The following is a 115,343-nucleotide window of genomic DNA, read 5'->3' on the forward strand; positions in this document are numbered from 1 at the left end:
AATGTAGAGGACCACTGTACTATACAGCGCTTATCCAACTCTGTTTCTATAACTTGAATTTGAGCATGGTATTTTTGTGTCGTTTCTCCCCACTCTCCTTTATACCATTTATACTTATATCGCATATTTTCATTATCCATAAAAACTAATTCCTCCCATGTTGGAGTTTGGCCGGGAAAGATTAATTTTCTACGAATATCTCTCTCTTCTCCTTGTCCTTCCATTACTTCAGAAATCGGAATATCTGGATGCCATTGGTTTATATTATAAAAACCCCCAACCAGATGCCATACTTTGGCTGCAGAAGCATTCAATTCACATACTACAACTACTCTCCAATTCTTATATTCTTTTGTACTCATTTTGTTATATAATCTAAATTTCAAATTCTATAATTCTTTATACCACCGAATATCTTTATAGTTCTGCTTTAAGAATTATTTGTTAATTAAAAAGAGCGAACAGCGCGAACCCGGCATTCATGATTCTTAAGATCCGTAAATATATTACCAATCAGAAAGTATTGAGCCCAAGCAAAATTGAGATCTAATTCTGTAGAACTCCAATAGAAATCACTAGCAAAATTACCAACATCTTTGTGCGGAGGTTTGGCACCACGGCCTATATTTGTATACATTAAGCTTAATTCTTTTTTTGATGGTAAATACCAATCTGTAAAACCGTTTAATTCTAAATCGTAACAAAGTTGTGCTGCGTATGGTTTGGTTCCTTGACTTACAATAATCTTTGATGTATTAGCTTTTCCTGATCCAACAATACTATCAAAAGATTTGGTATTAGTAAAAGCTCCATAATGCCATTGACTTCCTGTACTTTGATCTTTTGCTGCACATACCAATCCATGTTGTCCAGTCGCATCCAAATAGAATATAATCCCTCCTAATTCTGGTACATTCTGACCAATACTATATTTGGGAGTACTCTTACTCTGTGCAAATACATTAATGGTAGCTAACAGCAAAAAAGCGAATAAAATATTTTGTGTTTTTTTCATTGTATTATTTTTTAAAAAATTCAATTATATCATTCTAAAACAAGGTCCGTAGTGAAGTCCCTCCTTATGATCGGGAATTGGTGTCTGAATAAGAGGTAAAGCAAAGTGTTCTAATTTAAACATCACTTCGACAGCATTTACTAAAGCCGCCTGTCCTCTGCCATTTATTGCCCAGGCATCTTCTAAAAACTTTACTAAATCGGTATACACTTTATCAAATTCATGAATTAAATACCAAACTTCTGGCGATACATTTTCTTCTAAATACCCTCCTTCTGGAACTCTTGCAATCTTATATGTCTCTGGGCGTGGATTAGGATCTTTAAAATAGTAAGTGTCTCCTTCCTGAACTATCTTCTTCTTATAAAAGACTTCCCAAAAACGATAGAAATGTGCTAAATTGTCCATCCCTGTACTTGCAGGAGTTACATTTTCTGAACCTTCACCTTGCTCCTTAATCATATCTATAGCTTTAGAAACGCTTTTAGCATCGGCCATTACCCACCAAGATAACGGACCTGCTAATTGACGTTCTACATTCATTTTTGGCTGTAGTTCTTGAAACAGTTCATTAATTCTATCATATAATTCACCAATAGTTGTATTGTGTTCATAACTTTGATCATGCTTTTTAGAACTAATACTTCCATCTTCAAGACAAAGCCCACCAATACTTACCAATTCTTTGGTTTCATAATCATATATATCTGCAATTTCTTCTGGTAGTTCTATTTCCATAAAATTTCGGAGGGAACAATCGTTCAACCCTTCTAAATGCAAGAAAAGATCTGGATGTACTCCTCCTGGTAATCCCGAAGGAAATTTTAATCCGTTTTCTGGATCATAAATTTTAGGTTCACCACCAATACCCACAATCATATTACATACCATAGCCATATGTAACATTTCTTCCTGAAAGATATTACGGATAGATTTTGCAACATCGCACTTATTATCCTTAATAGTCCACATTGCCTGTAGGTATATTGGTATGGTTGCAAATTCCAACACCACGGCATTATTTAATAATTCTTTTAAAACATATAGCTTATCTTCTTCCTCATCACTTACCGATTTAGAATGCTTGATTAATTCTTTTAAATTATTAATCTTTGTTGCTTTTTCTTGAAAAACATTTTTGAATTGTATTGCTTCTGTTGACATTTTTTTTCTTTAAACGTTAGTTTTTAGTAGCTTTTTTTGTCAAATGATCCACCAATCTAAAAGCCATTGCAGTAAGAGTAAGTGTTGGATTTACAGCACTTCCTGTTGGAAAAGCCGCATTAGAACACACATACAAATTATCGGTATCATGTACTCTCATAAATTTATCGGTCACACTGTTTTCTGGTGAAGTTCCCATACGTGCTGTTCCTGTTGTATGATGCCCTCCTGGTTTTTCTACTTTTGATTTAATGACTTCTAATCCCATTTTTTCTATAATTGCTTCCAATAATTTTAAGCGATCATTTGCATTTTTCATTTCTTCATCTGTCCTGCTAAAATGTACCGTGGTTTGTGGTAATCCAAAACGATCCACCCCTGGTTTTGCTTCTAAACGGTTACTATGCTTTCCTTTTTCTTCTAAAAAAGCCTGAATTTGAATTTCCATTTCTCCATAGACAACCTTATCAATTTCTTCTCTTGTTTTTCCATCAATCATTAATTGAGCAATATCTATATTAGGAGTAACACGGTTTTTAAACATAAATATCTTTCCCTTTTTCTGGTGTTCTTTTGTATTATAGCTATGAGACATTAGCGTTGGAAAATCATATTCCTGAAACCATCCATTAGGGTTAGATTTTGCTTTTCCAGTAACATTTAACATAGAATGTGACACCACGAATCGTCCAACAAGGTCATGGTCATTACCAATACCATTTTCCCAAAATTCGTTTTTAGACGCTCTCAATAGCTTAGGAACATTGTATGCTCCAGAAGCCAAAATAATTGTATCTCCATATACTTTGTGTTTTTCTCCATTTAGGTTATCTGTATAAGTAACAGATTCTATTTTTGATTTATTTAGCACATTTACTTCATGTACAGGAGCATTTATACGAACTTCAAAATTGATAAATCGGGTATCATTTTTCAAATCGTCTAGTACGTATTGCGCATTAAATCGTCCTCCGATTGGACAATACTTACAGGTTCCGGTTGTCATACATTTTCGGTACCGCGCAATGGGCATTTTACCTGATTTTATCTTACTTTTTGTTCCTGGATCTATGTCCCCATCCTGATAAGTAACATCTAATTGCTCCCATGCTTTAATCATTTCTCCATCTGCTGCCGTCCATTCAAAAGGTGGTACCGGATAAGGTTTTGATCTGGGAATCCAATTTGCATCGTCATCCCCACAAACAGATAAAAATGCTTCGGCATCATTATAATACGCTTCTAAATCCTCATAATTAATGGGCCAATCGGCACCTTCTCCTGTATTCGTAAAAAGATTAAAGTCTTCTGGTCTAAAGCGTAAACACCATGCTCCCCAATGCATCGTAGAACCTCCATAAGCTTTTACACGAACACCATCGGTTTGATAATCAATGTTTCCTGTAGAGTCTGCTTCAAATTTTTGATCATAAGTAAATGTATATGGTCTTTCCCCTCTGGTAATATAATCCCACCAAAAACGTCTGTCTTTTGCTACAATTTCTGGTCCTGCTTCGAGAATCAAAATAGAAGCATCATGCTTTCTTTCGAGCAACCCTTTAGCAATAGTTGCCGCAGCAACGCCGCCACCAACAATTACATATTCAAATTGGTTTTTCATGCCTGGTCATTTTTCGAATTAGTACTATCAGGATTATAAGATCGCACTCTAGAAAGACGATTATAACGAGTTCCTCCTAAAAAGCCATGGTAATTTTTTGCCTGTTCTCCTCCGAATTTGGTGCCCCAACTTTTAAATCCACCTGCAGTAATTTGCATTCTAATAAATTCATTTACTACATAAATTTTACAATGCGCTAATCGTGTGGTTGGTGGTGCATTATTATCTATTCCACTCTCAAAGAATAGCTTTTTATATGCCTCTTCATTTCCGTACATTGCTTTTAATTCATTAATCACATAAATAGCATTTACATATTCTCCTGAATAATTAGGTGCATTTTCTGTTTTTGCCTTTAGCATCTCGTACCAGGAGCTTCTTTGATTATTAGAATCGTAAATCGTGTTAGACCAATTGGTACCAATAGCTTCAAAGATTTCCCATAATGCCTCTTTGTTTTGATATGTAAGATCCTGTCCTTCTGCAAAAATCAGACCGGCTGAGAGTTTTTCATTACAGACTGGTCCTCCAATACAAGTGAGTTCTTCATTCATAAAGTGTCCTTATTTAAAAAAAGTTATTGTATTCTTATTTAAAAACTATGTACTATCTAAAAAGTTCACGCTCCATTAAATGCTGTGTTCCTTTTTTAAAATAGATCTCTGTCCAAGAGTTATCTGTAGCCAAAAAATCACTAAAAAAAACTTCATCCTTACCATGGTTGGCCATTTGATCACGAAATTCATAATGGTTAAATAGACGTACAAATTCTGTAAGATAAATATCTACGACACTGGTATTACCTCGAATAATGATCATATTTTCATCATTATTTTGCGTGGAACTTTTTGAAAAATTTGCAGATCCTGTGATCAATATAGGATCATCTGTTAATGGATCTACAAACAAATATTTAGTATGTAAATATTTAACATGATCATTAAGTCCAGTAAGATGTTCAGATTCCCATCCTTTTAATCCTTCTTCTTTAATTTCTTCTTTATTAATAATTGCGCCCATTGCAATTCTATTATTCTTCGTGTTTTTAAAAAGATCAAAAGTGTTCCCCTCTTTTTCTAGTAATATATACCGCAGTGATTTATCTTCTACACTCATGATTTCGGCAAAATCCTGGTTTACACCAAAAGCAGCAGTAAATCCAATAGATTGCTTAGCTGTTTCAATTTGTTTTCCATACCATTCTAAAACACTTAGATCTTCTCTGGGGCTAAAAATTGGAGTAATACCTTTATCTATCTTGCCGTTTGGTGTTGGTGTATGTTTATCATTTTCAGGACGTAGTTCTTTCATTTCGGGATTTTTTGAAAGACGTGTCCAATATTCCATATAATCAGAAGCTATTTTTTCATCTCTAACAATATGTCCAACATTTGATTGTCCAAAAATTCCACCCTTGGTAAAATTAGTAGACCCCATCCACACTTCTTTTGGTTTTCCTTTATATAAAAGCACAATGTATTTATTATGTTTTATGGAGGAATTTGCAGATCTGGGAATCATTAATTTTTCTATTCCAGGAACTTTAGCAACTGCTTCATCTGTATTTTCCCATGGACCATTTTTTGATCTATCGTATATGATTTTCACATCAGCACCTGTTTTTGATGCATCATATAAAGCCTGAATAACAGGAACATGATCAAACTCGTATGCAGCTACTCTTAATGAATAATCCTTACCATTTGCTTCTCCTATAAATGCTAACATGGCTTCTTCTAATCCACGAGACAGCCATTTATATGCTTCGTTATTAGGAACTTCATCAGGGTTTTTATTGTCAAATTTTTGTGCATATGCCTGACTAACCGTTCCTCGATTGAAAAAAACTCCATGGGTCCCTTCATTAGGGTTTTCAGTTGTGACTTCAACATTAATTTCATCTCCTTCCTTTAAACTAGCAGCTGTTCCGTATACAGGACACACAGTATATTGATACTGAGTATTTGGTTCTGCAGTATAATCACTCCAAAGAAAAGCCTGAATTAAATTTGTGTCCTCTTTTTTTCCATTTTTTTCAAACTCTTTAAAACCTCTTAGATTTTTTACTTTTCCAGATAGAATATTTTTTCGTTTAAAAAAGAACCCTAATAACCCTTTTCTTGCCTTTTCATCAACATCTAAGCAAAGTACCACAACATGTGTTCCTGCTATAACATGTAGAGAAACTCCATTAAGTTGGTTTCGTAATCTCATATTTTTTGTTTTAATGTTTTAAATCATCTGAAATCTTGGTTCATCAAAACAAGCTACACTCCTTTTGATAGTGTTAAGTTATAGTGACATGATGAAAAATAATATTTCATTATATTTCATGAATCTAACCTCATAAAAGTGATCTATTTACACTCGTTACTTCTAAATAGCACTAAATGCTCTCCTGGTTGCTAGAGATATTACTTTATTAAATCATTAGCTTTTTTTATGAGGTTTTCAAAAAAACAAGGAAGCTTAAAGACGAAGAAGGTAATTCTAGATATAATAGATGATTTACTATTTTAATACTTTATCAATTAACACTTTACCCTTACTAATTCACAAAAACTTTGCTATTATCAAATCAAAGAGTACTAAAACGTATCTAGTCATATTAAGAATGTTCTAGAAAAAAACACATCCAACGATTTAATATTAATAAAGAAGATGAATCTTATGAAATAAAATGAAAAATCTGGATCAATACTTACTGTAAAAGAAAATGAGTTCGTACTTTGTAAAAAAACTAATCTCTTTTCATGGATTTAAATCTTGCAGTACTAATCGACGGTGATAATATACCATCTACCTATATCAAAGAAATGATGGAAGAGATAGCTAAATATGGTAATCCCACCATAAAAAGAATTTATGGCGATTGGACCAAACCGGATCTTACCAAATGGAAGAAAATTCTTCTTGAAAATGCTATAACTCCTATTCAACAATATGGTTACACCAAAGGAAAAAATGCAACTGATTCTGCTATGATTATTGATGCTATGGATATTTTATACTCAGAAAAAGTAAATGGGTTTTGCCTGGTATCCAGCGATAGTGATTTTACTCGTTTAGCTACTCGACTTAGAGAAGCAGGAATGAAAGTTTTTGGAATTGGAGAAAAGAAAACTCCTAATCCTTTTATTGTTGCTTGTGATAAATTTATTTATCTCGAAATACTAAAACATGAAGCCGAAGAAAATGAATCTGAATCTACAGATAGTAAACCTATATCTAAGAGTAATGTAGATAAAATAACGCAAAAAGATATCAGATTAATTTCATATACAATATCTGATTTGGCAGACGATGATGGCTGGGCTTTTCTTGGTGATGTAGGAAGTCTTTTACAAAAGAAACAACCCAACTTTGACTCTAGAAACTATGGTTTTCAAAAACTAACTCCGCTAATTCAATCCATTAAAAGTTTTGAAATAGAACAACGTGAAACTACAAAGGGGAGATCTAAACTAATTTACGTTAGAAACAAAAAGCAAAACAGGAATAAACATTAAAAGACACTTAGACTACTCTAATTATGGCATCCATCTTTGCTCACGGATTTACTGCTTTTGCTTTTGGTAAAAGTTTTTCAAAAGAAATCATCAATTGGAAATTCTGGTTCCTAGGAATCCTTTGCGCTATTATACCCGATGCTGATGTTATCGGTTTTAAATTCAATATAGCATATGAAGATTTTTGGGGACATCGAGGATTTTCTCATTCATTAGTCTTTGCTTTATTTTTCGGAATAACCATGACCTCTATTTTTTATCGTAAGAAGCTAATGACTAAAACTGGCTTAATATTAATTACTTATTTTTCAGTTTGTACAGCATCACATGGTATTTTGGACGCTATGACTACAGGAGGTTTGGGTATTGCTTTTTTTTCTCCTTTTGATGATACACGCTATTTTTTTCCGTGGAGACCTATTAAAGTTTCTCCCATTGGAGCTAGTAATTTTTTTAGCATTTGGGGAATTAAAGTATTGTTAAGTGAATTGATTTGGGTCGGAATTCCAGGTGGTATTTATATATTAACGATGTATTATGTCAAAAAACGTAAGATTCAATCAAACTGAACAACAAGCATGAGAGAATTTCAAAACACCACTACTTCTAAAGACAAAAAAAAGTCAAAAGTAACTATTGGAAAAGCATTTAAAACCATTATTTGGCCAAGAAGAAATCTTGTTTTTATTGGATTACTTCTCATTGTCATAAGCAGGTTAGCTAGTTTAGTATTACCTGTAGCTAGTAAATATCTCATGGATGACGTAATCGCTAAAAAAGATTACGAAATGCTGAAGTTATTATTAACAGGAGTAGGAATTTCAATTCTAATACAGGCTATTACTTCATTTCTTCTAACTCGGATACTTAGTGTGCAAGCTCAATTTTTAATATCAGAATTACGAGCACAAGTACAGAAAAAAGTATTATCACTACCTATTAGCTTTTTTGACAATACCAAATCAGGAGCCCTAGTATCTCGTATCATGAGTGATGTAGAAGGCGTTAGAAACCTTATTGGCACGGGATTAGTACAATTGGTCGGAGGTACAATTACAGCAATCATTTCATTAGTTTTATTAATTCGAATTAGTCCATCAATGACTCTATTTGTATTGGTTCCAGTATCTGTATTTGGCGTAGTTGCCTTAAAAGCTTTTAAATACATAAGACCTATCTTTAGGAAACGAGGAGTTATTAATGCTGAAGTTAAAGGCAGACTAACAGAAACCCTTGCCGGAGTTCGAGTGATAAAAGGATTTAATGCAGAGGAGCAAGAAAATAGAACTTTTGAAGAAGGAGTTGATCGCTTATTTCAAAATGTGAAAAAAAGTTTAACAACTACTGCTCTGATCACTAGCTCGTCTACATTTCTATTAGGTATTGCTTCTACCGGAATTATGGGGATTGGTGGTTATAAAATTATGGTTGATGAACTTACTGTTGGTGATTTTCTTTCTTTTACATTATTACTTGGTTTTATGATTGCTCCAATAGTACAAATGAGCAATATAGGAAGTCAGTTGACTGAAGCATTAGCGGGATTAGATCGTACCGAAGAGCTCATGAATATGACTCCAGAAGAGGAAATAGAAGATCGAACGGTAGAATTAGTTGATATACATGGAAATATTATTTTTGATGATGTTACTTTTTCTTATGAGGAAGGAAAAGATGTATTGCATAATATTAGTTTTAAAGCTACTTCAGGATCAGTTACTGCTTTGGTAGGTAGTTCGGGATCAGGAAAGTCTACGATTGCTGGACTATCAGCCACTTTTCTAAATCCAAAATCGGGTCTTATTACTATCGACGGTCACGATTTATCAAAAGTCAAACTAAGTAGCTACAGAAGGAACCTTGGAGTAGTTTTACAAGATGAATTCTTATTTGAGGGTTCTATACGACAAAATATCTTATTTCCACGACCAGATGCTACAGAAGAACAATTACTTCAAGCAGTTAAAGCTGCATACGTTAATGAATTTACAGATCGTTTTGATGAAGGATTAGATACGCTAATAGGTGAACGTGGGGTAAAATTATCTGGAGGACAACGACAACGAATTGCAATAGCAAGAGCAATACTAGCAGATCCCAAAATTATCATTCTCGATGAAGCTACTTCTAATCTAGATACAGAAAGTGAAGCATTGATTCAAAAAAGCCTTAGTGAATTAATGAGAGGTAGAACCACTTTTGTGATTGCCCATAGATTAAGTACCATTAAAAAAGCCGATCAGATTTTGGTCATAGAATCAGGAAAAATTGCCGAACGTGGCACTCATGATGAACTCATCGCTTCAGAAGGTAGGTATTTTGATTTATATACGTATCAAGCAAGGATCTAGTAAAAGAATAAAATCTTAAAATTCCTTTATCGGTGTAGAAATTACCATCTTAATACGACTTACTTCTAAAGTAATTAGGATGATACGATTTATATTTGCCTTGGTTTTTATCTTCAATATTGGTGTGACCAATGCTCAAAATACGGTTAATAATACCTTAGAAAAACAAGACTATGAATATTTTCTGGATTTCTTTACTTCTGGAAATACTCAAGTCCATAAAGAAGCACTAAAATATATTGAAGATCACTGGAAAGAAAGTTTTGAAGTCATGGCAGTTGAAACCATGTACTTTTTAAGAAGCCCCTCGACTTCACTTAAACTTCTAAACATTCTTCAGAAAAAAACTAAAAAATATTATCCTCGCGATTTTGATAAATGGTATGAATACATATGGAGTAAACAATCGTCTTATCCAGATGCTTACTATACCTTTAAAGCTATCCTACATAAAGCTATAGATTCTCGTTTTGACAGATATTTCCTGGATCGCGAACATCAATCTACCATTCGATTAGATGAAGTACGTTGGGGAGGTGTAAAACAAGATGGTATCCCGCCACTTCGAAATCCCAAAATGCTCAATGCAAAAGATGCGACTTATCTCGATGATAAGGATATTGTTTTTGGCATTTCTATTAATGGAGATACGCGTGCATATCCAAAACGTATTTTAGCCTGGCATGAAATGTTTACCGATCAAGTCGGAAATATTCCCGTTACCGGAGTATACTGTACATTATGCGGAACTGTAATTTTATATAAAACAGAAAAAGATGGAATTCGCTATCAAATGGGTACTAGTGGTTTTTTATATCGATCTAATAAATTAATGTACGATCAAAAAACACAATCGCTTTGGAATACGCTTTGGGGAAAACCTGTTATAGGACCTTTGGTAGGCAAGGGTATTGAATTAGAATACCTTAGTGTGGTCACAACAACTTGGGGAGAATGGAAAAAACGACATCCAAAAACTACTGTTTTATCCTTAAAAACAGGACATCGTAGAGATTATAATGAAGGAGTTGCTTATAAAGATTACTTTTCGACCGATGAATTAATGTTTACGGTGCAAGAAAAGGATACCAGATTAAAAAACAAGGAAGAAATTCTAGCCATACGACTTCCTGATAAAACTGAAGAGAATATTGCCATTTCATCCAATTTTTTAAAGAAAAATCATATTTATAAAGGTGTAATAAATCACAATAATTTTACCGTATTTACAGATCAAAGTGGTGCGCATCGTGCATATTTTACCAAGGAGATTGAATTTACTTCATATGACAAAACATCATTAGCCCAAGACAGTAATGGTGAAACTTGGGAACTAGATGAAAATCAAATTAAAAATATTAAAAGCGGTAAAACTTTACAACGATTACCTACTCATAATGCGTTTTGGTTTGGTTATCATGCTGCTTTTCCAGATGTGAAATTGATCAAATAAGCTTTATTCATTATCATCATAATTTATTTTTTTATCCAAAATGAATAAGGTTGTTATCACTTATTTAAAACCAATCTTAACGTAGGATTTGATATTTTTAAAGATAAAAACATAGTTATGAAAAATAATATACGAGGTGGTGATGCGCCTATCCCTTGTCAATTAGAAGCAGATAAGAACTATGCATGGTGTAGTTGTGGACATAGTGCAGATCAGCCTTTTTGTAATGGCACACATAAAAAAGAAGGAGGTACTCCACCAACGATTTTTAGTGTCCATGAAGCTAAAGAAGCTTATTTATGCACCTGCAAAGAAACTAAAAACCCACCGTATTGTGATGGGTCTCATAAAAATTAGAAAATGAAAAATTCCTGATTCATCTAGGTGAATCAGGAATTGAATATCACTCCTACTTTCTTATAAATTCTGCTTTTTTTCCACCTAATTGTAGGATCATTTTATTTTGTTCTGGAAAAAATTCAATATGTACTCCTGCTCGATTTGATTGAAATTTGTTTTTTGCATGTGATTCTACCGGAAATGTTGGACCATTTTTTGCACTTACGATTAGTGTAGTGTCTTCTTTGGTCATGGTTATTTCAAATGGAAATTCTTCTCCTATATAAACCCCTAGATATGCATCAAGTTCTTCGGTTTTTAACTGTAATGCGGGCTTAAATTCTGGAAGTTTATATTCCAGGTCATAATATATATTAGCGACCCCAACTAATATCTCAGTCAACCCTAATATTACACCATTAGACAAATAGCTAATTGACAGTTTATCTTCTGGTACATAAATCGCTACAGATTGAAAGCCATCAATTCCTCCTGAATGACCAAAGTTTTCCTTATGGTCATAAGGAAATTGAACAAGCCCCATTCCATAACTATCTTCAAGATCTTTCATCTTAAGTAAGGATTCTTTAGACACCAGTTTATCAGAGAACAAATTATGATAAAAAATGGCTACATCTTTTGATGTAGAAACTATAGCTCCTGCACCTATAGGCACACTCATATCTGTTTCTGGTTGTAACATCCACTCTTCATCCATGTGATATGACAACGCTTCATTTTCTTTTGAATTTATTTTACTTCCATAATATGTATTCTTTAAATGACAAGGAATAATTATCCTTGATTTAAGAATTTCGGCATAACTTTTCCCTTCGATATCTTCGGCTATATAAGACAATAAGACATAATTTGTATTAGAGTATTTACCTTTCTCATCGGGTTTAAATTGAATTTCTTTTTTTTCAATTCGATCTAACATTTGTTGTCTCGTATTAGGAACCACCATCCATTTCCTAAAGTCTTTATCGTTAGTTATATTATATAAACCACTGCGATGTTTTAAAAGATGTTTTATTGTAATTTTATCAGCATTAGGAATTTTAGGAAAATAATCACTAAGAAAAGTTACTAGACTCAGCTTCTTTTCCTCGATCAATTGCATAATTATTGTTGCTGTAAATGTTTTGGTAATAGAACCTATTCTATATTTGGTATTATGACTAGCCTTTACTTTATTTTTAAGATCTGCATATCCCATAGTATGTTGATAGATTTCTATTCCGTTCTCTAAAACAGAAACACTTCCCATTCCTTTATTTTTATGATCAATCACAGAAAACAAACTATCTAGTTTTGCCTTATTAATCTTTTGTGCATTTATGGTATAGCTTATCAAAAAAGCTATAATTAATATCTTTTTTATCATAATATTTTAGTTTTTAACTGATAATCTTTTGAGTTCTTTTTTTGCTATTTCAAATGAACTATATGCGCTGTATACTCCATCTTCACCTACAATGAAATGCATCGGGATTGAACTAATTTGCAATACTCTTCTTGTTTCTTTTACTCTTTTAGAAATAAACTGCATTCCTATTGGGTTTTTATCATTTACAAACTGTTTCCACTTATGGATATCAGAATCAAATGAAATGTCTATAAACTCGATATTAGAATTTTTGCTTAGTTCTTTTTTTAGTTTTTCCAGTTCTGGTTTTTCATGCATACATGGTGGGCACCAAGTAGCCCAAAACGTAATCAAGTATGTTTTTTCTTTGATATTTTTTAAATTAAATTCAATATCTTTTTGATCATATAATGTATGATCTGGAAGGATTAACTTTCCCTTTTCCGTAAAATCCCAAAGAGTATTAGCGTTTATTAATTCTCCATGATCATTATAATCTGAATTCTCAGTTAATACGATAAGAGGCTGGAAAAACAAAAAATAGAAGAAAACACCCAAGACTCCTAGACCAGATAAAAATCTGTATCCTTTTTTAATAGAATCTCTGGTAATAGCTAAGGTAAGTGAGCCTATAATGATAAGGATAAAAATAAAAGGGATATATAAAAAACCAAAAAGATCAAAAATAAAAAAAGGTAAAAAAAGAAACGGTAGAAATTTAGGTGGTGTCTTTTTATTTATTGTACCGCTAAAAAACATACCAATTACTCCTATCAAAATCGGAATCCATTTCAATAAATTTACCTCATGAATATGTAAAGGATTAAGAAATAGAAAAAAGTAAAAGCCTATAATCATTATTAATATAGTCGCTACTATTCCAAAAATTATTTTTAGCACTATTTTTTTCATCATATTTTATTTGTATTTTCTTAGTAAAAATTAATGTTGAAAAAGTGAAGCTACAAAGTTAGAATTCATAGTTTCATTACGCTTCAGAAGTTCACCTAACAATTGATACAAGTTCAATTGAAAGGGATTTTACAAATTATTTTTTTAGGAATTATTTTTGGTCTGCTTCCTTACCGATCCAGGTAAATACAATAATCGCAGCTCTTGAAATTATAAATACAAAAAAACCAAAGATGGGAGGAAGTGCCGACACTTTTAATCCTCCGGCAAAAATACCAGTAGAAAGATCTCCAATCTGTTCGACCTGATCAAACATTTCTACCAAACCTATCAGTTGTCCTAACATTCCCCAAACCAGAGTTAAAAGGCCAATAGAACTTAATAAGCTAATGTTTTTTTGTAGGGTAGCACTTCCTTGTTTTAACGCTATTACACTTTTAATGATTAGAAAAAACGTTAACAGTAACATGATCAAAATTGGAACCATAAAAAATGGACCCCCTTCATTAATGCGGCTAAAGAGTGCTGAAAAAAAAGATTCTTTTTGTTGAAGAATAAAAAGTAATGAAATCATAGAATGATGGATTTTGAATTAGACGTATCCAAAACTAATTTTTGTTATGTTACATTTTTTCTTTTTGCGCTTACTTACCTGATTAATGTGATATTTAGCAGAATTACCTCTCAATATGAGTAAAATTAGTTCTATTTTGTTAAATACAGCTTTAAAGAGGTTATTCATCTCAAAATTATATTTCAAAACGCAAAAAATACGGATATTGTCTGTTCATATGATTTCCAGAGATTTTATACTTAAAAAAACTGCAAAGCTCCTACTCCACATTATTTTTTGGGTAATTGTATTATTCTGTTATTCCTATTTCTTTGGACATAATAGTGATAATATTAATTATGTTTTCTCATTTTCTCTCTTTTTAATGCCCGTTACTATAGGAACTACATATGCTGTTACAGACATTCTAATTCCAAAATATTTATTACACGAAAAATATGGTCTATTCATATTGTATTGTACATATACTATCATTATTTCGGCTTTCTTTATTGTAATGTCCTTTTTCTATGGTCTATTATTTCTTACCGGATTAAAAATTGGCGAAATGGCTCCGATGACCCAAAGTCCTCTATTTCTTTTTATTGCTGTATATTTTGTGGTCTTTGTAGCTAGCGCAATTAACCTTGTGCAACATAACTATACTTCTATTAGTGCAAATCAAGAATTAAAAAATAAAGTGCTCGAAGCACAGCTTAAACTTAAAGAGCAAGAACTGCATTATCTAAAAATGCAGATACATCCCCATTTTTTATTCAATACACTAAATACTATGTATGGTTTTGCTTTAAAAAAATCAGAAGAAACTCCAGAAATGATATTAAAGCTATCTAATCTTTTAGACTATCTATTGTATCAAGTAGATAAACCTTTTGTTTCGTTACAAGAAGAAATTAATCACATAGAAGATTATCTCGCCTTAGAAAAAATGCGTTTTATGAATACTTTGGACGTTTCTATGAATTTTGATAAGATAGCTCACACTATACAAATTGCACCTATGCTTTTTATTCCATTTATAGAAAACAGTTTTAAACACGGGCAAATTCGCAATCAAAAATTATCTATTATAATCGATTTAAAATATCGTAATAATAAGATACATTTTAATATCAAAAACTCTATTTTAAACACTTCTAAAGATAACGTACAAGGTATAGGGTTGACAAATATCAAGAAACGATTACAGCTGTTATATAAAGATATGCATGAATTAAACATCTCTGAAAATGATGATTGGTATCATGTACATCTCGTTTTAAAAATTACAAAACCCGTATAATGAGTACAAAAATATCATGTATTATAGTAGATGATGAGCCTACCGCAAGAGATATTATAGCAAGCCATTTATCAAAAATTGATACGGTTGACATAGTTGATATCTGCAGTAACGCAATAGAAGCTTTTAATTCTATTAACACTCAAAAAATTGATCTCATTTTTTTGGATATTAATATGCCCGAAATTTCTGGTATCTCTTTTGCTAAATCCATCAATACTAATATCAAGGTTATTTTTACCACTGCATATCGTGACTATGCTATTGATGGTTTTGACCTACATGCTGTAGATTATCTTCTTAAACCTATTTCTTTTGAGCGGCTTTTAAATGCAATTACTAACTATTTTGAAGTTTATCATAAACCTAAAGCCACCACTATAGAAAAAATTCATTCTAACAATTTTATTTTTGTAAGATCAGAACGCAGGATGAAAAAAATAGATTTCCCTGACATCATTTATATTGAAAGTTATAGTGATTATATAAAAATACATTGTACTTCTGGAACCATTATAACGAGAGAAACTATTAGTACTATAGAATCAAAATTACCTCAACAACAATTCATAAGGACACATAGGTCATATATTATTGCTATTTCCAAAATAGACTCTTTTTCTAATGAAGAAATTGTTCTACATAATAAATCTATCCCTATTAGCAGAAACTATAAAACTGAAGTCTTAGGGCGGTTAGAAAGCATATAAGATTCTAATATCCTGATTTTACTCTCCCTTAGAAATATTGTTAATGGCTACTAATTCTTCCTCAGAAAACTGTAACTGTTCTAATGCTATTATATTCTCCTTAAGTTGATTTGCAGAACTAGCGCCAATAAGTACAGAAGTTATTTGAGGTTGATTTAATAACCATGCAATAGCCATCTGAGATAATTTTTGTCCTCTTTCACGTGCTATTGCTGCCAAGCTCTGTATTCTTTTTAGATTACTCGTTAATTTTTCTTTATCCAGATATGTAAAATTCTTTGCTGCACGAGAGTCCTCTGGGATTCCGTTTAGATATTTATCTGTGAGCATTCCTTGTGCAAGAGGTGAAAAAGCAATGCATCCAACTCCATTATGCCCTAATGTTTCTAATAAACCATTTTCTACTTCTCTTTCAAAAATCGAATATCGAGCTTGATGTAATACAAAAGGGACTTTTAAATCTTGTAATAATGCTGCTGCTCTAGCAGTTTCTTCTGGTTGATAATTAGAAATACCTACATATAATGCCTTTCCTTGTCTAACAATATCAGATAGTGCAACCATAGTTTCTTCTAGTGGTGTTTCTGGATCTGGTCTATGGTGATAAAAGATATCTACATAATCTAATCCCATACGGGTAAGACTCTGATCAATACTAGCCATCAAGTATTTTCGAGATCCCCAATTTCCATAAGGGCCTGGCCACATATCATAACCAGCTTTTGTCGCTATAAAAAGCTCATCCCTATACGGTAGGAAATCTTTTTTATACAATACTCCAAAATTCTCTTCTGCAGAACCATAAGGTGGCCCATAATTATTTGCAAGATCAAAATGAGTAATTCCTAAATCAAAGGCAGACCTCAAAATTTCTCTTGCATTATGTATATTATCTACAAAACCGAAATTGTGCCAAAGTCCAAGTGATATAGCTGGTAAGAGCACTCCGCTTTTTCCACATCGATTATAAGCCATTGTTTTATAACGCTCTGGTGAAGCCTGATATTCTTTAATTCCTGTTTTATCATTAATATGCATTATACTTAGTTTTTTTGACACAGCTAATATATAGATAAGTTCGTTTTATGATTCATAAAGAAAAAATAAAAAATGAGCCACCCTAAAAAGAATGGCTCGTTATCATAATTTCCTCAAAACATCTTTCCTAAAACTGCAAGAGGATATCAATATAAAATCTATACGTGTAGCGCTCTATCATCTGTCGCTGCTAGTGCAGCTTCTTTTATAGCCTCAGTAAACGTAGGGTGTGCATGAGACATACGTGAGATATCTTCTGCCGAAGCTCTAAATTCCATAGCTGTAACAGCCTCTGCTATAAGATCAGCACAACGTGCTCCTACCATATGTACTCCTAGCACTTCATCTGTAACCTCATCTGCAAGAATTTTCACAAAACCGTCAAGATCTCCACTAGCACGTGATCTTCCCAATGCTCTAAATGGAAACTGTCCTGATTTATATTTTACTCCTGCTTCTTTTAACTCTTCTTCAGTTTTTCCTACTGCAGCTACTTCTGGCCATGTATATACTACTCCAGGAATTAAGTTGTAATCAATATGTGGTTTTTGTCCGGCAAGTGTTTCTGCAACAAAAACCCCTTCTTCCTCTGCCTTATGTGCAAGCATTGCTCCTTTAATTACATCTCCTATTGCATAAATATTTGATGTAGAAGTTTGTAGATGATCGTTCACTTCTACTTGACCTCTATCATTAAGTTTTACTCCTGCAGCTTCTGCATTTAACCCATCGGTATAAGGACGACGACCAACTGATACCAAACAATAATCTCCTTTGAATTCTACAGGGTTACCTTTTTTATCATCGGCAGTAATAACTACCTCTTTGGCTCCAGTTTTTACTCCTGTAACCTTATGTGAGGTATAAAACTTAACTCCTTGTTTTTTCATTGCTTTCTGCAATTCTCTAGAGAGTGCTTTATCCATTCCAGGAATAATTCTGTCCATATATTCCACAACAGAAACTTCTGCTCCCAAACGACGATATACTTGACCTAATTCTAACCCTATTACTCCTCCTCCAATAACAACTAGATGTTTTGGTATTTCTTTAAGTTTTAATGCTTCCGTAGAAGTAATGATTCTCTTTTTATCTATTTTGATAAATGGCAACGTAGAAGGTTTCGAACCTGTAGCAATAATAGTATGCTTAGCTTCGATAGTTTCAACAGTACTATCTGCTTTCGTAATATTAATGTGAGTTGCATCTTTAAAAGCTCCAACTCCTTCAAATACATCAATCTTATTTTTTTTCATCAGAAAATCAACACCTCCTGTAGTTTGATCAACTACTGCCTGTTTACGGGCAATCATTTTTTCAAGGTTAATCTTTACATCTCCAGGAATTTCTATACCATGATCTGCAAAATGCTTTACTGCATGTTCATAATGATGAGAAGAATCTAATAAAGCCTTACTAGGTATACAACCTACATTAAGACATGTTCCTCCAAGAGTTGTGTATTTTTCGATTATTGCTGTTTTCATACCCAGTTGTGCGCATCGAATAGCGGCTACATATCCACCAGGTCCAGAGCCAATCACGGCTACATCATATATACTCATAATAGATTATTATGTTGTGCGTATTAAATTTGAACTAACAAAGTTAAAGTATTAAAAGAAATAATTTTAAGTAAAAAGAAATAATTTAACTAGTATTATATTTTATCAAAAAGCAATATATGTATAGGCTAACAAGTTATACTTTCATCAACATAAATAATGATTAAATGAAAGAATGAGAAAATGAAGCTTTTAAAAACAAAAATCTTTGCTAATTTGCAACTTTATGTATTCTCTTAAAGACCTTTTTATATAAATATGCGTTACTTATCAACTCTTTTCTTACTTGTAGTATTAATTTTATGGAGCTCTTGTCGTAATGATTTTGAATCTGGGCCTAGTACTGGAAATTTACAATTTTCAAATGACACTCTATTTTTGGATACTGTTTTTACCAATATTGGCTCTAGTACGTATAGCTTTAAAGTATATAATCGAACAGACGATGATTTTACGATCCCCACTATTGCATTAGAACGAGGTGAAAATTCTAACTATAGACTTAATGTAGATGGTATTCCTGGAAAATCTTTTGAAGATGTTCAGGTACTTGCAAAGGATAGTATTTTTGTATTTGTAGAAACCACAACCGATATAACAAGTCAAACAACAGATACCGAGTTTTTATATACAGATCGTATATTATTTGATACAGGTGGAAATCAACAAGATGTTGATCTGGTTACCTTAATAAAAGATGCTATATTTTTATTTCCTTCTAGAGATGCTATGACAGGTGAAATAGAAACACTTTTATTAGGTTTAGATAATGAAATTAGAATTGAAGGTTTCTTCCTAGAAGACGAGCAGCTAAATTTCACCAACGAAAAGCCCTATATTATTTATGGATATGCAGCTGTTCCCGGTGGAAAAACTCTTACTATAGATGCTGGTGCAAGAATACACTTTCATGCCGATTCTGGGCTTATTGTTGCTAATGAAGGTACTCTTGTTATAAATGGTGATGTAAGTACAGATCCCGAACTCCTTGAAAATGAAGTGATTTTTGAAAGTGATCGTTTAGAACCTGGTTTTAGTGATATCCCGGGACAATGGGGTACAATATGGCTCACCGCAGGAAGTACAGGACATAGTATAAATCATGCCACAATAAAAAATGCTACGGTGGGTATATTAATGGATTCTAATGATGGCGGACCAGATCCAACACTTACCATTTCGAATACACAGATTTATAACAGTTCTAATGTCGGTCTTTTAGCTCGCACAGGTAATATACTTGGTGAAAACGTAGTTATTAATAATGCTGGACAAGTATCTCTCAATTGTTCATTAGGAGGGACTTACAATTTCAATCACTGTACTTTTACTAATTATTCTAGTATAGGAAGTGGATTTAGAGAACTTCCAACCGTCTTAATAGATAATAATCTTAGAGTAAGTGAAACAGAAGTGGTTGTTGCTGATTTAATCGAAGCCAATTTTACAAATTGTATTATTTATGGTAACCAACAACTTGAACTTATATTTAGTAGAGTTGACGGTACTGCTTTTAACTATAATTTCAAGAACAGTCTGATTAGATTCGAAGATACAGGAAATCAATTTGCTGATAATGCCTTATATGATTTTACAAATGTAGCATTGTTTGAGAATATCGTATTAAACGGAGAACCTGATTTTAAAGACCCTTTCAAGAACATGCTCAATATTGGTGATAATTCTGCAGCAAATGGAGGTGCATCTACTCCAACTTCGGGAACTGATATCCTGGGTAATCTGCGCAATACAACTTCCCCCGATATTGGTGCATATGAAAGTGCCGCTTTTGAAGAAAACAACTAATCATTCTTTTATAATCTTATAGATAATATAAAAGAACCGATACTCTTATAAATTTGTATGGATTGCAATATGAGATTGATATCGATATTATTGAAAAAAGACATCATGAAACAGAAATAAAAAATGTCCTTTAAATAATAATCTAAAGGACATTTTTTTATGTTATACAATACTACTATTCAACAGCTTTAAGAAGTGTTTGTATATGTTGATCGTCTTTTAATGTATTAATTTCATCCCTCGTTTTACCTTGACTAGATTTGATATAAGCATCAAAAATATGGCTAAGATATATTGGAGAAGTATTACCTGTAAAACTAACTCCTGCATGACATGAAAAGCAATTAGCGAGATTATCTACTGCTATTTTTGAAATACTATCTTGAAAAGTCTGGGTAAAGGTTTCCATAGAAACATTTGCGTTATTTAAAGAACCTCTTGCAAAAGATCCTGGAGTTGCTGCTCCTATTTTATATCCTAAACTTACGATCTTTTCTGCTTGTTCCTTTGGTGTCATATTATCTGTATTAATCCAAATAGAACCATTATAGAAATAATTATTCCATACATCGGTAAGTTTTGCAGACACACAAGTATTAATATCTTTAATATTATCAAAATTTTCTGGCTCTGATTGGCTTGTTTTCAAAAAACCAGAAGCATCTACAGGAACCCCATATTGAAATAAATCATACGCCATATGGGCTTTCACTGGTGCTTTGTTTGTTGTATCCCAGGTAATCCCACCTAAGCCAGTTGTTGTCCCTTTACTAAATAATAATTTCTCTGTGGATGAACTTGCTGTATTGGCAGACCAATCATAATTTGGTGCAATATCATTATGTTCAAATGTAGCCCAAATAAACTCAGGATGATTTTCTACAACACCAGTAACATGCATCCCTAACAAAGCCATCTTAGTATTTGTAAAAGTAGCACCTCCATCTGTGCTCAAAGCAGCAACAGTTGTAAAATAATTACTTTGTTTATCACTGGAAATAGCATTAATATCTACCCATGACACTTTTAACTCTAAAGAACCTACTGGAAATACTTCTAAATTATCTGCAGGCAATGTTCCATCATCTAATTGTTTTTTAAAAATCTCAGCTTGGTTTAACATTATTGGACTAGTATGAATCGAATAATATATAGTAATAGCCTCATTGGTCGCACTATTATATGCAGGATTTGTTTTTAGTATACCATTCGACCCTGCTTGTTCTGTATCTGTTAACACCACATTTGCCCCAGTCTGTTGTGGTATTTTCTCCATTAAATCACTCACTTGAATTATTGAATCCTGATTTAGAAATAAAGGGAGGTTACCATCTGGTTTTGTCAACCATAAAAATTTCTGCCATGACCATTGGTGAAAAATACAATTGGTCGTAGAAGATACATCAAAAGGACTCCCTTTTCCCTCGGCAGGAGCAGATGTTTGACTGTGTGGGAACCAGCTCGATTCACAAGCACAAGTAGTTTCTGTCTGAACTTCACTATATGTGGTTTCAGGCTCTATCTTTTCTTCTTTTTTTTCTTCCTTTTTACAAGAAGTCATACAAGCAGCCCCAATAGCTACTATTATAAAACCATGTAAAATAATTCCTGTTTTGTTTTTCATATTTGGCTGGTTATTAGGTTAGTATTCTTATAAAGAATCGTGTATAACCAAATATAATTATTATATAATGTAAATAAAAGAGGGTAAACACCTGTTTTTTTATGTAAAAAACGTTAACGTGCTCCTATATTTTTATAGAAGTATTAAATGATACTTTATATTTACATAAGCCAACATGAAAATGCTTAAAATGAATACATACATCTTTACATCTGAACGCTTAGGTTTCAGGGAATGGACGCTAGACGATCTAGAGCTCTTAACAGAAATTAATAATGATGATGATGTAATGGAATTTTTCCCCTTTAAGCCATCAAAGCAAGAAACTAAGGCTTTCATTGTACGAATGCAAGAAATGTTCGCTGAAAAAGGGTTCTGTTACTTCCCTGTTGATCTTTTAGAAAATGGAGAATGTATTGGCTTTATAGGTTTATGCGAGCAAACCTATTTAAAAGATCTCGATGTTTTTATAGATATTGGTTGGCGGCTTAAAAAAAGTATTTGGAACAAAGGATATGCTACCGAAGGTGCAAAAGCATGCCTGGATTTTGGATTTCAACAAATGGGACTAAACAAAATCTATTCTGTTGCCCCAGAGATTAATCTAAAATCAGAATTAATCATGAAAAAAATAGGAATGCAACGCATTAAAACTTTTATACATCCTAAATTATTAGATAATGACCGATTGAAACATTGCGTATTATATGAACAACAAAATATTTAACAGTTATGAAATCTAAAATAAAAATAATATTTATAATAATTCTACTCTCTTATTATTCAAATCTTGATGGTATAGCGCAAGAAACTGCTATTCATGAAAAAATTAATGCCGACATGTATGGTAATTTTTCTAAAGCCTTTGAAACATTAGATTACAATTTGTTTGCCTCTATTCATAGTAATGACATGATTCGTATTTCTGGAAATGGTGGAGAAATAAAAGGTGTTAAAACCTACCTTGAAGGATATAAAAAAAGATGGAGTAAACCCAAAGGAAAACCAGCTCTTATTGATTTTAGGTTATTCGAAAGAGTGTATTCTGAAACCCTTGTTTCTGACAGAGGTATTTATAGAGCATCGTATACTGATAATGATAATAAAGTACAATATTCATATGGCCAATTTCATGTCGTACTAAAAATGATAGAGGGTAATTGGAAAATTTTAATTGATTATGATTCTAATGAAAATGAAACTATTAACAAAGATAGTTATGATAAAGCTTTCTCTCTTTCTGAACATAAAAAATATGAGAAACATGAGAATAATTGATCGTTTCTATTACTTTTGAAATTATAATGAAAATCAAAGGAAAAATAAGAATAATACTCATACTTTCTCTGGTTTTGCTAAATATTAGCTGCGACCAGATCTCAAAAAGTGTTGTACGACAAGCAATTGAACCTTATGAACGTATAGCTGTTTTTAAAGATAATTTTGTGTTGACTAAAGTCGAAAATACAGGAGCAGCGTATAGTTTAGGTTCGGATTTAAGTCCGATACTAAAAACTATTTTATTACAAATTCTTCCGATATTCGTTTTACTAGTATTATTAAGACAAATATTAATCAAGACAAATTATTCCAGAGAAACTATTATCGGTTTTGCTTTCATTATTGGTGGAGGAATTGGAAACCTTTTTGATCGTATCATGTATGGATCGGTGACTGATTTTTTGATTTTGGATCTAGGTATTTTTAAAACTGAAATATTTAACCTAGCAGATGTTTCTATTATGCTAGGATCAATGTTAGTATTATTTAGTGCTCTTTTCAGTAAAAAAGGGTCATTTTTTAGAGAAAAACTTCAATAAATGAGTTGGATAAAGGAAATAGCATATAAAAATGCTACAGGTCAATTAAAAAAGATTTATGACCGTATCAAGGGCCCTGACAATAATGTAGATAATGTTTTATCTATTCATAGCTTACGACCACATACCCTTATAGGTCACATGGGATTATATAAAAATGTACTTCATAATTCGAATAACACACTACCAAAGTGGTATTTGGAAACACTTGGTGTTTATGTGAGTAATTTGAACCAATGCAGCTATTGTGTTGATCATCACGCTGCCGGGTTAAAACGTTTGCTCAATGATGAAACTACTTTTCAGGGAATTATGTCTTCTATCATAAAAGATCAACCAGAACTTCATTTTAAATATCAATATTTAGAGGGCTTACATTATGCAAAACAATTAACACTATCTCATCACACTATTACAGAAGCAGATATTCATAAACTTAGAGAGCAACAATTATCTGATGGAGAAATATTAGAAATTAATCAAGTAGTTAGCTATTTCAATTATGTAAATAGAACTGTCGTTGGTCTGGGTGTAAATACTGATGGAGACATTATCGGACTTTCTCCCAATAATAGTGACGATGCAGAAAATTGGAGCCATTCATAAGCATCTAAGGATTAGTTTTTATTTCTCCTATAATCACTCCAAAATCTCCATCCAATTGCTCCCAATTCTCTGAAGGCAAATATGTTCTAGACACAAAACCATCTAGATACAGTGCATTCTTGCAGCCGTTTTGTTTAAAATACGATGCAAAATCATAGAAGTTTATTTTTTCTTTTGACATTGCAAAAAGTAAATTTCCATTAGGAAGAATTCCTACTCCGTTTCTGATATGAACATTAACAGAACCTTCAGTAAACTTAGGGTGAATTTTATTATCAATCAATAACATTGGCCCTGATTGAGTCGCATATTTTATATCACTATTACTGTTAAACTTAGTTGTCGGGCATATAATAGGGGTGTTATCTATGGTTAAATAGAAAATACCATTGGGCTGCAAATAAAAGTTTCCATATCCTTTATCCACGGTATCTATTTTTGCCTTACGAACTCCGTTTTCTATATATAATCCCTGTGGTGTCCTATCTTTATTATACATACCTCCATTCATGGCAAAAACTAACTGTTTATTTTCTTCCTCTAATTTTGTTTTTAGATTGTTTAGGCTTGCATATGTATTTCCGTTCTTATCTTTCCAATAAAAATGTACCTCTTGTTCTTTAGGGTTAATAATGTGACTAATTAATTTTGATTCATCAATCCTATTACCCAATGATTGAATTGAATAAAAGCTACTTAGACCAACGAGTAAACTTATACTTACTATAACACCTATTCTTCTTATCAATTTTTAATTCTTTTTAATTAATCTTAAAGCTTCTTTTCTACTTAACCTACTCAATTCTGTCTTGTTCGTAAATTCTACAACCCATTCTGGATTTGTTCTACTGTACTCTCTCAACACCCAACCAATAGCTTTATTAATAAAAAATTCTTGAGTCCCGGTTAATGAATTAATCACATAACTCAAAAACACGGGATCTAATTTTTCTTTATACTTCAGTTGAAATAGCAAACATGATCTTTGCAACCATATATGATTAGATGCAAGCCATTTTTTTATATAAATATCCCTTTGTTCTGGATACATCTTAAAATATTCACCAATTAATTTTGTGGCAATAAAATCAATTGTATCCCACCAGGATTTATGAATCACCATGAATTCAAAAAGTTCAATATCTTCTTTTTCAAACTGCTTTACATATTTTAAGGTAAGCTCTTGTCCAAAATGTTGAAAATCTCTTTGAGGTTTCTCCCAAAGTATTTTAACAATTTGATGTAATTCGCCTTTTTTCGGGAGAAATTCTTTAATAAAAAATGGTTTTTGAATTTCTCTTCTTTGGGTTGCTTTGAGTCCGAAAAACTCAAATTGACCCCTCATATAAGCCTTTTGATCCAATGCAATAGTTGGGTTTCCATTTTTCTTGAATTCACTCTCTATTGTTTGTATATATTCTTTCATTATATTAGGCTTTCATGAGGAAAAAGAGATTTTGAAATCTTTTTTCACATCAATACTCTATTCCTTATCAGAAGAATTAGTATTATATTTCTTCCATTTACTCAGAAAAATTGAATCATTTTCTATAAATCTCTCTCCTGTTCTATATTTGATGAATTCATTTCTTCCTGTTATACTAGTATCTTTATACACTTCATTATAAAAATCAATATATTCTTTTTTTTCTTTCTCTAATGTTTTCCGAAGAGAAACATAAATATTTGATTCTGGATTCGATTTTCTCCATATACCATATATAGTCATATTTGAAGTATATCGAGTTGTACTGATCAAACTATCATTTACTATGAGATCCATACTTTTACTATGGTATATAATTTTTTCGGGATAGTCTATTTCTTTTTTATAAAACCTGTTTTCTTTATAAGAGAAGATTCCATGTTCGCCAATAGGACTGTATGGATTAGTTTTTGTAACCTTAACAAAACCAAACTCTGTATCAGAGATACGGTTTATGATTAATATCCCTTTATATATACTATAATCGTGTATTTTTTCTGGCCCATTTCCAAACCCTTCTATAAGATCATATCGTCCTTCTATATCAGGAACAGTAATGTCATCGGAGGAGGTTTTCTGTTTTTCCATATTGTTTTCATCAGATGTAGCGTTTACATCCTCTATCTCTACTTTATTCTTTGTAGATGTAGACTGTTGTTTTTTATTACACCCTGTCAATACAACAGTTATTATGATCAACATCGAAATAAGTGTACTCTGTATATTCATAACATTCATGTATTTGTTCATCTGTATTGTTCTAGAATATTACATTTTGAATAAAAAGAGAGTCTAATTCTTTTTGTTTTTCATAATCCTTGATTTTCTTAATATCTCGGCATATATATTAGCTTGTTCAAGAAATTCAGTTTCCTTAAAAGTTCTTTCTAATAAGGGCTTTCCTTTATTGAGTTCTTTTATAAGTTTATAATTTTCAAAATAATATCTTCCTTCAAATTTAATTTCGAGTTTAGATGTATCAAAATGCATCCATTCTCCTGATTCATCAAAAACATCCTTAAACTTATTTTCCCGCTGATACGCAAAAAACACGTCCCCGTCTTTTAAGTAATAATCTGTTATGACAACTCCATAAGAAGGTCCCATCCATTCGGTAATTTTCACCAAATGATCACTCTCAAAAAAACCAGTAATCTGACCTCCTCCATCTGGTATATATTCCATAAATTCTTCATTATTCAAATCAATCTTTTTTAATGTTGTGCTCGAATTGATACGTTGAAACTCTTTTCTGATTTTTAGAATAGATTCATCTATATTCTGTGATATACTAATAAAAGGCCATATCAATACGAATATGAGTAATTTTATATTTTTCATAACTCTATGGTGATAACCAATCCAAATTTAAATACATAATTCGTTAAAAACTTCCTTACCAGCAAATTTATTATTGGGGATAATTCTAGATCAAATCATATTTTATAATGAATCCAAAGATCAGGAATATAAAATATGTAAACTACCCTATTTCTAGTGAAAAACTGATACTATTCGCCGTTTCTAATAGATAATAATGTAAATCTATCGTATTAAATACGAAAAGCGCATTATCTACTAATAAGACAATGCGCTTTAATTATTATAATTAATCTGCTAAGCTATAAATAATGGTTTGTCTGCCATCATAGCATTTACTTCGTTAGCAATATCATGTAATGCTTCTTCATTCTCTACATTAACAATTACTTTGTCAATTAATTCTACAATAGCAAGCATATCATTTTCTACAAGTCCGCGTGTAGTAACTGCAGCCACACCTATTCTAATTCCTGAAGTAACAAATGGAGATTTATCATCAAAAGGTACCATATTTTTATTTACAGTAATTTCTGCAACACCAAGAGCTTCTTCAGCCTGCTTCCCTGTTACTCCTTTATTACGTAAATCGATTAACATCATATGATTATCTGTACCTCCAGAAATCACTTCATATCCTTTTTTCACAAATGCTTCAGCCATAACCGCTGCATTTTTCTTTACTTGTACTATATAGTGCAAAAATTCATCGGTTAACGCCTCTCCAAACGCAATAGCTTTTGCAGCAATGATGTGCTCTAAAGGTCCACCTTGATTTCCTGGAAAAACAGCACTATCAAACAAAGAAGACATCATACGCTTCTTTCCACTTTTTAAAGTAATTCCAAAAGGATTTTCAAAATCTTTACCCATAAGGATCAACCCTCCTCTTGGACCTCTAAGCGTCTTATGTGTAGTCGTCGTTACTACATGACAGTGCGGAACAGGATCAGAAATAACACCTTTTGCTATTAAGCCTGCTGGATGTGCAATATCAGCCATAAGAATTGCACCTACACTATCTGCAATCTCTCTAAATCTTTTATAATCGATTTCTCTTGAATATGCAGACGCTCCGGCAATGATCATTTGTGGCTTTTCTGTTGTCGCAATTTCCTGAATCTTGTCATAATTTAATTCTCCCGTCTCTTTTTCTACACCATAAAAAACCGGGTTGTATAATTTTCCTGAAAAATTAACCGGAGACCCATGAGTCAAATGTCCTCCATGAGAAAGATCAAAACCTAATATTTTATCTCCAGGTTTAAGACATGCATGATATACCGCAGTATTCGCTTGCGAGCCAGAATGTGGTTGCACATTAGCATACTCTGCTCCAAACAATTCTTTTGCACGATCAATAGCAATCTGTTCTACAACATCTACTACTGCACATCCGCCATAATAACGTTTTCCGGGATATCCCTCGGCATATTTATTAGTTAGTACAGATCCGGCAGCTTCCATCACTTGTTCACTTACAAAATTTTCTGAAGCGATAAGTTCTAATCCGTTGATCTGACGTTCTCTTTCGTCCTGAATTAAATCAAAAATTTGTTCGTCGCGTTGCATGTATTCTCAATTTGTTAATAAAAGTGCAAAAATAGGAAATACATTCATTAAATTAGATGAAATGAATAGTAATAAATATGAACATTTTCTTAACAACATAGCAGATAAGAGAATTGTATATTATCTATTTTTACTACTCTTATCGAGAAGACTCTTCAATAAGAAGGCTTAATAAATATTATTATTACAATCAATTATATTCTTTTGTAAAATTTTAATTAATTTTCACACAATTAAAAATTTTTAAACGAGCGAAAATTATATATTTGATTTTAAGAATTACCAACAATCTATTAAAAAAACAATAATGCCCATAACCGCAAATTATCCAGATAGAAAAACGTGGATTAAAACCCCTCTTAAAACTGATTTTCCAATTCAGAATATTCCTTTTGGTGTTTTCCTTACCAGGGATGATATTATTACCATAGGAACACGTATTGGTGATACTGCTATTGACTTAGGAGCTCTTCATCAGTTGGGTTATTTTGAAGGAATTCCTTTAACCGATGATATTTTTTTACAAGATTCTTTAAATGACTTTATTTCTGACGGAAAAAAAACATGGAGGTTAGTTCGTAATAGAATTGCGGATATTTTTGACGCTACCAATGACAGTCTAAAAAACAATGAAAAACATAGAAAAGAAGTATTATTCTCTCTAGATGAAATCGAAATGCAATTACCTGTTAGCATTGGAGATTATACTGATTTTTATAGTAGTATTGAGCATGCTACAAATGTAGGAAAGATGTTTAGAGATCCAGAAAATGCTCTACTTCCTAATTGGTTACATATGCCTGTTGGGTATCATGGACGAAGTAGTTCTATAATTCCATCTGGTATTCCTGTTCATCGTCCGCAAGGTCAAAAACTAACTAATGGTGCTACAGAGCCAATTTTTGGTCCTTCGAGATTAGTCGATTTCGAACTTGAAATGGCATTTATAACTACAGATGCAAATCAATTGGGAGAACCAATCCCTATTGAAGAAGCTGAGGATTATATTTTTGGGATGGTGCTTTTTAATGATTGGAGTGCAAGAGATATACAAAAATGGGAATATGTACCTCTTGGTCCTTTTTTAGGTAAAAACTTTGCCTCATCAATATCACCATGGATTGTTACTCTTGATGCATTAGAACCTTATAGAACTGAGGGTCCAAAACCATTAAAAAAACAACTGCCCTATCTTCAATATAAAGGCAAAAAGAGTTTTGACATCAATCTTGAAGTAGCTATTCAACCAGAAAAAGAAAAAGAAACTATCATATCCAGAAGTAATTTTAAACATATGTACTGGAATATGGCACAACAACTCACACATCATACCATAAATGGGTGTCCCGTTAATTCTGGAGACATGATGGGAAGTGGAACTTTATCAGGTCCAACTCCAGAATCTTATGGTTCTATGTTAGAATTAAGCTGGCGAGGAGAGAAACCAGTTCAGTTAGATTCTGGTGGAAGTCGTAAATTTGTTGAAGATAATGATACCGTGACTATAAGAGGGTATTGTGAAAAGAATGGAGTACGTATTGGGTTTGGAGAAGTTTCTACTAAATTACTTCCTGTTTTCAAAAAATAAAATAATCGCAACCGTTATAAAACCTCGGAAAACTCAATTTCGAGGTTTTTTTTATTATCTTTTGGCATTAAAGTTGATTTTATGACCCCAATCAAAATACTATTGACATGAAAAAACTATTACTTCTAGTACTTACATTTGTTTTTGCTGTTTCTTGTAGCAGTGTAAAGAAAACCGAAAAGGCACTTAATACAGGAAACTACGATCAAGCTATAAATATTGCTTTAAACAAACTTAAGACCAATAAAGATAAAAAGGGTAAGCAACCTTATATTCTTATGTTAGAACAGGCATATGCAAAAGTTATTGAGAGAGATAAAAATGCTGTGGCCTACCTAGAAAAAGAAGGGAATCCTGCAAATTTAGAACGTATTTTTAATACATATACTACTTTAAAAAGTCGACAAGAACGTATCAAACCTCTTCTACCACTTTACCTTGTAGAAGAAGGACGTAATGCAAATTTTTCTATCGATAATTATGATCAGAGAATTATAAGTACAAAAGATAAACTTTCTAAGTACCTTTTTGATAATGCTAAAACACTTTTATCCTCTGCAAAACAAAAATCAGATTACAGAGCGGTATATGATGATTTAATATACCTTGATAAAATCACCCCTAACTATAAGAATACAAAAGAGATGATAGAAGAAGCTCATCTCAAAGGGACAGATTTTGTAAGAGTTACTATGAAAAATAACACAGACGTCATTATCCCAAGAAGATTAGAAAGTGATTTGCTAAATTTTGGTACGTATGGTCTTGATGATTTATGGACAGTATATCATAGCCAACCTCAACGTTCTGTAAAATATGATTATGCAATGGAAGTTTCCTTGAGAGAAATTAATATCTCTCCAGAACAGATAAAAGAACGTCAACTAGAAAAGGAAAAACTAGTTAAAGATGGTTGGGAATATTTACTAGATGAAAATGATGAAATAGTGGTAGATGATAAAGGGGAAAAAGTAAAAGTAGATAAAATGGTAAAAGTTCGTTGCGAGTATTATGAATTCACTCAGTTTAAAGCAGCGAATGTAGTGGGTAATGTTCAATACAGAAATCTTAGAACCAGACAACTTTTAGAAACTTTCCCTATATCTAGTGAATATGTATTTCAACATATTTATGCCAATTATAGTGGTGATAAACGTGCATTAGAAGATGGTTTACTGGGATATCTGGGACTTAAAGCAGTTCAATTTCCATCTAATGAGCAAATGGTTTATGACTCAGGTGAAGATTTAAAAAATAAACTAAAGAATATTATTACTAATTATCGTTTTAAATAGTAACGATAGACCTCTTGTCTTGCACAACAAGATTTCTTATAGTATTAGCCATATCACTATTGAATTTTGACGGATAATATGATCCATAGAAAAATTTAGCATGATAGATAATGAAAAATTACTTAACTCGGGGGCTGTTTTAAAAAAATATAAACGAGGTGAACAACTTTTTGAAGAAGGTACTATAGCTCGCTATTATTATCAGGTGCATGCTGGCGAGATTAAAATGAATAACTATAATGAAGAAGGCAAAGAGTACATACAAGGTATTTTTGCAAAAGAAAAGAGTTTTGGCGAACCTCCTTTATTTTCAGATTTCAAATACCCTGCGAATGCAGAAGCAATTATAGATTCTGAGGTTTGGCAATTATCCAAGGAGAAATTTTTAAAACTCTTAGAAGAAAATCCTAAGATTCATTATAAATTTACCAGCACACTTGCTTCTCGTTTGTATTACAAAGCTATTATGGTTTCAGAAATATCAACTCAGGAACCAGAGCATCGTATTTTAAGAATATTAGATTATTTTAAAAAGAATAATGATCCCCAAATAACATCTTCAAAAACATATAAAGTAGAACTCACAAGACAACAACTTGCCGATTTAACCGGATTACGTGTAGAAACTGTAATAAGGAGCATTAAAAAGTTAGAGCAAAAAGGAGAACTTTTAATCAAAAATCGAAAAGTTTATCGATAAATCAGTGGTTGTACTAGCTTTATGATCTTGATCATAAATCCATACCTCTTCCTTGAAATACCTTTGTAATATATATCTAAAATCTATTGTTATGTATTCAAGGTTATTAAAAGATTTCAAAGAAATGTATATGGCATATATACCATTAATGATCATACTTTCCAGTTGTCTGGGATCAGTCGCTGCAATGGTTATTCTTATGCAAGATCGATCTACAGCACAAGTTATAGAACTTTCTCTTTGTGTGATCGCGTGCATGACATTTAACGCCTCTATTTTAGCTCAAATGAAAGCCAAAATAGTATTTAATTTACTAATAGTTAGTTTACTTATTAATAGCATTATTATCCTTTTAAGTCTCATATAAACTAACAGACTTATGAATATTGAAAATTTGAGTTTATGAAAAGTGATATAAGGAGTAGAGATGATGTTTATCTATTAATCACCTCATTCTATTCAAAAATTAGAGAAGAACCTACACTTGGTCCTCTTTTTAATCATGTAATCCAGGATTGGGATGCACATCTAGAAAGGTTAACTGACTTCTGGGAAACCAATCTTTTATTTGTTGCAAAATATAAAGGTAATCCTATCAAAGTACACCAAGAAGTCGATCAAGTTTTTAAGGGTACTATTACAGAAAAACACTTTGGTATTTGGCTTAACATATGGATAGAAACACTTGATAAACTCTTTTTTGGAGAAAAAGTAGAACTTGCAAAAAGAAGAGCCCGAAAAATGTCAACTCACCTATTCATAAAAATGTTTGAGTCTAGAAATTCTAATAAAACAATATGCCCATTTCTAGATGAAAAAAGCAAAAATATTTTTTAAATATATTGATGTAAAACCTGAGGTGTAATCATACTATGTGAAGAATGATGAACCACTACTCCATTGCGAATTACAATAAATTGTGGTGACTCATGAAAAACCTGAAATTTTGCAGACACCTCTGAAGAAACATCTCTATGATTCAATAAATCCAAATAATAAAGATCTACCTGACTCTCTGTTAGATCAAAACTACTTTCAAAATTTCTAATCACCATTCTACTAATTCCACATCGTGTAGAATGTTTAAAAATTGCTTGTGTTTTAGTCTTTGAAGCTTCTGCTATTTTATCCAATTGAGGTATCGAATTAAGCTCTTGCCATGGCAGAGCTTGTTTTTCTTCTTTAGATTCTTTCTCTTCAGATCCAAATAATTTACCTAATATTCCCATTGTTATTTCTTATACTAAATTATTGCAAACTTAGTCAAATGCATTTTAAAACTGACTATAATTATTTATTTGTCGTTGTAAAACCCTTAACTTTACATTTAGCCAAAAAGTCAGTAAACCTCGAGTAAAAACAGACATTTTGACGTGTTTTTATTGTCGGAATATTATTTGATTTCCTACACTAGAACTCAAAATATAACCCTATGAATTTTAATAATTTCACCATAAAATCACAAGAAGCCATACAGCAAGCACAACAACTTGCTCAAGGGTTCGGACATCAGCAAATAGAAAATGAACATATTTTTAAAGCCATTTTTAATGTAGACGAAAATGTTTTACCATTTCTACTTAAAAAACTCAATGTAAATATTAATCTATTGCAACAAGTTTTAGATAGTACGTTAGAAAGTTTTCCAAAAGTAAGCGGAGGAGAATTGCAATTGTCTCGAGAAGCCGGTTCTTCATTAAACGAAGCTAGCATCATTGCAAAAAAGATGAACGATGAATATGTTTCTATCGAACATTTAGTCATTGCAATTTTTAAATCAAAAAGTAAGATCGCACAAATCCTAAAAGATCAAGGAGTCACAGAAAAACATCTTACCGAAGCCATTAGCGAAATAAGAAAAGGAGAACGAGTAACATCTCAAAACGCAGAAGAGACATATCAAGCATTAAGCAAATATGCCAAAAACCTTAATGAAATGGCAGAAAGCGGGAAATTGGATCCTGTAATTGGCCGTGATGAGGAAATTAGAAGAGTGCTACAAATCTTATCTCGTCGTACCAAAAACAACCCAATGCTGGTTGGAGAACCTGGTGTTGGTAAAACTGCTATTGCCGAAGGATTAGCACATCGAATTATTGCTGGAGATATTCCAGAAAACCTGAGAGATAAACAAATTTTTTCTCTGGATATGGGTGCCTTAATTGCTGGCGCAAAATTTAAAGGTGAATTTGAAGAACGTTTAAAATCTGTAGTCAAAGAAGTAACCTCTAGCGATGGAGATATTGTACTATTTATTGACGAAATACATACTTTGGTAGGTGCCGGCGGTGGCCAAGGGGCAATGGATGCCGCCAACATCCTTAAACCAGCTTTAGCAAGAGGAGAGTTACGAGCGATAGGAGCTACAACACTAGATGAATACCAAAAATATTTTGAAAAAGATAAAGCTTTAGAAAGACGTTTTCAAAGGGTAGTTGTGGATGAACCAGATACAGAAAGTGCTATTTCAATTCTTAGAGGTATTAAAGAAAAATACGAAACACATCATAAAGTTCGTATAAAAGATGAAGCCATCATTTCTGCAGTTGAATTATCCCAGCGCTACATAACTAACAGGTTTTTACCCGACAAGGCTATTGACTTAATGGATGAGGCTGCTTCTAAATTACGAATGGAAATCAACTCAAAACCTGAAGAATTAGATGTATTAGATCGAAAAGTTATGCAACTCGAGATTGAAATCGAAGCTATAAAACGAGAAGATGATCATCTAAAATTAAAAACATTAAATGCTGATCTTGCTAATATCAAGGAAGAACGTAATGAAATTTTCTCAAAATGGCAAAGTGAAAAAGAAGTCGTTGATGCCATACAAAATGCCAAAACAGATATAGAAGAATATAAACTTGAGGCTGAACGAGCAGAGCGAAATGGTGATTATGGAAAAGTTGCAGAATTACGTTATGGAAAAATAAAAGAAGTACAGGAAAAACTGGATGAACTTCAAACACAACTAAATGAACAACAGAGTAAATCTTCTCTTATCAAAGAAGAAGTTACCAATGATGATATAGCAGAAGTTGTTGCTAAATGGACAGGCATACCCGTTACCAAAATGCTACAAAGCGAACGAGAAAAATTACTTGTATTAGAAGAAGAACTTCAAAAACGAGTTGTTGGTCAAACTGAAGCCATACAAGCAGTTAGTGATGCAGTACGTCGAAGTCGAGCCGGTTTACAGGATCAGAAAAAACCCATTGGATCGTTCTTATTTCTCGGAACTACAGGAGTGGGTAAAACTGAATTAGCAAAAGCTTTAGCAGAATATCTCTTTAATGATGAAAGCTCCATTACTCGTATAGACATGAGTGAATATCAAGAGCGACACTCTGTAAGCAGATTAATGGGAGCTCCTCCAGGATATGTTGGATATGATGAAGGAGGACAATTAACTGAAGCTGTAAGAAGAAAACCATATTCTGTGGTATTACTCGATGAAATAGAGAAAGCACACCCTGATACATTTAATGTACTCTTACAAGTATTAGACGAAGGTCGATTAACAGATAACAAAGGTAGAACAGCCGATTTCAGAAATACCATCATCATTATGACCAGTAATATCGGGAGCCATATCATTCAGGAAAAATTTGAAACTATTAAAGATATGGATTCTGCGATGGAAGCGGCCAAAGTTGAAGTTCTTGGATTACTAAAACAAGCTGTTCGCCCAGAGTTTCTAAACAGAATAGACGACATTGTGATGTTTTCCCCATTAACCAAATCCAACATAAAGGAGATTGTAAAACTTCAACTAAAACATGTTTCAAAAATGTTAGTGGAACAACAAATTACTTTGGATGCCACAGAACAAGCAATAACATATCTCGCAGAAAGAGGTTTCCAGCCAGAGTTTGGAGCAAGACCCGTTAAACGTACAATACAAAAAGAAGTACTAAACAAGCTATCAAAAGAAATTCTAGCAGGCAAAGTATCTACTGAAAACATAATCCTACTAGATGAATTTGATAATAATTTAGTTTTTAGAAATCAAGAGAATTTAGTTTCTTGACCGGGAAAAATCCCCTGAATCTTATGACAAAACAAGCAATCTACCTGGAAAAAGTAGATTGCTTGTATATTTTTAAACAAAAAAATAAAAAAAGTAAATATCGTTAGACTGCATGAATTACGGTTTTACCGTAGATATTAACAAAATTATTCCTACATGGTTAATAACTAAATAATGAAAAAAAAGAGGTTTTGAGTACATTGCTCCCTCAATGAAACCAACTATAGTATTAGTACTTCTTCTGACCTCATTTATCTCCCTGGGCCAAACCAGAAAAGGAGCTTTATCTGATATTCGCAATAAATATCAATTAATCAGAGAATTAGTAGACACAAACACTCTAAGACAACATCATACAGAATACTCTTGTGAAGAAGCAATAGAAAAAGGAGGTCTTACTTTTTATTACAATGGTAATGAACTAAAACACATCATACATACTCATACCAAAGGGCATGTAAAATATCGTGATGAATTCTATATCTGGGATGATGAACTATTCTTCCAGTATGCAACACATAAGATCTCGTACAAAGATTATGAAAGAAGTAAATCAGGAAAGCGTCAACTTGTAGATGTTATATTAACTCTTGAAGAGCGTTTCTATTTCAAAGAAAGAAACGTTATAAAATGCCAATTTAAAGACTTTGAAAATAGAAGTAATCGACCTAAAGAGATCAAAACAAATAATGTGAGAAATGTGAATGTTGGGTGTGATCAAGCGCAAAGTGCTCTCAAAAAATTTGATTTATTATTACGTTATCAGGATATGGAAATTGAAGATGCTTGTAACTTACCAAAAAGCATTACAAAAATAGAACCTCTCGATGGTATTTATGGCAACCTAGGTCATAATTAGCAACTTTACTTTTTTCTGTTTTTTAATTATCTAAAAATTATTTTACTTTAAAATATACCAATAGGTATATTTTTTGTACATTTAAACTCATTTTACTAAGAAATGCTTACAAAAGCCGAACAGACAACAGAATTTATTATTCAGACCGTTGCGCCAATTTTTAATAAAAATGGATACGCAGCTACAAGTCTTAGTGATATCACTAAGGCTACAGGATTAACTAAAGGCGCTATTTATGGTAACTTTAAAAATAAAGAAGAATTAGCTGTTGCTGCATTTAATGCTACAGTAAAAAATATGCTTCGCAGGATCACAGATCACCAATCTTTAAGTAACTCTTCTCTGGAAAAATTATTTCTAATTACCGATTTTTATCGAAATTATTATAACTACAGTCAAGAATTAGGAGGTTGTCCGGTTCTAAATATGGGAGTAGATGCCAAACATCAAAACCCTTTATTACTCGAACGGGTAAGATATACAATCACAAAAATAAAAAGTAATCTTGCAAAGATTATTGAAAACGGCCAAAAACATGGAGAGATAAACTCTAAAATAGACCCTATATTATATGCAAAAAGATTATACACAATGATTATTGGTGCTATTTTTATGACGCATACCCTAGAAGATAACAGTTATCTTCTGGAAACTATGGATCAAGTTGATGAAATAATTAACAACGAACTTAAATAATAACTTTTTTTTAATCTACAATATACCAATTGGTATATTATTAAAATTAATAAATAACAGACATATGAAATTACTTAAAGTACTAGAAAGTAAAGCAAAAATAAGATTTCAGGATTGCGACCCTTTTAATCACCTGAACAACGCTGCTTATATCAATTATATGATCAATGCCCGAGAGGATCAAATTGACAAATATTACAATCTTGATATTTTCACACTAGCAAAGACAAAAGGTATAAGTTGGGTAGTCGGCACAAACCAGATTGCATATATCAAACCTGCCTTATTAATGGAAAATGTAATTATAGATTCTCAACTGATCCGACACACAGAGAATCAATTGCATGTAGAAATCAGAATGTGGAATCAAGACAAAACTGAATTAAAAGCTATATTGTGGAGTACTTTTGTACACTTTAATTTATTAAAGCAAAAACGTTGGAATCATGATACTCAACTCATGGAATTATTCAAAAATATCGAAGAACCAATTGCAGCATCCAGTTTTGAAGAAAGAATTTCACAATTAAAACCACAAAAAGTGTAACATTTATATTTTTATGGGGTCTTATATAAACATGCAACCACATAAAACCAAGCCATATGAGATCTTCTGGCGATTTGGGCTCCTCTAACAAAAAGAGAAGCTCCTATACCTATATCTATATAGGATTTTTTATCATAGCCATTCTGTCTATGATCATTGTTATTTGGCAAATGGGAATGTTAGAATAATCCAATCAGATACGAAAATAACCGTTTATTACTTTTGTAATAGTTATTTTCGTATCTGATTTAATAGTTACATTATATTATGAGAGCAATATTAGTTTTAAGCATTTTTCTTTCTTCATTTTTAAGTTTAGCTCAGAACACAGGAGCATCACAGGATCTTACAACTACGTATTTCTTTATACGACATGCCGAAAAAGACCTTAGTGATCCCAAAAACAGGAATCCTAAACTTACGGATGAAGGAAACGCAAGGGCAGAAAACTGGGCGAAAATGCTTGTTGACACTACTATTGATATGATATACTCTACTGATTATATCAGAACTCAAAAAACCGCTGAACCTATAGCAAAAAGTAAAAATTTACAAGTAACACTATATGATCCCAGAAATCTAAATGATCCTGAGTTTCAGCAAAAAACTAAAGGAAAAACAGTTGTCGTTGTTGGTCATAGCAATACTACTCCTGCTTTTGTAAACAAAATCATGGGTAAAGAAAAATATAGTGCAATTGATGAGAAAGTTTATGGCAAAGTATTTATTATAAAAATTACTGGAGATATTATTACAGATACTGTACTTACAATTAATTAACGATATCCTTTTCAAGATACACATAAATATCTTCTAGCTCTATTTTCGAAAGTAACTTCAGTTGTTTCTGCTCAAATAATTGATCTAGTTTTTCTAATGGAGTTTTTAGATCGTCTGTTTTATAATTCTTATAATCCACAAACCGTATACCATTAATAACCCTTGAATTATATGCCTCTCTAAAACGTATTCCTCCTCCATTAACTGCATATTTATAAGCTAGATAATCTATTGTAAAATCTTCTTTATTTATCCAATATAAAAATTCATCTTCAAAATCAGTTCCTCCACCTTCTTGAGCAAAAGTGACTTTGATCTTATAATACCCTTCATTATCAATAGTTGATTCGCCTATTAACTCTTTTTGTACGGCAGGAGCATTAAGTCCATAAGGTAAGTTTGCAAAGTAATGCACAGAATTTACCCCATCACTAATTCTGGTTACTAATGAATCAGTAATTTCCACAGGACAATTTTCAATAGTACGCTTCAAACCAGCATTACTCACAATATCATGAATCAATCCATTTGGTCCATCCACAAATCTTTCTAATGCATAGATTCCTTCTCCTCTTTCACTTCTATATTGTTTTCCTCTAAATGTAAAATGCATAATTGCATTATCAAATCTATGACCTCCAGCATGATCTATAGCTTTATCTATAATTTCTGCTGCAGAAAACTGGGGCAAAACCAAAGTGAATGAAGCTAAAACTATAATCAATAATAAAAGTGAATACCTTTTCATAACAATCATTAAAAAAACTAAATTAAACTTTACAGGATAAATTACTGTCACAATTTTGTTAAACCCCAATTACATAAAAATTAAGGTCACACAAAATTCAATAGTGTTTATCGCCCTATTAGACGGTACCCATATAACATACTTACTCATTAACTTCACTTTTTATACCCCAAAAAGAGGATTAGGTAATTATCTGTTTTTTAGCCTTATTTTTTTAAATCTTAAAAAAGATAATTATTTTGCACTTTCAAAACCCCAAATGTTAATGCTATGAAATATATAGTTCTACTTATAATTTGTTTTTCTACTCAGCACATCCTAGCTCAGGATGCTACTGCATATGAAAATACTATAAAAGCTTTTCAAGAAAACTTTAATGCGCAGAATGTAGATGCCATTTTTGCGTTATATACTCTCGAAATGCAAGAAACGATGACAAAAGAAGGAGTGAAACGTTTTGTGAATGGATGTCATGAGCAATTTGGAAACCTAAAAAACCTTACTTTCATACAGACAGCAGAAAATATCAATAGCTACACGGCAGAATTTGAAAAAATAAGTTTGGTAATGGAGCTTCTGTTAAGTCCCAATGGTAAGATTGCCACAATACAATTTCAAGAACCATAGAAAGTATTTAAAATATTCACTTTTGATGTAAAGCTTTCTTTCGAGAAAGCTTTGTACTTTTGCATTCATTTATAAAAGCATCTCGAATTCACAAACATGAATCCAAATAAAATCAATATACTCAACCGTAAAGCAAAATTCGAATATGAATTTCTGGATAAGTATACAGCAGGAATTAAATTAGCTGGAACCGAAATCAAAGCAATACGCGAAGGTAAAGCAGGTATTGCAGAAAGTTTTTGTGAATTTAATAACGGTGAGCTTTTTGTAATCAACATGCATATAGAAGAATATTCACATGCCACATATTTTAATCACAACCCCAAAAGTGAAAGAAAATTACTTCTGAATAAAAAAGAATTAAAAAAATTAGAAAAAGAAGTAAAAAATTCTGGATTAACCATTATCCCTACCCGCTTATTTATTAATGATCGTGGATTAGCCAAGTTAAATATTGCACTTGCTCGTGGTAAAAAAATGTATGACAAAAGAGAAACGATTAAAGATCGTGATAATAAAAGAGCTCTCGATCGTATTAAAAAGGATTTTAGATAACTTGATTATATTCTTATTTATCTTATTCCATTAATTCTATTATATTCCTGACGTTCTTTTTCTTGTAAAAGAACATTATCCGGATCTGCATCCAATTCCTTCAAGGTTTCAACATAATTAGGGTAATCTCTATATTTTAACTGCATCAATATAGAACTCGGCATTAAAAACAATAAGCAACACACCACTCCTAACACAACTGATCTTAAAAGTATTCCCGCATACACCTCTTTCTTTCCTAACCATAGTTTTATCAAGCTCACTACTAAAATTACGGATGTTATCCCCCCTCCGATCAACAAATTTTGATTCGCAAAAGGCCATTTAAATATTTTAAAAAGTATCCCTAAAACTATGATTGAAAACCCTATCCCTGCTCCTATTGTAGCAAAAATTCTGACCCCGGGAATTCCTCTGAAGGATTCTTTTCTAAACATTTCATGAAACTTCACTCCATTAAGTAATGCAAAACTAAAATAGAAATAGAAACCAGAAAGTGTTACAAGAGACAATATTGCAATAATAGCTCCAAAAGGAAAGTTCAATACAAATAGTAAGATTCCAAAAATAATTAAGGCTCCTAAAATTATTTCAGTTTTTTTCATAATACAAACTTGATCAATTCTTATCTTCTAATAAAGGAACAAATCTAAATTCTCCAAACTCTCGCTTTTCAAATTCAGTTTCACTTTTGCGAATAAAAAGAGTCATAATTTGTACATCTTCTCCTACGGGGATTACCAACCTTCCATTAATTTGTAATTGGCTTAATAATGGTTTAGGAACATAAGGAGCACCCGCTGTCACGATAATTGCATCATAAGGTGCATGCTCTGATAAGCCTTTATACCCATCACCAAACGATAAATGCTTAGGGCGGTATCCAAGTTTGGATAAAAACAATTTTGTTTTTTTAAACAATTCTTTTTGGCGTTCAATACTATAAACTTTTGCTCCTAATTCACATAATACAGCTGTCTGATAGCCCGATCCTGTTCCTATTTCTAATACCATATCCCCCCTTTTGATTTCCAATAATTCACTTTGAAAAGCTACAGTATAAGGTTGAGAAATTGTTTGATCTGCAGCTATAGGAAAAGCTTTATCCTGATAAGCATGATCTTCAAACCCAGAATCCATAAATAAATGTCTGGGTATCTTTTCTATAGCAGATAGCACAGCTTTATTCTTGATTCCTTTCTTAATTAATACTTCAACTAACTGTTTTCTTTTTCCGGCATGTCTAAGGGTATCTTTCACTATCTTGATGGTTATTTAGAGGGCTAAAATTACATAAACATTTTATCTGTTTAAATATTTTGAGTTGAAAATATTACAAAAATTTACTCTTTGCTATTAGATCAATTATTTATAGAATTAAGAGTATAATAATTTATGATTTCCAAAACAAATAAAACAAAAATTATCGTTTTTATATATTCTAAAAATGCTCATTTAAAAAACATTTAGTTGAAGTATTTACAACTTATTCCCCTTTTAGAATTAAAATTTTAGATTTTAGATATAATTAGGATTTAAAATTTATAAATAATACTATTTTTGTGTAAAATCTTGAATTATGCTCAAAGCCGGAGTACTCGGTGCGGGACACCTTGGTAAAATCCATTTACGTCTTTTAGAACAGTCAGAAAATTACAATCTTATAGGTTTCTATGATGCTAGTCAAAGTCAGGCTAAATCTATCGTTGAAGAGTTTGGATATCAATTATTCAATTCTGTAGAAGAACTCATAGATGCTGTTGATGTGGTTGATATTGTAACCCCAACTTTTGCTCATTTTGAAGTAGCAAAACAAGCTATTAAAGCAGGTAAGCACGTTTTTATAGAAAAGCCAATCACCAATACTGTCGCAGAAGCTCAACAACTTATTGAGCTGTCAAATACACATGGTGTTAAAGGACAAGTAGGTCATGTAGAACGTTTTAATCCTGCATACACTGCTGTCGCTAACAAAATAGACAACCCTATGTTTATTGAATCTCATAGATTAGCAGAGTTTAATCCCAGGGGAACAGATGTTCCTGTTGTTTTGGATCTTATGATTCATGATATTGATGCTATTCTAAGTGTTGTTCATTCTGAAGTAAAACATATTAGTGCTAGTGGCGTTTCAGTAATTAGTGAAACTCCGGATATTGCAAACGCTCGTATCGAATTTGAAAATGGCTGCGTAGCTAATCTTACAGCTAGTAGAATTTCGTTAAAGAATATGAGAAAATCTAGATTTTTTCAACGTGACGCATACATTTCTGTCGATTTCTTTGAGAAAAAATGTGAGGTTGTCAAGATGAAAGATGCACCAGAAACTCCTGATGATTTTGCCATGATTTTACAAAACGCAGAAGGCATCAAAAAACAAATATATTTTGACAACCCTAATGTACCTTCTAATAATGCAATATTGGATGAACTAGATACTTTTGCCGAAGCTATAAAAAATGACTCAATTCCTATCGTTTCATTAGAACAAGGAAAAAAAGCGTTAGAAGTAGCATTAAAAATCATTGACTGTTTCTAGCGTTAATACAAAATTTACACACTCATATAAATAAACAATACACACATGAAAAACATTGCAGTAATTGGTGCTGGGACTATGGGAAATGGTATTGCACATACTTTTGCTCAAAAAGGATTTAAAGTACAATTAATCGATATATCACAACAGTCTTTGGATAAAGGTTTAGCGACTATTACAAAGAATTTGGATAGAATGATTGCTAAAGAAAAAATATCAGAAGCTGATAAAGAAGCTACTTTGGGAAATATATCTACGTTTACTAATGTTAAAGACGGAGTAGAATATGCTGAACTTGTTGTTGAAGCAGCCACAGAAAACATTGATCTTAAGCTTAAGATATTCAAAGAATTAAATGATGCATGTTCTGATGAAACTATTTTAGCATCGAATACCTCATCAATATCAATTACTCAAATTGCGGCAGTAACAAATCGTCCCGAAATGGTTATCGGAATGCATTTTATGAACCCTGTTCCTATCATGAAACTTGTTGAAATTATTAGAGGTTACAATACTTCTGATGAAGTGACGAATACAATCATGGAGTTATCAAAAACATTAGGCAAAACCCCTGTTGAAGTAAATGACTATCCTGGATTTGTAGCAAATCGCATTCTAATGCCTATGATCAATGAATCTATTGAAACGTTATATAATGGCGTGGCAGGTGTTGCAGAAATAGATACGGTTATGAAACTAGGTATGGCTCATCCTATGGGACCACTTCAACTTGCTGATTTTATTGGCCTTGACGTATGTCTTTCTATCCTCAATGTAATGTATGATGGTTTCAAAAACCCTAAATATGCTCCTTGTCCATTATTAGTGAATATGGTTATGGCTGGTAAACTCGGTGTAAAAAATGGTGAAGGGTTCTATGATTATAGCCAAAGTAGAAAAGCAGAGCATGTAGCAAAACAGTTTATATAATCAACGGTTTGAGGTTTGAGGTTTGAGGTTTGAGGTTTGAGGTTTGAGGTTTGAGGTTTGAGGTTTGAGGTTTGAGGTTTGAGGTTTGAGGTTTGAGGTTTGAGGTTTGAGGTTTGAGGTTTGAGGAAAAAAGTTATTATAATCCAAAAATGAAAATACCTTTAGTAATTGTTATAGTAATCTTATCTTCATTTTTGTCCTGCAAAAATGAAACAAAAAGTTATTCTGTTACTCAAAACATAAATAAAAAAACAAACCCTGCCTTAGTCCAGAATCAATACCAAAAATACGACACTTTATTTAAGAAAAACCCTGACTGGATTGCTAGTGATTTTGAATATCCAGTAGGTAAGCCAAACGCTAAAGGGTATTATAACGCTCAAAAGTTCAAAGAAAACAACCATTTAGGCGACGACTGGAATGGCGTTGGTGGAGGTAATACCGATTTAGGAGATCCTATTTACGCTATTGGAAATGGATATGTATCTTTTGCAAAAGATATAAAAGGAGGATGGGGTAATGTTATCCGAATTATACATAAATACAAAGGGAAATATTATGAATCGGTATATGCCCACTGTGATACTATACATATAGAAGAAGGTGATTTTGTAAAAAAAGGAACCTTAATAGGAACTATTGGTAATGCACATGGTATATATTGGGCACACTTGCATTTGGAGATAAGAGATGATATCTTTATGGATATCGGAGGTGGTTATTCTGAAGAAACTTCTGGATATCTTGATCCAACAGAATTTATAAATATCAATTAATGACAAAAATCCTTCCGTTTAAGGCTGTACGGCCAACACGAGATAAAGTAAGCTTAGTAGCTTCCAGATCATACCAAAGCTACACTCCCTTTGAACGAGACTCGCGAATGGATTATAATCCTTATTCTTTTCTTCATATTGTAAACCCAGGATATAAATATCAGAAGGAAATATCAGGCGAAGAACGTTATAAATTAGTTCGTAATAGGTATTTAGAATTTAAAGAAGACGAAATCTTTATACAGGAAGACACTCCTTGCTATTATATTTATAAAATTGTAAATCGTGAGCATGAATCTTTTTGTGGTATAATTGCGGCCGCTAGTGCTGAAGATTATGAAAATGACATTATCAAAAAACACGAAGACACCATACAATATCGCGAAAACACCTTCAAAGAATATCTAAAAACAGTAGGATTTAATGCAGAACCTGTATTACTCACATATCCTGACAATCCCACAATTGCAAAAATTATTGATGAAACCATTGAGCATAGAGCAGAATATGAATTCACAACCACAAATCGAGACACCCATTATCTCTGGAAAATAGATAATAAAAATTCTATCCAAGAAATAAAAGAAGCTTTCTCTTTGATTCAGACAATTTATATTGCTGATGGACATCACCGCTCTGCTTCTTCTCAATTATTGGCACAAGATTTAAAAACGCATAATTCTGAGCATACTGGTAATGAAGCTTATAATTTTTTTATGAGTTATTTGATTCCCGAATCAGATTTAAAAATCTATGAGTTTAATAGATTAGTTAAAGATCTTAATGGATTATCAAAAGAAGAGTTTTTAATTCGGTTAGATGAGTGGTTTCGAATTGAAAATAGAGGAATCGAAGTTTACAAACCTTCAAAACCCCATCATTTCAGCATGTATCTGGATGGTGAGTTTTATTCCTTATATCTTAGAAAAACAACTTATGAATTTACTAATGCACTTGAGGAATTGGATGCACAAGTGCTTTACCAAACAGTATTGAATCCTATATTAGCAATAAAAGATGTACGAAGTGATACTAGAATTGATTACGCACATGGTAAAAAAGACATCGTATATATCAAAAGCATGGTCGACTCCAAAGAGTTTAAAGTTGGATTTGGATTATTTCCTGCTTCGGTAGCTCAAATGAAAAAAATTGCAGACGAAGGATTAACAATGCCTCCCAAGAGCACTTATATTGAACCTAAACTTAGAAGCGGCATTACTATATATGAGTTTTAGAGTAAAAATGGTTTTTTTAGATATCTTTGTAGCTTATGAATGACATCGAAAGAAATCTTCACAACATACAAACTTCAATTCCAAAAGAAGTTACTCTGGTTGCTGTATCCAAGACCAAACCTATTTCTGATCTAATGACTGCTTATAAAGCCGGACAACGCATTTTTGGCGAAAATAAGATTCAGGAAATGGCTGAAAAATGGGAAAATATGCCAAAAGACATTAATTGGCATATGATTGGTCATGTACAGACTAACAAAGTTAAATACATGGCTCCTTTTGTAAATCTCATTCATGCTGTAGATAGCTATAAACTTCTTAAAGAAATTGACAAGCAAGCAAAAAAACACAATAGAGTAATCGATTGTCTCTTACAGGTTAAAATTGCTGAGGAAGAAAGTAAATTTGGTTTAGATACAGAAGACATCATTAATTTACTAGATTCTGAAGAATTAAAAAACCTCACTAATATTAGTATTAAAGGGCTAATGGGGATGGCTACTTTTACTAATAACCAACAACAAATAAAAGCTGAATTTGAAAAAATAGCTGTGCTGTTTAGAACGTTAAAACCTAAATATCCTTATCTCGAAACCTTATCCATAGGCATGAGCGGAGACTATAAAACAGCAATTGATTGCGGTAGTACCATGGTTCGAATAGGAAGTTCTATCTTTGGAGCCAGAAATTATGGATAAACAGCAAATAATTTTAATTTAACAAAAACAAAAAAACGTAACCGCTACGACAGACATTATATATGTATGCAATTTTAGATATAGAGACTACAGGAGGAAAATATAATGAAGAAGGAATTACCGAAATTGCTATATATAAATTTGACGGACATAGTGTAATTGACCAATTTATCAGTCTTATCAATCCTGAAAGACCTATACAACCATTTGTTGCTAATCTTACAGGAATAAACAATCAAATGCTTCGTAATGCTCCAAAGTTTTATGAAGTAGCAAAAAGAATTGTTGAAATCACAACAGACTGTGTTATTGTTGCTCATAACGCCAGTTTTGACTATAGAATCTTAAAAACCGAATTTTCCAGATTAGGGTTTGAATTCGAAAGACAATCATTGTGTACCGTAGAGCTTTCTAAAAAGCTAATTCCAGATCAAGAATCATATAGTTTAGGTAAGCTTGTTCGTGGACTAGGAATACCACTTTCTGACAGACATAGAGCAAATGGAGATGCTTTGGCAACAGTAAAACTATTTAAACTATTATTATCAAAAGATCTGGAAAAAACCATAATCACCGACACCGTTAGAACAGAAACCAAACGCCAGGTTGATGACAAACTTCTTAAACTTATAGAACAAGCACCTAACGCCACAGGAGTATATTATATGCATCGCGAGGACGGAACTATTATATATATTGGTAAAAGTAAAAACATTAAAAAGCGTCTCAATCAGCATTTCACTAACGATAATAGAAAATCCAAAAGAATACAAGAAGAGGTGGTAACTGTAACCCATGAAATTACAGGAAGTGAATTACTTGCTCTATTAAAAGAGAGCGAAGAAATAAAACGCAATAAACCAAGATACAATAGAGCTTTACGCAAAACTAAATTTGACCAGGCATTATATCATTTTACAGATGATAATGGGTATATAAATTTAACAGTAGGCAAAGTAGATTCTAAAAAAAACAGTATTACTACTTTTTCTAATAGACAACAAGCCAAATCTTACATGCATAGATGGACAGAAGAATATAATCTTTGTCAAAAATTAATGGGATTAGATAATGGTAAAAGCAATTGCTTTAATTACACCATAAAAAAATGTCTTGGAGCTTGCATCAATAACGAATCTCCTGAAGAGTACAATATTCGAGCACAAAAATTAATTTTCAATAGTTCTTTTCAAAGTCAAGATATGGTTATTGTGGATAGAGGAAGAGATATTGATGAACAAAGTATAATACTCGTAGAAAATGGTAGGTTTAAAGGCATTGGATATTTTAATCTTAATCATCAAATACAAAATATCGATATTTTAAGAACAATTATCACTCCGATGACCCACAACAGGGACGCCCAACATATTATTCAGAGCTACGTGCGCCAGCATAAAAAATTAAAGATTATCAAACTACCAAAAAATGATTAAAAACCTAACACTATTAATCTTTTTAACTCTTTCATTTTTTTTTACATATTCTCAAGAAACTTATAACAGCGCAAATATGCTGGTTAGTAAGGCTGACTTAGAGAACACCATTTACAAAAAAGACAGTACTGCAAATGCCTTTTTCATATATGAAAAAGGGTTTAGTAGAGTTGAGAACGGAGGAAATTATGACCTGCTTACCGATTATGAAGCAAAGATTAAAATACTTAATGAGAAGGGGTTTGATCAGGCAACTGTAAGTGTATTATTATTCAAAAACAAGAGTGGAAAAGAGCAATTTGATGATTTAAAAGCGTACACTTATAATTTGGAAAATGGTGAAATCTCAAAAACCAAAATAGAAAAGAAAAATATATACACAGAAGCATATGACGAAAATTATACACTAGTAAAGTTCACCTTTCCTAATGTAAAGCCAGGATCAGTACTTACCTATAAATACCAACTAGCATCCCCATTTATGTATAAATTTAATGGATGGGATTTTCAGGATGATATTCCAAAACTACATAGCGAATATATTGCAGATCTTCCTGGGAATTATATCTATAATATAAAATTGGTTGGGACACTAAAACTAGAAACTAACACATCTACAATACTCAAAAAATGTTTAGAAGTTTCTAGCGGAGGGCATGCTGATTGCTCTCATAATGTATACATAATGAAAAATATCCCGGCATTTAAGGAAGAAAAGTATATGACCGCCAAAGAGAACTACTTCTCAAGAATAGATTATGAATTGAAAGAGTTTAAAGGTTTTGATGGAACAAATAAAAAATACACAGAAACCTGGGAAAATGTTGACAACAAACTCAAAAAAGAAGTTGCGATAGGAGTGCAACTCAAAAAATTAGCAATTACAAAAGGGATTCTTCCTGATAGTATAAAAGCTACACATAATGATATAAAAAAAGCCAAAAAAATATTTAGATACATCTCTAGTAATTATACATGGAATAAGAAAAACAAAATCTTTAAAGACGTAAATATTAATGAGGTAATTAAAGAAAAAATTGGTAATGTTAGTGGCATCAACATACTCTTACACAACATTTTAAAACAGCAAAAATTTACAGTACATCCTGTACTTTTATCTACTAGAAATAATGGCTATGCTACCAAAATACATCCCGTCATCTCTGGTTTTAATTACTTGATTGTACAACTCTCAATAGATAACAAAACCTATTTATTAGATGCTACAGAAAAAACATTAGTATTTGGGGAAGTTCCATTTAGGTGCTTAAATCAATATGGTAGGTTATTAGATTTTAAGAATGGTAGTTCATGGATTGATATAAAACCTAAGCAAATTTCTGCTCATTTTTTTAAGGAAGAGATTGTACTTAATGAAGATTTAAAAATAAGTGGTAAAGCAAAACATCTTTATTCTGGATATCATTCTCATTTCAAAAGAAAAAAATTAGAGGCATTAGGCGAGAACCACTTCCTTAATAATATTAAAAATCAGGATCCAGAAATAACGATCACAGATATACATATTAAAAACAAAAATAACTACGATAAAGCTATCGAGTTTCAATTTGATTTTACAAGAGATGATGTTTCTAAAATAGACGACATACTCTATCTTAAGCCATTTACTAAAAGCTTTTTTAAACAAAATCCTTTTAAACTTAACCAAAGAACTTACCCCATAGATTTTGGTTACAAAGACACATACACCTACTTAGTTTCAATAGAATTACCCGAAAACTATAAATTTGTAGACATTCCAAAAAACTCTTTGTATCAAATTCCTAACAAATTAGGTCAACTTGGTATTAGTTTTCAAAAAAATCCGAAAAAACTAATCATCACTCATAGAATAACATTTAACTCCTCTTACTATCCTACAGAATATTATTCCATTTTGAAAGAATTCTTTAATCTCATTGTTAATATAGAAAATGACATTCTCATCGGTGTAAAGAAAAAGAGTTAGTTTTTTTATTATTTTTATTCAAAATCAAGAAGTTTGAACAATAATTCATCTCAGAAAAACTGGAAAGACAAATTACATGAGATTATCTATGAAGCAGACACACCTGCCGGGAAATCATTTGATGTAATTATTCTTATTATGATCCTTGCTAGTATTATACTAGTTATGTTAGAAAGTGTTTCGTATCTAAATGACAAATATGCTTCACTGTTTAATGCCTTGGAATGGGTTATTACCATAGTATTTACTATTGAATATTTTTTAAGGATTATAGCTATTAACAAACCAAAGAACTACATTTTTAGCTTTTTTGGAATTATAGATCTCCTTTCTACAGTTCCAAAATATTTATCTATACTATTTGTAGGAACTCATGCTCTTGTTGCCTTAAGGGCTTTACGATTATTAAGAGTTTTTAGAATATTAAAACTTGCACGTTTTATAGGAGAATCTAATAATTTAGTAAAAGCTTTAAAAGCCAGTAGAGTAAAAATATCTGTGTTTTTGCTTGCTGTGATCATTGTTGCTATAATTTTAGGAACCGTAATGTATCTGGTAGAAGGATCAGATCATGGTTTTAATAGTATCCCAAAAAGCGTTTATTGGTGTATCGTCACTCTCACAACTGTTGGGTATGGGGATATATCTCCAGAAACTCCTTTAGGGCAATTGATCGCTTCAATAATAATGATATTGGGATATGGAATTATAGCTGTTCCAACCGGTATTGTTAGTGCCGAATATACCCAACAAGTTAAACATAAAATGCCATTGAATACCCAACATTGTAGTAATTGTAATGCTGATAATCATTTAGACGGAGCAAAATTTTGTCATAAGTGTGGAGAAGATTTATATAATGAATAAAAATTTAATTGTTATTGTAGGCCCTACCGCAATTGGAAAAACAAGCTTAAGCATTCAACTTGCACAACATTTTGATTGTGAAATTGTTTCTGCAGACAGTAGGCAGTTTTACAAAGAGATGAGTATTGGTACAGCTGCTCCTACTCTCGATGAACTCAAACAAGCTAAGCATCATTTCATTCAGCATAGAAGTATCCAGGACAACTATAGTGTAGGCGATTATGAAAAAGATGCACTAAATACTCTAGAGAGGTTATTTAAAAAAAATAATTATGTTATTCTTATTGGTGGTTCTGGCCTTTATATCGATGCAATTACTAAAGGATTAGATCATTTCCCCGAAGTCGATGAGCAAATTAGAAAAGATCTTCAGGATAAATATAACACTAAAGGGATTGAATATTTACAACAACAATTAAAAGCATTAGACCCTATATATCATGAAAAAGTTGATCTACAAAACACTCATAGAGTAATGAGAGCTTTAGAAGTTTGTATTGAAAGCGGAATGCCTTATTCATCTTTTCTCAACAAACCCAAAAAAAAGAGACCTTTTTCTATTACCAAAATAGGTATCACTGCAGAACGAGAAGTTATTTATGATAGAATAAATCAAAGAGTAGATCTAATGGTAAATGATGGTTTGATAAAAGAAGCCAAAGACTTATATCCATACAAATCACTTAATGCACTAAACACCGTTGGATATAAAGAGATATTCAAACACTTAGATGGTGAATGGGATTTGGATTTTGCATTATCTGAGATTAAAAAAAATACCCGACGTTTTGCAAAAAGACAGCTTACCTGGTTTAAGAAAGATCTAGAAATCAAATGGTTTACTTATAAAGAAGATTACAAGTCTATTGTATCATACATAAAAAAAGTTCACCATAATTAAATATTTATTATGGTGAACTTCTAAAAGTTAGTTACCGTTATTACTATTATTTAGGATTCTTCGTTTCTAACAACCAACCTAAATCCTTCTCCATGAATATTAAGAATCTCAACATTCTCGTCTTTCTTTAGATATTTTCTAAGTTTAGCTATATATACATCCATACTACGAGAAGTAAAATAATTATCATCTCTCCATATTTTTGTAAGCGCTAATTCTCTAGGCATCAAATCATTAAGATGAAGAGCTAACAAACGAAGTAATTCATTTTCTTTAGGAGAAAGTTTTATCGGATCCTCCTCTTTAAATGTTAAAAAACGAAGTTTTGAATTAAGGTGAAATCCTCCAACTTTAAATTCAAATTGCTTACTATCCGCAACAGACTCTGTACTCTTGCGTTGCATGATCGCCTGTATTTTCATCAATAACACCTCGCTATCAAAAGGCTTATTAAGATAGTCATCTGCTCCTACTTTATATCCTTTTAAGACATCTTCTTTCATTGCCTTAGCGGTTAAAAAAATGATAGGAATTTCTTCATTTTTTTCTCTGATCTCTTTTGCTAATGTAAATCCATCTTTATAAGGCATCATAACATCAAGGATACACATATCATAATCATCCTTTTTGAATTTCTCGAAGCCTTCCATACCATTTTTAGCATGCACAACATCATACTCGTTCATTACAAGATAGTCCTTTAAAACTGTTCCAAAGTTTGGATCATCCTCTACAAGCAAAATCTTTTTGTTTTCTGTTTCCATATTTTAAGATATTAACGGTAATTTAATTATAAATGTGGAGCCTTTTCCCCTTTCGCTCTCCACCCATATCTGACCATGATGGTCGTCAATAATTCGTTTTACATATGTTAGTCCTAATCCGTGTCCTTTTACATTATGCAGATCTCCTGTATGTTCTCTAAAGAACTTTTCAAAAATCTTCTTCTGTGCTACTTTACTCATTCCAATCCCTTGGTCACGAATCTTAAGAACAATACTATTTTTTACATTTTCTGTATATACATCTATTTTGGGTTCTCCTTCAGAATACTTTATTGCATTATCCAAAATATTAACTATCACATTTGTCAAATGGCTATCATTAGCCAATACAGTTGTTTTAAGGGCGCCTAAATGCATTTTAATATACCCTTCTCTATTTTCAACAATTAAAGAAACATGTGTTACTGCATCTTCAATAATATCATGTAACTCTTGTCTTTCTTTTTTAATATTAAGCTCATTTTTCTCTAACTGAGATATCCTTAATACATTTTCAACTTGAGCATGCATTCTTTTATTTTCTTCACGTATCATATTCATATAGCGCTTTACTTTTTCTTGATCTCCTGATATCTTTGGATTCTTTATAGAATCTAAAGCCAAATTAATAGTAGCTATCGGAGTCTTAAGCTCATGCGTCATATTATTAATAAAATCTGTTTTAATCTGTGATATCTGGCGTTGTTGCATCAATTGTGACAACGCACTCGAATAAGCGACTACAATAATTAATGTAAAAATTATCGATAATATCGCCATCCCTTTAATGGTAGAAAGCACATATTGCTTTTTCCCAGTAAAATTAACATACAATTGATACTCACTTACGCCTTCATCATTTACAAAAAGCGGTATAGCGTATGTTGTAGGATAATCCAAACTAAAATCATCAGAACGTACTTTTGTAGCTAAAGCATTACTATAAATAGCATACTCAAAATCTACCTTTATATCTCTCTCTTCTAATTCTTTTCTAAGCAAATATTCTATTTCCTTCTTTTGTACTCTTCTATGAATAGGGATAAAACTCGCTATTTCTCCTATCACTATTTCATAATCCATCCTTTGGAGATCTGTTAGACCTCTTATTCTCTCTAACTTAGATTTAGAATTTCGCCTCGTAAAATCATTTTTACCGTCTTGTGTTGCACTGTCAACATTACGGTTTAAAATGTTTTTCAACCTTACTGTATCAATATTAAAATTGACAAAAGATGAAAATAACTTATAATCTTCTTCTAAAATACCATCAGTATAAGCAAATGACTTTGTGGTATTATCGATACTAATATTGAGAAGCTGACGTATCGTTTTATTATCAGGCTCCTCTATGCTATCCAAAATCTCCTGCAATGGAAAAAACATTTCCTCAAACTCTCTATATTGAATTCGATTCGATACAGATATTAATATTTGCTTTGCATTAAAAGAAAACTGTTCTTCATTATTCTCTACTGTGTTGTTAATCCAATATCCCTGAACAAAAATAATCCCAATTAACGACAAACTCATCAGGATTATCAGCAACACGAATAACCTTTTATTCATAAATCAAAAGTAAGACTTTAACATTTAGCTACTTTACGGTTTAACCAAATGTTAACAAAATGAAAGATTCGGATTACAAAGTACTTATGAAGATATGACTTTATGTATCCTATTTACCTGTTTATCAGTATCTTTTAAATCCAGATTGTAGATTACAAAGTCTGCCAATGGTATTTTCTTGGCATCCTCCCACTGATTATTCATCCTGGAAAGCACCTGTTCTTTGGTTATATTATCCCTTTTTAAAACTCGTTGAATCCTAATTTCTGAAGGTACTGAAACCAAAATCGTATAATCACATTGTGTATGCCCTCCGTTTTCAAAAAGTATTGCAGCTTCTTTTATTACATATACCGAATCTTGCAAACTCTTCCAGGAATCAAAGTGTTTAGCCACTGCAGGATGTACAATCGCATTTAACTTTTCTAATTTTAAAGGGTCATTAAAAACTATATTTGCAATATACCCCCTATTTAACGTCTCATCCACATAGGAGTTTTCTCCTAATAGTGCTATGATTTTCTTTTTGACGTCATCATCTTCGTTCATCAACTTCTTAGCTTCATCATCTGATATATATATGGGAATTCCCAACTTTTCGAACATTTTAGCGACTGTGGACTTCCCGCTACCAATTCCACCTGTTAGCCCGACAACTTTTATCTCATTTCTCATTTTAGAACTACAAATTGAACTTGTTTTTCCTGCAAACGAACATCATGGATTGATCCGGGTTTATTTACTAGTTCCAAAGTTAAAAATGAGCTTTCTTCAGATACCTTTGCATAATCTGCAACAACCATAAAATCTCGTTGACTTATTTCATTATACTTATCTAAACCTACACGGTATACAACTGTTATTTCTTTTGGAAAAATTTTAATTTCGACTCCCTCTGGTATGTTATTAATAGTAATCGGAATCTTCTGATTTCCTTCAGTAAATTTACTAACCAAAATATTTGCTTCTACCTTGGAAGGAACCACTTTTATCGTAGAAGAAAAACTTGAAACATCTATATTCAATTCAGAAGTATAATCAACATTAAGACCTTCTAGATTTAGGTTCTCTGTATATATCCTCTCTATAGTATCAATTACTTGTGAGGGTCCACTTATCATGACTGAATCCGGAGAAACTACTAACCCTTTATCACTGCCATACCCAACAGCATATTGAATATCCTGAGCAATATTAACAGGAATCTTTTTTTCTAAATTAAGGTCTACTTTTAGCCTTAGGGTATCTTTTTGTATCGATAAAACTCTTCCCTTAAAATCTAATTTATTTTTCAATACCGCAGATTCTTTATTAACTCTAAAGTAATATTGATTGTCATCACTAATTACTGCATCTTCAACATTAAACTCTAGTATTCTCTTTTTCCAATTATGGCTCATTAATCTAAAACCATTTCCGTTTAAAACCATACGTAGTGCCTGATCACTTTCCTCGTTGAAAATTTTATCTTGTGGTATATTAGTGTATTGAACAGCTACTTCTACTTCTCGAGTATAATTTTTAGAAAATTGAATAAACAGCCATAGTAATGATGTGAATATTAGAAAAAAGAAAAAAGTCTTCACATTACTTTTTTTTAGAGAAAATCTATTGCTTATTCTGTTTGGCATATGTATTACTTTGAAAAAAACAACTTTTCGAATTGTCTTTCGGGTACTTTTTTCAATAGATGAATATAATAATAAGATTTCAGGAATCCTTTTCCGTATCCATAAAATTGTATAAAAACTGCCAATATAGATTGAAAACCTATTGAAATATTTTTATAAACTAAAGTTGCTCCCAAAAATATTAAAATAAAATATAGTCCTAAAAAAGTGATAAAATACCACCATCCAAAAAAAGCAGTTATTATTGAAAATACACCATAAAACAAAAATAAAGTGGGAAACCAATAGGTAAGTTTAGCGGTTTCTGGATGCCATTTATTTAAAATAGGCCTTACCAATCCAAATTTATTGACCTGTATGTAGAATTTTTGCCAAGAAATTCTTCTTTTATGAAAAACTTTTGCATCAGGAATCAATTCTGTATCATATTCTAATTTCCACAATCTTATCGTTAAATCAGGATCTTCTCCAGGATGTATATCTCCAAATCCTCCAGAAACCTGAAAAGCATCTTTAGACAATCCCATATTAAAACTTCGGGGTTGAAATTTACCTAAAGTATTTTTTCGTCCTCGAATTCCTCCTGTAGTAAGGTAAGAGGTCATACTATAACTTATCGCTTTCTGAAGGTTAGAAAAACTCTCATGTGCGTCATCTGGACCTCCATAACAATGCACAAATTTTTTGTTTAAAAAACCATCAACTTTAGATAAATAATTTTTAGGAAGAATCACATCGCTATCTAAAATAATGAAATAATTTCCTTTTGCTTTACGCATACCGTAATTACGAGAATCTCCAGGGCCAGTATTAGGTTTTTGATAGTAACTGATAAAAAGCTTATCTACAAAAGTCTGAATAATATCTTCTGATGTTTCAGTTGATCCATCTTCTACAATAACAATTTCATACTTTTTATCGTAATCCATTATCACCATACTATCCAACAGCTCCTTAATCTCATTGGGTCTGTTATATACGGGAACAATAAAGGAGAAATACATTTCCATATCACAAAGGTAACCTACAAAAAATCCCATACCAATTAAGAATGGGATTTTATGAGTATTATATTAATACAAAGCTGTATTTATTTTTCTTCTACAAATTTATCCATCACCATTTGGCTTACTCCCATATTTGAGAAACCTCCATCGTGATATAAATTTTGAAGTGTAACCTTTTTGGTTAAATCCGAAAACAAGGTAATTGTATAATCTGCACATTCTGAAGCAGTAGCATTACCAAGAGGAGACATCTTATCTGCATACTCAATAAAACCATCAAATCCTTTTACTCCTTTTCCTGCAGTAGTTGGCGTAGGTGATTGAGAAATCGTATTCACACGTACTTTGTTTTCTCTACCAAAGAAATATCCAAAACTACGAGCTATAGATTCTAAATATGCTTTATTATCTGCCATATCATTATAATCAGGAAATACACGTTGTGCTGCCATATAAGTCAATCCAACAATACTTCCCCACTCGCTCATTGCTTCTTTTTTGTACAATGTCTGCATGGTTTTATGAAAAGAAAGGGCAGAAACATCCCAACCTTTTTGACTCCAATCATAATTAAGATCAGTATAGTGACGACCTTTTCGCACATTTACCGACATCCCTATAGAATGTAATATAAAATCAAGTTTACCACCCAAAATTTCCATTGCTTTTTCTACAAGATTTTCTAAATCTTCTAATGAAGTAGCATCTGCAGGTATAACCTGAGCATTAGTTTTTTCTGCAAGAGTATTTATTGCACCCATACGCATTGCAACAGGAGCGTTTGTAAGAACAAAACTTCCTCCTTCTTCAAAAACACGCTCTGCGGTTTTCCAAGCAATTGAATTTTCATCAAGCGCTCCAAAAATAATTCCTCTTTTGCCTTTTAATAAATTGTGTGACATTTAATTATAAATTAAAGTATAGTTATACGAGCGGTAAAGATAACAAAACGACCTAAACCACAACGAATGGAAATAGATTTAGTTCTATACCGAAAAAAGAGATTTTTATAAAAACAGTACTATTATAAATCAACAGAACTCAAAATCCTTTATAAATATTTGATTTATGATTGCAAAAACAATAGGATTTTACCATCTTTAAAAGGACTATAACTAAATCTAAAACAGATCATTATCTAATACTAAGTTCTGACATGAAAAATAAATAACTTTAACCTCCAAAAACTAATTCAATCTAAAATTATTATTTTTCAATTAGTTGATTTTTATTGATATATAACATATATTTGACACTATATTTATAATGAGTATAATTTTTGACATACTATTGAAAATAATATTCATCATAAATCCCCCCAAAATATAATATTGCTCCCCCGCAAAAAAGTATAATTTATTATTCCCCCCTTACTATGTATAAATAGGCATTAGCTTATTGCTATGTCAAGGTACTTAATTGTGCACAAGAGATATTTTGATTCTAAAATTAATATCGTTTTGTATTAATTCAGATAAAACATCAATTCTTGGTATGAGTATGTACATCCAATCTTATATACAGAAGAAATTCTGCACATAAGATAAGCTTGCTAATTAAAATAATGTGATGAAAAAAATTACTGAACTACTTATTATTATCGATTGTTTGTAATTTTTTTGAGATACTAAGACAACAAAAAAATGGGGATTTTCTTATAGTAAATCAATAAAAATGGGGGCCTATGAAAATTATTACTTTACTCTTCTTTCATAAGAAAATTATTTTATTTACTTGTGTTTTTACACTATTACACATCTCTTCATATGTTTACGGAGATACTATCCATAAGGATGAAAACAACTCATTAACCATAAGAGATTCAGGCTCAATTTCTGATCCTCCCAATCCACTTAGTCTTACGATAATCAAAATACAAGACGCCACATCTACCGGAATATGTTGTGATGGTAAAGCAAAAGCTATTGCTTCTGGAGGAAAACCAGGATACACATATCAATGGAGTGCTTCTGCCAATAACCAGACTACTGAAATTGCAACTCTTCTTACAAATCGAACACATAGCGTTACAGTAACAGATGCCAATGGTACCACATTAACAAGAAGCATTGTTATACAATGTGTAAACCCTTGTCAAATTAAAACAACTAATGCGATAACAGATGTATTATGTACAGGCGATGCAACCGGAGCTATCGACCTTACAGTAAATGATGGGACTCCTCCTTATACTTTTGCATGGAATAACGGTTCTTCTAATGAAGATTTAACCAATGTAATTGCTGGCAGATACACTGTAACAATTACTGATGCCAATAACTGTCTAGTTAAAAACACTGTTATTATTTCTGAACCTCAAAAAGCTTTATCTGTTTCTATTGACACCAAAACCGATATTGCATGCGAAGGTTTAGGTCAAATTACATCAAAAGGAACTGGAGGCACACCTCCTTATTCCTATTCCATAGATAATGGAGTCACTTATCAAGCTAATGAAACGTTTTTAAATCTCCCTCAAGATAACTACACAGTATCCATTAAGGATGCTAACAATTGTACCTCTATAGCTTGTACAAAGATTTCATTTAATTGTACTCATGCTATAACAGACATCAATAATACTTTTGTGAATATTCCTGTCTCTGGAAATGTATTAACCAATGACTTTGATCTCGAAGGAGATACACAAACCGTAACCACACTTATTGTAACTACTACAGAAGGGATAGAGGTAGCTATAGAACCTAACACTGGAATATACACCTATACTCCTCCTATCGACTTTATTGGAGTTGACACTTTTGAATATACCATATGTGACAATGGTAGTCCGGTAGCTTGTGATACAGCAACGGTATATATTGAAGTACTTCCTAATGGAAATCCTAAAAACACCCCTCCTATTGCAAATCCAGATACGGCAATTACAGAAATCAATACGCCAGTAAACGGCAATGTACTTACTAATGATTTTGATCCTGATGGAGATCCAATCAAGGTAACAACCACTACAGTAACAACCCAGAAAAGTGTTATCGTAATCATCAATCCCAATACAGGAACATTTACTTACACACCTATTAATGGATATACCGGAGAGGATTCTTTTGAATACACCATATGTGACAATGGCAATCCCTCTTTATGCGACACCACAACGGTAACAATTACAATCATAAATAATCAAAACAACAGTACATTTGCAAATGATGATGCATATTTTATAGCTTGTGACAATATTTCAGATAATGTCCTGGATAATGATTTTGATCCTGAAGGAGATACCCAAATCGTTAATACAATTCCTGTAGACGATGTTGATAATGGCACTTTACAGCTCAATGCTAATGGAACTTTTATATACACTCCCAACATAGGATTCACAGGCACAGATAGTTTTATATATTCTGTTTGTGATGATAATACTCCTCTAGCTTGCGACAGAGCGACTGTATATTTTACGATCTCTGATTTTACTCCTCCTGATTTAACTACTTGTAACATCGCAGATGAAACAATCGAATGTGATGGAGAAAACAATGAAGCTATAGCCGATCTATGGAACTCGAATAATATTTTAGAATTAGAATCTTGTGTAACAAATATCTGCAATGAAGATTTTACAGGTAAGGTAACTTCAGATTATGATTTTAATAATCTCATTAGCACTTGCGGTCAAAGCGGAAGCATAGAAGTCACCTATATTATTACAGATAAAAATGGAGACACAACAACACTTACAGTAACCCTCACTCTTCTTGACTCTACTCCTCCAAGTTTAACAAACTGTGCAGTACCTGATATAACTTTAGCTTGTTCTACGATCGATATCGAAGAAATTACAAATCAATGGAACGCCGATAATATCATTTTATTAGAAAGTTGTGCAAATGATAACTGTAATGCAAGTACAACTACAATAGTAACTTCTGACTATGATTTTGATAATCTAATTGATGAGACGCTATCTGTAGAATATACCATAACAGATGATTGTGATAACACATCAACAATAAATGCCAAAATAACATTAGAAAATAATTCTGTAATTGTAAACGACAGAAGTTTATGTGCTCTCGATGAAATAGAATCGCAAATTTTTGATCTATTTGATTTATTAGAAGACGATGTTGACACTAGTGGAATCTGGGAGGTCACATCTGGAAATACCTCTGTAATTGATGACAATTTTTTTGATCCATTAACTATAGAGTTAGTAGATGAAGATGATTCGGAGACAGTAACATTTAGCTATACTTTAGACAACTCTGTCTGCCCAATATTCCTTGAAGCAGAAATAGAAGTGCATAATAGATGTGCAGTACTAACTTGCGGAGGAGAAGGTGATATAAAAATTTCAAAAGTAATTACACCAAACGGAGATTCCTTTAATGAATATTTTTTAGTTAAAGGTGTCGAGGATTGCGGTTACACCATAGATGTAAAAATTATTAATCGTTGGGGAGCGATTATATACAAATCAAGTGATTATCAAAATGATTGGAATGGAATAGCAAACCAATCTTCTGTGGGATCTGCAAATCAGATTCCTAGCGGTACATACTATTGTATTGTAACTTTAATTGATAGCGGCTTAAAACCATTTAGTAGTCCATTATATATCGGAACTAGATAAACAAATAATCCATGAGGGGGGTAAAAAATAAAATAACATTACTAATACTATGTATTAGTTCGATCGGATATACACAACAACTACCGCAGTTCACGCAGTATATGTTTAACACTATATCTATAAATCCAGCCTATGCCGGTAGTAGAGAAACACTAAGTATTGTAGGATTACACAGAAACCAATGGACAGGAATACAAAGAGGACCAGAAACTCAAACATTATCAGTTCATTCTCCATTGAGAAATGATAAAATCGGAATTGGATTATCTGTCATAAGGGATGCTCCTGGTTTTGAAAACTACCTATATATTTATGGTGATTTTTCATATTCTATTAATATCACAGAGACAACAAAATTAGCTTTCGGATTTAAAGGAGGAGTTACACATTATAACCTGGATCAAGAGTTTTTAAACGATCCTGATGTTACTCAAGACCCTTTCTTCGGAAATTATGCTAATCGATTGAATCCAAATATTGGTGCTGGATTATATTTAAATTCGAATGCGTGGTATGTAGGACTTTCTGCTCCCCGAATATTAAACACCGATAATAATCGCACTACTGAAACTACTTCTGTAGAATACGTTGCACTAGAACGTGTGAGCTATTATTTTACTGGAGGATATGTGTTTGACCTTAGCACAAATGCAAAATTAAAGCCATCGATTTTATTTAAAGCTACCAACGGAGCGCCCCTTTCGATGGATGTAAACGCAAATGTTCTTCTCTATAATAAATTATGGCTCGGAGGTTCTTATAGATATAATAAAGACACTGCTTCAGTAGGTGCTTTAGCAGATTTTCAAATAACAAAACAATTTAGAGTTGGTTATGCTTATGAACATTTTATTTCTGACCTGAGACCATATATAGGAGCTACTCATGAAATATTACTCATGTATGAACTGTTTAACGAAAAACGTGTTAGATCCCCAAGATTCTTTTAAGCTTATATCTATATGAAAAATAGAATCCTTTTAATTTTAATCTTCTTTTTTAGCACTTTTATTTATGCTCAAAAATCAAAAGTAGCCGACAAATTTTTTAAGGATTTTGCTTATCTCAAAGCAAAAGAATTATATAAAGATGCATTAAAAAAAGAAGATAGTACTAAACATATTCTATCCAGAATTGGTGATTGCTATTACAACAATTCAAACTCAGAACAAGCATACTTTTGGTATAATAAAGCGATTAGCAAGTACAAGGATATTGCTCCTGAATATATTTATAAGTACATACAAACTTTAAGAAGTTTAGGCCATTTTGACGAAGCAAATAATTGGCTAAAAAAACTTAAAGCACATCAAAAAAATAGCAGACGTCTAAAAGGTTCTGAAGATATAACACTCGAAAAATTTCAAGAATTGTCCAGCACAAAAGACAAGTATATTCGTATTGTAAATCTAAGTTCAAATAGTAAATATTCTGATTTTGGAGGGTATGAAAGAAATGGAAGCCTATATTTCTCTTCATCAAGAGCAAACGACAGTCTTTTTGGAAAACAAAAAATTTATAAGTGGAATGGGGAACCTTATTTAAATATTTATCAATCAACAATTGAACGAATTGATTCAACCCTTGTGATTAGCAATATAACTCCCATTACCTCAGATAAAATAAATTTAAAGAATGAACACGAGGGAGCTTTAGCAATAACAAATGATGGAAAAACGCTATACTTTACAAGAAATAATATTAATAAAAGAAAAAAAGCATCATATGACAAAGAAGGTAACTCTAACCTAAAACTCTATAGAGCTAAACTTCGAAATCGTCTATGGACAGATATTGAGGAGCTGCCTTTTAATGGTAAAACTTTTTCTACCGGACATCCAGCCTTAAGTCCTGATGAGAAGACCTTATATTTTGTTTCAAACAGAGAAGGAGGTTATGGTCAGTCAGATATATACAAAGTTGCTATCAATACTGATGGCACATTTGGAAATATTGAAAACTTAGGTGATAGAATTAATACAGAAGGGCGAGAGGTCTTCCCTTTTGTAGCAAAAGACTCTACATTATATTTCTCTTCAGATAGTCATATAAACTTAGGCCTTTTAGATATTTATAAATCTGATATACTAAAAAAGGACATAGATGAAGATATAGAAATCAAAAATCTTGGGGCACCCTTTAATAGTGGTTATGATGATTTTGCATTTTTTTCCAATCCAACTGGGGATTCTGGTTATTTCTCATCTAATAGAACTGGCGGTATAGGAAGTGATGATATTTACACTTTTGATCGATACGAGTGCATGCAAATTTTAACCGGCATCACATATGATAAAAACACATCAGAACCTCTTCCTGAAGTTACAGTCCAGATTATTGATCAAACAGGTAAAATTATTAGTTCTACTCTATCAAACAAAAATGGTGAATATACTTTTGAAGAAATACCATGTGGAAAAACGTTTTCCATTTTTGCTACAAAAGCTAATTATAAACCTGATTCCAAAGAATTCTCAACAACAACCAAAAACAAAGATAAAACTGAAATAGATTTATATTTAACCCCCTTAATTATAAACAAGGAAATTGTAATCAATCCTATCTTCTTTGATTTTGACAAATATGAAATTCGTACTGATGCCGCGTATGAATTAGAGAATATTGTTAGTGTAATGAAAGAAAACCCAAAAATGATTATAAAAATTGAATCCCATACAGATAGTCGTGGTGCAAATAGATACAATCTAAAACTATCCCAAAGACGTGCCAAATCCACTAGAGATTATATTATATCCAGAGGAATTAATACAGAACGAATTCCTAGTTTTGTAGGTTATGGCGAATCACAATTATTAAATAAATGTGGTAAAGGTTATGACAGACAGTGTACTGAAAAAGATCATGAAGAAAATAGACGTTCGGCTTTTTTAATACTCAATGATTATAAATAATCTAGATAGTATTTTTTTATTTTTTAATAAAAATATTTGTAAAATACATAACCCCATCCTCATTTTGCTCTGCTGAAATGTCAAAATTCGTAAAATCACCTTCTATTGTTTCTCTATGGCTATCGCTTTTTATCCATGCATTGACTACAGATTCTGCTGAAGAATATCCATAACCAACATTCTCGGCAACAGAATTTGCTCCTGCATTTGTAAGGAGATATGATTTACGAGCATGAAAGTAATCATGAGAAATTTGATTTTCTTTAATCATATACTCAGTATGACTATATGCTTGTGATTTCACAATATCCAAGGTCTCCAGAACAGATAATCCAATAGATGCTCTGTAATTATTTATACGCTCTAAAATTTCAACCTCAATGGATTTTACTTCTGGAACAGTAAACTCTTTGATAGGAGAATTTAAATCATCATCAACATTTTCTGAGGAACACGAAAAAAATAACATTACCATGCAAGCAATGTAGATTACTCTAATAGGTGATTTCATAATTTGGGGGTTTGTAGATTTGGGAACTACGCTTGCAAACTACAAAATAAATAGAGACAAATAGTGGGCATACTGTTAAAATCGATAAAAAACAATCATTTCATCGGTTTATTCTGCAAATAATCGATGAAATACACGAGCCAAAGTTTTAAAAACCTGTTTTTTAACCAATTAAGAACATGTTTTTTCATATTCAGCTTAATCTAATACTATTAACTTTACTGTATCAACGCTTTTGCATGAGTCAATGCCGAATCAGAAATATCTTTTCCTCCTATCATTTCGGCAATTTCTCTAATTCGCTCCTCCTTGCTTAATAATTTAAGCTGTGTAATTGTAGAATTATTAAGGTCTTCTTTGTAAACTTTGTAGTGACTTTGTCCTTTGGCTGCGATCTGAGGTAAATGAGTAATACTAAAAACCTGGAGATTTTTACTCATATTCATCATCAAATCTGCCATTTTATGCGCTATTTCACCAGAAACTCCTGTATCTATCTCATCAAAAATAATAGTAGGCAATTGAGCGTATCTAGAAAGAATTGACTTAATTGCAATCATTATTCTTGATAACTCCCCGCCTGAAGCTACTTTTTTAAGTTCTCCAAACGCCCCTCCTTTATTAGCAGAAAATAGAAATGTTAAGAGTTCTTTTCCATTAGTTAAATATTTATCCTGTAATTCTAGAGAAGCTTGAAAAGTAGCATTAGACATCCCTAAGGCTTTAAGAATATCCTCTAATTCTTTTATCAGCTTAGGAAGTGCTTTATTTCGTTTCTCATGAATCTTCCCTGCTACTTTATCCAGCTGAGCTTGAACAACTAGTATCTCTTCTTTAATTTTTTCTATATCTTCAGTAAGTGATTCTGTTTTAGCTACTTTTTCCTGCAACACCTCTGTCAAACTAATTAATTCATTGATACCAGAGGCATTATGTTTTATCTGTAAATTATGCAACAACTGTAATCGTTCACTTGCTGCTTGCAATTGTTGAGGATCTGCTTCAAGCTTATCAAATTCATCTCGCAACGAAGCATATATATCTTCCAATTCTATATATACACTATCGATTCGTCCTGATAGCTCTTTTAAAGAACCAGAATATGATTCTATTTTTGATAGATTAGCCTTAATCGTATTTAATTGATCAGATACCCCAACCTCTTCTGAAGAAACTATAGCAATCGAACCGGATAATCGTTCTTGAATTTCTTCTATATTGTTTAGCCGTTCATATTGCGTTTCTAGCTCTTCTAACTCATCAGGTTTTAATTTTGCTTCTTTCAATTCTTTGAGTAAAAAAGCATTATATTCATACTCTTTGGTAAATTCTTCTTGACTAGCAATAAGCGTATGTACCTCTTTTTCTTTTTCTTTTAATAGCTTAAGTCCTCTTTTGTATGATTCTATTTCTCGATCTGCTCCTGACAAGGCATCCAAAACTTCAAATTGAAAATCGTTTGTAGTGACCTCTAAAGTTTGATGTTGACTATGTATATCTATCAATCTTACTCCTAGTGAAGCAAGGGATTGCAGAGTAACAGGTGTATCATTTATAAAAGCTCTTGATTTACCTGAAGGTAATATTTCTCGTCTTATTATAGTCTCATCTTCATAATCAAGTTCTTCTTTTTCAAAAAAAGATTTTAGATTATACTTTGCTACAGAAAACACGCCTTCTATTACACATTTTTGAGAACTATCTTTAACACTATTTAAATCTGCTCTTTTACCAAGAAGTAATCCTAAAGCACCAAGTAATAAAGATTTACCGGCTCCAGTTTCTCCAGTAATAGTTATCAAACCAGAATCAAAAGATACCTGTAGTTGTTCTATTAACGCAAAGTTTTTTATCGAAAGACCTTTAAGCAAGGGATAGAAATATTTATTGTTTTAAAAAAGTAAAGATACTATAGTTTTTAAAAAAAACATCTGTTGCTTTTATTTTTTTAAACGGACAAAATTTGTAACATAATTATCAAAAACACCTGAAGTAAATCCAACAAAAATAAAAGTATTCTTAGAATTTAATTTCTTTCCAATTATCTCCATAAGTAGGAGCAATTTTATTGAGTATCTGAATTGTTTCGGCAATATTTACAGAAGGCCCACCGGAAAGAACGCTTGCTATTTCATCTGCTTTGGCATCAAAAAACACTCGCATTATATATGAATTTGGCCTGGTATTATGAACATCTTCCAACGACTTCATTGCTTCGGTAATTGTTTTTTTACCTTCTTTTAAATTATTATGCATTACATCCAGCCCTTCTCTATGATAAGTATACATCGCTTTCCTATATCCTTCATACGTATTAGACAGAAGATCATCATTAAGCCTAAATCTATTAGGGTTTTGTTCTCGTTGCCACCCCAACGTATTACTACTTTGCGCATTTCCTACGATATTTTTTGCTTCTTCGTAATACGATGTACCACTATTCATTTCAAAAGTATCTGCATCCACCCCCAAAATAGTATATAAATAAAATGCAACAACAGAAATCAGATTAGATTCAAAATTATTTGGATTATAGTTTAGTGGCTGAAATTCTAGATAATTAAAACTAAACTGCTTATCATTAACATTAAAAATAGTAGTTGAATAATTGGATCCAAATACAGGGCGTGAAGCTTGCACCTGAACAGTTGCTGTAAAAGCATCATTATCATATCCTACTATTGTGACAAAAAAGCTACAATTAATGCGTTCTTCTGTACGATAATCTACATCTGTCCATTTTGTATTGTTAATAAATTCTGTTAGTGAACGCTCCAAAGTTTTAAACACTTGTAAATTTGGATTCCCCGTTTGCTCGGCATTAACTACTACTGTAGCATTAAATTCCTGGGCATTAGCTCCAAAACTTACTATAAGCGCGATAACAAGGAACAGTCTATTCATTTTTTAGCGTATTAATTTCATTGAATATATCTTGAGCAACCTCTGACTTTGTTTTTAGATCAAACGCTTTAATCCCTAATTTATGATTAATCAGAGTCACTTTATTTGTTTGCCCTTTAAAACCAGCCCCTTTATCATTAAGAGAATTAAGAACAATCAAATCTAAGTTTTTATTTTTTAATTTACTTTTTGCATTCTCTTCTTCATTTTCAGTCTCTAACGCAAAACCTACCAAAAACTGGTGTTTCTTTTCTGCTCCCATCCATTTAAGGATATCATTTGTTCTCTCTAATTCAATAGAAAATGCAGTATCTTTCTTTTTAATTTTTTGATTTGATATATTTTTAGGTCTATAATCTGCAACAGCAGCCGACGCAATAGCTATATCTGAAGTCTCATATTCTAACATCACCGCTTCATACATATCTTTTGCGCTGATTACATTAATCACTCTGATTAAGCTATGATTAACAGAAAGTGAGGATGGTCCTAAAACCAAACACACCTGAGCCCCAAGATTAGCAGCTACATTAGCCAATTCGATTCCCATTCTACCACTGGAATGATTTCCAATGAATCGAACTGGATCAATTGCTTCATAGGTTGGCCCAGCAGTAATAAGAACTTTTTTTCCTTCTAACGGAAGCTTTCCTAAAATATCTTTTTCTATAAATTTAACGATAGTATCTGGTTCTGCCATACGTCCTTGTCCAACTAACCCACTAGCTAATTCTCCCGACTCTGCAGGAATCATAATATTACCAAATTCTTGTAATTTTTTGAAAGTTTGATGTGTAGATGGATGATTATACATATCTAAATCCATCGCTGGCGCAAAATACACAGGACACTTTGCAGATAAGTAAGTAGCTAGTAATAAATTATCACTATTTCCTGTTGCCATTTTAGACATCGTATTAGCTGTAGCTGGAGCTACCAACATCAAATCAGCCCATAAACCAAAATCGACATGATTATTCCATTGTGCATTTTCATCTTCTTCATTAAAGAAAGATGAATACACAGGGTTTTTGGATAATGTAGATAAGGTTAGCGGAGTTACAAAGTCCTTAGATGCAGGGGTCATAATAACCTTTACCTCTGCTCCGGCTTTAATAAACAAACGAACTAAGCTAGCTGTTTTATAGGCTGCAATACCAGCGGTTACACCAATTAAAATCTTTTTACCGCTTAAAATTGACATAGATTTATAAAGATTCTGTGTCCGCCTTTGTATTTCTATGATAAATCTTACCTTCTAACCATTCTTGTACAGCTAATGCATGTGGCTTTGGTAATCTTTCATAAAACTTAGAAACTTCTATTTGTTCTTTATTCTCAAAGATTTCTTCTAAGCTATCATTATAAGTAGCAAATTCATCCAATTTCTCAAGAAGTTCTTTCTTGATATCTGTATTGATTTGTGTTGCTCTTTTTGATATAACCGAAATCGCTTCATAGATATTATCTGTTGGTTGATCTATACGGTTTTTATCGATAGTAGTTGTGTTTACCGGCGCATTACTTTTTTTCAAATCCATCTTCTACTTTATTTTCTATTTGAATTGTTCTAATCTTGATTTTATATCTTCTCCTATCTCATCTGCCTTTTCAATATATTCACCTTCGGTTTTATAATACTTCTTATAGTTATTATAATACCCTTGAGCTACTGTAAGTCTCTCTTTTACCAAGCTTTGATAACTTCCTATAGCAAGAAGGTATTCAGATTCTAACTTGTAATATAATACTTTTTCTCTAAAAGAAGAACCTGGATAATCAACCAAATAATTATCAAATGCTGCAATAGCAACTTTATAATCTTCGCGATGATGATTTTGTTTTGCTATTTCATATGCTTTTTTCTCCTTCTTAGTTCTAAGCTCAGCCACTAAAGCATTAGCCTCTTTTAATCTTTCACTATCAGGATACGTATTTATATATGCCTGAAGTTTTTCGAGTGCCTTATCAGTATCTTCTTGATCCAAACTATATCTGGGAGATAATTCATAATAACTTTTTGCTCCTTTATATGATGCATCTTCCCTTTTTTGACTTTTAGGATAAGACTTTGCAAATCTCTCAAATTGATATCCCGCAAGATAAAAATCTTCTAACTGATAGTATGTATCAGCATAATAGTACATTATTCTTTCTGCTTGTGGCTTACCTCGATATTGAGGTACAATCTGTTCGAATAAACGCAAAGCTTTCTTGTACTTCTCTTTTTTGTACAATTCTTCGGCAGTTTTATATTTTGCAGCTAAATCTTCACCTCTTAGCACCTTTTGATACTCACTACAAGACCCTAAGAATAATACAAAAACAAATAAATACAATAATCTCATCATAGCTAAAAAAACATCTGGCAAAAGTATATATTTCTGCCGTATTACAAAAACTTTAATTCATCAATTCATCTATCCTCATATATTGTTCTTTAATTTTGGATAGAATTGCTCAAAATATATCTAAGTTTACTATAAACTTAACAATTTTGACTCATTTCAATAACTATATAATTAAAGCTTTGTTGCAGAATTAAGTTTATTCACTCTCTATTTTAGAACATTTAGATTCATCCATATCCTTTTGAAGGACAATTTTCTATTTATGTGCTGTATTATTTATGGTTTTATCAAGATTATTATGGTCAAGAATAGTATACCCTTCATCATCATAATAGAATGCAGAAACAAAATTTTGCCCCTGTATTACATCTTTTAGTTCGTATGAATGCACTTGATGCACTTCTTGAGCAAAAGATTCATCATAATAACTTACAAGAATAAGAATTTCTCCGTTTAATTCTGGCAGTTGTTTTCTTTCAAATTTTGCTAATGGACTCAACTTATCTATTGGATGAACTATAGTCCAAGTTGTAGGTAAATAGGTAATAGAATCTCGTTCTAATTTTAATTTATAAAAACTGTTTACATACTCCCCTTCTTTATCTTCTTGAGACAAAGCTAGCGTTGCTTCTATTTTGGGCCGAATCATTACATTAGTACTTCTACTCATCAATCTAAACATAATAGAATATATTTCATTGTGCTCTCGAAGAACTATAGTGTTACTAAATCTAATATTGGCTCTAGGCTTAGAGAATCTACCATATAACAATCCTGTAATAAATGAAAAACTCAGTAATCCTATAAGCGCTTCAAAAGAAGATATAATTCCAAAAAGCAATCCTTTTGGAGCCATAGCTCCATAACCAACAGTAGTAATTGTTTGTGCCGAAAAAAAGAATGCTTTTAAAAAATCTCTAAAAAAATTACCCGTCGGATCCGCAATATTAGAAATTCCAAATAGAGTATAAATAAGTGCAAATATAGAATTGATCAAAGTATACCCTAGTACTACCCAAAGAAAGAATTTTGTCCAACTAATACTAATTAAGTAATTATAACTCTCTGATAAAGAACTAGGTCTATTGACATGTTTTATATTAAAAGATCCATCTTGATTTATAAATCGTTTGGCGTGTTTATTTGAGGACTTACCTATTCCCGGATCTTTTATTCTTTTAGCCATTACTATGAAAACTATTAATCTTCAATATACTCTTTTATTTTATGAGATAAGCTTTGTGATACTTTTACTAATGGTAAACGCACATAATCATCGCATACTCCTTTTACCTTCAAAACATGCTTTATTCCGGCAGGGTTTCCTTCTTCAAAAGCATAATCCAGAACCGGTAAAAGTTGATATAAAATATCAAAAGCTTTTTTTGTTTCTCCAGACAACCCTAATCGTATCATTTCTGAAAAAGATTCTGGAAACCCCTGTCCCACTACACTAATAACACCATCCCCTCCAGCAGCAACAGCTGGTAAAGCCAGAGCATCATCTCCAGAAATTACAAGAAAGTTTTTTGGTTTATCTTTGATAATCTTCAACACCTGTGTAAAATCACCAACAGCCTCTTTAATCCCAATAATATTATCTAATTGAGCCAAACGCAATGTTGTGTCTGCTGTCATATTTGTTCCTGTTCGAGAAGGCACATTATACAGCAATACTGGTAATTTTGCCGCATCGTTTATAGCCTTATAGTGTTGATAAATCCCTTCTTGAGTTGGTCGATTATACATAGGAACAACAGAAAGAATCGCATCAAATTCTGAAACATTAACCTCTTTCATTTCATCAAGAATAGCTGCAGTATTATTACCTCCCACACCAATTACCAGAGGAAGTCTTTTATTATTCACTTCTATGATATGAGTTATTAAACTCTTCTTTTCTTCTTTGGTTAAAGTAACCGATTCTGCAGTAGTTCCTAAAACCACTAAATACTCTACTTTACCTTCTATACAAAAATTAACAAGAGAAGTTACTCCTTGATAATCTATTGAACCATCTATATTAAAAGGAGTAGCTAATGCTACACCTGTCCCTCTAAGAAAAGTACTCATACTATATAATCTGTAAAATTTTTAAATATTTTTTAAGCTCTGATATAAAAAGGTTAGCATCATCGGTTGTAGCTCCAATAATTAAATCATTGATTCGATTATCCACATCTGCAAAACCTACTTTTAATTTGGCTTTGGAAGCAGCTGCAACATAATTTAATTCCATTTTATCTTTTCCATAAAAATTAATCAAAACATCATAATCTTTATTTATGAATTCTTGCAAAGATCTACTTTTTACTGCCCCATTAACTCCAAAACTTTTGTCATTATAATAAGCCGTATCCTTATCATCTTCAATATCTTTTTGATCTTCTTTGTACCCCATTACTTTAAGCGCCCCAGAACTAACTCCTAATTCGTTAGCTAGTTTCAATAATGAAATAATATTGATAGAATGCGACGCATCTATAAGAACTGCTAGTGTCTTAAGATTAGAAATACTTCTAGATTCAGCATCTCTTTTCTTTAGATGAGCATCGATACTTTTCTTTATTGCATTTCTTTTAAGACCCTTTAAAATCATTTATTAAAAAAATTAATAAGCCACAAATGTAGCTATTTTACAGTTTACAATCATCTATGAAGATATAAGAAAAATCAAAAACTAAATCATCCCAGAATATCTATATCTATCCATCAGTTTTTCTTTTATGTTTTCACCAAAATACCAAGTCACACAACTCAAAAGGAACAACCTGAATTTCAATACGATATAAAACCTTATATCGTTCTACAGAAAATAAAGATTCAAAATCTCTCGAATATCCAATTAAATCGATCCCCAAATAGCCCCCATTTTTTTCGATTAAAACAACCTGATCTTTAAACGGTAAAATGATTCCTATTGTTGTAGCATGTTTTTTTTGAACACTACCCTCTTCTTTTATTATTCTTTATCAAAGTCTTTAATTAGTGATATTGAAGCCTAAAAATATTTACGAATATAAATTATAAACACCAGATAAAAACTTTGATTTATCCAGAAGAAACAATCTTAAAAATGCCCCTCCTCTTTTGACGATGAATCTATGCGCTTTGTTTCAATAAAAAAACTTACAAAAAAGTAAATCCCCCCTATTTCTGCAATATTAATAAGCACGGTAAATACCCTATTATAAAAATAAAATTCATTTATAGCCAAGAGAAAATCCACAAACAAAGTACAACATGTAGCTATAAAAAGGTAAATTGATTTTTCATAACGATCGGACAAATAAATAAAAAAACTTACCCCAGAGAATAAAAGTGCACTAACTATTATTAATACTGTAGCTTTAATATCATTTATAATCTTAGGCAACACCAATTCGGTTACAGAAAATATTAAATATGCAATTAATAGAGTACTAATTATCACCGGAGGAGAAAACAACATACTTAATTTAACATCTTTCTTATTAACATAGCGCTTTAACATAAGTATGCACAAGACATAAAACAAAGCAATAAGTATAGAGATAAGAATATAATACTTTACAAAATCTACATATATTAAAATATCAGTGACAGCAATAATGACCATACTTAAAGGAAATAGAAAACGTATCCTTTTTACTGATTTTAAATACAACAAAACCAACGACAAAGGAACAAATGGCTTTACATAAATCAACAACCATTTATCAAGAAAAACGGCGACCCATATAACCATCAAGAAAGTGAGATAGAAGAACAAATATGTAATGCTTGTTTTTTTCAAGAATATTTAAAAAAATTACACCTCAACTACTAGATATTTATTTCCTTAATGCCTTCCTCTTAGAAATAATCATCATTTACCGGAACTAAATTCTGCTGTTCTATGAAAAACTTAATTAAGAAAAATTGACCCGAAATCTGTAATAGGTTTATTATTAACACAAACACCTCTAAAGAAACATAAAGGTTATCAAGTGCTGTAACTATATTCACTATTAAAAAGCAGGAAGCAGCAACCATTAAGGAAGAACTGATAATTGTTTTACTATTTAAATAAATATAATAGCAAAGCCCTATAAAAGAAGTAAAACAAGCTATTAATACAAAAAGATAGAACTTATGATCGTATACTTGAGGTAAAATTAAATCTGCGACAGAAAACAGAACATACATGATAAGCAACATAGTTATTATCAATTGAACCGTGAAAATTTTCTTGAATTGAACCTTTATCTTTTTTAAACTTTTCCAAAGTAAAATGATATTAAGTATATAGTATACTGAAAGTAAAATGTTAAGAATTCTAAAGTAACGGATAAAATCTTTACTAGTTAAAATCTCCAAGACCATAATTAATAGCATTGTAAATATAACCAAGTAATTTTTTCGTTTTGCTTTTATCAGATATAAAATACACAGTGAAATAATCACAGAAGGCTTAAAGAAAATGATCAATTTCTCCGCAAAAATTGACACAATCAAAGTAAGTATTCCTGTTAGGTAGAATAATCGGTATGTTAGTTTCTCTGTCATCAATACTTAATTCTTTCGTATTAAACATCAAAAACCTTCAAACTCTTCAGCCTTAAGAATCAAAGATTTTGTTATCATATAATGTACTAAAAAAACGAGAGCAATGGGTTCACATATCAACATAAGTAACTTAAGCTCAAAAGACTCAAGATAAAACCTATCTATTAAGAACATGAAATTACCAAATGCAAAATTTAACATCGATAAAAAAAACCAAAGTGATTTTTCTGATCTTATATTAATATAATGCATTGCTCCTATTATGAGCAACATATAAATTAGTAATAAATAAAGAAACCCTAGTATTTTGAGTTCTCCCATAGGTTCTTCTAGCTCCATATATGCTATGAAAAATATAACAGTATATAAAGAACTACCTAGCACCAATGTAAAGACATCCCTTCTATTGTACTTAAATGACTTATGATTATAATACAAGAAGTAAAACATTAGAACATAAGCAATCATATGTCCTATTATTTGAAATTTAACAACTTCTTCAATTTCACAAAAAACAATCAATTCTCGTATAAAGAAGATCAACAGAATGATTACCTTATACACCTGTACCTGTCTAGTACTTATGAAATAAAGTGTGATTATTGATATCAAAAGAAGTATGCTACTGTATGTGTTTAAAAACTCATTTTCAAACACAAAACCAAGCACTTGTAAGATAATCAAAAAAGAAATTAAAAGCTTTAGTAGTTTCTCTCCATTCATTAACTATATTTTGTGCTTGAAATTTGACTTTTTTTAAATCCAAACACTTTGTTATACAATCATTTTTTTCCCTTACACAATATACTAAATTTTACAAGAACAAAAATTTTGGGAAAAATCAAACAAAAAAAGACTCTACACAACACCTTAATTAAAGCTTATTTAATTTTAACGGAGCTGGACTTGCTATTTGAAATTGTACTAAAAAGAAAACGGCCAATAACTGATAAATAGAATTTATAATTTCAAATTCTATAGAAGAAATATAAAACTTATCCAAAGCAAAACAGGAATCACTTATAACAAAATTGAGTATCGCGATCAAAAACCATAATGACTTAGTAGATCTAATATTGACATACTGAAAAACAGCACCTATAAATAAAAAATACAATATTAATAAATACGTTAGTCCATAAAATTTAATCCCACCCATTGATCCTTCAATAGCTTCATAAATCTCATATACGATAAGAGTCCAGGCAACCCAGAAAACACTTAAATAAACAATATCTGTTGTGCCATAGTCTATCGGTTTATAGTTTTTATATAAAAAAAAGAACAATAACAAGTAACACACACTATAGCTCATCAAAACATACATAAAGCTATTCTCCACATCTGTCAACAAAAATATATCTCCTAAAAAACAAAGCAATAAAACCATTAAAAACAAAACATCTATCTTCTTTGTATTAAACCAATACAGCATAAAAAATAATGGCACCGTCGTAGGTTTTATATAGAATTCTAAAACCGGCCATTGCATAGCTGTACTTAACACGCAAAGTCCCCCCGTTATAATTAATAATATTTTAATGAGGGTTCTTGTTTTCATGATAATTTACCAAGAAATTCGTCTTCGCTAATAATAGGAACTTCTAATTTTTTTGCTTTTTCTAATTTACTTGGTCCCATATTGGCACCGGCAACAATAAAAGAAGTTTTAGAAGAGATAGAACTTGACACTTTACCTCCATTATCTTCAATTAGCTTTTTAAGTTCATTACGAGATACTTTTTCAAACACTCCTGAAACCACGAATGTCTGACCCTGTAACGTATCTGTTTGATTTGCCAGTTTTTCTGCAGAAACCTCTAACTGAACACCATATTGTTGTAATCTAGTAACCAATGTCTTATTTTCATCAGATGCAAAAAATTCTATAACACTCTGAGCTATTTTAATTCCTATCTCATCAACATTTACTAGTTCTTCTTCTGATGCTGCAATAATACCATCAATAAACTTATAATGTTTGGCTAACTTCTTTGCCACTGTTTCTCCTACATATCGAATTCCTAAGGCGAATAAAACACGTTCAAAAGGAATTTCTTTAGACTTTTCTATTCCCACAATAAGGTTTTCGGCACTCTTCTCTGCCATTCTTTCCAGCGGAATTACCTGTTCCTTTTTTAACTCATAGAGATCAGCATAATTAGCAATCAGACCTTCATTTACTAGCAGTGCCACCGTTTCTCCTCCTAATCCTTCTATATCCATCGCTTTGCGCGAAATATAATGTTGTATGCGACCAATAATCTGTGGAGGGCAACCTGCATAATTAGGACAGTAATGCTGCGCTTCTCCGTCCTTACGAATAAGTTCTGTTTGACATTCTGGACATTCTGTTATATAAACCGTAGGTTCTGAAGCCTGATCTCTTTTTTGAAAATCAACAGCTATTATTTTAGGAATAATCTCTCCTCCTTTTTCTACAAAAACAGTATCTCCTACCCGAATATCCAATTTCTCTATCTGATCTGCATTATGCAATGAAGCTCTTTTCACTGTGGTTCCCGCAAGAGCCACAGGTTCAAGATTAGCTACTGGTGTAATTGCACCTGTTCTCCCTACCTGATATGTTATCTCATGAAGTATTGTTGAAGCTTGTTCTGCTTTAAATTTATATGCCATTGCCCATCTTGGGGCTTTTGCTGTAAAACCTAATTCTTCTTGTTGCTGAAGATCATTTACCTTAATAACCACACCATCAGTTTCATATGGCAGATCATGACGATGCTCATCCCAATACCCAATAAAATCCAACACTTCATCGATTGAACCTACCCATTTGGATTCTGCTGGAACTTTAAACCCCCAATCTCTTGCTTTTTCCAAACTTTGAAACTGAGACGCTATCCCTAATCTATTTCCTGTGATATTATACAACAAACAATCTAGCGGACGCTTAGCAGTCTCACTACTATCTTGTAGTTTAAGACTACCAGAAGCTGTATTTCTAGGGTTTGCATATGGTTCTTCTCCTGCCGCAATTCGTTCCTGATTCATTTTGGCAAAACCTTCATACGGCAAAACAATTTCACCACGTATATCAAATTTTGGAGGAAAATCACCTTTTAATTTTAGCGGTACAGAATTAATGGTTTTCACATTTGTAGTCACATTATCTCCTTGAATACCATCTCCTCTTGTTACAGCCCTAATCAGTTTCCCTTCCTCATACGTGAGGCTTATAGAAGCTCCATCATACTTAAGTTCACATGTATAACTAACTTCTCCATCAACTAATTTTTTAATACGTTTTTCCCAATCTAGCAAATCTTCTTTAGAATATGAATTATCTAATGAATACATTCGATATTCATGTACTACAGTCTCAAAATTCTTAGTCACCTCCCCTCCAACTCTAAGTGTTGGAGAATTAGGATCATAAAACTCTGGATGATTTTCTTCTAATTCTTGTAATGCTTTGAGTTTCATATCAAACTCATAATCACTTATCACTGCAGCATCTAATACGTAATAATTATAATTATGTTTTCTTAGCTCTTCTCTTAGTTGATTAATTTGTTGTTCTGTATTCATCTGTATTATATATATCGTTCAATAGTCAAATCCAACCTTCGACTACTAAAACAATCATTCCCCTTTTACAAGTATTCTTTTAAATTACTAAATTTTATCTATATAGTATCTATTTCAGATTTTATGTCCTTTCTGGTTTTAACCATTTTGGAACTTCTGTCGATTTAAAATTCCTCATCTTATCTAATAGCCTATCAATATCATCTTCTACTATAAGAAGTTCGTAGTTTTCCATTTTTAAAAAACCTCTTCGAACCATATTCTCTAAAAGTCCTAGTAAATCATTATAAAATCCTGAAACATTTAATAGGCCAATTGGTTTTTGATGCAGACCAAGCTGAGCCCAAGTGATAATTTCAAACAATTCTTCTAATGTTCCAAACCCACCTGGTAATGTAATAAACCCATCACTAAGTTCTTGCATTTTCATTTTCCGTTGATGCATATTCTCTGTAGTATACAGCTGTGTTAAACCAAGGTGAACTACTTCTTTTAGTTTCAAAAACTCGGGAATTATCCCAACTACCTTTCCTTTATTAGCAAGAGCACCTTCTGCTATTTTACCCATAATTCCTATTTTGGCAGCTCCATACACCAGAGTAATATTTTGTAAAGCCATTTTTTCTCCTAATAAAAATGCTTCAGAAATAACTTTAGTATCATTACCCTCACTACTTCCACAAAATACACAAATTGAATTAAGATTATTCATACATTTATACCTTTTAAATTCTCAAAAAAGAATCTCTACAAATCTTATAATTTCTATTAAAAATCCCAGATTTGTATTTTCTTATTTATGTCGGCCAATTTAACATCTTCTCACTAGTCGAAACAAGCCTTTATCATTCGATCATTTCCATACAAATCCTTACATATTTCTACAGATGTAAAACCTAAGTTTTCAATCATATCTTTAGTTTCTAAACCCAAATATTGATTAATCTCAAAATATAACGATCCTTCCTTTTTTAATTTATTTTTTGCCAAACTTGTAATCTTTTCATAAAAAACCAATGGTTGATCATCAGATACAAACAAAGCTCTTGACGGTTCATTATCAAGCACATTTGGTTTCATTTCTATTTTTTCTAACTCACGAACATAGGGTGGATTAGAAACTATAACATCAAAATCAATAGATAAATCCTGAGTCTCTAAAATATTTGCTTTGATAAAAGTAACGTTTACTTTATTTAATTTTGCATTTTCTTCTGCAACCTTAATTGCTGGTTCTGAAATATCAATTGCGTATACTCTAGCTTCTGGTATTTTTTTTGCCAAAGAAATCGCAATACAACCACTACCTGTTCCTATATCTAATATTGCTATTGGATCATTCGAGTTAAGTCGGTCTTTTATAATCCAATCCACTAATTCTTCAGTTTCTGGCCTGGGAATCAATACATTTTCATTTACCACAAAAGGCAATCCATAAAAATCAGTTTTTCCAATTATATATTGAATAGGCTCCTGGTGTAGTAATCGGTTTTTTGCAGCATCAAAATCACTAATCTCATCATCAGAAAGAATTTTGTCTAGATTGATAGCGACATTCACTCTGGTAAGGCCTAAAATTTCTTCTGAAAGCAAATAAAAAAAGGATAAAATTTCTGCAGAATCATAAAGTCCGGATAGAGAATTCACAAAACTAGTTCTTAGGTCTTTTATCTTCAACTGGAAGTTTATTTTAATTTATAACTCTTTTATCATCCATGCCTGGCAACTGTAATGACCTGTATTTCCGATAGGTTTTTCTAATGACACAAAACCAACTTTCTGATATAATTTTCTGGCAGCTTGCATATACGGCATAGTTTCTAAATAACATTTGGTATACCCTTGCTCTTTTGCATAACTCAAACACGTTTGTATCATCTTATATCCAATTCCTTTTCCTCTTGTAACGGGTAAAAAGTACATCTTTTGCAATTCACAAATATCATCAGAAGTTTCTCCCTGCAAAGGTGCTATACCTGCGCCTCCCACTATTTCACCTTTTTCTTCTACCACATAATACCGCATTCCGGAATAATTATAAGTGTCATACATTCTGTCCAAAGATTCATCCTCATATGCTGTACCTACTTTTGGCACCCCCATTTCTACCAAAACACTTCGTATCAAACTAGCTAATGCTTTATCATCTTTGGGTTCTAACAGACGGATTTTGACATTACTCATTATATTATAAATACTACTTTTACGTTATTATCAAAGGATATTGAAATATACGTTAAATCTAACCATGAATCAATGAAGAAATTTCTATTATTATCAACAATAATTATTAGCATCACAAGCTGTTCTATTTCTAAACAACCAAAATTTAAATACGTTGATAATATTATGGTTAAAAATATTAGTGTGCGTAATATAACACTTAAAGCTGATGCTGTTTTCAACAATCCAAACCACTTAAAAGGGAAACTTTCTATTGAAGATGTCCATATTTTTGTTGATAATATAGATGTAGGTACAATTTCTGCACAAGAATTTGATGTCCCTTCTAAAAATGAATTTATCATACCTCTAGAAGGTACGGTTTCTCTTTCTAAAGTATATAAAGACAATAAAAATAGCATTCTTGGTAGTGTTCTCAAAGTAATACAAACCGATTCTCTTTCTATTCAATATAAAGGTATAATTCGATACCATTTAGGAAACTTCTCTTATCCATATGCTATTGATAAGACTCAAGACATTTCTATAAAATAAAAGTGTCTCCTATCTAAAAACATCTATTTTTCACTGGAAACAGTGTTCCTTTTTGAATACCTTATATAGATCTTTACAAATAGCATATAACATTATAAGTTAGTTAATGCTCGATTTTACATTAACAGATATAGAACACAAAATGACAAAATTAATACTAGACTCTATTTTAATCACAATCACACTCTGTACCACCACTTCTTTTAGCACAATAAAATTAAGTCAGAATGAACCTAAAATCATAAAAATCACTCCAATAAAAGAAGAAGCTTTTAAATATTTTCAACTTCAAGGTGAAACTGCTACTGGAGTCAAAGGTGAAATTTATTTAAATGGCAAAAAATTACATGAGTTCAATAAAGAAAGCTCTAGGTTTTTCAATAATGAAGCTCAGGAACTTATTAAAAACGGTACTAATGAAATTACACTCAAAATCTCTTCAATTGGTAAAGATGTAGAAAAAGATTATTTTTCAAAATGTGTTGTTTTTATTGCTTTACACGGAGTAAATGAAAAAATATTCCCTTCCAAAGAAACTCAAATAGTTCGTATCAAATGGAATCCAGAAAAAGACCAAAATAAAGAACATATTAAATATGTTTTCGATGTTAAAAGATAATTTCACAAAACATCACTATTAACTAGTCCCAAAAGGTTTCAAAACGCATAGTTTTATTTATTTTTGTGAATTGTAAAAGTGACAAAACACGAAAACTATATAAGACGATGTATCCAGTTAGCCAAAAACGGACTGGGAACAACCTATCCTAATCCCTTGGTAGGTAGCGTTATTGTACATAATGATATAATTATTGGTGAAGGATGGCATTATCAATCAGGAAAACCACATGCAGAGGTAAATGCTATCGCTTCTGTCAAAAAACCTTCTCTTTTAAAAGATGCTACAATTTATGTAAGTCTTGAGCCGTGCAGTCATTATGGAAAAACTCCTCCCTGCAGTGATCTTATTATCGAAAAAGGAATTAAAAAGGTAGTTATTGGCACTATAGATACTTTTGCGAAAGTATCAGGTGCCGGAATCAAAAAATTGATGAATGCAGGTTGCGATGTAATTGTAGGTGTCCTGGAAAAAGAGTGCCTGGAATTAAATAAACGTTTCTTTACTTTCCATAACAAAAAACGCCCTTACATTATATTAAAATGGGCAGAAACTAGAAATGGTTACGTGGCTCCTGCTCTAACCAACAAAAGAGAACCTGTATGGATTACTAATCCTTATTCAAGGCAATTAGTACACAAATGGAGAGCAGAAGAGCAAGCTATTTTGGTAGGCAATCAAACCGTAATAAAAGATAATCCAAAACTCACAATAAGACATTGGTCAGGTATAAACCCTACAAGAGTGGTCATAGATAGATCTGGCAAAATACCTATTGACTCTTCTATATTAGATCAAACGGTAAAAACTATTATAATCACTTCTGAAAAATTCAGACAAGAAAATCATCATCATCTCATTTATGAAACTATTGATTCGAAAAACTCACTAACAAAAAAAATATGCGACATCCTTTATCATCATAATATACAATCAATAATCATAGAGGGCGGTACGTTTACTATCCAATCATTTATTGATAGCGAACTCTGGGATGAAGCAAGAGTTTTTACTGGGGATACTACCTTCGATTCTGGAATAAAAAGCCCTATACTTAATGGACATATAGCATCTGAAACCAAAATAGAAAATGACACTTTAAGGACATACTATAATGATTAAGACTATAATTTTTGACTTTGGAGATGTCTTTATCAATCTAGACAAACCTGCCATACAAAAAGAACTTTCGCTCTTAGGCAAAATCTCTCCTCCACAAATACAAGAAATCAATATCGCATATGAAACAGGAAAGTTATCTACATCAGAATGCGTTAATGCCTTTCAAACAATACTTACCAATGCTACAAAAAAAGAAATCATTAATGCCTGGAATGCCATATTACTTGATTTCCCAGAGCATCGGTTACAATTCATTCAGAATTTATCTATCTCCAAAAAATATACATTAATCTTGCTAAGCAATACAAATGAATTGCACATTGACTGGATTAAAGAACATGTTTCTTTTTACAATATATTTAAGTCATGTTTTAATTTCTTTTATTTATCACATGAAATTGGTTTAAGAAAACCTGATACGTCTATTTTTGAATTTGTTTTAGAGCAACATCAATTAAACCCTTTAGAAACATTATTCATTGATGACACAAAGGAAAACACTGATTCAGCTAAAAAATTAGGTATTCATGTATGGAATAACGATCCAAAAACCGAGGACATTACAAACTTATTTACTATAAAATCTAATATATTTTGATCTATTTAATTCTTAGCGTTTTAGCTTCAAGCTTGATTTTTATAATCTTCAAGTTATTCTCAAGATACAATGTAGACACTTTACAAGCTATTATTGTAAACTATGTAGTTGCTTGTGTTTCAGGAATTATAGCATATTCAGAACCGGTGGATATAGTTACAATATCAAAAGAAGGATGGTTTTATGGAGCAATGATATTAGGTATTGTTTTTATTTCTGTTTTCAACCTTATGGCTGTCACAACACAAAGAAACGGACTTTCTGTTGCAGCAGTTGCGACCAAAATGAGCTTAGCTATACCTATAGTATTTGGTATTATAGCTTACCAAGAAAGCACAGGTATTCTAAAAATAATCGGAATCCTTATTGCTCTAATAGCGGTATACTTAACCTCTATGAAAACTCCTGATGGAGTTTCAATAACAAGAAAAAATCTAATTTTCCCATTACTTGTTTTTATTGGAAGTGGTATTATAGATACTAGTCTAAAATTCTTAGAAACACATTATGTAGCTCAAAATGATGTTCCTGTTTTTTCAGCAACTATTTTCGGATTTGCAGCAATTGTAGGAGTATTTACAATACTATATAAAGCTATATTAGGGAAATTTAAGATTTCAATTAAAAATATTATTGCCGGAATCGGATTAGGAATACCAAATTATTTTTCTATTTATTTTTTAATAAAAGCATTGCGTCATGACAGTATGGATAGCTCTACTGTTTTTACAATTAATAATGTAGCCGTTTTATTAGTTTCAACGATTGCTGGAATTTTATTTTTTAGAGAAAAATTAATTCTTAAAAATTGGATTGGGATCATTTTAGCTATATTGAGTATAATTTTGGTAGCCTTTTCTATATAGCAAGATCAAATTGGACATAAACGACACCTATAAAACGATTGACACTTCAGGAAACGAGATTCTTTTCAAAGATCGAAACAGTAAATTTTTTGGATATACATTCCCTATTATATCCGAAGAGGACGCAAAACAGATCCTGGAACGCCTTAAAAAACAACATCACTCTGCACGACATTGGTGTTATGCCTGGCAAATTGGCACAGAAAACCCAAGATATCGTTCTAACGATGATGGTGAGCCTTCTAATTCTGCCGGACAGCCTATATATGGACAAATTCAATCATTTGAGGTTACTAACATATTAATCGTTGTTGTACGTTATTTTGGCGGTGTAAAACTAGGAGTAGGCGGACTAATTAACGCCTATAGAACCGCAGCTCAATTAGCCCTAGAAGCATCTCACATTATAGAAAAAACTATCAACATCAATTATGTTATTATTTTTGAATACAAAGACATGAATAAAGTCATGCGTATCATAAAAGAAAACAAACTGAAAATCAACAAACAAGAGTTAGAACTTAATTGCAAAATTTATATTTCTGTAAGAAAAAAGATCTCTGATAAAATAAAAGACATTTTCTCCCCGTTGTATGAAATAGAAATTAAAAGAATAGAGGGTTAATAATTTTTTATTTTTTCAAGTAAATAAGGAGGACATGAAGTAGGTTTTCTTGTTTTATCATTAACAAAGACCAAAGTTGTAGAAGCGATTGTTAGTAATTCTTGATTTTGATTGTAAATTTCATAGTCAAAAATTATTTTAACTGTAGGAATTTTCCTCAATGAAGTTTTAACAGTCAAATTATCGTCAAAGAAGGCAGATTTCTTAAATTTAAGGTCTAATGTAAACACAGGAAGTATAACACCATTTTCTTCCATTGATTTGTATGAAATCCCTAATCGGGACAACCAATCGATTCGTGCTAATTCTAAGTACTGTGCATAGTTCCCATGGTGTACTACGCCCATTTGATCTGTTTCAGCATATCGTACTTTTAATGAAGTTTCTGAAGTGATTGACATATTGTTATAATCAAAAATTAGTATTAAAGTTAAAAGTAGTACTATCAAATTATGCAAAAAAAATAATTAATATTCAATACCCAAATCGTTTTTTTTTTACATTTTTTGTTCACATATTTGTCGTGCAAAAACAGTAAGGAGTTTTTCAACAATTTCTTTTTAGTATCTTAACAAAAAAAAGTAAACCTAACCAGTAAGAATGAATGTAACCGCGCAGTCAGTTTGGGATAATTGTTTGTCTTTTATAGAAGACAACATCACGCCCCAAGCTTTTAAAACTTGGTTTGAGCCAATCAAAGCTGTAAAACTTACAGATAGCGCCCTGAGCATACAGGTTCCTAGTAAATTTTTTTATGAATGGTTAGAAGAACATTATGTAAATCTTCTTAAAGTTTCATTAACCCGAGAATTAGGCGAAAGTGCAAAGTTGGTTTATGTTATCAAAATGGAAAACACGTACGGTAACAAAAAACCATTTACTGAAAAAATACCTAGCGCAAATCGCACTCCGGTTAATTCACAAGAAGTTGACGTTCCTATTAAAAGTAAAAACCCAGAACTTAAAAATCCGTTTGTTATCCCAGGGATAAGAAATGTAAAAATTGAATCTCAATTAAATCCTAGTTACAACTTTGAAAATTTCTTGGAAGGAGATTCTAATCGATTAGCACGTTCTGCAGGTATGGCCGTAGCCAACAAACCTGGAGGAACTTCTTTTAACCCATTACTTATTTTTGGAGGAGTTGGCTTAGGTAAGACACATTTAGCTCACGCTATAGGTGTTAACATCAAAGATAATTACCCAGAGAAAACTGTTTTATACATATCAGCAGAAAAATTCACTCAACAATATATTGAATCTGTAAAAAAGAATAATAGAAATGATTTTATTCATTTTTACCAGATAATTGATGTACTTATTGTTGATGATATTCAACTTTTATCAGGCAAAGCAGGAACTCAAGATGTATTCTTCCATATATTCAACCATTTACATCAAAATGGTAAACAAGTAATCCTAACAAGTGATAAAGCTCCTGTTGACATGCAAGACATAGAGCAACGATTATTATCTCGTTTTAAATGGGGACTATCTGCAGAACTACATCAACCAGATTTTGAAACCAGAATTTCTATTATCAAAAATAAATTATATCGTGACGGCGTGGAAATGCCTGAAGAAATAGTAGAGTTTCTTGCTAACAACATAAAAACCAACATAAGAGAATTGGAAGGCGCTATTATCTCACTAATTGCCCATTCTTCTTTTAACAAAAAGGATATTACTATAGATTTAGCCAAAACTATAGTAGACAACTACGTAAAAAATACAAAACGAGAAGTATCAATAGACTACATTCAGAAGGTCGTTAGTGATTATTTCCAAATGGATGTAGAAACACTTCAATCCAAAACACGTAAACGTCATATTGTCCAAGCACGTCAACTAGCTATGTTTTTTGCTAAAAAGCTAACCAAGGCCTCACTAGCAAGTATCGGTACACAAATTGGCAAGAGAGATCATGCAACAGTTCTTCATGCTTGCAAAACAGTGGACAACCTTTCTTCTACAGACAAACAATTTAGAAAATACGTAGAGGACCTAGGAAAGAAACTTACGTTATAAACATTAAGCATATTTTACCAAAAAAAATAAACCATAAGACACCCCCTTTATTTCACCATCGGGTTTACAGTAAATATGCATACATGATCTGTTTTGAATACTCAAATAACAAAGCAAAAACATGAAAATCAAAATCCTAATGGTATGCCTCGGAAACATCTGCAGATCCCCTCTAGCAGAAGGAATCTTAAAATCAAAACTCGACCTAAACAAATATAGCGTTGAATCCTGCGGTACAAGTAGCTACCATATTAGCAATAAACCAGACACAAGATCTATTGATGTAGCCAAAAAACATGGCATAGACATAGCAAGTCAACGCGCAGCTCAATTTAAGGCAAGTGATTTCAAAACCTACGATTACATCTACGCAATGGATCACTCTAACTACCAAAACATTATTAAACTTACGAATAACGAAGAAGATAGAACCAAAGTTAATCACATTCTCAACGAACTTCATCCAAATAAAAATCTCGATGTCCCAGATCCATATTATGGCGGTGAACAAGGCTTTGAAGATGTTTTTCGAATGCTTGATGAAGCTTGCGAAAATATAGCTTTAAGATTACAAAAAAGCAATTAACTACAAAAATAACGCTTTACTCTCATCACTCTCAAAACAACACTACCCATATAAAAACACCAAAACATCTCATACCCCAGAAACAAATACTACAAACACAAATAATAGCGTTATAACCAATAACAATAAAAAAATAATATTATTTTAGTGTGCAATCAACAAAAACAAAGACACAACCTATCACCTAAACATTAAAAACCTATACTAAAAACCACTTATAAACCTATGGAGCTTAAACCCCTAGATCCCAAAGGAAAATTATACTTAATACCAACTCGGCTAGGAGACGATGTCCCCTTAGAAGTCCTACCAATATCCATTAAAAAAGTATTAGAACAAGTAAATCATTACATTGTAGAGAATGAAAAACCTGCCAGAAGGTTTATAAAAAAAGTAAGCCCTAGCAAATCTCAACGCTCTCTTGTCATACACACCGTTAATAAATACACTGATACTTCAGAAATCCCAAGCTACCTGACCCCTTGTCTTAACGGGGAATCAATAGGACTACTATCAGACGCAGGTTGCCCAGGAATCGCTGATCCTGGAGCAGAAGTTGTAAAAATAGCCCATGAAAAAGGTATCCCTGTAACACCACTTGTTGGCCCATCCTCTATTTTATTAGCTATGATGAGCAGTGGAATGAATGGACAAAATTTCACATTCAATGGATATTTACCTATTGACAAAAATGAGAGAAAATCTACTATCAAACATTTAGAAAAAATCTCACTAGAAAGGAACCAATCTCAAATATTTATAGAAACACCATACAGAAATGACAAAATGTTCGCAGACCTAACATCTATGCTACACCCCAATACCCGATTGTGTATTGCATGCGACATCACACTTACTACCGAATTCATTGCCACCAAAACCATTGAAGAATGGAAAAAAGAAGAAATAGATCTACATAAAAGACCTACTATATACATAATACAACGAGAATAAAGAAACTACAATCACAATACAGCTTTCGCTCTTCTATTCGCAACGACAAAAGACGTATCATACCCTCCAAATCGTTTCATATAATATCGAATAGTAGTACCAAATGCATCAGCAAACCCTTCTACTCCACCAGTACGCAAATATCTTTTTACTGCACCAGGCCCAGCTAGATGGGCAGCAGCAAGAATTCCAGATTCTGTTACCTCTACACCATTCATTCTTTTACCGGCAAACCATTTAATATCTCTACGTAAAACCCATTTATTCCTAGAAAGATTTGCATAAAAAGCTTTTTCCTGAAGTTCTGGATTTCTAAGAAATTGGTTTTTTGAAACATTTTTAACACCAATTAAAGCCAATGTTCCTTTACCGAATTGATATTTCCCCATATAACCAAATTGATTCACCACCCCATAGTCGCCACGAGATTCTTTAAAAGCAACAGCCTCTTTAAATCCTACATAAGTTTTCCCCAGTTCAGGAGAAAAAAATGCGCTATCATCTTCAATTTCACTAAAATTAGGTGCAATGTAGTACAAATCCAAACCAGCAGTACTATAGGAGCTAAAATCTACTTTCTCTTTTGTTGTAAAACTCAACAAAAGCGCCCCTCCAATTGTAAGTAATATAGATAATCCTATTATCCTCTTTATCATATAAAAAATTTCTAAGTAGCCATTAAAAAAATGGTCCCCTCTACTTAAATTTTTGCCGTGCAAATATACGACTTTTTCAAAAATAAAAAAGAACAGAGTGTTAAAATTATTATAATGCTGAAAAACAGCGTTTTATACCAAAAAACAAGCTTAAAAAGCACTAAAATTTGTATAAAAAACCTTAAAATTGACACTTAAACGTCGAACCAAGTCTTTTAGTCGAAAAAAAATAAACCTAAACTTTTAATAGTAATTCACAAAAAAAATACAATTTTGTTAATAAATTGATGAAGTTTTTAAAGCAGTACAGAAAAAAACTCTATTTTTTCCTACAAAAAAGAGGATATAAATCTACCTATTTATCCCCTTCTCGTTAATCCACTTTACATACTGTTTTTTATTACGATTATGCTGACTCAATGTCTTAGCGAATTTATGGTATCCAAAATTCTCAACGTTAGCAACAAAAAAGTAATATTCATGCTTTTCATAATTAAGAACAGCATCGATAGAAGAAATATCAGGCATTGTTATTGGCCCAGGTGGTAATGCAGCATATTTATATGTATTATAAGGACTATCTAACTCTAAATCTTTATACAAAACACGTTTTATTACTACATCCCAATCATTACGATGTTTTTTAATTGCATAGATTACTGTTGGATCAGCATCTAATTTCCATCCATTAGTATATCTATTCATATAAACCCCCGCAACCCTTGGTCTTTCATCAACCTTAGCTGTCTCTTTTTGAACAATTGAAGCAACTGTACAAACTTGAGCAGGTGTCAAACCTATTTTCTTGGCTTTTGACAGACGCGATTCATTCCAAAACTTATTATACTCCTTTAGCATCCTATCTCTAAACTGCTCTGCAGAAGTATTCCAAAAGAATTCATACTTATTTGGCACATACATAGCTAGAGAAGTTTCTGGAGAAAACCCCTTTGCTTCTAAAAAAGCTTTTTCTTTAAAAACTTTTAACAATGAAATGCTATCTGCTTCTATCTGAGTAGCAATTCTTCCCGCAAGATTTTCGAGTCTTTCCTGATTATTGAAACTAACTTGAATTGGCTCATTTTTACTTCTTAGAACATTGATAATATCATTATTATTCAAATCTTTCTTTATAATATATCGCCCAGCCTTAATATTATCAATATATCCTTTCCTTCTAGCTATTCTATCAAAACTATAAATATCTTTAACTATTGGACTAATCACCTCAATAAGCTCAGTATATGTTCCTCCAGTTGGTATATAAACAGTTTTAGTTTCGTTTTCAAAACTAGTATTAGGAGAAAAAACTGCCTGATACACATAATATGCAAAAATTCCTCCTGCAATTAAACCTAATAATGCAATAGCTAATAGTATTTTTTTAATGTACATATATTAATTGATATAAAAATTCATCTTTATAAGTGTCTTTTACTAAATTCCACTCTTTCTTCACTCCAACTTTATTAAATCCTTTTTTTTCAAATAATTTAATACTCGTCCCATTATCTTCAGAAATATTCGCATACAATTGATGTAAATGCAGATGTGTAAAACCATAATTTGTTATAAGTTCTAAAGCTTCTGCGCCATAACCTTTACCTCGGCTTTCTTTCTCTGCAATTAAAATACCGACACCTGCTCTATTATGCGTAGGGTTAAAATCAAATAAATCAATTAATCCTAGAACTGCATCATCATTTGAACAAATGACTAATCGCAATTGTTTTACTTCATAAATATCTTTATGAGCATGCTCCAAATATTGTTTAATTAAAAATCTCGAATAGGGAGTTTGCGTAGAACTCATCTCCCAAATCTGTTCATCATTCTCTACTATATAAACAAAATCAAGATCTTCTGGTTCTAGAGCTCGTAAATAAATGTTTTCTCCTTTAAGTGTTACCATGAGAACTCTCCTTTAAAAACCTGCTCAGCAGGACCTATCAAAAAGATATCCTCATATCCATTTTCAGTTTTCTTAAACGTGACCTTCAATTCTCCACCTTGGGTCTGAACACTAACCGCTTCCTTATCTGTAAGCTTTGTTGCATGCATAGAAAGTGCCACAGCTGTCACTCCAGTCCCACAAGACAATGTCTCATCTTCTACTCCTCTTTCATAAGTTCGAACAGCAAATGAACTACCATTTCTTTTCTCAACAAAATTTACATTACTACCTGCTTCAAAATAGGGAGCTCCATTTCTAATTCTTCTTCCAACATTTTCTACATCATATTCAGATAATCCATCAACCATAGTAACATGATGAGGAGAACCAGTATCCAGAAACAAATGATCATCATACTTTTCTATCTCTAACACATCTTGCATCTGCAAATACACTAAACCGTTTTTAATTTCAGCATGATGCTTACCATCTATAGCTGTAAAAGTTGCTCTATCCCTAATCACACCAAGAAAAGCTGCAAATGCAACCAAACATCTCCCTCCATTACCACACATAGAACTCTCATTACCATCTGCATTAAAATACACCATAGTAAAATCATCCTCGTTATTTTGAGGCAACTCTAATAACATTAAACCATCTGCTCCGATCCCAAATTTTCTATCACAAAGTCTGGCAAACAATTTGGTATTATTTTTGGAAAGTATAGATTCACGATTATCAATGATTACAAAATCATTACCGGTACCTTGATATTTATAAAAAGTAAGGGTCATTGTTCTTTCAATTATATAGACAAAGGTACAAAGAATGTCAACATAAAACTGTTGTTAATTGTGAGTTAAATATCATAAAAAAAGTATACTATAATTGTAATTTTAATAGTTATTGATAGTCTATTAAAGAAGTTAATGGTAAAATCAAACAAAAAAGAAAAGAAAATGAAAAGATTTTTGAGCTTATTGGTTGTAGCAGTCCTTGCAGGAGTATTTACTTTAGGATTATATAAACTGTTTTTAGAACCCGAAACTGTTGTTACGGAAAATGAAGTTAAATCAAATTCAATTCCCGTAAATTATACGGTCACTAACACGAATTCAAGTATACCAAATGCTAGTATTGATTTTACGCTAGCTGCAGAAAAAACAGTCAACGCCGTAGTACATGTCAAACAATATGGAATCACTCGTGCACCCAGAAATTTAATGGAATTTTTTAGAAACGGAGGAGCACAGGAAAGAAGAATTCAAGGTGCCGGGTCTGGAGTTATCATTACAGAAGATGGATACATTGTAACAAATAATCATGTTATTGATGGAGCTTCTGATCTTGAAATCACATTAAATAACAATAAATCTTATAAAGCCAAAGTAGTAGGTACTGCTCCACAATCTGACATTGCCCTGATTAAGATAGATGCAGATGAAAAACTATCCTACATCCCTTTTGGCGATTCTAATTCTGCTAAGATTGGAGAATGGGTATTAGCTGTAGGAAACCCTTTTAACCTTACCTCAACAGTTACTGCTGGTATTATAAGTGCTAAATCAAGAGATTTGGATGAATCTGACAATAAAAGTCAATCTTTTATACAAACTGATGCCGCAATTAACCCAGGCAACAGTGGTGGTGCTTTAGTCAACACAAGAGGCGAATTAATAGGTATTAATACCGCCATAACTTCTCAAACAGGTAGTTATGTTGGATATGCTTTTGCAGTACCTTCTAATAATGCTAAAAAAATAATTGACGATATTATAGAATTTGGTGGTGTACAACGAGGTATTTTAGGGATCACAGGAGGCACAATAAACCCAAAAGCAATGGAAGAGTATGACATCTCTACTTCTCAAGGAGTATTTGTTGCCTCTGTAGCCGAAGAAAGTGGAGCGAAAAAGGCAGGGCTTTTAGAAGGAGATGTTATAAAAGAAATTGATGGACTACCTATTAGAAAATTTGCTGATTTAACCGGATATGTAAATAGCAAGAGGCCAAAAGATGTTATTAACGTAAGAGTACTTAGAAAAAATAAAGAACTAGTACTACCAGTTACTTTATCCAAATATGAGATACAACGATACAACATTGATGATGTTGGTGTAGAAGTTGCAAACCCTCCAAAAGATTATTTAAAGAACTTTAAACTTGATCATGGTGTTGTAATTAGTAAAGCATTGAGTTCAAGAATGAAAAGATATAATTTAGAAGGATTAGTTATTAGCGAAATTGATGGTAAAAAAGTAAAAAATGTTCTTGAAGTAAAGCAAATAATCGAAAATAAATATAAAGACGAAGACATCACAATTAGTCTTGTAGATAGAGATGGAAAAAAACGTGAATTTGTCTTTCAATAATTAATTAAAAAGCTATAAAAAACAATAGTTCCCATTACTTTAATAAAGTAATGGGATTTTTTTATCAAAAAACGTTTCACGAAAACGTTTGAAATATATACTTTTGCACGAAATTTCAAGACTGTAAAACACAACACATTATGAGCTCTAACGAAGTTTATGAAAAAGAACTTGCCTTTCAGGCAGACAGACGCCGCGCAACAGTGGCATTTATCAAAACTGTAAGCGACTTATGGTACGACAATTCTATAGAATTGGTACTTTTTCGCAATCAGCTAATTGACAAAAATGTTAGTGAGATTATAAATCTTCACGAATACGCTGGCGAGTTTGTACAAAAGCCAATCTCGATTTTTGATTCAGTAGAAATCGCACAAGCTATCAAACTAATGAATTTACCTCCATCAAAATTAGATATAGGTAAACTCACATATGAATATCATCTAGCAAGTGAGGAATATGGATCGATAAATCGCTTTGTACAGAATAAACTAAAGGATGCAAAGAAATTCAAACCAATTTCGCCTAAGAATGTAGTTCTTTATGGTTTTGGTAGGATTGGCCGCCTTGTAGCTAGAGAATTGATGACAATTACAGGAAAAGGAAGTCAATTAAGGCTTAGGGCCATAGTTACCAGAGGAGCAATTAATCAGGAAGTTTTAGAAAAAAGAGCTTCATTATTAAGAAGTGATTCTGTACATGGAGATTTTGCTGGTACTGTTGAAACAGATCTAAAAAATAGTGCACTTATTATCAATGGTACTACTGTAAAAATTATTAGCGCAAATAATCCAGAAGAAATAGATTACACTTCTTATGGAATTAAAGATGCTTTATTAATAGACAACACCGGCGCTTTTAGAGACAAAGAAGCTTTAAGCAGACATTTGGCTGCCAAAGGGATTGACAAAGTATTACTTACCGCTCCAGGTAAAGGTATTCCAAATATTGTTCACGGGGTAAATCACAAAGAAAACGACCCTGATAAAGTAGATATATTCTCTGCCGCTTCTTGCACAACAAATGCAATAACACCTATTTTACAAGCTGTAGACGAAAGTTTCGGTGTAGTAAACGGCCATTTAGAAACAATACATGCATATACCAATGATCAAAATCTGGTAGATAATATGCATAATAAATATAGAAGAGGTCGTGCAGCCGCTCTTAATATGGTAATCACAGAAACTGGAGCTGGGAAAGCTGTTTCTAAAGCTTTACCAAGTTTTGAGGGTAAACTAACCTCTAATGCAATTCGAGTTCCTGTACCCAATGGGTCTTTAGCAATCCTAAATCTAAACTTAGAAAAGAAGGCTTCTAAAGAAAGTATAAATGCAGCACTCAAAAAATATGCATTAGAAGGAAATTTGGTAGAACAAATAAAATATTCGCTAGATAACGAATTGGTTTCTAGTGATATCATAGGCTCTTCTGCTCCATCAATATATGACAGTAACGCTACTATAGTCGATACCAAAGGAAATAACGCAATTTTATATGTTTGGTACGATAATGAATATGGATATAGTCATCAAGTAATTAGGTTATCAAAATATATAGCCAAAGTAAGGCGTTTTACTTACTATTAAAATATTCAACAAGACACTTAAAAGCCGTTAATCATAACGGCTTTTTTTATTTACGATAACCTAACATGTAATTATCAGTCAACATAAAGCATTAGTAAACAATAAATTAACAATAATTTTGCTTTTTGGTAAATTACAACCAAAAATTCTTTTTTTTTAACCACAATATCGTACATTTATTACCGTTACAGAAGAAATTAATAACCAAAAAAAGAAAGGATATATAATATTCCTCTAAATCATTTGTAAATAGTTATTTTTATCTTCTAACTACTACACGTAGGGATATTGTATATACAACCACTAAAATTAAGAATAACAGCATGAAATTATCACAATACCTAATAGTTTTAACTATTTTATTATCTTTTTTTGAAACTTCATACGCGCAGGAAGAAACTGTAACGGTCGAGCAAGCTTTGAAGCAAGAAAAGATAGAAGGACAATTTGATATTGTTATACAAAAATCTGGAAGGTATCAGGAATATAAAGTAGTAAAACAAGTTTGGATAAACAAGCTTAAATCTAACACCATTGATACACTAAAGACATTAGAATCAAAATTGAATACTTCTAACCTTAAGATTACAGAACAACAATCTACAATAACAGGTCTCGAAGAATCACTTGCCAAAACAAATGGTGATCTCACTGCAGTAACTCAAGAAAAAGATAGTATGAGCTTTTTTGGAGCTGCAGTAACCAAATCAAGCTATAACACTATTATGTTAGTGATTATAGGAATTCTTTTAGCTTTTTTAAGTTTGTTTATTTATAAATTTAAAAACAGTAATGCTGTAACAGTACAAGCCAAGAAAGCTTTAGCCGAAACTGAAGAAGAGTTTGAAGATCACAGACGCAGATCATTAGAACGAGAGCAAAAAGTTATGCGTAAGCTACAGGATGAAATCAACAAACAACGTAAAGCAGGAGCTAAGTAAATTTAATTTCTAGATTTATATTATATTCTTTTGCATCTTTGCATTCAGTATAGAATTTAATGTTAAGATGCGTATAGATATTATAACCGTAGTACCCGATATCCTAAGAAGTCCTTTTGAAGCTTCAATCATGAAGCGATCTATAGAAAAGGGATTAGTCGAAGTACATCTCCATAATCTTAGAGAATACACCACAAACAGTTACAAACAAGTAGATGACTATCAATTTGGTGGTGGCGCAGGCATGGTAATGATGATCGAACCTATAGATAAATGTATCTCAAAATTAAAATCGCAAAGAGATTATGACGAGGTTATTTATATGACCCCAGATGGAGAAACCTTAAATCAAGGAATCACTAACCAGTTGTCATTAAAAGGGAATCTCATTATACTTTGTGGCCACTATAAAGGAGTAGACCAACGCGTACGTGATCATTTTATTACTAAAGAATTATCGGTTGGAGATTATGTATTATCAGGAGGAGAATTAGGAGCATTGATTTTGTGTGATGCTATCATTAGACTTATTCCTGGAGTATTAGGCAATGAAACTTCTGCCCTAACTGATTCTTTTCAAGATAACCTATTAGCACCCCCAATATATACAAGACCAGCAGAATACAAAGGATGGAAAGTGCCAGAAATCCTAACCTCAGGTAATTTTCCCAAAATTGAAACCTGGAGAGAAGAGCAGGCTTATCAGAGAACAAAAGAACGAAGACCAGATTTACTAGACGAATGAGTCTTGCTCTGTGCAAATAAATAAAATCTTTATACGATAGATCCATTTCAATCTTATAATCAACTGAAAACAAAAACAATAATAAAGATTTCAAAAAGCTTGGAAATCTTTAAATAATACTTATTTTTGCACCCTGATTAGAACAACCTCTGGCGAAAACCGTGAATGTTGTTTTAACAAAACCTAAGAAACTATATCAAAAATGGAAGATTTAGTAAAATTCGTACAAGACGAATTTGTTGAAAAAAAAGAGATGTCTCAATTCTCTGCTGGTGATACTATCACTGTTTATTACGAAATTAAAGAAGGAAACAAAACACGTACACAGTTCTTTAGAGGAGTTGTAATACAAAGAAGAGGTTCTGGAGCTACTGAAACATTTACAATCAGAAAGATGTCAGGAACTATTGGAGTAGAACGTATTTTTCCTGTAAATTTACCAGCACTTCAAAAAATTGAAGTTAACAAAAGAGGTAAAGTACGTAGAGCACGTATATTTTACTTTAGAGAACTTACTGGTAAAAAAGCACGTATCAAAGAAAGAAGAAACTAATTTTCACTTCTTATACAAGTCAAAAAAGGTCGTTAATCAACGACCTTTTTTTATGAACAAAAGTTAATAACCCCAGTTCATAACCAGTTGATAACTAATACAATAAGAAATATTGAGCAAACAATAGATTTTGCTTATCTTTATCTAAGATTACATTCAATAAGAGATGACACAAGGATTCTCTGCGTTATGTAATTGTACACAATACGTTCTTTGAACATAAAAAGACCACTTTATAATTAAAATAAATATAAGACGAAAGTTATTTTTTTGAGTACATCCTTGAAATTAATTTAAGGGCTTTCTTTAAAATCATTTCAAAATGAAATTTAAAAGAAAAAATTAAGTCTTGACACCTTTTTAATTTTAAATGGCATTAGACTATTTGGGTGAAAAACTGAAAAATTGCATTAGTAATTTAGAAACACAAGCGCTCGTATTAGTCGTATGAGTAGAAATAAATTATACAAATCATCATTTGGTAAATTTAAATCTACTTAATCTGGAAATAAAAGATTATGTAATAACAAACGAAAGTTTTTATCTAATAGCGGGTAAAACAGCTAGCATAAAAATTATTTCCGATGAAGCCATATCAAAATACTCGTATTCTTGATATGGCTTTTTATCTTTCTAAAAGTATCAATAAAAACAGGGGCTAATTTTTCATATCTTATTTTTTTTACCTTTTATTTTTTGGAAACTACAATTCAAAGTCTTTAACTCAAAACTAACACCTTACAGGTTGCATTTACATTACTAGATTTGTATCTTCGCGCTCGGAAAATCTCTGACTAATAATATTGTATATTCAATATGGTCAATGCCAAAAAAGATCAACCAATATTGTTTGTCTAAGAATAATTAAACGACTAATTATTTCCTTACATAAATAGTATAATAAATTAGGGTATCTAGATCTTTTTAAGCTTAAAAAAAGAGAACCCCTAAATAAAAAACCAAAAATATGGGAGTTGATAACTCAAAAATTGTATACACTAGAACTGATGAAGCACCTGCTTTAGCTACATATTCTTTTTTACCCATTGTTCAAAAATTCACAAAAGCAGCAAATATCGAAATTGAGACAAAAGACATCTCACTTGCTTCTCGAATTCTTGCTAATTTTCCCGAAAAATTAACCGATAAGCAAAAACAAGCTGATGCTCTTGCAGAGCTAGGTCAACTTGCCCAAAAACCTGAAGCAAATATCATAAAGCTTCCTAATATTAGTGCTTCAATTCCTCAATTAAAAGCCGCTATTGCTGAATTACAACTCCAGGGATTTGCTGTGCCAAACTATCCAGAAGAGCCAGAGAATGACAATGAAAAAGAAATCAAATCACGATATGACAAAATCAAGGGTAGTGCTGTAAACCCTGTCTTAAGAGAAGGAAACTCTGATCGTAGAGCTCCTAAACCGGTGAAACAATATGCCAAAAAGAACCCACACGCTATGGGAGAATGGTCCTCTGACTCTAAGACTCATGTTGCCACAATGACAAGCGGTGATTTTTGCTCTAACGAGAAATCAGTTACCATGGCTGAAGCCGATGAAGTAAAAATTGAATTTATTGATCAAAACGGAAATACAACTATACTAAAAGAAAAAACCTCTCTGCTATCAGGAGAAGTCATAGATGCTACTGTAATGAGTAAAAAAGCACTTATTTCTTTTCTTGAAGAACAAATAGCTGATTCCAAAGAAAAAGATGTATTGTTTTCACTACATATGAAAGCAACAATGATGAAGGTTTCTGATCCAATTATTTTTGGACATGCTGTAGAAGTATTTTTTAAAGATGTATTTGAAAAACATGCAGAAACTCTTGAAGAAGCTGGAGTAGAAGTTAACAATGGTTTTGGTGACCTCATCAACAAATTAAAAAGAGTTCCAGATGCAAAAAGAGAAGAAATAAAAGCTGATATTCAAGCATGCTATGAAAAAGGCCCAAAACTTGCAATGGTAAATTCTGACGAAGGAATTACAAATCTACATGTTCCAAGCGATATTATTATTGATGCTTCTATGCCGGCTATGATTCGTAACTCAGGTAAGATGTGGGATACTCAGGGAAATCTTCAAGATACCAAAGCAGTTATCCCTGATAGTAGCTACGCAGGCATATATCAGGAAACTATTGATTTTTGTAAAAAACATGGTGCTTTTGACCCAACCACTATGGGAACTGTTCCTAATGTAGGGCTAATGGCTAAAAAAGCTGAAGAGTACGGCTCTCATGATAAAACTTTCGAAATTCAAGGAAACGGTAGCGTTAGAGTTATTGGTTCTGCAGGTAATATAATCACAGAACACACTGTAGAAAAAGGAGACATCTGGCGCATGTGTCAGACCAAAGATGCACCAATCAAAGATTGGGTAAAACTTGCCGTAAATAGAGCTAAAGCAACTAATACTCCTACTATCTTTTGGTTAGACAAAAATAGGGCTCATGATACAGAGTTAATCAAAAAAGTTAATACATATTTACCTGAGCATGATACTACAGGATTAGATATTAGAATTATGTCTCCTGTTGAAGCAACACGTTTCTCTCTAGAAAGAATTGCAGCTGGTCAGGATACTATTTCGGTTACAGGAAACGTATTACGTGATTATAATACCGACCTCTTCCCTATCTTAGAATTAGGCACCAGTGCAAAAATGTTATCTATTGTTCCATTAATGAATGGAGGTGGTTTATTTGAAACTGGAGCAGGAGGTTCTGCACCAAAACACGTTCAGCAATTTAATAAAGAAGGACATTTGAGATGGGATTCATTAGGAGAATTTCTCGCTTTGGCTGTCTCACTAGAACACTTAGGTGAAACCAATAACAATTCTAAAGCACTAATTATAGCTGAAGCTTTGGATCAAGCAACTATAAAATTTCTAGATCATAAAAAATCTCCTTCTCGAAAAGTAAATGAATTAGACAATAGAGGGAGCCATTTTTATTTGGCTTTATATTGGGCACAAGAACTTGCAAAACAGACTCAAGATAATGATTTACAAAGTGAATTTGCTATAATAGCAAAAGAACTAGCAAACAATGAAACTAAAATCATTACTGAACTCAACAATGCCCAAGGGAGTACTGTAGATATGGGAGGTTATTATTGGCCAGATGTAGAGAAAGTATCTAAGGCAATGCGACCTAGTACTACTTTAAATAGCATTATAGAAGCATAAATATTGAATCTTATAAAGTAAATTGACAAAATCAATTTATTTTCAAGATCAGGCAAATCTATAAAAAAAGCCTACGGATATATATTCGTAGGCTTTTTTGGATATCTACAATATTATATTTGCTCTTAATAGGATACATAAAACTATGCGGTATTACATTCTTCTTATTTTTATTCTTTTACAATCAACTATAGGCTTTTCCCAAAGAGGAGGATACTATATGAATCACATATCCAATAGCCCTGTTTCTATTTATAACGCTAATGTTAACCTAAGGAGCTCTTCTTCAATAAAATCAAAAGTAATCGCAACCTTAAATCCAGGTGACAAATTACAAGAAACATATACTCATATAAGGGATACAATTAATGGCACTCCTGGATATTGGATTGAAACACAATACCAAAACAAGATCGCATACGTATGGAATAATCTTGTTTCAAGGTTTGCTTTTAAACTTCATACAAATACCGATTATAGATTACTTATAAAAGAAGAATCAGAAAGTAAAATAGGCGTAAAAATATTTCATAATAACCAATTTATATCACATCAACCTATAGCACTTAAAGCAAATAAAGAATTATCCGAAGTCTTTAGCATTGGTACTACCCATAATAGCGACAATAAGGAAATAATAGTTTTTAAATTTCAAGAACCCAATGACTTTTTACTTTATCAATGGGACGAAGGTGCATTAACACCATTTACCAAAAAATTAGAACTCCCATTTCTAAATGATTCACAATTAGGGTATATAACAGCCAATAATGTAAATATCAGATCTGAAGCCTCTATAAAATCGCCTATCATAGCAACACTACAGATACCAAACAGCGTAGAAATTCTTAACTATAGTTTTAAAGAAGATACTATAAATAACCAAAAAGGGTACTGGAGTCATATAAAGTATAAACATCAAGAAGCCTATGTATGGAATCAATTTTTAACACCAATGGGAGCCGAGAGCCTAAAAAATAAAGAAGTCACTTTTTTAATGAAAGAAAACTATCTTATCGCTATAAAAAATGGAAAAACCATAGATAAAATAAAAATAAACGAAGGAGATAATATAACACTCTTAGGCAATCTAGGAATTCCACAAGTTGAGGAGTTTATAACTATTTGTCACTATGCTGAAAGTTGTGGACAAACCAGTGGAGATATTATCTATAGCTGGAATGGTAGAAAACTAAAGTATTTTATAGATAATACAGGTGTTGGTGATGGAGGTCTATTTGAAGGAAATACTACTATTTTCCCATCATTCATCAACGGTACCAGAAATACGATTAACACAATATACTCAGAAGGTGAAAGTATTGACATCCCCTCTCCTGATTTATCAGGCACTTCTTATAATAGTTTTTATAGAAAAAAAATAGCTAAAGCATATACCGTTGACACTAATGGTAAATTAGTTCCAAAACTTACTGAAACTGAAAAAATACAAACCTTTATTGAACAAGAATTTAAAAATTGTGAACTAAGATACTATAAGACAGCCGATATTAATAAAGATGGGATTGCCGATGCATTCATTTACATGATAAATAACAAAACTCAAAATCGTTCGACACTAGCTATTGCATTAGGAAATACATCTGGCACATATAAATTACACTCAAGTAATAACAATCTAATTTTTCATGATCAAAATGATCCTCTTACAACTATTGATATTAACAAAAATGGTTTTCAGTTAAGTATATTTTACTCAGGATACTATACGCACCCCTATGAAAACTGTATTTTCAAATTAAAATATTTGTACAATCATGATATCAATGACTTTCAACTCATACAAGAAACCAAATTAATTCCTAGCAGTGATGATTCTTCTTGGAAAAAAGAATTAAAAATTTATAAAACAAATATGATTTTGTTTAAAGATTCCTGGCACTCTCAACTCTCTACAGAAAACTAAAATCACCCAAAATCTAATCTAATTAAGTCTCCCCTACCTTTCTTTGTATTGCAAAACTTGATTGTAAAAGGTATAATTGCACTAAAGATATAATAATCAACTATACTTTGTCTAGAGTTATTCTCATTGAAGACTTTTTCTATTATTCTATTTTTTTTTATAAAAACACATTCTTTTTTCTATGAGATGCAACCCTTTGTTTTTTGGATTGTCAATAGTAATAACTAGAAAAGAAAAGTACTTTTAAAGAAAATTACAATCAAGTAAAACTAATTGGAAACCAATATCCTTTATACGCATAAAGATCTTGTTGAGCAAAGCAAGTCTGGTGATAGGAATTCGCAATACCAGTTATATGAGCTCTATATAGATGCCATGTACAATATTAGTATGCGAATGTTAGGTACAAAAGAAGATGCAGAAGACATTGTTCAGGAAAGTTTTATTGAAGCTTTTAAAAATCTAAAATCATTTAGATATGAAAGCACTTTTGGTTCCTGGTTAAAAAGAATAGTAATTAATAAAAGTATAAATCATTTAAAATTAAAAAAAATACAATTAACCCCACTTGATCAACATGAGTATCATATCAGTGAAGAAGCAAATGATCAAGTAGCAACAATTGATATTATAAAAATAAAAAAAGGTATTAAGGTACTCCCCGATGGATATCGACAAATCATTAACCTTTATCTACTCGAAGGATATGATCATATCGAGATTTCAGAAATATTAGGCATTGCCATTTCTACTTCCAAATCACAGTACCATAGAGCAAAGAAAAAACTTATTGAAATTGTAAACACTTTATAATACAATGGACGATTTTGAAAAATATATAAAAGAGAACAAACATCAATTTGATGAATACAAAGCTGATAGATCAAAGATGTGGTCTCATATCGAATCTGGGTTAGAAACTCCAAAAACAATTCCGTTATGGAGAAAATTTCCGTTACTAAAAATAGCAGCTAGTATCCTGATTCTTATTGGGGCCTTCTCTACAGTAAACTTCTTTATAACATCTGGGTTTAACGCAAATAACCAAAACAATATAGTACACCAAGAACTTAGAGACATTGATAACTATTACAAGGATTTAGTCTCATTTCAAGTTCAACTGGTAAAGAACAATCCCAAGCTACAACCAAAAGATAAGAAAGAGTTTCTGTCTTTTATGGATGAATTAGACGAGGAATATGAAACTTTAAAATTAGAAATGACAAAGAACCTGAATAATGAATACATTTTAGAGGCCATTGTCAACAATTATAAAAAAAGAATAGAATTGATCGAGAATTTATTGAAACAGATCAATGATTCTAAAAAATCAAATAATAATGATGGCTACATTTTATAAATATCTCCTGTTGATACTCATATTATTTTGTATGAAGAATGGCATACATGCACAAGAAGAAGTATCAAAAAAGATCGAAAAAACATATGCTTTGACCAATACTGGCGAATTACATTTGGAAAACAAATATGGTAACGTAATTATCAATGGTTGGGATAAAAAAACAATACAAGTAACCATTGACATACAAGTGGTTAAAAAGAAAAAAGAAGCTGCAGAAGAGCTACTGCAACGTATTAAACCTCAAATTAACACTACCGAGGATTTCATTAGCATCACTTCTATTATTGAAGAAAAAAATACCAGTATGATTTCTAAATTCTTTAATAAAGAACTTTTTAATAATGTAAATCCATTTGATTTCGACAAAGGAAATATCCAAATTGATTATACAATACACTTACCTTCTAATGCCGAAATTAATCTTATAAACAAATTTGGTGATATTATTATAAGCGAATGGGTCGGTAAACTAAAAGTAAATGCACAACATGGAGATATGTGGATAAATAAAGATCTTAATAATGCGAATATTGAAATGAAATTTGGAAAACTAAAAACAAAATCAATTACCTACGGAAACATACGTTTTAAAAATGGGGAGATTGATATAAAAGAATCCAAAGATCTTAAAATCACCAGTAGCGGGACAATTATAAAAATTGAACATGTAAAATCTCTCGAAATACACTCGAGTAAAGATCAGGTTGCTGTTAACAAAATAGGGAACCTTCAAGGTGAATTAATGTTTAGTAGTATGTACTTAAATGATGTGTACGAAAACATAAACCTTACTATGGAAGTTGCTGATTTTTGGATATCTAAAATCCAAAAATCTAACACTGCTGTAGTTATTAATCAAGAATCTTCAGAATTAAATATTAATATATCTGGTTTAGCTATTGATTTTAGTGCTTCTTTGGAGCAGGGATTATTAAGAATTCCTAAATCATTTACTAATATTACAACCGATATGATTGATAAAAGAAAGAGAATAAGAGATATTAGCGCAACATATGGTAATAGTAGTTATCCAGGAAAATTTCATATAACAGGAAAAAAAGGAGTCATCGTTTTAACAGAATAATTAAAAGGTACTATCAAAAAAATACTAAATCAAAAAAAAAATCATTTCAGTGCAACCATTATAAAATTAAACTGTCAATGATAATAACATAACTAATCAAGTAGAATGAAACATTTAAGAATCATATTACTTTTTATGCTGGTTGGATATAATTTTAACAGCATTGCCCAAAAATCTAAAGATTATATTGAATTTAACGATCGAAAAAATATTGTACACGGTGTATATATAGGTATTAGTGCAGGGTATGGAGAAGTTGAAAACAGGGATACATATATTGCAGGGCTCAAAATAGCTTATGTAGCCAATCGTAAATTTGAAATTGGATTTGTAACAAAAGGATTGTTCTCTAATCAAAACATATCGGGTGTTTTTTCCTCAAATAGTGCTGATCTGGGGGCAGTTTACTCAGGCGTTCATTTAGAACCTATTTTTTTCAGCAGAGCCAAAATCAACCTTTCTTTCCCTCTCTTAATAGGAGGCGGGGCTACTGGTTATGTTAATACTGATTGGGCCGATGATGAAGAAGCAGAACGTTATCAAGAAGATCAATGGGATGCCGTATTTGTTGTAGAACCTGGCGTAAGCATCCTATATAATATTTCTAGATATGTTCAATTAGAAACCGGAATAAAATACCGGTTTTCTAGTAAAGTAGAGTTATCTCCAGACACTATTACCCGTATCAATGGATTTTCTGCTAGTTTTGGTATAAAAGTTGGTGTGTTTAACTTAGGAAGAAACCGTTATAAAAAAAAGATCCCAAATGATAAATGAATCAAAAACAATTAATAGTCAAAATCTAAATACACTTTATGTCTTTACAAAAGACAATCAAGTATATCTCAAAAAAAACATTTCTTTTGAATCCTCGGAGAATTCAACGCCTAACGAAGAATGGTTTCCCATAAACTTTCAATGGAGTATTTAAATTAAAAGGGTTATTTTCGAGTGCAATAAAATAATATAACTCAAAATTAACTTTTGTGTAGTTGTAGAAGTCGTAACATCTTTTTTCTTTTACAGTTTACATATTAGATAATCATAACAAAAATACTTCTCTATTGAAAAAAATCATTTCTCCCAGCCTAATGCTGGTATTTCTATTTTTGTTAACCTACTCTTCTTTATTAGGTCAGGAAAAATTCACTCTAAGTGGTGTAATTTCAGAACGTTCAAGTAATGAGACATTAATTGGTGTCAATGTTATTTTCCCAGAAATGGGACAAGGTGTAGTAACTAATGAATACGGTTTTTATTCTATCACCCTAAAACAAGGCAAATATAAAGTACAAATTAGCTATTTAGGATTTCAGGATATCATACAAGAAATTGATCTTAGTGAGGATAAAAAATTAAATTTTCAACTAACTGAAGCGTCAGAAGCTTTAGATGAAGTAATTATTACCGAGAACATAGAGAAATTAGATGTAAAAACCCCTCAAATGAGTGTCAACAGACTCTCTGCTGCAACCATAAAACAGATTCCTGTGGTTTTGGGAGAAGCTGACGTAATCAAATCTATTTTGCTTTTACCAGGTGTTACTAGTGGTGGCGAAGGAGCTTCGGGGTTTAATGTTCGTGGTGGAGCAGCTGATCAGAATCTTATTCTATTAGATGAAGCGATTATTTTTAATTCCTCTCACCTCTTTGGTTTCTTTTCTGTTTTTAATCCAGACGCTATAAAAGACATCAAACTCTATAAAGGCGGAATTCCTGCAAAATATGGAGGACGTATATCCTCTGTTCTCGATATTTATCAAAAAGAAGGAAATAGTAAAAAATTTAAAATAAATGGTGGCCTTGGCGCTGTATCCAGTAGATTACTGGCAGAGGGACCTATCAAAAAAGATAAAGGGGCATTTCTTATTGGAGGAAGAGGTTCTTATGCACATCTTTTCTTACCACTCTTTGATAACGATAATACTGCGTTTTTCTATGATTTAAACACAAAACTCAATTACAAAATCAATGAAAATAATAACATATATCTTTCTGGATATTTTGGTCGTGATGTATTTGGCATTAATGAGAGTTTTGAAAACATCTATGGTAATACAGTACTTAATTTAAGATGGAATCACCTATTTTCGGATAAATTATTTTCAAATCTTTCTTTAATATATTCTGATTATTTTTATGGTTTAGAACTCGATTTTGTAGGTTTTGAATGGGATTCGGGCATTAGGAATTTCAATTTAAAATATGATCTAAAACATTATCTAAGTGATAAATTTCAACTGAACTATGGGGTTAGCAATATATATTATAGATTTAATCCGGGAGAAATAAAACCTAATAGTGAAGACTCTGGAATCAAAAGAGAAAAACTCATCAATAAATATGCAAATGAATTTGGTGCCTATATAGATGCTGAGCATAAAATCTCTAATAATCTAATTCTTCGATACGGTCTTAGACTAAGCAACTTTGTTAGACTAGGGCAAAATGAAGTAAATGTATATCAAGATAACAATCCTCTCTTATTTAATCAAAATCTTCAAATTTATGAATCTGCCGAACCAATAGGAACAGAAAATCTTAGCAGAAATGATCAAATAGCAACATTTACTAATCTAGAACCTCGAGTTGCTCTGGCATATTCTTTTAATGATGACACTTCGATAAAAGCAAGTTATAATAGAATGGCTCAATATCTTCACTTGCTATCCAACACTAATTCCCCTACTCCACTAGATGTTTGGACCCCAAGTGGCAACTTTATAAAACCTCAATTACTTAATCAATATGCATTAGGGTATTTTAAAAATATTAACGACAATACTTATTCTATCGAAACAGAAATTTTCTATAAGGAAATTAAAAATCGAATCGATTATATTGATGGAGCAGAGCTAATTGCAAACAATGCTATAGAACAAGATATTCTAAATGGAGAAGCTCGTGCTTATGGTCTCGAATTTTTATTACGAAAAAATGAAGGAAAATTTAAAGGTTGGTTGGCCTACACATTATCTAAATCAGAACAACGAACTCCTGGAAGAACACCTCAAGAACCAGGCATTAATAATGGAGAATGGTATAATACTCCATATGATAAAACTCATGACATATCCTTTAATGGAAGTTATGAGTTAAATGAAAAATGGAAATTTGGAGCAAATTTTTTGTTCCAAACCGGGCAGCCTACTAACTATCCGACAGGGCAGTTCGAGTTTCAAGGATTGGTAGTTCCTGTATTTGATGCACCCAGAAATAGTGAACGTTTACCTTCGTATCATAGAATTGATATCTCTGCTACCTTAACTCCAAGAAAAAACAATAATAGAAAATGGAAAGGAGAATGGGTCTTTAGCGTCTATAATATATATAATCGCAGAAATGCTGCTTCTATTAACTTTAGTCGAAATCAAGATACTTTTGCCAATGAAGCTATTAGAACTTCAATTTTTGGGATTATACCAGCTATAACCTACAATTTTAAATTTTAGAGAAATGAGGAAAGTAATATATATAGCATTTGGGATTCTATTTTTTATGAGTTGTGAAGATGTCGTTGATATTGATGTCCCCGAAGGTGAGCCAAAACTAGTCATTGACGCTTCATTAGAATTTGTTACACAAACAGATGGTTCTTTACGACTCGAAAATGAAGAAATAAAACTAACAATGTCTGCGCCTTTCTTTGATGAAAATACTCCTACTGTTAGTGATGCTACAATTTATATTACTAACCTCACATTTGATTTTATATACAATTTTGACGAACTATCTTTTGAACCTGGTACATACATACCTTCTAACGGAAGTTTTTTATGGGATTTTGAATCAGATTACGAACTTACTGTAATTCATGATAATGAGACCTATAAAGCTACTACAAAAATTATCCCATCCGTACCTATTGACAATATTGCACAAGGAGATGGAACATTGTTTGAAGGTAATGAAATCGAAATAGAAGTTAGTTTTACCGATGACGGAAATCGCAATGATTTCTATCTTTTTGATTTTGATTTTAATCTATTTCTACCCAGTGAAGATCGCTTTTATCAGGGAAAACCCTTTAAATTCTCATACTTCTATGAAAACCCAGAAGAAGTTGAAGGTAGAGAAGTTACTATAAAAATTCTTGGTATTGATCAAAGATATTTTAATTATTCTAGTATTCTTATCGAACAAAGTGAACAAGATGGTGGTAATCCTTTCCAAGCTCCACCTGCAATATTAAGAGGAAATATTATCAATACTACAAATTCTGATAATTATCCATTGGGATATTTTAACCTTTCAGAGACTTATAGTTTTCCTTTTACAATTCAGAAAAAATAGTATTTCTACTCAATAATATGACTTATTGCGCTCTTTAATCTGTATTTTTGATATATGCAATTTATTAAAACTACAGAACAAACCTCAAAACACAACCATTTAGAAAAAATGAGTGTTACTGAGTTATTGACAAATATTAACACTGAAGATAAAACGGTACCTGATGCTGTAGAAAAATCAATTCCGCAAATAGAAGCTTTAGTCAAAGAAATTGTACAAAAACTAAAAAATGGAGGTAGGCTTTTCTATACAGGAGCAGGAACAAGTGGTCGATTAGGTATCGTAGACGCCAGCGAATGCCCTCCTACTTTTGGGGTTTCACATGATCTTGTGATTGGTTTAATTGCAGGAGGTGACACTGCCATTCGAAAAGCTGTAGAATTTGCAGAAGATAGTCCTACTCAAGGGTGGAAAGACTTAACAGAATATAATGTTTCAGAAAAAGATGTAGTGATTGGTATTGCAGCTTCAGGAACAACTCCTTATGTAGTAAAAGCATTACAACATTGTAACGAAAATAATATTACTACGGGTTGTATTACTTGTAATGAAGGAAGCCCTTTGGCCACAACTGCACAATTTCCTGTTGTGGTTACCGTGGGGGCCGAATTTGTGACGGGAAGCTCTCGCATGAAAGCAGGAACAGCTCAAAAACTAGTCCTAAATATGATTTCCACTGCTACAATGATTCAATTAGGAAGAGTAAAGGGCAACAAAATGGTGGATATGCAGCTTAGCAATAATAAATTAGTAGATCGAGGAACACGTATGATTATGGAAGAATTATCTATTGATCGAGAGAAAGCATCAAGGTTACTAGAACAATATGGAAGTGTACGAAACGCAATAGATAATTATGGAGCCTAAAAGAACAAATAAAGAATTATTAGGCAAAGGAGTTCAACGTATGGCTATAGCTTTGATTTTTATGTTTATTAGTCCGGTTGTTATTCATTCTGCATTCAAAAATCAAGAACATCCTTTATACATACCTATATTAGTATTAGGATTAATTAGTGCTGGATTTGCCATATTTATGGCATTCAAAGGCCTAAAAACTATAATGGAATCGATTTTTGGGAAGAAGAAATAAAAGCTTCTTTTATTTAAATACCTTCTCTTTTATTGACTGGGGATGTAGGATTATAACCAAATCCATTAATTTTGATTTCTACCTTTAAATGATCAAGAATATATCCTATAATAGCATAATGGTGCGTCGCATGACTATTTGCATGTGATAAGATACTTTCTAAAGTATAATTAACGGTTACTTTTCCTTGTCCCATATTATCTGTGACATTTATCAAATAATCAGTATTCACATCTACATAAGATAACAACGTTTCCTGAAGTTGATATATATAGTTTATTGCAGATTTCTTATCTGTAGATAAAGTCTCATCCCTCTTACGAGCAGTTAGATCAATATTATTAGAATCTAATCCGCTAATGATACAGTCAAAAAAATCAAGTGTGTGTCGTATATGAGAACCTATACTAGAGTAGTATGGCCCCACTGAAGTGTTTTTGTAAGTATTAGAATCAATTGCGTCTAATAGTGCAATAGCATTATTGAGATTATGATTTATTGAAGATATAATTAATTGTTTCATGGGCTGTTTAGACGTAATATACATAATTAGCTTACAAAATAAATATTTTTAAGTTATAAATCTATTTTTCAAATATTATAATAAAATATAAAACAAATATCAACGTTTTAGGATCATAAAGTCCACATAATAATTATCTTACCTTCTCACAAGCAGTAGGATATTTATCACTAAAACTAAGGTTTACCCGTAAAAATTAAGATAAAATACGCTTTTTATCGATTAATGGCCTTTTTATTGGATTTTACAAATAAAATATTGTATTATTGCTTTGTGATTTAAAAGCCCCCGAAGAATGAAAAGAATTGCACTTATCTTATTATTGCTATGTTTTATTCCTAAAACTAATGCCCAAAACGTATACGACGATGCCTTAACTGCTGCAAGTTATGCGTATTCTCATAGTAAGAAAGCACATGGTGCTAATAATGTTTTTCACACCCAAGAATATGCAGATAAAGCTATAGAAGCTTTTCAAAAAGTAGAAAATTTAGCTGACCAATGTAACTGTAAAAAAGCAACTGAAACAGCTTACCAAGCTAGAGTTGATATGGAAAGTTCATTAGAACAAGACACATATGAGCGTAGTAGATTTTTTGCAAAAAGAGCTAAAGAATTAGGTTCTAAAATTTTAGAACAACTAACATTTTGTCAAGCAAGTGTAGGTAGCTATTCTGATGTAGAAGAAACCGCATCTATTGAAGAAGAAAATGAATTAGCAGAAGCAACACAAGAAGTATCTGATAAGCAAAAGGAATTAGAAGCCAAGCGTCGTCAATTAGAAATCGAACAACAACAATTAGAGCAACAAATAGCTGAACAAAGCAGAAAGAAGGCTGAATTTGAAGCTAAGCGTGCAGCAGAACTGAAAGAACAATCTCTAATTAAATCAAAAGCTGAACAAGCACTACACAAATTAGAAAGCGCTTTACAAGAATTGAGTGTTGTTTTAAATGAAGAATCTAAATTTGAATCACAAGCTGATTATGTAAGAAGTGAAAATGATTTAAAGAATGAATCTCTTCATGACACAAAGAATTTCTATGTAAACAGAGCAAAAGAACTTACTAAAACTGCTATGCAGCAATTTGCTAGCTATAATATGGCAGAAAACTAATAACCGCTTAATTTTATTTTGTAGCCCCAAAATAGAATTTTTTCAAACGACACCTTTTATAGGTGTCGTTTTTTTATACGCTATATTGTGAATAAAATTAATAACTAAGTTACAAAGTAATAGGAATAATTCCATATATTTGGAATTATTCCATAAAACTTAGTATTGAGAACTATATTACATCTTGACCTGGATACATTTTATGTATCTGTAGAACGCATCATCAATAGCACATTAAAAAACAAGCCTCTGCTTGTTGGTGGCATTAGTGATCGTGGTGTTGTAGCGGCATGTAGCTATGAAACAAGAGCCTATGGCATACATTCTGGTATGCCTATGAAAATAGCAAAAGAACTTTGTCCAGAAGCTGTAGTAATCAAAGGAAATGCAGGAACCTACAGCAAATATTCTGATCTGGTAACAGAAATCATTAAAGAAAAAGTACCTGTTTTTGAAAAATCGAGTATTGATGAATTCTACGCAGATCTTTCTGGTATGGATAAATTTTTTGGATCCTACAAATATGCTTCAGAGCTACGCCAAAAAGTAATCACAGAAACCGGTCTTCCTATATCTTTTGGTCTTTCTGGTAATAAAGTAGTTTCTAAAGTAGCAACTAATGAAGCTAAACCTAATAACCAATTAAAAATAGATTTTGGTACAGAAAAGCCATTTTTAGCTCCTCTATCAATTAAAAAAATACCCATGGTAGGTGATAAAACCTATTATACACTTCGAAATTTAGGTGTTCGTTATATTAAAACTATCCAGGACATGCCTGCAGATATCATGAAAGGAGTACTGGGAGTAAATGGCTTAACAATATGGAAAAGAGCTAATGGAATAGATAACACACCTGTTATTTCATTTTCTGAACGTAAATCAATCTCTACAGAAAGAACATTTGATAAAGACACTATAGATATTTATAAGCTTAGAAATATTCTCATTGCAATGACAGAAAATCTTTCTTATCAATTGCGAAGAGGGAATAAGTTAACTGCTTGCATTGCCGTAAAAATCAGATATTCTGATTTCAACACATACTCTAAACAAATAAAAATACCATATACAAGTGGAGATCACATTCTTATTCCCAAAATTCTCGAGGTATTCGAAAAATTATATCAGAAAAGATTATTAGTACGGTTAATAGGTATACGGTTTAGTCATTTGGTAAGTGGAAATTATCAGATCAACTTATTTGAAGATGATGAGAAACAACTTAACCTGTATCAGGCATTAGATAATATTAGAGTTCGATATGGAGATCGAAGTGTGATTAGAGCTGCAGCCATAGGATCATCTACAATTGGCAGAATGCAAAACCCTTTTAATGGTCAGCCACCAATAGTATTAGCACACAGAAAACAATAAATATTCAAAATATAAACAACAAATAAAATATAACGTACAGTTTGATACTAAATGTACCTTAATTGCCACTCATACTACAGTTTACGCTTTGGAACTTTTTCTGAGACAGACCTCTTAACATTAGCTGAAGAAAACAATATAAAATGTTTGGCCTTAACTGATATTAATAATACTTCAGCCTGTCTTAATTTTATAAGAAAAGCAAAAGAGTATAAAATCAAACCCATTATAGGAGTAGATTTTAGAAACAACCACCAGCCTTTATACATAGGTCTCGCCAAAAACAATGAAGGATATAAAGAACTAAATGATTTCTTATCATATCATTCTCATGAAAAAATCAATTTCCCAGAAACAGCTCCGGTGTTTAAACAAGCATATATCATATACCCTATCCAAAAAGTAATATCATTAAATAAAACTGAGTTTTTAACTAACGAATTTATCGGTGTATCTATAACAGAAATCTCAAAACTCCGCCTTTCCAGATTAAAAAGTTTAGAACATAAATTAGTAATATTACAACCTGTTACTTTTAGAAATAAAAAAGATTTTAATGCTCATCGCCTGTTAAGAGCTATCGATAACAATATTTTACTAAGTCGACTACCTGAAACTCAACAAGCTTGTTTTTCAGAAAAAATGATTCCCTATCATGAAATAGAAGAAAAATTCTCAGAATTTGACTTCATTATTAAAAATACCATTGCAATCCAGAAAAATTGTACTATTGATTTTGATTTTTCTAAAAACAAACCTTCTCTTAACCAAAAAACATATACTGGTACTATTGAGGAAGATAATACTCTATTAAGAGAACTTTGTCAAAAAGAGCTATTGTATCGATATCCAAATCCAAAACAAGAAGTATTGGATCGATTAGAAAAAGAATTGTCGCTAATAACAAAAATGCAGTTTGTCTCCTATTTTTTAATCAACTGGAGAATTATTTCTTATGCACAAAGTAAAGGCTATTATTATGTGGGTAGAGGTAGTGGTGCAAATAGCATTGTTGCATACTTACTTCGCATCACAGATGTAGATCCTATAGAATTAGATTTATATTTTGAACGTTTTATAAATACTCATCGTACAAGTCCTCCAGATTTTGATATTGATTTTTCTTGGAAAGATCGACAAGATATTACACGATTCATCTTTGAAGAATTTGATCATGTAGCATTATTAGGAACATACATCACATTTCATTATAAAGGTGCAGTAAGAGAACTCGGAAAAGTATTTGGCCTTCCGAAAT

The 115,343-nt window shown here is 31.9% G+C and carries 113 protein-coding genes (2 of these 113 cut by a window edge); 63 read left to right on the plus strand and 50 right to left on the minus strand.

Features of this window, described 5'->3' with window-relative positions; translation table 11 throughout:
• From DK442_RS27440 to DK442_RS27465, 6 genes are all read right to left on the minus strand, one after another.
• Positions 1-362 carry the 5' portion of an SRPBCC family protein gene (locus DK442_RS27440; RefSeq protein ID WP_109439123.1) on the minus strand. It extends 91 nt beyond the left edge of the window, so only the first 362 of its 453 coding nucleotides appear in the window; its start codon is at positions 360-362; its stop codon lies beyond the left edge, outside the window.
• 86 nt (positions 363-448) lie between these two features.
• Entirely contained in the window at positions 449-1,015 is a 567-nt protein-coding gene (locus DK442_RS27445; RefSeq protein WP_160114394.1) for a DUF1566 domain-containing protein, read from the minus strand.
• Between the two features lie 24 nt (positions 1,016-1,039).
• Positions 1,040-2,179, minus strand: a complete 1,140-nt coding sequence (locus DK442_RS27450) for a ferritin-like protein (protein ID WP_109439125.1) — start codon at positions 2,177-2,179, stop codon at positions 1,040-1,042.
• A gap of 16 nt (positions 2,180-2,195) precedes the next feature.
• Complete coding sequence (locus DK442_RS27455) at positions 2,196-3,800, minus strand: GMC oxidoreductase (protein ID WP_109439126.1); 1,605 nt, start codon at positions 3,798-3,800, stop codon at positions 2,196-2,198.
• Positions 3,797-4,354 carry a hypothetical protein gene (locus DK442_RS27460; protein ID WP_109439127.1) on the minus strand — a complete coding sequence of 186 codons (558 nt, stop codon included), beginning with the start codon at positions 4,352-4,354 and terminating at the stop codon, positions 3,797-3,799. The genes DK442_RS27455 and DK442_RS27460 overlap by 4 nt, the downstream gene beginning before the upstream one ends.
• Positions 4,355-4,406: 52 nt before the next feature.
• Entirely contained in the window at positions 4,407-6,014 is a 1,608-nt protein-coding gene (locus DK442_RS27465; RefSeq protein WP_109439128.1) for a phospholipase D-like domain-containing protein, read from the minus strand.
• Positions 6,015-6,553: 539 nt separating this feature from the next.
• Here DK442_RS27465 and DK442_RS27470 point away from each other — a divergent pair.
• From DK442_RS27470 to DK442_RS27490, 5 genes are all read left to right on the plus strand, one after another.
• Positions 6,554-7,309: an NYN domain-containing protein gene (locus DK442_RS27470; protein ID WP_109439129.1), complete on the plus strand. Its 756-nt coding sequence runs from the start codon at positions 6,554-6,556 to the stop codon at positions 7,307-7,309.
• Between the two features lie 23 nt (positions 7,310-7,332).
• On the plus strand, positions 7,333-7,878 hold the full coding sequence (locus DK442_RS27475) for a metal-dependent hydrolase (RefSeq protein ID WP_109439130.1): 546 nt from the start codon (positions 7,333-7,335) through the stop codon (positions 7,876-7,878).
• A 9-nt stretch (positions 7,879-7,887) separates the two neighbouring features.
• The gene (locus DK442_RS27480) at positions 7,888-9,660 is read left to right on the plus strand and encodes an ABC transporter ATP-binding protein (RefSeq protein WP_109439131.1); all 1,773 of its coding nucleotides are present in this window, start codon (positions 7,888-7,890) and stop codon (positions 9,658-9,660) included.
• 79 nt (positions 9,661-9,739) lie between these two features.
• Entirely contained in the window at positions 9,740-11,113 is a 1,374-nt protein-coding gene (locus DK442_RS27485; RefSeq protein ID WP_109439132.1) for a DUF3179 domain-containing protein, read from the plus strand.
• Between the two features lie 117 nt (positions 11,114-11,230).
• Positions 11,231-11,470 carry a CDGSH iron-sulfur domain-containing protein gene (locus DK442_RS27490; RefSeq protein WP_109439133.1) on the plus strand — a complete coding sequence of 80 codons (240 nt, stop codon included), beginning with the start codon at positions 11,231-11,233 and terminating at the stop codon, positions 11,468-11,470.
• 52 nt (positions 11,471-11,522) lie between these two features.
• Here DK442_RS27490 and DK442_RS27495 read toward each other — a convergent pair whose 3' ends face one another.
• From DK442_RS27495 to DK442_RS27505, 3 genes are all read right to left on the minus strand, one after another.
• Positions 11,523-12,839 (minus strand): serine hydrolase, encoded by a 1,317-nt coding sequence (locus DK442_RS27495; RefSeq protein ID WP_109439134.1) that lies wholly within the window; start codon positions 12,837-12,839, stop codon positions 11,523-11,525.
• Between the two features lie 6 nt (positions 12,840-12,845).
• Positions 12,846-13,733 carry a TlpA disulfide reductase family protein gene (locus DK442_RS27500; protein WP_160114395.1) on the minus strand — a complete coding sequence of 296 codons (888 nt, stop codon included), beginning with the start codon at positions 13,731-13,733 and terminating at the stop codon, positions 12,846-12,848.
• Between the two features lie 151 nt (positions 13,734-13,884).
• The gene (locus tag DK442_RS27505) at positions 13,885-14,307 is read right to left on the minus strand and encodes a MotA/TolQ/ExbB proton channel family protein (protein ID WP_109439136.1); all 423 of its coding nucleotides are present in this window, start codon (positions 14,305-14,307) and stop codon (positions 13,885-13,887) included.
• Positions 14,308-14,422: 115 nt separating this feature from the next.
• On the opposite strand from DK442_RS27505, the gene DK442_RS27510 reads away from it, so the two are divergent.
• Positions 14,423-15,589, plus strand: a complete 1,167-nt coding sequence (locus DK442_RS27510) for a sensor histidine kinase (protein WP_235011043.1) — start codon at positions 14,423-14,425, stop codon at positions 15,587-15,589.
• Positions 15,589-16,299 (plus strand): LytTR family DNA-binding domain-containing protein, encoded by a 711-nt coding sequence (locus DK442_RS27515; protein WP_109439137.1) that lies wholly within the window; start codon positions 15,589-15,591, stop codon positions 16,297-16,299. The genes DK442_RS27510 and DK442_RS27515 overlap by 1 nt, the downstream gene beginning before the upstream one ends.
• 18 nt (positions 16,300-16,317) lie before the next feature.
• Here DK442_RS27515 and mgrA read toward each other — a convergent pair whose 3' ends face one another.
• Together mgrA and lpdA are read right to left on the minus strand one after the other, a co-directional pair.
• On the minus strand, positions 16,318-17,337 hold the full coding sequence (gene mgrA / locus DK442_RS27520) for an L-glyceraldehyde 3-phosphate reductase (RefSeq protein ID WP_109439138.1): 1,020 nt from the start codon (positions 17,335-17,337) through the stop codon (positions 16,318-16,320).
• Positions 17,338-17,495: 158 nt separating this feature from the next.
• Entirely contained in the window at positions 17,496-18,902 is a 1,407-nt protein-coding gene (gene lpdA, locus DK442_RS27525; protein ID WP_109439139.1) for a dihydrolipoyl dehydrogenase, read from the minus strand.
• 258 nt (positions 18,903-19,160) lie between these two features.
• Between lpdA and DK442_RS27530 the strand changes: the two genes are divergently transcribed.
• Positions 19,161-20,708, plus strand: coding sequence for a hypothetical protein (locus DK442_RS27530; protein WP_109439140.1), 1,548 nt, complete (start codon positions 19,161-19,163; stop codon positions 20,706-20,708).
• A 175-nt stretch (positions 20,709-20,883) separates the two neighbouring features.
• Here DK442_RS27530 and DK442_RS27535 read toward each other — a convergent pair whose 3' ends face one another.
• Positions 20,884-22,332 carry a hypothetical protein gene (locus DK442_RS27535; RefSeq protein ID WP_109439141.1) on the minus strand — a complete coding sequence of 483 codons (1,449 nt, stop codon included), beginning with the start codon at positions 22,330-22,332 and terminating at the stop codon, positions 20,884-20,886.
• 190 nt (positions 22,333-22,522) lie between these two features.
• On the opposite strand from DK442_RS27535, the gene DK442_RS27540 reads away from it, so the two are divergent.
• The 4 genes from DK442_RS27540 to DK442_RS27555 are packed head-to-tail and all read left to right on the plus strand — an operon-like array spanning position 22,523 to position 24,758.
• The gene (locus tag DK442_RS27540) at positions 22,523-23,059 is read left to right on the plus strand and encodes a GNAT family N-acetyltransferase (RefSeq protein WP_109439231.1); all 537 of its coding nucleotides are present in this window, start codon (positions 22,523-22,525) and stop codon (positions 23,057-23,059) included.
• A gap of 5 nt (positions 23,060-23,064) precedes the next feature.
• Entirely contained in the window at positions 23,065-23,610 is a 546-nt protein-coding gene (locus DK442_RS27545; protein WP_109439142.1) for a DUF4440 domain-containing protein, read from the plus strand.
• A 26-nt stretch (positions 23,611-23,636) separates the two neighbouring features.
• Entirely contained in the window at positions 23,637-24,152 is a 516-nt protein-coding gene (gene lspA / locus DK442_RS27550) for a signal peptidase II (RefSeq protein WP_109439143.1), read from the plus strand.
• Entirely contained in the window at positions 24,153-24,758 is a 606-nt protein-coding gene (locus tag DK442_RS27555; protein WP_109439144.1) for a carboxymuconolactone decarboxylase family protein, read from the plus strand. It abuts the gene before it with no gap.
• Between the two features lie 4 nt (positions 24,759-24,762).
• Here DK442_RS27555 and DK442_RS27560 read toward each other — a convergent pair whose 3' ends face one another.
• From DK442_RS27560 to glyA, 5 genes are all read right to left on the minus strand, one after another.
• A complete protein-coding gene (locus DK442_RS27560) occupies positions 24,763-25,506 on the minus strand; it encodes a phosphodiester glycosidase family protein (RefSeq protein ID WP_235011044.1) in 744 nt (247 codons plus the stop codon).
• Positions 25,507-25,509: 3 nt separating this feature from the next.
• Positions 25,510-26,184: a DNA alkylation repair protein gene (locus DK442_RS27565; RefSeq protein WP_109439145.1), complete on the minus strand. Its 675-nt coding sequence runs from the start codon at positions 26,182-26,184 to the stop codon at positions 25,510-25,512.
• 57 nt (positions 26,185-26,241) lie between these two features.
• Positions 26,242-26,994: a hypothetical protein gene (locus DK442_RS27570; protein ID WP_109439146.1), complete on the minus strand. Its 753-nt coding sequence runs from the start codon at positions 26,992-26,994 to the stop codon at positions 26,242-26,244.
• Between the two features lie 42 nt (positions 26,995-27,036).
• Complete coding sequence (locus DK442_RS27575; RefSeq protein ID WP_109439147.1) at positions 27,037-27,585, minus strand: hypothetical protein; 549 nt, start codon at positions 27,583-27,585, stop codon at positions 27,037-27,039.
• Between the two features lie 276 nt (positions 27,586-27,861).
• Positions 27,862-29,136, minus strand: coding sequence for a serine hydroxymethyltransferase (gene glyA / locus DK442_RS27580; protein ID WP_109439148.1), 1,275 nt, complete (start codon positions 29,134-29,136; stop codon positions 27,862-27,864).
• Between the two features lie 307 nt (positions 29,137-29,443).
• Between glyA and fahA the strand changes: the two genes are divergently transcribed.
• The 5 genes from fahA to DK442_RS27605 all read left to right on the plus strand — a co-directional run bounded on the left by fahA (position 29,444) and on the right by DK442_RS27605 (position 33,556).
• On the plus strand, positions 29,444-30,724 hold the full coding sequence (gene fahA / locus DK442_RS27585; protein ID WP_109439149.1) for a fumarylacetoacetase: 1,281 nt from the start codon (positions 29,444-29,446) through the stop codon (positions 30,722-30,724).
• Between the two features lie 107 nt (positions 30,725-30,831).
• On the plus strand, positions 30,832-32,019 hold the full coding sequence (locus tag DK442_RS27590) for a hypothetical protein (RefSeq protein ID WP_109439150.1): 1,188 nt from the start codon (positions 30,832-30,834) through the stop codon (positions 32,017-32,019).
• Positions 32,020-32,119: 100 nt separating this feature from the next.
• Positions 32,120-32,719 (plus strand): Crp/Fnr family transcriptional regulator, encoded by a 600-nt coding sequence (locus DK442_RS27595; protein WP_109439151.1) that lies wholly within the window; start codon positions 32,120-32,122, stop codon positions 32,717-32,719.
• A 91-nt stretch (positions 32,720-32,810) separates the two neighbouring features.
• The gene (locus DK442_RS27600; RefSeq protein WP_109439152.1) at positions 32,811-33,086 is read left to right on the plus strand and encodes a hypothetical protein; all 276 of its coding nucleotides are present in this window, start codon (positions 32,811-32,813) and stop codon (positions 33,084-33,086) included.
• A 35-nt stretch (positions 33,087-33,121) separates the two neighbouring features.
• Complete coding sequence (locus DK442_RS27605) at positions 33,122-33,556, plus strand: group III truncated hemoglobin (RefSeq protein ID WP_109439153.1); 435 nt, start codon at positions 33,122-33,124, stop codon at positions 33,554-33,556.
• On the opposite strand, the gene ytxJ is transcribed toward DK442_RS27605, so the two are convergent.
• A complete protein-coding gene (ytxJ, locus tag DK442_RS27610; RefSeq protein WP_109439154.1) occupies positions 33,553-33,948 on the minus strand; it encodes a bacillithiol system redox-active protein YtxJ in 396 nt (131 codons plus the stop codon). The two genes, DK442_RS27605 and ytxJ, sit on opposite strands and share 4 nt — an antisense overlap.
• A gap of 203 nt (positions 33,949-34,151) precedes the next feature.
• Here ytxJ and clpB point away from each other — a divergent pair, with 203 nt between their 5' ends.
• The 4 genes from clpB to DK442_RS27630 all read left to right on the plus strand — a co-directional run bounded on the left by clpB (position 34,152) and on the right by DK442_RS27630 (position 38,854).
• Entirely contained in the window at positions 34,152-36,752 is a 2,601-nt protein-coding gene (clpB, locus tag DK442_RS27615) for an ATP-dependent chaperone ClpB (RefSeq protein WP_109439155.1), read from the plus strand.
• A gap of 211 nt (positions 36,753-36,963) precedes the next feature.
• Positions 36,964-37,611, plus strand: a complete 648-nt coding sequence (locus DK442_RS27620) for a hypothetical protein (protein WP_109439156.1) — start codon at positions 36,964-36,966, stop codon at positions 37,609-37,611.
• Between the two features lie 102 nt (positions 37,612-37,713).
• Positions 37,714-38,307 carry a TetR/AcrR family transcriptional regulator gene (locus tag DK442_RS27625; RefSeq protein WP_109439157.1) on the plus strand — a complete coding sequence of 198 codons (594 nt, stop codon included), beginning with the start codon at positions 37,714-37,716 and terminating at the stop codon, positions 38,305-38,307.
• A gap of 64 nt (positions 38,308-38,371) precedes the next feature.
• Positions 38,372-38,854, plus strand: coding sequence for a thioesterase family protein (locus DK442_RS27630; protein ID WP_109439158.1), 483 nt, complete (start codon positions 38,372-38,374; stop codon positions 38,852-38,854).
• An 11-nt stretch (positions 38,855-38,865) separates the two neighbouring features.
• On the opposite strand, the gene DK442_RS28425 is transcribed toward DK442_RS27630, so the two are convergent.
• Entirely contained in the window at positions 38,866-39,024 is a 159-nt protein-coding gene (locus tag DK442_RS28425) for a hypothetical protein (RefSeq protein WP_160114396.1), read from the minus strand.
• 97 nt (positions 39,025-39,121) lie between these two features.
• Between DK442_RS28425 and DK442_RS27635 the strand changes: the two genes are divergently transcribed.
• Positions 39,122-39,634, plus strand: coding sequence for a histidine phosphatase family protein (locus DK442_RS27635; protein ID WP_109439159.1), 513 nt, complete (start codon positions 39,122-39,124; stop codon positions 39,632-39,634).
• Here the strand turns inward: DK442_RS27635 and DK442_RS27640 are convergent.
• Positions 39,627-40,382, minus strand: a complete 756-nt coding sequence (locus DK442_RS27640) for a DUF6503 family protein (RefSeq protein WP_109439233.1) — start codon at positions 40,380-40,382, stop codon at positions 39,627-39,629. The genes DK442_RS27635 and DK442_RS27640 overlap by 8 nt on opposite strands.
• Positions 40,383-40,652: 270 nt before the next feature.
• Between DK442_RS27640 and DK442_RS27645 the strand changes: the two genes are divergently transcribed.
• Positions 40,653-41,009 carry a DUF3887 domain-containing protein gene (locus DK442_RS27645; protein WP_109439160.1) on the plus strand — a complete coding sequence of 119 codons (357 nt, stop codon included), beginning with the start codon at positions 40,653-40,655 and terminating at the stop codon, positions 41,007-41,009.
• Positions 41,010-41,105: 96 nt separating this feature from the next.
• Positions 41,106-41,564: an SsrA-binding protein SmpB gene (gene smpB / locus DK442_RS27650; RefSeq protein WP_109439161.1), complete on the plus strand. Its 459-nt coding sequence runs from the start codon at positions 41,106-41,108 to the stop codon at positions 41,562-41,564.
• A 17-nt stretch (positions 41,565-41,581) separates the two neighbouring features.
• Here smpB and DK442_RS27655 read toward each other — a convergent pair whose 3' ends face one another.
• Both DK442_RS27655 and DK442_RS27660 read right to left on the minus strand, forming a co-directional pair.
• Positions 41,582-42,169 carry a hypothetical protein gene (locus tag DK442_RS27655; protein ID WP_109439162.1) on the minus strand — a complete coding sequence of 196 codons (588 nt, stop codon included), beginning with the start codon at positions 42,167-42,169 and terminating at the stop codon, positions 41,582-41,584.
• Between the two features lie 13 nt (positions 42,170-42,182).
• Entirely contained in the window at positions 42,183-42,824 is a 642-nt protein-coding gene (locus tag DK442_RS27660; RefSeq protein WP_109439163.1) for a protein-L-isoaspartate(D-aspartate) O-methyltransferase, read from the minus strand.
• 319 nt (positions 42,825-43,143) lie between these two features.
• On the opposite strand from DK442_RS27660, the gene DK442_RS27665 reads away from it, so the two are divergent.
• The 9 genes from DK442_RS27665 (at position 43,144) to miaA (ending at position 52,921) form a co-directional block, all read left to right on the plus strand.
• Positions 43,144-44,103 carry a Gfo/Idh/MocA family protein gene (locus tag DK442_RS27665; RefSeq protein WP_109439164.1) on the plus strand — a complete coding sequence of 320 codons (960 nt, stop codon included), beginning with the start codon at positions 43,144-43,146 and terminating at the stop codon, positions 44,101-44,103.
• A gap of 45 nt (positions 44,104-44,148) precedes the next feature.
• Positions 44,149-45,036, plus strand: coding sequence for a 3-hydroxybutyryl-CoA dehydrogenase (locus DK442_RS27670; protein ID WP_109439165.1), 888 nt, complete (start codon positions 44,149-44,151; stop codon positions 45,034-45,036).
• Between the two features lie 149 nt (positions 45,037-45,185).
• Entirely contained in the window at positions 45,186-45,812 is a 627-nt protein-coding gene (locus DK442_RS27680) for a M23 family metallopeptidase (RefSeq protein ID WP_109439166.1), read from the plus strand.
• Positions 45,812-47,050, plus strand: coding sequence for a DUF1015 domain-containing protein (locus tag DK442_RS27685; protein ID WP_109439167.1), 1,239 nt, complete (start codon positions 45,812-45,814; stop codon positions 47,048-47,050). Before DK442_RS27680 ends, DK442_RS27685 begins: the two co-directional genes overlap by 1 nt.
• A 35-nt stretch (positions 47,051-47,085) precedes the next feature.
• Positions 47,086-47,748 (plus strand): YggS family pyridoxal phosphate-dependent enzyme, encoded by a 663-nt coding sequence (locus tag DK442_RS27690; protein WP_109439168.1) that lies wholly within the window; start codon positions 47,086-47,088, stop codon positions 47,746-47,748.
• Positions 47,749-47,810: 62 nt separating this feature from the next.
• Complete coding sequence (locus DK442_RS27695) at positions 47,811-49,184, plus strand: exonuclease domain-containing protein (RefSeq protein WP_109439169.1); 1,374 nt, start codon at positions 47,811-47,813, stop codon at positions 49,182-49,184.
• Positions 49,177-51,153, plus strand: coding sequence for a DUF3857 domain-containing protein (locus DK442_RS27700; protein ID WP_109439170.1), 1,977 nt, complete (start codon positions 49,177-49,179; stop codon positions 51,151-51,153). Before DK442_RS27695 ends, DK442_RS27700 begins: the two co-directional genes overlap by 8 nt.
• A 33-nt stretch (positions 51,154-51,186) precedes the next feature.
• Entirely contained in the window at positions 51,187-52,020 is an 834-nt protein-coding gene (locus DK442_RS27705; RefSeq protein WP_109439171.1) for an ion transporter, read from the plus strand.
• A complete protein-coding gene (gene miaA, locus DK442_RS27710) occupies positions 52,013-52,921 on the plus strand; it encodes a tRNA (adenosine(37)-N6)-dimethylallyltransferase MiaA (protein ID WP_109439172.1) in 909 nt (302 codons plus the stop codon). The genes DK442_RS27705 and miaA overlap by 8 nt, the downstream gene beginning before the upstream one ends.
• 50 nt (positions 52,922-52,971) lie before the next feature.
• Here miaA and DK442_RS27715 read toward each other — a convergent pair whose 3' ends face one another.
• The 6 genes from DK442_RS27715 to DK442_RS27740 all read right to left on the minus strand — a co-directional run bounded on the left by DK442_RS27715 (position 52,972) and on the right by DK442_RS27740 (position 58,794).
• Positions 52,972-53,685: a response regulator transcription factor gene (locus tag DK442_RS27715; protein ID WP_109439173.1), complete on the minus strand. Its 714-nt coding sequence runs from the start codon at positions 53,683-53,685 to the stop codon at positions 52,972-52,974.
• 3 nt (positions 53,686-53,688) lie between these two features.
• Positions 53,689-55,254, minus strand: a complete 1,566-nt coding sequence (locus tag DK442_RS27720) for a HAMP domain-containing sensor histidine kinase (protein WP_109439174.1) — start codon at positions 55,252-55,254, stop codon at positions 53,689-53,691.
• 84 nt (positions 55,255-55,338) lie between these two features.
• Complete coding sequence (coaE, locus tag DK442_RS27725; RefSeq protein ID WP_235011045.1) at positions 55,339-55,929, minus strand: dephospho-CoA kinase; 591 nt, start codon at positions 55,927-55,929, stop codon at positions 55,339-55,341.
• A complete protein-coding gene (locus tag DK442_RS27730) occupies positions 55,926-56,885 on the minus strand; it encodes a CdaR family protein (protein ID WP_109439175.1) in 960 nt (319 codons plus the stop codon). The genes coaE and DK442_RS27730 overlap by 4 nt, the downstream gene beginning before the upstream one ends.
• Before the next feature lie 5 nt (positions 56,886-56,890).
• Positions 56,891-57,895, minus strand: coding sequence for a glycosyltransferase family 2 protein (locus DK442_RS27735; RefSeq protein ID WP_109439236.1), 1,005 nt, complete (start codon positions 57,893-57,895; stop codon positions 56,891-56,893).
• Between the two features lie 80 nt (positions 57,896-57,975).
• Positions 57,976-58,794, minus strand: coding sequence for an enoyl-ACP reductase (locus DK442_RS27740; protein ID WP_109439176.1), 819 nt, complete (start codon positions 58,792-58,794; stop codon positions 57,976-57,978).
• Positions 58,795-59,576: 782 nt separating this feature from the next.
• Here DK442_RS27740 and DK442_RS27745 point away from each other — a divergent pair.
• The 3 genes from DK442_RS27745 to DK442_RS27755 are packed head-to-tail and all read left to right on the plus strand — an operon-like array spanning position 59,577 to position 65,401.
• The gene (locus DK442_RS27745) at positions 59,577-62,489 is read left to right on the plus strand and encodes an Ig-like domain-containing protein (protein WP_109439177.1); all 2,913 of its coding nucleotides are present in this window, start codon (positions 59,577-59,579) and stop codon (positions 62,487-62,489) included.
• An 11-nt stretch (positions 62,490-62,500) separates the two neighbouring features.
• Positions 62,501-63,439: a type IX secretion system membrane protein PorP/SprF gene (locus DK442_RS27750; RefSeq protein ID WP_109439178.1), complete on the plus strand. Its 939-nt coding sequence runs from the start codon at positions 62,501-62,503 to the stop codon at positions 63,437-63,439.
• 12 nt (positions 63,440-63,451) lie between these two features.
• Positions 63,452-65,401, plus strand: a complete 1,950-nt coding sequence (locus DK442_RS27755; RefSeq protein ID WP_109439179.1) for an OmpA family protein — start codon at positions 63,452-63,454, stop codon at positions 65,399-65,401.
• 16 nt (positions 65,402-65,417) lie between these two features.
• On the opposite strand, the gene DK442_RS27760 is transcribed toward DK442_RS27755, so the two are convergent.
• The 16 genes from DK442_RS27760 to DK442_RS27840 all read right to left on the minus strand — a co-directional run bounded on the left by DK442_RS27760 (position 65,418) and on the right by DK442_RS27840 (position 81,430).
• Positions 65,418-65,912 carry a CAP domain-containing protein gene (locus tag DK442_RS27760; RefSeq protein WP_109439180.1) on the minus strand — a complete coding sequence of 165 codons (495 nt, stop codon included), beginning with the start codon at positions 65,910-65,912 and terminating at the stop codon, positions 65,418-65,420.
• Between the two features lie 218 nt (positions 65,913-66,130).
• Positions 66,131-67,783: a DNA repair protein RecN gene (gene recN / locus DK442_RS27765; protein WP_109439181.1), complete on the minus strand. Its 1,653-nt coding sequence runs from the start codon at positions 67,781-67,783 to the stop codon at positions 66,131-66,133.
• Positions 67,784-67,931: 148 nt separating this feature from the next.
• A complete protein-coding gene (locus DK442_RS27770; RefSeq protein ID WP_109439182.1) occupies positions 67,932-68,816 on the minus strand; it encodes a DUF4835 family protein in 885 nt (294 codons plus the stop codon).
• On the minus strand, positions 68,809-70,020 hold the full coding sequence (gene coaBC / locus DK442_RS27775; RefSeq protein WP_109439183.1) for a bifunctional phosphopantothenoylcysteine decarboxylase/phosphopantothenate--cysteine ligase CoaBC: 1,212 nt from the start codon (positions 70,018-70,020) through the stop codon (positions 68,809-68,811). The genes DK442_RS27770 and coaBC overlap by 8 nt, the downstream gene beginning before the upstream one ends.
• A gap of 4 nt (positions 70,021-70,024) precedes the next feature.
• On the minus strand, positions 70,025-70,357 hold the full coding sequence (locus tag DK442_RS27780; protein WP_109439184.1) for a DNA-directed RNA polymerase subunit omega: 333 nt from the start codon (positions 70,355-70,357) through the stop codon (positions 70,025-70,027).
• A gap of 15 nt (positions 70,358-70,372) precedes the next feature.
• On the minus strand, positions 70,373-71,188 hold the full coding sequence (locus tag DK442_RS27785; RefSeq protein WP_333924905.1) for an outer membrane protein assembly factor BamD: 816 nt from the start codon (positions 71,186-71,188) through the stop codon (positions 70,373-70,375).
• A 235-nt stretch (positions 71,189-71,423) separates the two neighbouring features.
• The gene (locus DK442_RS27790; protein ID WP_109439185.1) at positions 71,424-72,353 is read right to left on the minus strand and encodes an ion channel; all 930 of its coding nucleotides are present in this window, start codon (positions 72,351-72,353) and stop codon (positions 71,424-71,426) included.
• A gap of 14 nt (positions 72,354-72,367) precedes the next feature.
• Positions 72,368-73,240 carry a 4-hydroxy-tetrahydrodipicolinate synthase gene (dapA, locus tag DK442_RS27795; RefSeq protein ID WP_109439186.1) on the minus strand — a complete coding sequence of 291 codons (873 nt, stop codon included), beginning with the start codon at positions 73,238-73,240 and terminating at the stop codon, positions 72,368-72,370.
• Position 73,241: 1 nt separating this feature from the next.
• Positions 73,242-73,766, minus strand: a complete 525-nt coding sequence (locus DK442_RS27800) for a hypothetical protein (protein ID WP_235011046.1) — start codon at positions 73,764-73,766, stop codon at positions 73,242-73,244.
• Positions 73,767-73,899: 133 nt separating this feature from the next.
• Positions 73,900-74,028 carry a hypothetical protein gene (locus DK442_RS28815; protein WP_255412255.1) on the minus strand — a complete coding sequence of 43 codons (129 nt, stop codon included), beginning with the start codon at positions 74,026-74,028 and terminating at the stop codon, positions 73,900-73,902.
• Positions 74,029-75,721: 1,693 nt separating this feature from the next.
• Positions 75,722-76,417 carry a hypothetical protein gene (locus DK442_RS27815; protein WP_109439189.1) on the minus strand — a complete coding sequence of 232 codons (696 nt, stop codon included), beginning with the start codon at positions 76,415-76,417 and terminating at the stop codon, positions 75,722-75,724.
• A 151-nt stretch (positions 76,418-76,568) separates the two neighbouring features.
• Positions 76,569-77,255 (minus strand): lysoplasmalogenase family protein, encoded by a 687-nt coding sequence (locus DK442_RS27820; RefSeq protein ID WP_109439190.1) that lies wholly within the window; start codon positions 77,253-77,255, stop codon positions 76,569-76,571.
• Complete coding sequence (gene ligA, locus DK442_RS27825; RefSeq protein ID WP_109439191.1) at positions 77,252-79,246, minus strand: NAD-dependent DNA ligase LigA; 1,995 nt, start codon at positions 79,244-79,246, stop codon at positions 77,252-77,254. The genes DK442_RS27820 and ligA overlap by 4 nt, the downstream gene beginning before the upstream one ends.
• 121 nt (positions 79,247-79,367) lie before the next feature.
• Complete coding sequence (locus DK442_RS27830; RefSeq protein WP_109439192.1) at positions 79,368-79,958, minus strand: TIGR00730 family Rossman fold protein; 591 nt, start codon at positions 79,956-79,958, stop codon at positions 79,368-79,370.
• 113 nt (positions 79,959-80,071) lie between these two features.
• A complete protein-coding gene (prmC, locus tag DK442_RS27835; protein WP_109439193.1) occupies positions 80,072-80,923 on the minus strand; it encodes a peptide chain release factor N(5)-glutamine methyltransferase in 852 nt (283 codons plus the stop codon).
• Between the two features lie 18 nt (positions 80,924-80,941).
• Positions 80,942-81,430 (minus strand): GNAT family N-acetyltransferase, encoded by a 489-nt coding sequence (locus DK442_RS27840; protein ID WP_109439194.1) that lies wholly within the window; start codon positions 81,428-81,430, stop codon positions 80,942-80,944.
• A 72-nt stretch (positions 81,431-81,502) separates the two neighbouring features.
• On the opposite strand from DK442_RS27840, the gene DK442_RS27845 reads away from it, so the two are divergent.
• The 6 genes from DK442_RS27845 (at position 81,503) to DK442_RS27870 (ending at position 85,794) form a co-directional block, all read left to right on the plus strand.
• A complete protein-coding gene (locus DK442_RS27845) occupies positions 81,503-81,964 on the plus strand; it encodes a hypothetical protein (protein WP_109439195.1) in 462 nt (153 codons plus the stop codon).
• A 142-nt stretch (positions 81,965-82,106) separates the two neighbouring features.
• The gene (locus tag DK442_RS27850; protein WP_160114397.1) at positions 82,107-82,583 is read left to right on the plus strand and encodes a hypothetical protein; all 477 of its coding nucleotides are present in this window, start codon (positions 82,107-82,109) and stop codon (positions 82,581-82,583) included.
• Between the two features lie 78 nt (positions 82,584-82,661).
• A complete protein-coding gene (gene ribD / locus DK442_RS27855) occupies positions 82,662-83,705 on the plus strand; it encodes a bifunctional diaminohydroxyphosphoribosylaminopyrimidine deaminase/5-amino-6-(5-phosphoribosylamino)uracil reductase RibD (RefSeq protein WP_109439197.1) in 1,044 nt (347 codons plus the stop codon).
• Positions 83,698-84,303: an HAD family phosphatase gene (locus DK442_RS27860; RefSeq protein WP_109439198.1), complete on the plus strand. Its 606-nt coding sequence runs from the start codon at positions 83,698-83,700 to the stop codon at positions 84,301-84,303. The genes ribD and DK442_RS27860 overlap by 8 nt, the downstream gene beginning before the upstream one ends.
• On the plus strand, positions 84,300-85,169 hold the full coding sequence (locus DK442_RS27865) for a hypothetical protein (protein ID WP_109439199.1): 870 nt from the start codon (positions 84,300-84,302) through the stop codon (positions 85,167-85,169). The genes DK442_RS27860 and DK442_RS27865 overlap by 4 nt, the downstream gene beginning before the upstream one ends.
• Before the next feature lie 10 nt (positions 85,170-85,179).
• Positions 85,180-85,794 (plus strand): YigZ family protein, encoded by a 615-nt coding sequence (locus tag DK442_RS27870; RefSeq protein WP_109439200.1) that lies wholly within the window; start codon positions 85,180-85,182, stop codon positions 85,792-85,794.
• Here the strand turns inward: DK442_RS27870 and DK442_RS27875 are convergent.
• Positions 85,791-86,195, minus strand: a complete 405-nt coding sequence (locus DK442_RS27875) for a thioesterase family protein (RefSeq protein WP_109439201.1) — start codon at positions 86,193-86,195, stop codon at positions 85,791-85,793. The genes DK442_RS27870 and DK442_RS27875 overlap by 4 nt on opposite strands.
• Before the next feature lie 199 nt (positions 86,196-86,394).
• Between DK442_RS27875 and dnaA the strand changes: the two genes are divergently transcribed.
• From dnaA to DK442_RS27890, 3 genes are all read left to right on the plus strand, one after another.
• Positions 86,395-87,822, plus strand: coding sequence for a chromosomal replication initiator protein DnaA (gene dnaA, locus DK442_RS27880; RefSeq protein WP_109439202.1), 1,428 nt, complete (start codon positions 86,395-86,397; stop codon positions 87,820-87,822).
• A gap of 139 nt (positions 87,823-87,961) precedes the next feature.
• Positions 87,962-88,408 (plus strand): low molecular weight protein-tyrosine-phosphatase, encoded by a 447-nt coding sequence (locus DK442_RS27885; protein WP_235011047.1) that lies wholly within the window; start codon positions 87,962-87,964, stop codon positions 88,406-88,408.
• A 225-nt stretch (positions 88,409-88,633) separates the two neighbouring features.
• Entirely contained in the window at positions 88,634-89,362 is a 729-nt protein-coding gene (locus DK442_RS27890) for an SAM-dependent methyltransferase (protein WP_109439204.1), read from the plus strand.
• Between the two features lie 11 nt (positions 89,363-89,373).
• On the opposite strand, the gene DK442_RS27895 is transcribed toward DK442_RS27890, so the two are convergent.
• From DK442_RS27895 to dapF, 4 genes are all read right to left on the minus strand, one after another.
• Positions 89,374-90,018: a peptidoglycan-binding protein LysM gene (locus tag DK442_RS27895; RefSeq protein WP_109439205.1), complete on the minus strand. Its 645-nt coding sequence runs from the start codon at positions 90,016-90,018 to the stop codon at positions 89,374-89,376.
• Positions 90,019-90,369: 351 nt separating this feature from the next.
• The gene (mltG, locus tag DK442_RS27900) at positions 90,370-91,413 is read right to left on the minus strand and encodes an endolytic transglycosylase MltG (RefSeq protein ID WP_109439206.1); all 1,044 of its coding nucleotides are present in this window, start codon (positions 91,411-91,413) and stop codon (positions 90,370-90,372) included.
• Positions 91,403-91,930 carry a GNAT family N-acetyltransferase gene (locus DK442_RS27905; RefSeq protein ID WP_109439207.1) on the minus strand — a complete coding sequence of 176 codons (528 nt, stop codon included), beginning with the start codon at positions 91,928-91,930 and terminating at the stop codon, positions 91,403-91,405. The genes mltG and DK442_RS27905 overlap by 11 nt, the downstream gene beginning before the upstream one ends.
• The gene (gene dapF / locus DK442_RS27910; RefSeq protein ID WP_109439208.1) at positions 91,924-92,709 is read right to left on the minus strand and encodes a diaminopimelate epimerase; all 786 of its coding nucleotides are present in this window, start codon (positions 92,707-92,709) and stop codon (positions 91,924-91,926) included. Before dapF ends, DK442_RS27905 begins: the two co-directional genes overlap by 7 nt.
• Positions 92,710-92,874: 165 nt before the next feature.
• Here dapF and DK442_RS27915 point away from each other — a divergent pair, with 165 nt between their 5' ends.
• From DK442_RS27915 to DK442_RS27985, 15 genes are all read left to right on the plus strand, one after another.
• Positions 92,875-94,287, plus strand: coding sequence for a trypsin-like peptidase domain-containing protein (locus tag DK442_RS27915; RefSeq protein ID WP_109439239.1), 1,413 nt, complete (start codon positions 92,875-92,877; stop codon positions 94,285-94,287).
• 140 nt (positions 94,288-94,427) lie between these two features.
• Positions 94,428-95,876, plus strand: coding sequence for a glyceraldehyde-3-phosphate dehydrogenase (locus DK442_RS27920; protein ID WP_109439209.1), 1,449 nt, complete (start codon positions 94,428-94,430; stop codon positions 95,874-95,876).
• Positions 95,877-96,199: 323 nt separating this feature from the next.
• Positions 96,200-96,817, plus strand: a complete 618-nt coding sequence (locus DK442_RS27925) for a tRNA (guanine-N1)-methyltransferase (RefSeq protein WP_109439210.1) — start codon at positions 96,200-96,202, stop codon at positions 96,815-96,817.
• Positions 96,818-96,884: 67 nt separating this feature from the next.
• Positions 96,885-97,562, plus strand: a complete 678-nt coding sequence (gene trmD, locus DK442_RS27930; RefSeq protein WP_109439211.1) for a tRNA (guanosine(37)-N1)-methyltransferase TrmD — start codon at positions 96,885-96,887, stop codon at positions 97,560-97,562.
• A 202-nt stretch (positions 97,563-97,764) separates the two neighbouring features.
• Positions 97,765-98,115 carry a 50S ribosomal protein L19 gene (gene rplS, locus DK442_RS27935; RefSeq protein ID WP_109439212.1) on the plus strand — a complete coding sequence of 117 codons (351 nt, stop codon included), beginning with the start codon at positions 97,765-97,767 and terminating at the stop codon, positions 98,113-98,115.
• A 967-nt stretch (positions 98,116-99,082) separates the two neighbouring features.
• Entirely contained in the window at positions 99,083-101,308 is a 2,226-nt protein-coding gene (locus DK442_RS27940; RefSeq protein WP_109439213.1) for an NADP-dependent isocitrate dehydrogenase, read from the plus strand.
• Positions 101,309-101,453: 145 nt separating this feature from the next.
• Entirely contained in the window at positions 101,454-103,235 is a 1,782-nt protein-coding gene (locus tag DK442_RS27945) for an SH3 domain-containing protein (RefSeq protein WP_109439214.1), read from the plus strand.
• A gap of 273 nt (positions 103,236-103,508) precedes the next feature.
• Positions 103,509-104,048: an RNA polymerase sigma factor gene (locus tag DK442_RS27950; protein ID WP_235011048.1), complete on the plus strand. Its 540-nt coding sequence runs from the start codon at positions 103,509-103,511 to the stop codon at positions 104,046-104,048.
• 4 nt (positions 104,049-104,052) lie between these two features.
• Positions 104,053-104,595: a hypothetical protein gene (locus DK442_RS27955; RefSeq protein WP_109439215.1), complete on the plus strand. Its 543-nt coding sequence runs from the start codon at positions 104,053-104,055 to the stop codon at positions 104,593-104,595.
• Positions 104,596-104,626: 31 nt separating this feature from the next.
• On the plus strand, positions 104,627-105,682 hold the full coding sequence (locus DK442_RS27960) for a hypothetical protein (protein WP_160114398.1): 1,056 nt from the start codon (positions 104,627-104,629) through the stop codon (positions 105,680-105,682).
• Between the two features lie 105 nt (positions 105,683-105,787).
• Positions 105,788-106,459, plus strand: coding sequence for a hypothetical protein (locus DK442_RS27965; protein ID WP_160114399.1), 672 nt, complete (start codon positions 105,788-105,790; stop codon positions 106,457-106,459).
• Positions 106,460-106,773: 314 nt separating this feature from the next.
• Positions 106,774-109,134: a TonB-dependent receptor gene (locus tag DK442_RS27970; protein WP_109439218.1), complete on the plus strand. Its 2,361-nt coding sequence runs from the start codon at positions 106,774-106,776 to the stop codon at positions 109,132-109,134.
• A 4-nt stretch (positions 109,135-109,138) separates the two neighbouring features.
• The gene (locus DK442_RS27975) at positions 109,139-109,975 is read left to right on the plus strand and encodes a DUF4249 family protein (protein WP_109439219.1); all 837 of its coding nucleotides are present in this window, start codon (positions 109,139-109,141) and stop codon (positions 109,973-109,975) included.
• Positions 109,976-110,029: 54 nt separating this feature from the next.
• On the plus strand, positions 110,030-110,842 hold the full coding sequence (murQ, locus tag DK442_RS27980) for an N-acetylmuramic acid 6-phosphate etherase (RefSeq protein ID WP_109439220.1): 813 nt from the start codon (positions 110,030-110,032) through the stop codon (positions 110,840-110,842).
• Positions 110,832-111,068, plus strand: coding sequence for a DUF6095 family protein (locus tag DK442_RS27985; protein WP_109439221.1), 237 nt, complete (start codon positions 110,832-110,834; stop codon positions 111,066-111,068). The genes murQ and DK442_RS27985 overlap by 11 nt, the downstream gene beginning before the upstream one ends.
• A gap of 13 nt (positions 111,069-111,081) precedes the next feature.
• Here the strand turns inward: DK442_RS27985 and DK442_RS27990 are convergent, their stop codons facing one another.
• Positions 111,082-111,591, minus strand: a complete 510-nt coding sequence (locus tag DK442_RS27990; RefSeq protein ID WP_109439222.1) for a DinB family protein — start codon at positions 111,589-111,591, stop codon at positions 111,082-111,084.
• Between the two features lie 295 nt (positions 111,592-111,886).
• On the opposite strand from DK442_RS27990, the gene DK442_RS27995 reads away from it, so the two are divergent.
• The 3 genes from DK442_RS27995 to DK442_RS28005 form a co-directional block, all read left to right on the plus strand.
• Entirely contained in the window at positions 111,887-112,708 is an 822-nt protein-coding gene (locus tag DK442_RS27995) for a hypothetical protein (RefSeq protein WP_109439223.1), read from the plus strand.
• Positions 112,709-112,873: 165 nt separating this feature from the next.
• Positions 112,874-114,085 (plus strand): DNA polymerase IV, encoded by a 1,212-nt coding sequence (locus DK442_RS28000; protein WP_109439224.1) that lies wholly within the window; start codon positions 112,874-112,876, stop codon positions 114,083-114,085.
• 51 nt (positions 114,086-114,136) lie between these two features.
• On the plus strand, positions 114,137-115,343 hold the 5' end (the start) of the coding sequence (locus DK442_RS28005; protein ID WP_109439225.1) for a DNA polymerase III subunit alpha. It continues 1,754 nt past the right edge of the window; the window shows 1,207 of its 2,961 coding nt (coding positions 1-1,207); the start codon lies at positions 114,137-114,139; its stop codon lies beyond the right edge, outside the window.

Origin of the sequence: Aquimarina sp. AU119, assembly GCF_900312735.1 — a bacterium.
GTDB classification, from domain to species: domain Bacteria; phylum Bacteroidota; class Bacteroidia; order Flavobacteriales; family Flavobacteriaceae; genus Aquimarina; species Aquimarina algiphila.

What these genes read in the sequence shown, in the direction of transcription:
- ytxJ (WP_109439154.1), bottom strand. Translation starts at nt 33,948, where the DNA reads ATGGGAATATTAGGTAAATTATTTGGATCTGAAGAGAAAGAATCTAAA.
- DK442_RS27460 (WP_109439127.1), bottom strand. Translation starts at nt 4,354, where the DNA reads ATGAATGAAGAACTCACTTGTATTGGAGGACCAGTCTGTAATGAAAAA.
- DK442_RS27965 (WP_160114399.1), top strand. Translation starts at nt 105,788, where the DNA reads ATGAAACATTTAAGAATCATATTACTTTTTATGCTGGTTGGATATAAT.
- smpB (WP_109439161.1), top strand. Translation starts at nt 41,106, where the DNA reads ATGAATCCAAATAAAATCAATATACTCAACCGTAAAGCAAAATTCGAA.
- mgrA (WP_109439138.1), bottom strand. Translation starts at nt 17,337, where the DNA reads ATGCATATTAATGATAAAACAGGAATTAAAGAATATCAGGCTTCACCA.
- DK442_RS27730 (WP_109439175.1), bottom strand. Translation starts at nt 56,885, where the DNA reads ATGCCAAACAGAATAAGCAATAGATTTTCTCTAAAAAAAAGTAATGTG.
- DK442_RS27630 (WP_109439158.1), top strand. Translation starts at nt 38,372, where the DNA reads ATGAAATTACTTAAAGTACTAGAAAGTAAAGCAAAAATAAGATTTCAG.
- DK442_RS27605 (WP_109439153.1), top strand. Translation starts at nt 33,122, where the DNA reads ATGAAAAGTGATATAAGGAGTAGAGATGATGTTTATCTATTAATCACC.
- clpB (WP_109439155.1), top strand. Translation starts at nt 34,152, where the DNA reads ATGAATTTTAATAATTTCACCATAAAATCACAAGAAGCCATACAGCAA.
- DK442_RS27885 (WP_235011047.1), top strand. Translation starts at nt 87,962, where the DNA reads ATGGTATGCCTCGGAAACATCTGCAGATCCCCTCTAGCAGAAGGAATC.
- DK442_RS27780 (WP_109439184.1), bottom strand. Translation starts at nt 70,357, where the DNA reads ATGGATTTGAAAAAAAGTAATGCGCCGGTAAACACAACTACTATCGAT.
- DK442_RS27515 (WP_109439137.1), top strand. Translation starts at nt 15,589, where the DNA reads ATGAGTACAAAAATATCATGTATTATAGTAGATGATGAGCCTACCGCA.
- DK442_RS27735 (WP_109439236.1), bottom strand. Translation starts at nt 57,895, where the DNA reads ATGGAAATGTATTTCTCCTTTATTGTTCCCGTATATAACAGACCCAAT.
- DK442_RS27990 (WP_109439222.1), bottom strand. Translation starts at nt 111,591, where the DNA reads ATGAAACAATTAATTATATCTTCAATAAATCATAATCTCAATAATGCT.
- DK442_RS27745 (WP_109439177.1), top strand. Translation starts at nt 59,577, where the DNA reads ATGAAAATTATTACTTTACTCTTCTTTCATAAGAAAATTATTTTATTT.
- DK442_RS27600 (WP_109439152.1), top strand. Translation starts at nt 32,811, where the DNA reads ATGTATTCAAGGTTATTAAAAGATTTCAAAGAAATGTATATGGCATAT.
- DK442_RS27815 (WP_109439189.1), bottom strand. Translation starts at nt 76,417, where the DNA reads ATGAATGGAGAGAAACTACTAAAGCTTTTAATTTCTTTTTTGATTATC.
- DK442_RS27945 (WP_109439214.1), top strand. Translation starts at nt 101,454, where the DNA reads ATGCGGTATTACATTCTTCTTATTTTTATTCTTTTACAATCAACTATA.
- DK442_RS27655 (WP_109439162.1), bottom strand. Translation starts at nt 42,169, where the DNA reads ATGAAAAAAACTGAAATAATTTTAGGAGCCTTAATTATTTTTGGAATC.
- DK442_RS27645 (WP_109439160.1), top strand. Translation starts at nt 40,653, where the DNA reads ATGAAATATATAGTTCTACTTATAATTTGTTTTTCTACTCAGCACATC.
- miaA (WP_109439172.1), top strand. Translation starts at nt 52,013, where the DNA reads ATGAATAAAAATTTAATTGTTATTGTAGGCCCTACCGCAATTGGAAAA.
- DK442_RS27565 (WP_109439145.1), bottom strand. Translation starts at nt 26,184, where the DNA reads ATGAAAGAATATATACAAACAATAGAGAGTGAATTCAAGAAAAATGGA.
- lpdA (WP_109439139.1), bottom strand. Translation starts at nt 18,902, where the DNA reads ATGAGTATATATGATGTAGCCGTGATTGGCTCTGGACCTGGTGGATAT.
- DK442_RS27540 (WP_109439231.1), top strand. Translation starts at nt 22,523, where the DNA reads ATGAATACATACATCTTTACATCTGAACGCTTAGGTTTCAGGGAATGG.
- DK442_RS27545 (WP_109439142.1), top strand. Translation starts at nt 23,065, where the DNA reads ATGAAATCTAAAATAAAAATAATATTTATAATAATTCTACTCTCTTAT.
- DK442_RS27925 (WP_109439210.1), top strand. Translation starts at nt 96,200, where the DNA reads ATGAAATTATCACAATACCTAATAGTTTTAACTATTTTATTATCTTTT.
- DK442_RS27905 (WP_109439207.1), bottom strand. Translation starts at nt 91,930, where the DNA reads ATGGTAACACTTAAAGGAGAAAACATTTATTTACGAGCTCTAGAACCA.
- DK442_RS27920 (WP_109439209.1), top strand. Translation starts at nt 94,428, where the DNA reads ATGAGCTCTAACGAAGTTTATGAAAAAGAACTTGCCTTTCAGGCAGAC.
- DK442_RS27875 (WP_109439201.1), bottom strand. Translation starts at nt 86,195, where the DNA reads ATGTCAATCACTTCAGAAACTTCATTAAAAGTACGATATGCTGAAACA.
- dapA (WP_109439186.1), bottom strand. Translation starts at nt 73,240, where the DNA reads ATGAGTACTTTTCTTAGAGGGACAGGTGTAGCATTAGCTACTCCTTTT.
- DK442_RS27750 (WP_109439178.1), top strand. Translation starts at nt 62,501, where the DNA reads ATGAGGGGGGTAAAAAATAAAATAACATTACTAATACTATGTATTAGT.
- DK442_RS27845 (WP_109439195.1), top strand. Translation starts at nt 81,503, where the DNA reads ATGAAGAAATTTCTATTATTATCAACAATAATTATTAGCATCACAAGC.
- DK442_RS27685 (WP_109439167.1), top strand. Translation starts at nt 45,812, where the DNA reads ATGACAAAAATCCTTCCGTTTAAGGCTGTACGGCCAACACGAGATAAA.
- ligA (WP_109439191.1), bottom strand. Translation starts at nt 79,246, where the DNA reads ATGAATACAGAACAACAAATTAATCAACTAAGAGAAGAGCTAAGAAAA.
- fahA (WP_109439149.1), top strand. Translation starts at nt 29,444, where the DNA reads ATGCCCATAACCGCAAATTATCCAGATAGAAAAACGTGGATTAAAACC.
- DK442_RS27530 (WP_109439140.1), top strand. Translation starts at nt 19,161, where the DNA reads ATGCGTTACTTATCAACTCTTTTCTTACTTGTAGTATTAATTTTATGG.
- DK442_RS27510 (WP_235011043.1), top strand. Translation starts at nt 14,423, where the DNA reads ATGAGTAAAATTAGTTCTATTTTGTTAAATACAGCTTTAAAGAGGTTA.
- DK442_RS27790 (WP_109439185.1), bottom strand. Translation starts at nt 72,353, where the DNA reads ATGGCTAAAAGAATAAAAGATCCGGGAATAGGTAAGTCCTCAAATAAA.
- DK442_RS27800 (WP_235011046.1), bottom strand. Translation starts at nt 73,766, where the DNA reads ATGATTTTAAAGGGTCTTAAAAGAAATGCAATAAAGAAAAGTATCGAT.
- DK442_RS27690 (WP_109439168.1), top strand. Translation starts at nt 47,086, where the DNA reads ATGAATGACATCGAAAGAAATCTTCACAACATACAAACTTCAATTCCA.
- DK442_RS27770 (WP_109439182.1), bottom strand. Translation starts at nt 68,816, where the DNA reads ATGAATAGACTGTTCCTTGTTATCGCGCTTATAGTAAGTTTTGGAGCT.
- DK442_RS27590 (WP_109439150.1), top strand. Translation starts at nt 30,832, where the DNA reads ATGAAAAAACTATTACTTCTAGTACTTACATTTGTTTTTGCTGTTTCT.
- DK442_RS27890 (WP_109439204.1), top strand. Translation starts at nt 88,634, where the DNA reads ATGGAGCTTAAACCCCTAGATCCCAAAGGAAAATTATACTTAATACCA.
- DK442_RS27975 (WP_109439219.1), top strand. Translation starts at nt 109,139, where the DNA reads ATGAGGAAAGTAATATATATAGCATTTGGGATTCTATTTTTTATGAGT.
- DK442_RS27970 (WP_109439218.1), top strand. Translation starts at nt 106,774, where the DNA reads ATGCTGGTATTTCTATTTTTGTTAACCTACTCTTCTTTATTAGGTCAG.
- glyA (WP_109439148.1), bottom strand. Translation starts at nt 29,136, where the DNA reads ATGCAACGCGACGAACAAATTTTTGATTTAATTCAGGACGAAAGAGAA.
- DK442_RS27640 (WP_109439233.1), bottom strand. Translation starts at nt 40,382, where the DNA reads ATGAAAAGGTATTCACTTTTATTATTGATTATAGTTTTAGCTTCATTC.
- DK442_RS27955 (WP_109439215.1), top strand. Translation starts at nt 104,053, where the DNA reads ATGGACGATTTTGAAAAATATATAAAAGAGAACAAACATCAATTTGAT.
- DK442_RS27625 (WP_109439157.1), top strand. Translation starts at nt 37,714, where the DNA reads ATGCTTACAAAAGCCGAACAGACAACAGAATTTATTATTCAGACCGTT.
- DK442_RS27620 (WP_109439156.1), top strand. Translation starts at nt 36,964, where the DNA reads ATGAAACCAACTATAGTATTAGTACTTCTTCTGACCTCATTTATCTCC.
- DK442_RS27755 (WP_109439179.1), top strand. Translation starts at nt 63,452, where the DNA reads ATGAAAAATAGAATCCTTTTAATTTTAATCTTCTTTTTTAGCACTTTT.
- DK442_RS27450 (WP_109439125.1), bottom strand. Translation starts at nt 2,179, where the DNA reads ATGTCAACAGAAGCAATACAATTCAAAAATGTTTTTCAAGAAAAAGCA.
- DK442_RS27570 (WP_109439146.1), bottom strand. Translation starts at nt 26,994, where the DNA reads ATGAACAAATACATGAATGTTATGAATATACAGAGTACACTTATTTCG.
- DK442_RS27740 (WP_109439176.1), bottom strand. Translation starts at nt 58,794, where the DNA reads ATGTCACACAATTTATTAAAAGGCAAAAGAGGAATTATTTTTGGAGCG.
- DK442_RS27820 (WP_109439190.1), bottom strand. Translation starts at nt 77,255, where the DNA reads ATGAAAACAAGAACCCTCATTAAAATATTATTAATTATAACGGGGGGA.
- DK442_RS27470 (WP_109439129.1), top strand. Translation starts at nt 6,554, where the DNA reads ATGGATTTAAATCTTGCAGTACTAATCGACGGTGATAATATACCATCT.
- DK442_RS27915 (WP_109439239.1), top strand. Translation starts at nt 92,875, where the DNA reads ATGAAAAGATTTTTGAGCTTATTGGTTGTAGCAGTCCTTGCAGGAGTA.
- DK442_RS27840 (WP_109439194.1), bottom strand. Translation starts at nt 81,430, where the DNA reads ATGAGTAATGTCAAAATCCGTCTGTTAGAACCCAAAGATGATAAAGCA.
- DK442_RS27535 (WP_109439141.1), bottom strand. Translation starts at nt 22,332, where the DNA reads ATGAAAAACAAAACAGGAATTATTTTACATGGTTTTATAATAGTAGCT.
- DK442_RS27960 (WP_160114398.1), top strand. Translation starts at nt 104,627, where the DNA reads ATGAAGAATGGCATACATGCACAAGAAGAAGTATCAAAAAAGATCGAA.
- DK442_RS27680 (WP_109439166.1), top strand. Translation starts at nt 45,186, where the DNA reads ATGAAAATACCTTTAGTAATTGTTATAGTAATCTTATCTTCATTTTTG.
- dapF (WP_109439208.1), bottom strand. Translation starts at nt 92,709, where the DNA reads ATGACCCTTACTTTTTATAAATATCAAGGTACCGGTAATGATTTTGTA.
- dnaA (WP_109439202.1), top strand. Translation starts at nt 86,395, where the DNA reads ATGAATGTAACCGCGCAGTCAGTTTGGGATAATTGTTTGTCTTTTATA.
- DK442_RS27485 (WP_109439132.1), top strand. Translation starts at nt 9,740, where the DNA reads ATGATACGATTTATATTTGCCTTGGTTTTTATCTTCAATATTGGTGTG.
- DK442_RS27480 (WP_109439131.1), top strand. Translation starts at nt 7,888, where the DNA reads ATGAGAGAATTTCAAAACACCACTACTTCTAAAGACAAAAAAAAGTCA.
- DK442_RS27505 (WP_109439136.1), bottom strand. Translation starts at nt 14,307, where the DNA reads ATGATTTCATTACTTTTTATTCTTCAACAAAAAGAATCTTTTTTTTCA.
- DK442_RS27475 (WP_109439130.1), top strand. Translation starts at nt 7,333, where the DNA reads ATGGCATCCATCTTTGCTCACGGATTTACTGCTTTTGCTTTTGGTAAA.
- DK442_RS27445 (WP_160114394.1), bottom strand. Translation starts at nt 1,015, where the DNA reads ATGAAAAAAACACAAAATATTTTATTCGCTTTTTTGCTGTTAGCTACC.
- DK442_RS27495 (WP_109439134.1), bottom strand. Translation starts at nt 12,839, where the DNA reads ATGATAAAAAAGATATTAATTATAGCTTTTTTGATAAGCTATACCATA.
- DK442_RS27575 (WP_109439147.1), bottom strand. Translation starts at nt 27,585, where the DNA reads ATGAAAAATATAAAATTACTCATATTCGTATTGATATGGCCTTTTATT.
- mltG (WP_109439206.1), bottom strand. Translation starts at nt 91,413, where the DNA reads ATGTACATTAAAAAAATACTATTAGCTATTGCATTATTAGGTTTAATT.
- DK442_RS27500 (WP_160114395.1), bottom strand. Translation starts at nt 13,733, where the DNA reads ATGAAAAAAATAGTGCTAAAAATAATTTTTGGAATAGTAGCGACTATA.
- DK442_RS27760 (WP_109439180.1), bottom strand. Translation starts at nt 65,912, where the DNA reads ATGAAATCACCTATTAGAGTAATCTACATTGCTTGCATGGTAATGTTA.
- coaBC (WP_109439183.1), bottom strand. Translation starts at nt 70,020, where the DNA reads ATGTCAATTTTAAGCGGTAAAAAGATTTTAATTGGTGTAACCGCTGGT.
- murQ (WP_109439220.1), top strand. Translation starts at nt 110,030, where the DNA reads ATGCAATTTATTAAAACTACAGAACAAACCTCAAAACACAACCATTTA.
- DK442_RS27720 (WP_109439174.1), bottom strand. Translation starts at nt 55,254, where the DNA reads ATGAATAAAAGGTTATTCGTGTTGCTGATAATCCTGATGAGTTTGTCG.
- DK442_RS27465 (WP_109439128.1), bottom strand. Translation starts at nt 6,014, where the DNA reads ATGAGATTACGAAACCAACTTAATGGAGTTTCTCTACATGTTATAGCA.
- DK442_RS27455 (WP_109439126.1), bottom strand. Translation starts at nt 3,800, where the DNA reads ATGAAAAACCAATTTGAATATGTAATTGTTGGTGGCGGCGTTGCTGCG.
- coaE (WP_235011045.1), bottom strand. Translation starts at nt 55,929, where the DNA reads ATGAGAAATGAGATAAAAGTTGTCGGGCTAACAGGTGGAATTGGTAGC.
- DK442_RS27595 (WP_109439151.1), top strand. Translation starts at nt 32,120, where the DNA reads ATGATAGATAATGAAAAATTACTTAACTCGGGGGCTGTTTTAAAAAAA.
- DK442_RS27985 (WP_109439221.1), top strand. Translation starts at nt 110,832, where the DNA reads ATGGAGCCTAAAAGAACAAATAAAGAATTATTAGGCAAAGGAGTTCAA.
- DK442_RS27700 (WP_109439170.1), top strand. Translation starts at nt 49,177, where the DNA reads ATGATTAAAAACCTAACACTATTAATCTTTTTAACTCTTTCATTTTTT.
- DK442_RS27995 (WP_109439223.1), top strand. Translation starts at nt 111,887, where the DNA reads ATGAAAAGAATTGCACTTATCTTATTATTGCTATGTTTTATTCCTAAA.
- rplS (WP_109439212.1), top strand. Translation starts at nt 97,765, where the DNA reads ATGGAAGATTTAGTAAAATTCGTACAAGACGAATTTGTTGAAAAAAAA.
- trmD (WP_109439211.1), top strand. Translation starts at nt 96,885, where the DNA reads ATGCGTATAGATATTATAACCGTAGTACCCGATATCCTAAGAAGTCCT.
- DK442_RS27830 (WP_109439192.1), bottom strand. Translation starts at nt 79,958, where the DNA reads ATGAATAATCTTAATTCAATTTGTGTATTTTGTGGAAGTAGTGAGGGT.
- DK442_RS27895 (WP_109439205.1), bottom strand. Translation starts at nt 90,018, where the DNA reads ATGATAAAGAGGATAATAGGATTATCTATATTACTTACAATTGGAGGG.
- DK442_RS27635 (WP_109439159.1), top strand. Translation starts at nt 39,122, where the DNA reads ATGAGAGCAATATTAGTTTTAAGCATTTTTCTTTCTTCATTTTTAAGT.
- DK442_RS27850 (WP_160114397.1), top strand. Translation starts at nt 82,107, where the DNA reads ATGACAAAATTAATACTAGACTCTATTTTAATCACAATCACACTCTGT.
- DK442_RS27715 (WP_109439173.1), bottom strand. Translation starts at nt 53,685, where the DNA reads ATGGAAACAGAAAACAAAAAGATTTTGCTTGTAGAGGATGATCCAAAC.
- DK442_RS27670 (WP_109439165.1), top strand. Translation starts at nt 44,149, where the DNA reads ATGAAAAACATTGCAGTAATTGGTGCTGGGACTATGGGAAATGGTATT.
- DK442_RS27860 (WP_109439198.1), top strand. Translation starts at nt 83,698, where the DNA reads ATGATTAAGACTATAATTTTTGACTTTGGAGATGTCTTTATCAATCTA.
- DK442_RS27555 (WP_109439144.1), top strand. Translation starts at nt 24,153, where the DNA reads ATGAGTTGGATAAAGGAAATAGCATATAAAAATGCTACAGGTCAATTA.
- lspA (WP_109439143.1), top strand. Translation starts at nt 23,637, where the DNA reads ATGAAAATCAAAGGAAAAATAAGAATAATACTCATACTTTCTCTGGTT.
- DK442_RS27940 (WP_109439213.1), top strand. Translation starts at nt 99,083, where the DNA reads ATGGGAGTTGATAACTCAAAAATTGTATACACTAGAACTGATGAAGCA.
- DK442_RS27490 (WP_109439133.1), top strand. Translation starts at nt 11,231, where the DNA reads ATGAAAAATAATATACGAGGTGGTGATGCGCCTATCCCTTGTCAATTA.
- DK442_RS27665 (WP_109439164.1), top strand. Translation starts at nt 43,144, where the DNA reads ATGCTCAAAGCCGGAGTACTCGGTGCGGGACACCTTGGTAAAATCCAT.
- DK442_RS27695 (WP_109439169.1), top strand. Translation starts at nt 47,811, where the DNA reads ATGTATGCAATTTTAGATATAGAGACTACAGGAGGAAAATATAATGAA.